Origin of the sequence: Nostoc sp. DedQUE04 (assembly GCF_034530995.1) — a bacterium.
Taxonomy (GTDB): domain Bacteria; phylum Cyanobacteriota; class Cyanobacteriia; order Cyanobacteriales; family Nostocaceae; genus Nostoc.
In genome coordinates this window covers 57672-173014 of record NZ_JAVRCA010000005.1, presented here as the reverse complement: position 1 = coordinate 173014, position 115343 = coordinate 57672, and the positions used below count along the sequence as shown (strand labels likewise).

At 41.2% G+C, this 115343-nt stretch carries 98 protein-coding genes and 1 pseudogene (1 of these 99 only partly in view); 48 read left to right on the top strand and 51 right to left on the bottom strand.

The features are described 5' to 3' along the window. From RM049_RS05385 to RM049_RS05375, 3 genes are all read left to right on the top strand, one after another. Positions 1–1528, top strand: partial view of an amino acid transporter gene (locus RM049_RS05385; RefSeq protein WP_322703436.1) — the 3' portion only. It extends 419 nt beyond the left edge of the window; the window shows 1528 of its 1947 coding nt (coding positions 420–1947); its start codon lies off the left edge, out of view; it ends in the stop codon at positions 1526–1528. 224 nt (positions 1529–1752) lie between these two features. Further along, a complete protein-coding gene (locus RM049_RS05380) occupies positions 1753–4995 on the top strand; it encodes a PAS domain-containing protein (RefSeq protein ID WP_322703435.1) in 3243 nt (1080 codons plus the stop codon). A gap of 98 nt (positions 4996–5093) precedes the next feature. Continuing rightward, positions 5094–5666 (top strand): 2OG-Fe(II) oxygenase, encoded by a 573-nt coding sequence (locus RM049_RS05375; RefSeq protein WP_322683431.1) that lies wholly within the window; start codon positions 5094–5096, stop codon positions 5664–5666. Between the two features lie 35 nt (positions 5667–5701). On the opposite strand, the gene recR is transcribed toward RM049_RS05375, so the two are convergent. Further along, positions 5702–6259, bottom strand: a complete 558-nt coding sequence (gene recR / locus RM049_RS05370; protein ID WP_322703434.1) for a recombination mediator RecR — start codon at positions 6257–6259, stop codon at positions 5702–5704. A 273-nt stretch (positions 6260–6532) separates the two neighbouring features. Beyond that, positions 6533–7570, bottom strand: coding sequence for an aldo/keto reductase (locus tag RM049_RS05365; RefSeq protein WP_322703433.1), 1038 nt, complete (start codon positions 7568–7570; stop codon positions 6533–6535). A 637-nt stretch (positions 7571–8207) separates the two neighbouring features. On the opposite strand from RM049_RS05365, the gene RM049_RS05360 reads away from it, so the two are divergent. From RM049_RS05360 to RM049_RS05350, 3 genes are all read left to right on the top strand, one after another. Further along, a complete protein-coding gene (locus tag RM049_RS05360) occupies positions 8208–10100 on the top strand; it encodes a lipoxygenase family protein (protein WP_322703432.1) in 1893 nt (630 codons plus the stop codon). 79 nt (positions 10101–10179) lie between these two features. Then, positions 10180–11529 carry a cytochrome P450 gene (locus RM049_RS05355; RefSeq protein ID WP_322703431.1) on the top strand — a complete coding sequence of 450 codons (1350 nt, stop codon included), beginning with the start codon at positions 10180–10182 and terminating at the stop codon, positions 11527–11529. Positions 11530–11932: 403 nt separating this feature from the next. Then, positions 11933–12493, top strand: a complete 561-nt coding sequence (locus RM049_RS05350; protein WP_322703430.1) for a hypothetical protein — start codon at positions 11933–11935, stop codon at positions 12491–12493. 251 nt (positions 12494–12744) lie between these two features. On the opposite strand, the gene RM049_RS05345 is transcribed toward RM049_RS05350, so the two are convergent. From RM049_RS05345 to RM049_RS05335, 3 genes are all read right to left on the bottom strand, one after another. Then, positions 12745–13242 (bottom strand): GNAT family N-acetyltransferase, encoded by a 498-nt coding sequence (locus tag RM049_RS05345; protein WP_322703429.1) that lies wholly within the window; start codon positions 13240–13242, stop codon positions 12745–12747. A 367-nt stretch (positions 13243–13609) separates the two neighbouring features. Further along, complete coding sequence (locus tag RM049_RS05340) at positions 13610–14149, bottom strand: transposase (RefSeq protein ID WP_322703428.1); 540 nt, start codon at positions 14147–14149, stop codon at positions 13610–13612. 71 nt (positions 14150–14220) lie between these two features. Then, the gene (locus RM049_RS05335; RefSeq protein WP_322703427.1) at positions 14221–14664 is read right to left on the bottom strand and encodes a helix-turn-helix domain-containing protein; all 444 of its coding nucleotides are present in this window, start codon (positions 14662–14664) and stop codon (positions 14221–14223) included. A gap of 56 nt (positions 14665–14720) precedes the next feature. Here RM049_RS05335 and RM049_RS05330 point away from each other — a divergent pair, with 56 nt between their 5' ends. Then, positions 14721–16073, top strand: a complete 1353-nt coding sequence (locus RM049_RS05330; RefSeq protein ID WP_322703426.1) for a serine/threonine-protein kinase — start codon at positions 14721–14723, stop codon at positions 16071–16073. 174 nt (positions 16074–16247) lie between these two features. Beyond that, entirely contained in the window at positions 16248–17267 is a 1020-nt protein-coding gene (locus RM049_RS05325) for a tRNA-dihydrouridine synthase family protein (RefSeq protein WP_322703425.1), read from the top strand. Between the two features lie 167 nt (positions 17268–17434). Here the strand turns inward: RM049_RS05325 and RM049_RS05320 are convergent, their stop codons facing one another. Together RM049_RS05320 and dpdE are read right to left on the bottom strand one after the other, a co-directional pair. Then, positions 17435–18238 (bottom strand): oxidoreductase, encoded by an 804-nt coding sequence (locus tag RM049_RS05320; RefSeq protein WP_322703424.1) that lies wholly within the window; start codon positions 18236–18238, stop codon positions 17435–17437. A 295-nt stretch (positions 18239–18533) separates the two neighbouring features. Further along, positions 18534–21842, bottom strand: coding sequence for a protein DpdE (dpdE, locus tag RM049_RS05315; RefSeq protein WP_322703423.1), 3309 nt, complete (start codon positions 21840–21842; stop codon positions 18534–18536). A gap of 664 nt (positions 21843–22506) precedes the next feature. On the opposite strand from dpdE, the gene RM049_RS05310 reads away from it, so the two are divergent. The 7 genes from RM049_RS05310 (at position 22507) to RM049_RS05280 (ending at position 28180) form a co-directional block, all read left to right on the top strand. Next, positions 22507–22761: an RNA-binding S4 domain-containing protein gene (locus tag RM049_RS05310; protein ID WP_322703422.1), complete on the top strand. Its 255-nt coding sequence runs from the start codon at positions 22507–22509 to the stop codon at positions 22759–22761. A 47-nt stretch (positions 22762–22808) separates the two neighbouring features. Then, on the top strand, positions 22809–23225 hold the full coding sequence (arfB, locus tag RM049_RS05305) for an alternative ribosome rescue aminoacyl-tRNA hydrolase ArfB (RefSeq protein ID WP_289797303.1): 417 nt from the start codon (positions 22809–22811) through the stop codon (positions 23223–23225). Between the two features lie 49 nt (positions 23226–23274). Beyond that, entirely contained in the window at positions 23275–23451 is a 177-nt protein-coding gene (locus RM049_RS05300) for a hypothetical protein (RefSeq protein WP_322703421.1), read from the top strand. A gap of 792 nt (positions 23452–24243) precedes the next feature. Continuing rightward, positions 24244–25128 carry a lipid kinase gene (locus RM049_RS05295; RefSeq protein WP_322683419.1) on the top strand — a complete coding sequence of 295 codons (885 nt, stop codon included), beginning with the start codon at positions 24244–24246 and terminating at the stop codon, positions 25126–25128. Between the two features lie 124 nt (positions 25129–25252). After that, positions 25253–25858: an exopolysaccharide biosynthesis protein gene (locus RM049_RS05290; protein WP_322670823.1), complete on the top strand. Its 606-nt coding sequence runs from the start codon at positions 25253–25255 to the stop codon at positions 25856–25858. A gap of 632 nt (positions 25859–26490) precedes the next feature. Then, positions 26491–27048 carry a hypothetical protein gene (locus RM049_RS05285; protein WP_322683418.1) on the top strand — a complete coding sequence of 186 codons (558 nt, stop codon included), beginning with the start codon at positions 26491–26493 and terminating at the stop codon, positions 27046–27048. Between the two features lie 355 nt (positions 27049–27403). Then, positions 27404–28180 carry an SDR family oxidoreductase gene (locus RM049_RS05280; protein ID WP_322687904.1) on the top strand — a complete coding sequence of 259 codons (777 nt, stop codon included), beginning with the start codon at positions 27404–27406 and terminating at the stop codon, positions 28178–28180. 165 nt (positions 28181–28345) lie between these two features. On the opposite strand, the gene RM049_RS05275 is transcribed toward RM049_RS05280, so the two are convergent. The 7 genes from RM049_RS05275 to RM049_RS05245 all read right to left on the bottom strand — a co-directional run bounded on the left by RM049_RS05275 (position 28346) and on the right by RM049_RS05245 (position 36010). Continuing rightward, positions 28346–29125 (bottom strand): photosystem II S4 domain protein, encoded by a 780-nt coding sequence (locus RM049_RS05275; protein WP_104909074.1) that lies wholly within the window; start codon positions 29123–29125, stop codon positions 28346–28348. Between the two features lie 206 nt (positions 29126–29331). After that, positions 29332–29841 (bottom strand): hypothetical protein, encoded by a 510-nt coding sequence (locus RM049_RS05270; protein ID WP_322663882.1) that lies wholly within the window; start codon positions 29839–29841, stop codon positions 29332–29334. A gap of 306 nt (positions 29842–30147) precedes the next feature. Next, positions 30148–30525: a hypothetical protein gene (locus tag RM049_RS05265; protein WP_322670819.1), complete on the bottom strand. Its 378-nt coding sequence runs from the start codon at positions 30523–30525 to the stop codon at positions 30148–30150. Between the two features lie 478 nt (positions 30526–31003). Beyond that, entirely contained in the window at positions 31004–33262 is a 2259-nt protein-coding gene (locus RM049_RS05260) for a TolC family protein (protein ID WP_322703420.1), read from the bottom strand. 103 nt (positions 33263–33365) lie between these two features. After that, a complete protein-coding gene (gene kaiC, locus RM049_RS05255) occupies positions 33366–34928 on the bottom strand; it encodes a circadian clock protein KaiC (RefSeq protein WP_322670817.1) in 1563 nt (520 codons plus the stop codon). Positions 34929–35004: 76 nt separating this feature from the next. Beyond that, the gene (gene kaiB / locus RM049_RS05250; protein ID WP_322670816.1) at positions 35005–35319 is read right to left on the bottom strand and encodes a circadian clock protein KaiB; all 315 of its coding nucleotides are present in this window, start codon (positions 35317–35319) and stop codon (positions 35005–35007) included. 109 nt (positions 35320–35428) lie between these two features. After that, entirely contained in the window at positions 35429–36010 is a 582-nt protein-coding gene (locus RM049_RS05245; RefSeq protein WP_322703419.1) for a KaiA family protein, read from the bottom strand. Between the two features lie 562 nt (positions 36011–36572). Between RM049_RS05245 and RM049_RS05240 the strand changes: the two genes are divergently transcribed. Then, the gene (locus tag RM049_RS05240; RefSeq protein WP_416212615.1) at positions 36573–39908 is read left to right on the top strand and encodes an ATP-binding protein; all 3336 of its coding nucleotides are present in this window, start codon (positions 36573–36575) and stop codon (positions 39906–39908) included. Between the two features lie 100 nt (positions 39909–40008). Here RM049_RS05240 and RM049_RS05235 read toward each other — a convergent pair whose 3' ends face one another. Both RM049_RS05235 and RM049_RS05230 read right to left on the bottom strand, forming a co-directional pair. Beyond that, positions 40009–41955, bottom strand: a complete 1947-nt coding sequence (locus tag RM049_RS05235) for a glycosyltransferase family 39 protein (RefSeq protein WP_322703418.1) — start codon at positions 41953–41955, stop codon at positions 40009–40011. 268 nt (positions 41956–42223) lie between these two features. Beyond that, complete coding sequence (locus RM049_RS05230) at positions 42224–42862, bottom strand: hypothetical protein (protein WP_322670813.1); 639 nt, start codon at positions 42860–42862, stop codon at positions 42224–42226. 726 nt (positions 42863–43588) lie between these two features. Here RM049_RS05230 and RM049_RS05225 point away from each other — a divergent pair. Next, the gene (locus RM049_RS05225) at positions 43589–43921 is read left to right on the top strand and encodes a DUF565 domain-containing protein (RefSeq protein ID WP_322670812.1); all 333 of its coding nucleotides are present in this window, start codon (positions 43589–43591) and stop codon (positions 43919–43921) included. Positions 43922–43936: 15 nt separating this feature from the next. Beyond that, complete coding sequence (locus tag RM049_RS05220; RefSeq protein WP_322703417.1) at positions 43937–44980, top strand: glycerate kinase; 1044 nt, start codon at positions 43937–43939, stop codon at positions 44978–44980. Positions 44981–45199: 219 nt separating this feature from the next. On the opposite strand, the pseudogene RM049_RS05215 reads toward RM049_RS05220, so the two are convergent. The 4 genes and pseudogenes from RM049_RS05215 to RM049_RS05200 form a co-directional block, all read right to left on the bottom strand. Then, positions 45200–45385: pseudogene (locus RM049_RS05215) on the bottom strand (Uma2 family endonuclease); the annotation flags it as partial. Between the two features lie 55 nt (positions 45386–45440). Beyond that, a complete protein-coding gene (locus RM049_RS05210; RefSeq protein ID WP_322703416.1) occupies positions 45441–46076 on the bottom strand; it encodes a restriction endonuclease subunit R in 636 nt (211 codons plus the stop codon). Positions 46077–46226: 150 nt separating this feature from the next. Continuing rightward, positions 46227–47750 carry a SulP family inorganic anion transporter gene (locus RM049_RS05205; RefSeq protein ID WP_322703415.1) on the bottom strand — a complete coding sequence of 508 codons (1524 nt, stop codon included), beginning with the start codon at positions 47748–47750 and terminating at the stop codon, positions 46227–46229. Between the two features lie 472 nt (positions 47751–48222). Then, positions 48223–49722: an ABC transporter permease subunit gene (locus RM049_RS05200; protein ID WP_322703414.1), complete on the bottom strand. Its 1500-nt coding sequence runs from the start codon at positions 49720–49722 to the stop codon at positions 48223–48225. Between the two features lie 76 nt (positions 49723–49798). Here RM049_RS05200 and RM049_RS05195 point away from each other — a divergent pair, with 76 nt between their 5' ends. Then, positions 49799–50554, top strand: a complete 756-nt coding sequence (locus RM049_RS05195) for an amino acid ABC transporter ATP-binding protein (RefSeq protein WP_322692691.1) — start codon at positions 49799–49801, stop codon at positions 50552–50554. A 57-nt stretch (positions 50555–50611) separates the two neighbouring features. Here RM049_RS05195 and RM049_RS05190 read toward each other — a convergent pair whose 3' ends face one another. Together RM049_RS05190 and lipB are read right to left on the bottom strand one after the other, a co-directional pair. Next, positions 50612–50812: a hypothetical protein gene (locus tag RM049_RS05190; protein WP_322670805.1), complete on the bottom strand. Its 201-nt coding sequence runs from the start codon at positions 50810–50812 to the stop codon at positions 50612–50614. A gap of 265 nt (positions 50813–51077) precedes the next feature. Continuing rightward, positions 51078–51770 (bottom strand): lipoyl(octanoyl) transferase LipB, encoded by a 693-nt coding sequence (gene lipB / locus RM049_RS05185; RefSeq protein WP_322703413.1) that lies wholly within the window; start codon positions 51768–51770, stop codon positions 51078–51080. A gap of 620 nt (positions 51771–52390) precedes the next feature. Between lipB and hpf the strand changes: the two genes are divergently transcribed. Both hpf and RM049_RS05175 read left to right on the top strand, forming a co-directional pair. Beyond that, on the top strand, positions 52391–53038 hold the full coding sequence (gene hpf, locus RM049_RS05180) for a ribosome hibernation-promoting factor, HPF/YfiA family (protein WP_322703412.1): 648 nt from the start codon (positions 52391–52393) through the stop codon (positions 53036–53038). Between the two features lie 645 nt (positions 53039–53683). Then, on the top strand, positions 53684–53875 hold the full coding sequence (locus RM049_RS05175; protein ID WP_292860261.1) for a hypothetical protein: 192 nt from the start codon (positions 53684–53686) through the stop codon (positions 53873–53875). 40 nt (positions 53876–53915) lie between these two features. On the opposite strand, the gene RM049_RS05170 is transcribed toward RM049_RS05175, so the two are convergent. From RM049_RS05170 to RM049_RS05160, 3 genes are all read right to left on the bottom strand, one after another. Further along, positions 53916–54773 (bottom strand): sulfurtransferase, encoded by an 858-nt coding sequence (locus RM049_RS05170; protein ID WP_322703411.1) that lies wholly within the window; start codon positions 54771–54773, stop codon positions 53916–53918. Between the two features lie 93 nt (positions 54774–54866). Further along, complete coding sequence (locus tag RM049_RS05165) at positions 54867–55010, bottom strand: hypothetical protein (RefSeq protein WP_322703410.1); 144 nt, start codon at positions 55008–55010, stop codon at positions 54867–54869. A 121-nt stretch (positions 55011–55131) separates the two neighbouring features. After that, positions 55132–56706, bottom strand: a complete 1575-nt coding sequence (locus tag RM049_RS05160) for an adenosine deaminase (protein WP_322703409.1) — start codon at positions 56704–56706, stop codon at positions 55132–55134. Positions 56707–57248: 542 nt separating this feature from the next. On the opposite strand from RM049_RS05160, the gene acs reads away from it, so the two are divergent. From acs to RM049_RS05145, 3 genes are all read left to right on the top strand, one after another. After that, complete coding sequence (acs, locus tag RM049_RS05155) at positions 57249–59222, top strand: acetate--CoA ligase (RefSeq protein ID WP_322703408.1); 1974 nt, start codon at positions 57249–57251, stop codon at positions 59220–59222. A gap of 129 nt (positions 59223–59351) precedes the next feature. Continuing rightward, complete coding sequence (locus RM049_RS05150) at positions 59352–60032, top strand: tetratricopeptide repeat protein (RefSeq protein ID WP_322670798.1); 681 nt, start codon at positions 59352–59354, stop codon at positions 60030–60032. A gap of 560 nt (positions 60033–60592) precedes the next feature. Continuing rightward, positions 60593–61351, top strand: a complete 759-nt coding sequence (locus RM049_RS05145; protein ID WP_322703407.1) for a Uma2 family endonuclease — start codon at positions 60593–60595, stop codon at positions 61349–61351. On the opposite strand, the gene RM049_RS05140 is transcribed toward RM049_RS05145, so the two are convergent. From RM049_RS05140 to RM049_RS05120, 5 genes are all read right to left on the bottom strand, one after another. Beyond that, positions 61348–61929 carry a Uma2 family endonuclease gene (locus RM049_RS05140; protein ID WP_322703406.1) on the bottom strand — a complete coding sequence of 194 codons (582 nt, stop codon included), beginning with the start codon at positions 61927–61929 and terminating at the stop codon, positions 61348–61350. The two genes, RM049_RS05145 and RM049_RS05140, sit on opposite strands and share 4 nt — an antisense overlap. A 50-nt stretch (positions 61930–61979) precedes the next feature. Then, positions 61980–63575 carry a DHA2 family efflux MFS transporter permease subunit gene (locus tag RM049_RS05135; RefSeq protein ID WP_322703405.1) on the bottom strand — a complete coding sequence of 532 codons (1596 nt, stop codon included), beginning with the start codon at positions 63573–63575 and terminating at the stop codon, positions 61980–61982. 170 nt (positions 63576–63745) lie between these two features. Then, entirely contained in the window at positions 63746–65005 is a 1260-nt protein-coding gene (locus RM049_RS05130; RefSeq protein WP_322703404.1) for an MFS transporter, read from the bottom strand. A gap of 270 nt (positions 65006–65275) precedes the next feature. Continuing rightward, positions 65276–66748 carry an HlyD family secretion protein gene (locus tag RM049_RS05125; RefSeq protein WP_322703403.1) on the bottom strand — a complete coding sequence of 491 codons (1473 nt, stop codon included), beginning with the start codon at positions 66746–66748 and terminating at the stop codon, positions 65276–65278. 161 nt (positions 66749–66909) lie between these two features. Further along, entirely contained in the window at positions 66910–67377 is a 468-nt protein-coding gene (locus tag RM049_RS05120; protein WP_322703402.1) for a MarR family transcriptional regulator, read from the bottom strand. A gap of 484 nt (positions 67378–67861) precedes the next feature. On the opposite strand from RM049_RS05120, the gene RM049_RS05115 reads away from it, so the two are divergent. Continuing rightward, the gene (locus RM049_RS05115) at positions 67862–69592 is read left to right on the top strand and encodes a hypothetical protein (protein ID WP_322703401.1); all 1731 of its coding nucleotides are present in this window, start codon (positions 67862–67864) and stop codon (positions 69590–69592) included. 10 nt (positions 69593–69602) lie between these two features. Here the strand turns inward: RM049_RS05115 and RM049_RS05110 are convergent, their stop codons facing one another. Then, positions 69603–71261, bottom strand: a complete 1659-nt coding sequence (locus tag RM049_RS05110) for a glycosyltransferase family 39 protein (RefSeq protein ID WP_322703400.1) — start codon at positions 71259–71261, stop codon at positions 69603–69605. Between the two features lie 128 nt (positions 71262–71389). Between RM049_RS05110 and RM049_RS05105 the strand changes: the two genes are divergently transcribed. Both RM049_RS05105 and RM049_RS05100 read left to right on the top strand, forming a co-directional pair. Continuing rightward, complete coding sequence (locus RM049_RS05105; RefSeq protein ID WP_322703399.1) at positions 71390–72034, top strand: class I SAM-dependent methyltransferase; 645 nt, start codon at positions 71390–71392, stop codon at positions 72032–72034. Between the two features lie 134 nt (positions 72035–72168). After that, positions 72169–72624, top strand: a complete 456-nt coding sequence (locus RM049_RS05100) for an EVE domain-containing protein (RefSeq protein WP_322703398.1) — start codon at positions 72169–72171, stop codon at positions 72622–72624. A gap of 302 nt (positions 72625–72926) precedes the next feature. Here the strand turns inward: RM049_RS05100 and RM049_RS05095 are convergent, their stop codons facing one another. The 3 genes from RM049_RS05095 to RM049_RS05085 all read right to left on the bottom strand — a co-directional run bounded on the left by RM049_RS05095 (position 72927) and on the right by RM049_RS05085 (position 76875). Continuing rightward, positions 72927–73751 (bottom strand): M90 family metallopeptidase, encoded by an 825-nt coding sequence (locus tag RM049_RS05095; RefSeq protein WP_322703397.1) that lies wholly within the window; start codon positions 73749–73751, stop codon positions 72927–72929. Between the two features lie 287 nt (positions 73752–74038). Then, entirely contained in the window at positions 74039–75961 is a 1923-nt protein-coding gene (locus RM049_RS05090; RefSeq protein WP_322703396.1) for a plasmid segregation protein ParM, read from the bottom strand. Between the two features lie 14 nt (positions 75962–75975). After that, the gene (locus RM049_RS05085; protein WP_322703395.1) at positions 75976–76875 is read right to left on the bottom strand and encodes a hypothetical protein; all 900 of its coding nucleotides are present in this window, start codon (positions 76873–76875) and stop codon (positions 75976–75978) included. Positions 76876–77028: 153 nt separating this feature from the next. Here RM049_RS05085 and RM049_RS05080 point away from each other — a divergent pair, with 153 nt between their 5' ends. The 8 genes from RM049_RS05080 to RM049_RS05045 all read left to right on the top strand — a co-directional run bounded on the left by RM049_RS05080 (position 77029) and on the right by RM049_RS05045 (position 86746). Next, on the top strand, positions 77029–77820 hold the full coding sequence (locus tag RM049_RS05080; RefSeq protein ID WP_322683386.1) for a hypothetical protein: 792 nt from the start codon (positions 77029–77031) through the stop codon (positions 77818–77820). A gap of 330 nt (positions 77821–78150) precedes the next feature. Next, the gene (locus RM049_RS05075; protein ID WP_322687877.1) at positions 78151–78927 is read left to right on the top strand and encodes a glycosyltransferase family A protein; all 777 of its coding nucleotides are present in this window, start codon (positions 78151–78153) and stop codon (positions 78925–78927) included. A gap of 531 nt (positions 78928–79458) precedes the next feature. Continuing rightward, a complete protein-coding gene (gene hpsL, locus RM049_RS05070) occupies positions 79459–81114 on the top strand; it encodes a hormogonium polysaccharide biosynthesis protein HpsL (protein ID WP_322670783.1) in 1656 nt (551 codons plus the stop codon). A 270-nt stretch (positions 81115–81384) separates the two neighbouring features. Next, positions 81385–82365: a hormogonium polysaccharide biosynthesis glycosyltransferase HpsN gene (gene hpsN, locus RM049_RS05065; protein ID WP_322703394.1), complete on the top strand. Its 981-nt coding sequence runs from the start codon at positions 81385–81387 to the stop codon at positions 82363–82365. A 59-nt stretch (positions 82366–82424) separates the two neighbouring features. After that, positions 82425–83663, top strand: coding sequence for a hormogonium polysaccharide biosynthesis glycosyltransferase HpsO (hpsO, locus tag RM049_RS05060; RefSeq protein ID WP_322703393.1), 1239 nt, complete (start codon positions 82425–82427; stop codon positions 83661–83663). Positions 83664–83698: 35 nt separating this feature from the next. Continuing rightward, positions 83699–84871: a hormogonium polysaccharide biosynthesis glycosyltransferase HpsP gene (hpsP, locus tag RM049_RS05055; RefSeq protein WP_322703473.1), complete on the top strand. Its 1173-nt coding sequence runs from the start codon at positions 83699–83701 to the stop codon at positions 84869–84871. 535 nt (positions 84872–85406) lie between these two features. Next, the gene (locus tag RM049_RS05050) at positions 85407–86045 is read left to right on the top strand and encodes a peroxiredoxin (protein ID WP_094348143.1); all 639 of its coding nucleotides are present in this window, start codon (positions 85407–85409) and stop codon (positions 86043–86045) included. Positions 86046–86161: 116 nt separating this feature from the next. Then, on the top strand, positions 86162–86746 hold the full coding sequence (locus RM049_RS05045; RefSeq protein WP_322687867.1) for a Uma2 family endonuclease: 585 nt from the start codon (positions 86162–86164) through the stop codon (positions 86744–86746). A gap of 29 nt (positions 86747–86775) precedes the next feature. Here RM049_RS05045 and RM049_RS05040 read toward each other — a convergent pair whose 3' ends face one another. Next, the gene (locus RM049_RS05040; protein ID WP_322703392.1) at positions 86776–87474 is read right to left on the bottom strand and encodes a DUF305 domain-containing protein; all 699 of its coding nucleotides are present in this window, start codon (positions 87472–87474) and stop codon (positions 86776–86778) included. 451 nt (positions 87475–87925) lie between these two features. Here RM049_RS05040 and RM049_RS05035 point away from each other — a divergent pair, with 451 nt between their 5' ends. From RM049_RS05035 to RM049_RS05015, 5 genes are all read left to right on the top strand, one after another. Beyond that, positions 87926–88615, top strand: a complete 690-nt coding sequence (locus tag RM049_RS05035) for a hypothetical protein (RefSeq protein ID WP_322683378.1) — start codon at positions 87926–87928, stop codon at positions 88613–88615. Positions 88616–88682: 67 nt separating this feature from the next. Continuing rightward, entirely contained in the window at positions 88683–89123 is a 441-nt protein-coding gene (locus RM049_RS05030; RefSeq protein WP_322703391.1) for a hypothetical protein, read from the top strand. Positions 89124–89791: 668 nt separating this feature from the next. Beyond that, positions 89792–90139 (top strand): hypothetical protein, encoded by a 348-nt coding sequence (locus tag RM049_RS05025; protein ID WP_322703390.1) that lies wholly within the window; start codon positions 89792–89794, stop codon positions 90137–90139. Positions 90140–90170: 31 nt separating this feature from the next. After that, a complete protein-coding gene (locus RM049_RS05020; protein ID WP_322703389.1) occupies positions 90171–92561 on the top strand; it encodes a hypothetical protein in 2391 nt (796 codons plus the stop codon). Continuing rightward, entirely contained in the window at positions 92558–93814 is a 1257-nt protein-coding gene (locus RM049_RS05015) for an EH signature domain-containing protein (protein ID WP_322703388.1), read from the top strand. Before RM049_RS05020 ends, RM049_RS05015 begins: the two co-directional genes overlap by 4 nt. A gap of 21 nt (positions 93815–93835) precedes the next feature. Here the strand turns inward: RM049_RS05015 and RM049_RS05010 are convergent, their stop codons facing one another. Further along, positions 93836–94189 (bottom strand): DUF5615 family PIN-like protein, encoded by a 354-nt coding sequence (locus RM049_RS05010; protein ID WP_322703387.1) that lies wholly within the window; start codon positions 94187–94189, stop codon positions 93836–93838. Next, on the bottom strand, positions 94186–94422 hold the full coding sequence (locus tag RM049_RS05005; protein ID WP_322703386.1) for a DUF433 domain-containing protein: 237 nt from the start codon (positions 94420–94422) through the stop codon (positions 94186–94188). Before RM049_RS05005 ends, RM049_RS05010 begins: the two co-directional genes overlap by 4 nt. An 18-nt stretch (positions 94423–94440) precedes the next feature. On the opposite strand from RM049_RS05005, the gene RM049_RS05000 reads away from it, so the two are divergent. Together RM049_RS05000 and RM049_RS04995 are read left to right on the top strand one after the other, a co-directional pair. After that, positions 94441–94605 carry a hypothetical protein gene (locus RM049_RS05000; protein ID WP_322703385.1) on the top strand — a complete coding sequence of 55 codons (165 nt, stop codon included), beginning with the start codon at positions 94441–94443 and terminating at the stop codon, positions 94603–94605. Positions 94606–94695: 90 nt separating this feature from the next. Continuing rightward, positions 94696–95418 (top strand): TerC family protein, encoded by a 723-nt coding sequence (locus RM049_RS04995; RefSeq protein WP_322670769.1) that lies wholly within the window; start codon positions 94696–94698, stop codon positions 95416–95418. Between the two features lie 137 nt (positions 95419–95555). Here RM049_RS04995 and ndk read toward each other — a convergent pair whose 3' ends face one another. Next, positions 95556–96005 (bottom strand): nucleoside-diphosphate kinase, encoded by a 450-nt coding sequence (gene ndk / locus RM049_RS04990; RefSeq protein ID WP_322670768.1) that lies wholly within the window; start codon positions 96003–96005, stop codon positions 95556–95558. A gap of 269 nt (positions 96006–96274) precedes the next feature. Here ndk and speA point away from each other — a divergent pair, with 269 nt between their 5' ends. After that, positions 96275–98296 carry a biosynthetic arginine decarboxylase gene (gene speA / locus RM049_RS04985; protein ID WP_322670767.1) on the top strand — a complete coding sequence of 674 codons (2022 nt, stop codon included), beginning with the start codon at positions 96275–96277 and terminating at the stop codon, positions 98294–98296. Between the two features lie 152 nt (positions 98297–98448). Here speA and RM049_RS04980 read toward each other — a convergent pair whose 3' ends face one another. The 4 genes from RM049_RS04980 to RM049_RS04965 all read right to left on the bottom strand — a co-directional run bounded on the left by RM049_RS04980 (position 98449) and on the right by RM049_RS04965 (position 102445). Next, positions 98449–99618, bottom strand: a complete 1170-nt coding sequence (locus RM049_RS04980) for an NDP-sugar synthase (RefSeq protein ID WP_322670766.1) — start codon at positions 99616–99618, stop codon at positions 98449–98451. 537 nt (positions 99619–100155) lie between these two features. Further along, on the bottom strand, positions 100156–100986 hold the full coding sequence (locus RM049_RS04975; RefSeq protein WP_322703384.1) for a ScpA family protein: 831 nt from the start codon (positions 100984–100986) through the stop codon (positions 100156–100158). Positions 100987–101069: 83 nt separating this feature from the next. Then, positions 101070–101225, bottom strand: coding sequence for a hypothetical protein (locus RM049_RS04970; protein WP_322703383.1), 156 nt, complete (start codon positions 101223–101225; stop codon positions 101070–101072). Positions 101226–101359: 134 nt separating this feature from the next. Then, a complete protein-coding gene (locus tag RM049_RS04965) occupies positions 101360–102445 on the bottom strand; it encodes an AI-2E family transporter (RefSeq protein WP_322683372.1) in 1086 nt (361 codons plus the stop codon). Between the two features lie 127 nt (positions 102446–102572). Here RM049_RS04965 and pdxH point away from each other — a divergent pair, with 127 nt between their 5' ends. After that, positions 102573–103217: a pyridoxamine 5'-phosphate oxidase gene (gene pdxH / locus RM049_RS04960; protein ID WP_322703382.1), complete on the top strand. Its 645-nt coding sequence runs from the start codon at positions 102573–102575 to the stop codon at positions 103215–103217. Between the two features lie 137 nt (positions 103218–103354). On the opposite strand, the gene RM049_RS04955 is transcribed toward pdxH, so the two are convergent. Then, a complete protein-coding gene (locus RM049_RS04955) occupies positions 103355–103972 on the bottom strand; it encodes an FMN-dependent NADH-azoreductase (RefSeq protein ID WP_322703381.1) in 618 nt (205 codons plus the stop codon). Positions 103973–104118: 146 nt separating this feature from the next. On the opposite strand from RM049_RS04955, the gene RM049_RS04950 reads away from it, so the two are divergent. Then, entirely contained in the window at positions 104119–104472 is a 354-nt protein-coding gene (locus RM049_RS04950) for a helix-turn-helix domain-containing protein (RefSeq protein WP_322699457.1), read from the top strand. Between the two features lie 75 nt (positions 104473–104547). Here RM049_RS04950 and pyrE read toward each other — a convergent pair whose 3' ends face one another. From pyrE to RM049_RS04935, 3 genes are all read right to left on the bottom strand, one after another. Further along, positions 104548–105081 carry an orotate phosphoribosyltransferase gene (pyrE, locus tag RM049_RS04945; RefSeq protein ID WP_322703380.1) on the bottom strand — a complete coding sequence of 178 codons (534 nt, stop codon included), beginning with the start codon at positions 105079–105081 and terminating at the stop codon, positions 104548–104550. An 82-nt stretch (positions 105082–105163) separates the two neighbouring features. Further along, positions 105164–106066 (bottom strand): DUF3153 domain-containing protein, encoded by a 903-nt coding sequence (locus RM049_RS04940; protein WP_322703379.1) that lies wholly within the window; start codon positions 106064–106066, stop codon positions 105164–105166. A 180-nt stretch (positions 106067–106246) separates the two neighbouring features. Further along, positions 106247–106789 (bottom strand): tetratricopeptide repeat protein, encoded by a 543-nt coding sequence (locus tag RM049_RS04935; protein ID WP_322703378.1) that lies wholly within the window; start codon positions 106787–106789, stop codon positions 106247–106249. 169 nt (positions 106790–106958) lie between these two features. On the opposite strand from RM049_RS04935, the gene RM049_RS04930 reads away from it, so the two are divergent. Then, on the top strand, positions 106959–107411 hold the full coding sequence (locus RM049_RS04930) for a hypothetical protein (RefSeq protein WP_322670757.1): 453 nt from the start codon (positions 106959–106961) through the stop codon (positions 107409–107411). Between the two features lie 71 nt (positions 107412–107482). Here the strand turns inward: RM049_RS04930 and argB are convergent, their stop codons facing one another. Then, the gene (gene argB / locus RM049_RS04925; RefSeq protein ID WP_322687856.1) at positions 107483–108379 is read right to left on the bottom strand and encodes an acetylglutamate kinase; all 897 of its coding nucleotides are present in this window, start codon (positions 108377–108379) and stop codon (positions 107483–107485) included. A gap of 201 nt (positions 108380–108580) precedes the next feature. On the opposite strand from argB, the gene RM049_RS04920 reads away from it, so the two are divergent. Then, positions 108581–109204 carry a Uma2 family endonuclease gene (locus RM049_RS04920; RefSeq protein ID WP_322703377.1) on the top strand — a complete coding sequence of 208 codons (624 nt, stop codon included), beginning with the start codon at positions 108581–108583 and terminating at the stop codon, positions 109202–109204. An 11-nt stretch (positions 109205–109215) separates the two neighbouring features. Here RM049_RS04920 and RM049_RS04915 read toward each other — a convergent pair whose 3' ends face one another. Continuing rightward, positions 109216–109761, bottom strand: a complete 546-nt coding sequence (locus RM049_RS04915) for a shikimate kinase (protein WP_322703472.1) — start codon at positions 109759–109761, stop codon at positions 109216–109218. Positions 109762–110558: 797 nt separating this feature from the next. Between RM049_RS04915 and RM049_RS04910 the strand changes: the two genes are divergently transcribed. Next, the gene (locus tag RM049_RS04910) at positions 110559–110753 is read left to right on the top strand and encodes a hypothetical protein (RefSeq protein ID WP_322670753.1); all 195 of its coding nucleotides are present in this window, start codon (positions 110559–110561) and stop codon (positions 110751–110753) included. A gap of 19 nt (positions 110754–110772) precedes the next feature. Here the strand turns inward: RM049_RS04910 and RM049_RS04905 are convergent, their stop codons facing one another. From RM049_RS04905 to RM049_RS04895, 3 genes are all read right to left on the bottom strand, one after another. Further along, on the bottom strand, positions 110773–111474 hold the full coding sequence (locus RM049_RS04905; RefSeq protein ID WP_322670752.1) for a LapA family protein: 702 nt from the start codon (positions 111472–111474) through the stop codon (positions 110773–110775). Positions 111475–111764: 290 nt separating this feature from the next. Then, positions 111765–112385: a flavin prenyltransferase UbiX gene (locus RM049_RS04900; protein ID WP_179065018.1), complete on the bottom strand. Its 621-nt coding sequence runs from the start codon at positions 112383–112385 to the stop codon at positions 111765–111767. Positions 112386–112402: 17 nt separating this feature from the next. After that, positions 112403–114757 (bottom strand): ribonuclease R family protein, encoded by a 2355-nt coding sequence (locus RM049_RS04895; RefSeq protein WP_322670750.1) that lies wholly within the window; start codon positions 114755–114757, stop codon positions 112403–112405. Positions 114758–115343 lie beyond the last annotated feature (586 nt).

The window sequence follows — 115343 nt, the reverse complement described above, 5'->3', positions numbered from 1 at the left end:
TGCTGATGCCACAGCCCATATCGTCGAAAATCCGCTGACACCACATTGGCTTCACAATCAGACGATCGCAGTTACCCTGATATTAGTTGCACTACTAGGTGCAGTCTTCTTGAAAGGTTTCCGAGAAGCCATTGGGATTGCAGTAGTTTTGGTGGGAGCTTATCTGCTGTTAAACTTGATTGTCGTTGGCGTCGGTGTGTATCAAATATTAAATCACACAGAAACGATCCCGAATTGGCAAACTGCACTTTTTGCACGCCATTCTAACCCTTTGATGCTAATCGGCATCTCTTTGATCATCTTCCCTAAACTCGCGCTGGGATTGTCAGGTTTTGAGACAGGTGTTACCGTTATGCCCCTGGTTAAAGGTAGCAGTAACAGCACTTCGCAGCATCCCAAAGGGCGGATTCGGAATACACGCAAGTTGCTCACCACTGCTGCTCTAATTATGAGCTTCTTTTTGCTTACCACCAGTTTTATAACCACTCTATTGATTCCACCCGCAGAATTTGCATCGGGGGGCAAAGCTAACGGACGGGCCCTTGCTTATTTGGCACATTTGTATTTGGGCAATGGCTTTGGCACAATTTACGATTTAAGTACTATTTCTATTTTGTGGTTTGCAGGTGCATCTGCAATGGCAGGGCTATTAAATATCGTGCCTCGCTACCTACCACGCTATGGTATGGCGCCCAATTGGGCACGAGTAACCCGACCTTTGGTGTTAGTCTACACAGCGATCGCTTTTGTTGTCACAATTATCTTTAAAGCAAGTGTAGAAGCCCAAGGTGGGGCTTATGCAACTGGTGTGCTGGTGTTGATCACCTCAGCCGCCTTTGCCGTCACCTTATCAGCCCACCGTCACCGACAGAAGCGGGCCAGACTCGTTTTTGGCATCATTACACTGTTATTTTTATATACCACTATTGTCAATATCATCGAAAGACCAGAAGGCATTAGGATTGCCGGATTCTTTATCGGTGCGATCATTTTTACCTCGCTGGTTTCTCGTGTTTGGCGTTCAACAGAACTACGAGCAGAGCGGATCGAAGTTGACGAACTTGCAGGTCAATTCCTTGCCCAAGAAAGCCAGGGAGTAATACGACTGATTGCAAATCGCTTGAATACAGGCGATGTCCTAGAGTATTTTATGAAAGAAAAAGAGGTACGCGAAGACAATCATATTCCACCCAACGATCCAATTCTGTTTCTAGAAATCCATGTATCCGATGCTTCGGAATTTGCGGATGTAATCGTAGTAAAAGGGGTGCAAGTTGGCGATTATCGCATCCTCCGGGCTGAAAGTGCAGCAGTACCGAATGCGATCGCAGCTTTACTACTTTACATTCGCGACCAAACAGGTAAGATTCCCCATGCTTACTTCGGCTGGGTTGAGGGAAATCCCATACAATACTTATTGCGTTTTATCTTGTTTGGCGAAGGTGACATTGCTGTAGTTACCCGTGAAGTACTGCGTCGGGCTGAAAAGAATCCCCAGATGCGACCTGGTATTCATGTTGGGGGTTGATTGAGGAGTGCTGAGTGCTGTTAGCGGAAAGCTAAGGTTTAGCCCGTGCTGAGTGCGATTATTACTTTTTTACTCAGTACTCGTTACTCAGCACTCCGCACTATTTCGGTGATAGAAGTAGCGATCGCAGCTTTTACCTCAAATTGGAAGAAATTGCCTTAAAATTTATGTAAATATGAGTCGCTCAATCTAAAATTAACTTTAAAATTATTTCACTTTTTAGAATGCCAGACGCGGAAAAGTTTTACAACCAGCTGGCTAATCACAAGCTGCTGCATCGGCAAGTTAGTAAAAAGGCAAAATCTTCGCTAGTAGCCAGTCAAGAAGAAGGAATGGTGCTTCACTTGCCTGATGGCACTATCCAGGCTTGCAATGCCGCTAGCGATCGCATTTTGGGACTGACCGCCCAGCAGCTTGTGGGGCAAAATTTGCTCGATCCCAAGTGGAAATTTATTCATGAAGATGGTTCTCCTTTACTCAGTGAAGCTCACCCTGCGAGGGTTACTCAAAATACAGGTAAACCTTGCTTAAATGTGGTGTGTGGCTTTTATAAGCCAAATGGTGAGCTAGTCTGGCTATTGTTTTCCTCGCAACCTCTGTTTAAAACTGAAGGAAGCAATCTGTATGCGATCGTGACAACTTTTTCGGATATTACGGAATCTAAGCACGCTCAATCAGAGGAAGACTGTAATTGCGAACAAGATACTCAACGATTTAATGCAGATGAATTTCAAATACTGTGGGATAGTCATCGTCTGTTTCAACAAATTGCTGGCACTCTTCCGGGGATAATCTACATTTATGACCTAATTGAGCAGCGAAATTCTTACGTTAATTACGAAATTGCTCAAGGTTGGGGCTATACACCAGCAGAAATCCAGGCGATGGGAAAGGAGTTATTTACTCAACTTCTACACCCTGAAGATTTGGCTCGACTCCCTAGCTATTTGGAACAATTTAACTCTGCTTATCAGGGTGAAGTCCTCAGCTTTGAATACCGAATTCGACACGCTAATGGAGAGTGGCGCTGGTTTTGTAGCTATGACACTGTGCACAGCAGAACTGCTGAGGGATTGCCGCAATATCTTTTGGGGATCGCTTTTGATATTACAGAGCGACGACACATAGAAATTTCTTTGCGGCAAAGTAATGAAAGGTTTGAGCTAGCAGCGGCGGCGGTTAATTGCCTAATCTATGACTGGGAGATTGGCAGAAATACTGTGGAAAGAACTCAGGGTCTAACCGAGGTTTTTGGCTACACCCAACAAGAAACAGAACCTACTTTTCAGTGGTGGCAAGAACGCATTCATCCCGATGACCAACAAAGAGTTAACGACCAATTCATGGCTAGTATGGCCAATGGAAACCGTTATCGGATTGAGTATCGCGTGCGTCACCAGGATGGCCGCTATTTGTGGGTGGTAGATCAGGGGTTTGCAGTCCGGGATGAAAATGCTCAGGTAGTTAGGGTAGTTGGTGCGAGTACTGATATTACCGAACAGCAAGCTGCTAATTGGGAACGTCAAAAAATTGAAACAAATCTGCGCGAGAGTGAAGAACGGATTCGGTTGGCCACTAATGCTGCTGAACTGGGTATGTGGTTTTGGAATATCACTACTAACGAGGTAATTTGGACAGAGAAATGTTATCAACTGTTTGGAGTGTCCCTAGAAGCCGAAATCAGCTTTGAGATTTTCCTCAACTGTGTATATCCAGAAGACCGCCAATGCATTCATGAAGCGATCGCCCGCTCTCTGGAGGAAAATGTTGAGTGTGATATTGAATACCGCACCCTTTGGCCTGATGGTAGTATTCATTGGATTGCTGCTAAAGGTCGCGTCTTTTATGATGCCGAGGGTAAGCCAGTACGAATGATGGGTACTACCCAGGATATTACCCAACGCAAACAGGTAGAAAATGATTTGCGCCAGCGCGAAACTCAATTAAGGCGGTTAGTTGATTCCAACATTATTGGCATTATGTTCGCCACTCCTGATTACATTACTGAGGCGAACGAGGCTTTTTTAGAAATGGTGGGTTATACGCGAGAGGAACTTTTAGCGGGTAAGATATACAGAAAACACATCACCCCACCTGAATATCACGATCTCGATCGGCAGGGGCTAGAACAACTTTTAACAGTTGGGATATGTACTCCTTTTGAAAAAGAATACATCCGCAAGGATGGTTCCCGCATTCCGATACTAATTGGTGGTGCCTTGGTGGAACGAGATCCCGTATCTTGGATCTGTTTTATTCTTGACTTAACCCCCAGGAAACAATTAGAAAAAGCACTTAGGCAACAAGCAGAGGAACTCAAACAGGCAAACCGGAATAAAGATGAGTTTCTCGCAATTCTTTCCCACGAATTGCGATCGCCCCTCAACCCGATTTTAGGGTGGTCATCGCTACTCAAAAGCCGCAAATTTGATGAAGTGACTACAAATCGTGCTTTAGAAACCATCGAAAGAAATGCTCAATTGCAGATTCAATTAATTGATGAGTTGCTCGATGTCTCCCGAATTATTCGCGGTAAGCTAAACCTGACTTTTGCCACTGTTAACTTAGTAGCTGTAATTGATGCTGCATTAGAAACAGTCCGGTTAATTGCCGAAACCAAATCTATCCAGATTAAAGTACAGGTTGACCCCAATGTTGGTAAAGTGTTAGGCGATTATAATCGCTTACAGCAAGTTGTCGGGAATTTACTCTCAAACGCAGTCAAGTTTACTCCCTCTCGTGGTTCAGTCGAAGTCAGCTTATCATTGAGTAATGAATTAACTTCTCCCTCAGCATTAATTCAAGTTAAAGATACAGGCCAAGGTATTTCCCCAGAGTTTCTACCCCAAGTATTTGAATATTTTCGTCAAGCTGATAGCAGCACAACCAGGACATTCGGCGGACTGGGACTGGGATTAGCAATAGTTCGTCACTTAGTAGAGTTGCATGGTGGTACTGTAAAAGCAGCCAGTCCAGGAATTGGACAGGGAGCAGTTTTTACTGTCAGACTGCCCGTGATGAAGGAAAGTGACGGTTCAGAGAAAGCAGGAGGAGCGGGGGAGAAATTTAACTCGTCAGTTCTGCGTGGACTACGGGTCTTAATTGTTGATGATGATCTTGACACACGGGAGTTTTTGCACTTCTTGCTACAACAGAATGGGGCGTTGATAACTGCCGTAGCATCGGTAAAAGAGGCGCTTAAAATTATAGCACAGGCTGTACCTAATTTATTAATCAGTGATTTAGGAATGCCAGAAATGGATGGCTACAGCTTGATTAAGATGCTTAGAGCCATGCCTAAAGAGGAGGGCGGGGAAATTCCGGCGATCGCTCTTACCGCCTATGCTAAAGAAAGCGATCGCGATCGAGTTTTAGCGGCTGGTTTTCAGAAACATATTGCCAAACCAGTAAAACCAACTGAATTACTCACCTCAATTGCAGATTTGCTAGGGCAAAATCATCGCTAAAACTCTATTTCTGTCCATTGGATTTTAGGCTCAACTGAACTGTATTGGGTTATAAATAATACACTATTCATCAAGCTTAAATCTCAATCGACTTAACCATGACCAAGAAAGATTTGCTTCGCAACCAAATTTTCACGCTGGAAAATATTCTTTCGCCAGCAGAATGCGCTGAATATATTACTTTAACAGAAAACATTGGCTATGTAGATGCTCCTATTACTACCCACCGAGGTTTTGAAATGCGTCCCGACATCCGCAATAATCAGCGCGTTATTTTGGATGACCAAGAGCGTGCTTTTGATTTATGGCAGCGTGTGTCAAATTATATCCCCAACACCATTGGTAGATGGCATCCAGTTGGGCTGAATGAGCGTTTTCGTTTCTATCGCTACGATCCAGGTCAGAGGTTTGCACCTCACCATGATGGTGCTTATCGACGAACTAATGGTGAGGAAAGTTTATTGACTTTCATGATTTATCTGAATGAAGGCTTTGAAGGCGGCGAAACCCGCTTTTATCTTCCTCAATATTACCAAGATTTATCTAATCTAGCTGTGCTTCCAGTAAGAGGTATGGCTTTGTGTTTTGTCCACGAACTAGTACATGAGGGCGCTACTATTATCCAGGGGCGAAAGTACGTCTTGCGATCGGATGTTATGTACAGTCAATAGTCGAGAAAGTGATTAACCAGCAAAATCAACAAAACTTAATCTAACTCCCGACGGCCTTCCAACGCCCTCGCCAAAGTAACTTCATCTGCGTACTCCAAATCGCCGCCTACAGGTAAACCAAAAGCAATCCGCGTCACTTTGGTAAATGGTTTTAATAGCTGACCGATATATAGGGTTGTTGTCTCCCCTTCTACACTGGGACTAATTGCCAGAATTACCTCTTGAGGTTTTTGCTGATTTACCCGGCGCTGCAAAGGTAGTATATTCAATTGATCTGGGCCAATTCCATCAATTGGCGAAATCACCCCGCCCAAAACGTGATACTTGCCTTTGTATTCGCGGGTTTTTTCTAATGCAATCACATCACGAGGATCTGCAACAACACAGATAGTGTTATTGTCACGGTTGGCATTGCGGCAAATTTCACAAACAGGTTCAGCAGATAAGTGAAAGCAAACAGAACACAAGCCTATTTGTTTTTTTGCCTCAACTAAAGCTTGTGCCAAAGCTTCGACTTCTGCTTCTGGTCGCTTCAAAATATGCAAAGCCAGTCGTTGGGCACTTTTGGGGCCAACTCCCGGTAGGCGTTGCAATTGTTCAATTAACCGTGCTAAAGGGCGTGCGTAAACCGTTGTCTTGTCTCCAGAATGTTTTCACTTTAACTATGATGACATTTTTTGGGTACTTCCATCAGGCGCAACACTTCTAACTCGCGATCGCTTAGTACAGCATTTCATTAATTTGTAGCAAATTAAATTTCGCAATACCTTACAATGCCAATGCATCCCCTTGCAATGTTAATGCGTGCCCCTGCAATGTTCCAAATTGCTTTCATCCTTAGTTTTCAAACACGCCCTAGCAAAAACTTATCCTAACCACTCAGGATTTTTGGCTGTACCATCAAATTGGTTAGTGGTTTTAAACAGTTCATACTGACCTTTGAGAGCAGCTTGGCGAGTCCGATTCAGTAAGGCTTTAACTTGTTCCTGGCTCATGGGTGTAAAAGTACGTACTGCCTCGAAAGCCTGGTTTAAGATAGGCATACTTTCAATGCCTGTAATCACCGTTGAAGTTGGCAGATTCATCGCGTAATGCAGACATTCGATAGGTTTGACCACATTGCTTTTGAGGATATTTTGGTCGCCCATTGATTTCATCCCCAGTACAGCAATTCCGTCTTCAACCAGTCTGGGTAAAACTTGCTTCTCAAAACTGCGGAAATGGGCATCCATAACATTTAACGGCATCTGCACTGCATCAAAACGGAAATTGTTTTGATTGGCAACTTCCAACATTCTCAGGTGTACTAAAGGGTCTTTGTGTCCAGTAAAGCCTATGTAGCGAATCTTGCCAGCTTTTTGTGCTTCCACAACTGCTTCCATCGCACCACCAGGGGCAAAAATCCGGTCTGGGTCTTCCATGCGAATAACTTCATGATGCTGCAACAAATCAATGTGGTCTGTTTGCAAACGTTTTAAAGATTCATCAATTTGTTTGGCAGCAGCCGCCTTTGTGCGACCGTCGATTTTAGTCATCAGAAAAGCTTTTTGACGATAACCATTTTGCAGAGCTTTACCCATGCGAATTTCGCTACCTCCATTATGGTAATCCCAGCAATTGTCCATAAAATTAATCCCGCGATCGAGAGCAGTACGGATCAGATTAATACCCTCTTGTTCATCTTTTGGTCTACCAATATGATGACCACCTAGACCAATTACAGATATTTGTTCTTTGGTGCGTCCTAGTGGCCTGTAGAGCATTTCCCCTTTTTTACTCTGGAGTGGGGTAGACTGATTTTGTGCTAAAACCTGTTTGGTTAAACCTTGTAAAGCAAATACCCCGGCTCCACCTAAACCAGAAGCAGAAACTACCTTCAATAAATTTCGTCTGCTAATATCCACAAATTTATCCTTTGACCGCAATATGAGAACTTTCTTTCATAGCTTTGCATGGAGCAAAATTCGTTGCTTCTAACTCTTGAAGGATAAAAGCAGTGAAGTAGAGATAGATTTTTGATAGAGGGAAGGTAATAGAAAAATATTTTATTGTTGTGTAAGTAGAGGAAGCATTGGAGACATCGGCAGCAGAGAAAAAATCTGATAGTTATATTCCCGCTCTCGTTTCAGTAGTTAAAATGTCAACTGCAACACAATACTTTAGTCCGAAAGTTTTCTTGGAGAATTGTTTTTAAATTTTGGCAAATATTATTTGTATTGCTAAATAGGGCTTGCAAGTTTTTTAAACACAAGACTTACGCAAAAATAGCCAAAAAGCTTAATTTATCGAACCACCAAAACGCCTTCGCGTTCGCTTTAGCATCTCTGAAAGAGAAGCGTCTCGTAGAGAAGAACGCCAATAGTTCGTAGAGTTTGCGTAAGTCCTAAAACATTTAGTGCGTGGTTCAAGAGTTGATAAAATCGAGAAAATTTATTTAGAAAAATTGTAATTTTAAAATTGATTGCGATAATACGTTTAGGTAAATCAAACCTGTTTATCTTAAACTATTAAAGTTCCCCGTACTAAACATGAGTAGAGTCAATGACTGCTTCATCACCAGAAAATTTAATCAGTTCATCAAGTACTCATACTTTAGATATAGCTAGACAAGAGTATCAATATAACTACATCCATATTCCATCAATTGCAATGCTAGATCGGCTTTCTATTGCCGAAGAGTTCACCACGAACTGGTATTTTTTATTAGCCCAGCAGTTACGAATTGTGTTTATTAATACCTTGATTGTCAACAGAGGCAATCAAGGTTCTAAATCGATTCGTGATGATGTCGAAAAGTTTATTTTAGAAGCCTTGCTCAAGGGAGCAATACCAGTAAAAATCAGTATTCTGGCAAGAATCTTGCAAATTATCCCTCAGTTTTTACTCAAAGGCATCTCTAAGGATGTTAGAGAACTCGACGATCTTTTTTATTCTATTTTGAAAGAAAACGGACTTGTGATCCTCAGAGATGCCCTAAATAGGATAATTAACCTTCTATACGAAGGACAGCCGACAGGACATGCAACCAGTCTCAAAGACTACGAAAATTTGTTTCAAGTGATTGGTGTGCCAGCGATCGCTAAAACTTACCAAGAAGATGAAGTATTTGCCTATATGCGAGTGGCTGGCTACAATCCCGTCACGATCGCGCGAGTAACTACTTTAGGCGATCGCTTCCCAGTCACAGACGAACATTACCAAGGCGTGATGGGAACTGACGATTCATTAGCAGCAGCAGGACTTGAAGGCAGGCTTTACTTAGCTGACTATAAAATTTTAGATGGTGCGGTCAACGGTACATTTCCACACGAGCAAAAATATCTCTATGCTCCCCTAGCACTGTTTGCCTTACCCAAAGGCTCAGACCCCACCCGTTTATTGCGTCCGATAGCCATCCAATGCGGTCAAACCCCAGGCCCAGATTATCCAATTGTTACCCCTAACTCCGGTAAATACGCTTGGCTTTTTGCCAAAACAATAGTCCAAATAGCAGATGCCAACTACCACGAAGCTGTTACTCATCTAGCAAGAACTCACTTGTTGATTGGTGCTTTTGCGATCGCCACTGCCAGACAACTGCCACTCACCCATCCCCTAAGAATTCTGCTACACCCGCATTTTGACAGTACTTTAGCAATTAACGATGCCGCTCAACGGATTCTCATAGCTCCAGGCGGTGGTGTCGATAGATTACTCTCATCATCAATCGATAACTCTCGCGTTTTAGCAGTGCTAGCCTTGCAAAGCTATGGTTTTAACAGCGCCATCTTACCTAAGCAATTTCAACAGCGTGGTGTAGACGATCCCAACCTCTTGCCTATTTATCCTTACCGAGATGATGCTCTACTAGTCTGGAATGCAATTCATCAATGGGTTTCAGACTACCTGAACCTTTACTACCCTACCGATGAAGACATTCAGAAAGATACAGCCTTGCAAGCGTGGGCAGCCGAAATCCCAGCTTACGATGGTGGTCGTATCCCCGATTTTGGCGAAGATGGAGGCATCAAAACGCTCAATTACCTGATTGATGCCACTACGCTGATTATTTTCACTGCCAGCGCCCAACACGCTGCGGTTAACTTTCCGCAAAAAGATTTTATGGGCTACGCCGCAGCCATACCATTGGCAGGTTATTTACCAGCCTCAACTCTCAAAAGAGAAGTTACTGAGCAAGACTACCTTAACTTGCTCCCCCCCTTAGATCAGGCGCAACGGCAATACAACCTACTCAGCTTATTGGGGTCTGTGTACTATAACAAGCTGGGCGATTATCAGCAAGGATACTTTACAGACCAAAAAGTAAAACCATTGCTACAAGCATTCCAGAGCAATCTTCAGCAGGTAGAAGACACCATCAAGCAACGTAATTTACACCGTCCACCCTATGAGTATCTACTTCCTTCTAAAATTCCTCAGAGCATCAATATCTGAATTAGGGACAAATGACCAATGACCAATGACCAATGACCAATGACAAATGACAAATGACAAATGACCCAAAATAAATACTATGACACTTAAAGATAAAGTCCTCAAAAATCACGATCGCCAGCTTTGGCTTGCACCTATACTAGCTAAAGTAGGTTACGATACTGCGATCGGTAAGTTTCTCCGCTTGATTTTTTATTACATGGATGCGTCAATCATGCTCAATGCATGGCGAGACTTTCTTTACATCCGTAAGGATAATATTGGAGACAAGTATTTTGCAGTCGATCAAGCAATTATGCATTCCTCTCACTCGCAGGTGAGAGAACTAATGCAAACCCAACCACAACTGCGAGGAAATGATTTAGGTATCATCAGAATATTAGCTCCAAGCTACTTGCTGGATAATCCTCTGAGCTTGGGAACAAACGGTAACGAACACACAGGACTACGTACTGTAATCTTACAAGCCTTACCGGAACCGTCAGGGCAGATAGACTTTTTAGGGAATCTAGTTGAGCAAAGGCTGTTAGAAGCTGCTAAACAAGGCAAATTACACATCGGCAATGATTTACCAAAAATCATGCTGTCGAGTTTGCACCAACTAGTTTTTCAGATATCTTTATCTGAGGAAGAAATCACAGCATCCGATAGTTATATTAAAGGTTTGGCTCTTGCATCCTTGCCTAATTTTATCAGCAAGTATCTGCTGGCAATATTAACAGCGCCAAAAATTCGGCATCGTCAATATTTAACTAAGCGATATAAACAATCATCTAAATGGGCATCTTACTTTGAAACAGGCGCTCAGTATAAATTGAACGAACACCAAATTGCTAATACCCTTTTCGATATGATTCATATCGCTGGTACTGCCGGCACAAGTGCGCTTTTAGGATCAGTTATTGGTGTTCTCTGCTTGAATAATACTCTCAGAAATGATGTAGTGTCAGAAGTGAATGCAGTCTGGAATGGCAAGAAAACTTTAGACTCAGACGCTCTAGAAAAGTCAACACTTCTCAATCAGGTGATTTTGGAAACGGCTCGTCTCTATCCACCTGTGCGATTTGTTAGCCAACTCACCACTGAAGCGGGTGAAATTGAGATTGGAAAACAAAAATGTCCATTCCAAAAAGGTACTCGCTTGCTTGGCTCTATTCTTACAGCTAATCGGGATGCCAATAGATACCAAAATCCAGATGATTTTGACCTAACACGGAATTTTTCAGATATCTTATCTTGGAATGGCGAAGAGCATGAACGAGCCTGTCCTGGTAAATCTTTATCAATTGGCTTTATCAAAATTTTCTGTTTACATCTGTTCCACAACTATCAATGGGACTCAATTACAGAAGTCAAATGGGATTTTGAAAAAGTGACTGCCGTTACTCCTAATAATTTAGTACTACAAGGTTTTGCTCAACGACTGTGAGTAAGGGATTTCCAGTAGGAACGCACAGATGTCATTAGTGTCAACTTAAGCTGAAACTCCTTTAAAACCTCGTTTCTAGCCAGAGGCTAGAAATGCACTTCAATTGCGACTCTGCCGCCAGCAAGGGAGGCGGAGCCTCTAGGACGGCATTCCCAGTCGGAGCAGGGGAACGAGACAATGAGACAATCTAGAAGCTTGTTCTAGGCTGGCTTTCACGTTAAGTTGACACCAATGCACATCTGTGAACCTCTACTTCTCATGCGGAATTATAATTTGGTAATTGTTCTGGTTTTTTGAGTTGATTTTACTCTTTTTCTAGCGCCAGATTACTCATCTTTTCTCTGACTCGGTTTGTTAAAAATTTAGGTATTCTTTTAGCCGAAAGGAAGTAATTACAAATTATATGGCTGAATTAATTGAAAAGAAGCAACTTAATAATATTGCAACCTGGATGATTCCAATTAGAGAAACAAACTTACCATCTGTCCTTAAAGGTGTGTTTTTTATGGATGGCAATCCACTGCCAGATACTTGCATTACTATGTACAATTTAGAATGGGATATACAGAATAGGACTTTGCTTTTACCGATCTTCGCTCCGTTACAATGGACTTTTCATGACTCGATTGCTGGCTGGATATTACTACGTTCAATTCAATGGTTTAGAATAAGTTACAAAATTCAGTTTGAAGATGAAACTTTGCAACAAGCTCAAGTCACACCTATTTTTCTAGGAATATCAGTTCCAAAATCAATTGTCAGTTTCACAATGTCCCAAGACAAAAATTCTCTCAATGGAGATATTTGGCACAGAAAGAATGTTTGGTTCGGCGGACTTTCTCGGGCTGGTGAGTATACTCTTCGTAGGGTTGTTGATAAAGATGGTTCTTATACTCCTGCTTTTAACAATATGCTTACCAGAGTCCAAAATGAATGTTTAGTAATTGAACGCCACTCAAATTGAGCCGAATCATGTTAGTCAGCTAAGGCTTAGAGCCTTGTCGCTCTCCCATCACTAACTTTTGTCACGTTCCAGATTAAGCAAGTAGTAAATAACTAAACGATCCAGATTAGCTACTCAATTTAATTTCAAAGAGAACCTATCAATTAGTTGTACCATTTTGAAAAATGATTGCGACACATGGATTCACACCAAGCCAGACGCACCAAGGCAATTCCCAATCCAAAATCTAAAATCCAAAATCTAAAATGGTATTAGCTATTATACGCGAATATCAAAAACTCAGTGCCTTCATAGATGAACTCTGCCATCTTGCACATACCCATCTTTTGATGTGCTTGAAGTGATGCTTTGTTGCTTGCCTTGATGAACAGTATTCCTTCCCGCTTTGGTAGCAAATCTTTCAACTTAGCAAACATTACCGCAGCAATACCTTGCCCACGCATCGTTTCATCAACACAAATAGGGCCATACAAGTAAGCATCTCTTGTACCAGGATAGGTTTGTAACATCACCTTTATAATTGGTAGATTAACAGTTGTCTTTGACCAACTGAGTAAGAATCCTACAACTTGACCATTTTTTCGGGCTACAACACTCGGCATTTGAGAGATAGTCATCATCACAGCCTCTGGCTCAAGATGACCTAACAACATACCACCATGTTCTGCATCATTGGCTTGGGCCAACTTGACGATTCCACTAACATCACTGGGGCTGGCACGGTCGATCGCTACATCATTGAGACACATACCTGGTTAATATAAATAGGAGAAAGACTTGGAGCAAAAGAATTTTCTTTTAGAAGAATAACAGAGAATAACGCTTTGGGGAACGCATTGCAGAGGCAACTAAACGTTAGGTGAAGTAGCTTTTGATACTTTTATTCGTTTGTAGCACTCTTGTATCTGACAAAAATTCAAAGAGTCAAAGTTGCACCAAAGTAGCGATCGCTTGCAACAGGCACTACACTGCTACTATGCTAAAACTTCTAAAGTGCGTAGGCGTAGCCCAACCTAAGCATCGCTGTTTTTTCTACTAGTAAAAGTGTTTTTCTAATGGGAATACTTTATATATAGTAATTCCAACAAATAGAACTCCTGTAGTAAGTAGGTCAACCTAATTAAACATAAAACGTTCAACTTGGTACTGACCTTGCACGGCTCTATTTTCTATACCCTCAATAATAGCGATCGCTAATTCATATTCATCCTCAAAAACTCGGCCGGCAAGCTCATCACGTTTGAGATGCAACCATTCGTCTTCAATGCGATTCATTTGTGGACTATAAGGAGGTAGAAAAAAAATGTACAATCGTTGCTGTTGCCAACGTTGATGCTGCTGGCGAGCCAAAAGACTTTTGTGAACAGAGGCATTATCGTGAATGATGACGGTAATTTGTCCAGTTTCCAATAAGCGGTGTGCAGCAATTTGAGCTTGCCAATCCATGAGTTGGACATAGGTTGGTGCTTTCAATGTTCCAAGCATCAAAGCGTAATTAAAACTAGATTTCGGCTCCCAAATACCGAAGATGTTGATCCGCCTACCGCGTCGTCTATTTTGTCGAATACGTTTTTGCTCTCCCCTACGCCCATAAGTGTAATCAGTGGGACTAGTGCAGTAACAACCAGATTCATCCAAGTACTTTAAACAAACCAATCCTAATTTTGCCCATAGCTTGAGTAATTCCCAATCTTGGCGTTTAGCTTTTAAATATCCTGCATTCAGATTTAAAGCCGGACAGTAGCGGATACGTTTCCAATACCACCCCTTTTTTTGAGTAGTCGCCTGATTTGTTCGGCTCCTAGTTCGATTTGTCGTTCCTCAAATAGCTTTTGACTTAGCTGCCGAGCACTGTAACGACGATTTTGTCCCAAGCATTCTTCTACTACTTGCCAATCTTCTTCTTGCCAAGTTCTCTTTTTTCCACGTCCTGGCGCTTCCCACAAACCTCCTAACCCTTGAAATTGCCAGCGTTTTATTGTCTGCCTGACCGTTTGTTGTGCCCAACCTAAATACTTTGCAATCTGAGGTACATTCCATCCGTGGGCATTGAGGCGCAAAGCGATCGCTCTTTGTTTGGTTCGATGTGGTACTTTATCTGCACAACTGAGTTCTTTTAGTGTCAGGTCTTCTTCAGTAGTTAGTATTATTCTTAACGCGCTAGGCATCATCTATCACTTAATTTCTGCACTCTATCTATCTTACGTTTTTTTTGGTTGACCTACTTATGAGCTACTGTACTAATATTGATTGCCTACGTCCACAAAATTCTGACAGTTCTTGTTTTTGCAATAGTTGTGGTCAGGAATTATTACTTAAACAGCGATATCGTCCACTCGCGGTTATTGGAAGCGGTGGCTTTGGGAGAACGTTTTTAGCTATTGATGAACATCTTCCAGATCGACCCAAATGTGCAATCAAACAACTATGTTTTCAAAAGGAAAATACTGAGATTTGGCATAAGGCAGTCAATTTATTTCATCAAGAAGCGCTTCGTCTCAATGAACTAGAACACTCTCAAATACCCAAATTATTAGCACACTTTGAACAAAATCAAAAGTTTTATATCGTTGAAGAATTAGTAGATGGACAAACACTCGCCCAGGAATTACAAAAACAGGGCGTTTTTCAAGAATCGCAAATTTGGGAGATATTAAAAAGTTTATTGCTCACATTGCAATTTATCCATTCCCGACAAGTAATTCACCGAGATATTAAACCGGAAAATATTATGCGCCGTTCGGGTCGAGGAGACCTGGTATTAATCGATTTTGGAGTTGCTAAATTCGCCAATAACATGAAGCAGCTTCGTACAGGCACGATAGTAGGTAGCCCAGAATATATCGCTCCCGAACAAATGCGAGGAAAGGCATTACCTGCCAGCGATCTTTACAGCTTGGGTGTAACGTGTATTTACTTACTTACCAATGTTTCTCCCTTTGATTTGTTCGATATTGCTAGCGATCGCTGGGTATGGCAAGAACATTTACCAGCATTCAATACTGTTAGCGTTTACCTCTGTGAAATCTTAGATAAACTTTTACAAAATGCCGTTTCGCAACGCTTCCAATCGGCAACAGAAGTTTTACAGATACTGGAGCAACAACCAAAGAAATTGCTAAATTTTTCTAATTATCGTACAGTAAATACTATTGATTGTACGCATTTGCGTGATTTATTAGCAAAGGGAAAATGGGAATCAGCAGATAAAGAAACTTGGGAACTAATATGTCAAGCGCTAGCAAAGCCTAAAGGTAGCTATATATTTAGTAGCGATCTTGAAAAACTTCCCTGTGAAGATTTGCAAACCATTGACCTTTTATGGGTGAATTATAGTCATAAACGCTTTGGTTTTAGCATACAGACACTTATTTACAAAAACGTCAATGGCGACTATGGAATTTTTTGCAATCAAGTTGGTTGGCATATATACAATTATAGTTCTGCCAATTCGGAATTCAATTTTAGTCTCAAAGCACCAATCGGTCATTTACCCTCACGTCTTTGGATTGGTGGTTCTCAACTGTGGCGCTACCCCAATGCTTTAACTGTAAAATTAGCAGCTTGTGGTATTAGTTAGTTTTGATAAAAAAATTGTTGAATAAGATTACTAATAAACTCCTAGTTTGTAGTGAGCGATTCATCGCTCAAAGCAACGATAATTAGGACTAAAGTCCTCTCTACAAACTTTAATTGATTTACGTCTAGCTATTTATAACTTAACAGTGAGCTTTGTCGATCGCTCTTCATCTTTATGCCCCAGGTATCGCTCCCTCAATCGTTCTATCCACACCTACCTCTCACCGCTCTTGCGCCCATGCAGGATGTGACAAACCTCTGGTTTATGAAGGTGATTGCTCACTATGGCAGTCCTGACTACTTTTTCACCGAATATTTCCGCGTCAATGATACTTCACGGCTCAATCGTGGCATTTTAGCAGCCATCACCGAAAACGACACAGGTCGTCCCGTTTTTGCGCAAATGATTGGCGAAAGCATTCCAGATTTAGTCAGAACAGCGAAGGAACTTTGCAACTATAATATCGCTGGAGTTGACTTGAACATGGGCTGTCCAGCACCTAGAATTTATCGCAAAAATGTTGGAGGTGGATTGCTGCTCTTACCGGAAAAAGTGGATCGGATTTTGGGAGAACTACGGCAAGCAGTTAGCGATCGCCCTTTGACTGTCAAGATGCGCGTAGGCTTTGAAAATACAGATAATTTTTACAAAATTCTAGATATAATCAATCGCCACAGCATTGATTTGCTCTCTTTACATGGTCGCACCGTCAAAGATATGTACCACGGGGCAGTGAAATATGATTTAATCGCTGAAGCAGTTAGACGAGTCGATTGTCCAGTGCTGGCTAATGGCAATATCAACTCAGCGACGACTGCTGTTGAAGTGCTTTCTCAAACGGGCGCGGCGGGTGTGATGGTGGGACGCTGGGCGATCGGGAATCCTTGGATTTTTAATCAAATTCGGCAAGCTTTGCGCTGCGAACCGATCGCGCCCGTTCCTTTGGCGGAGGTACGCAACTATATCGATCGTTTATGGCAAACCCCCACAGCAGCAAATATGCCAGAGCGATCGCGCGTCGGCTATCTGAAAATGTTCCTCAACTACATTGCTCTGAGTGTTGACACTGAAGGTCATTTTTTACGGTTGATGCGACATACTTCTACTGAGGCAGAACTGTTTAACTTGTGCGATCGCGTTCTCCTTACCGATCTGACAAAAACTTTAGCCTTAGCACCTTCTTTGAGCGTGTGATATCATGTCCGCTTGATTGCTTATTAAACCCGAAGAACCCCACCCCGCCAAAGCTGTGCTTTGTCTCCCCTCCCCGCAGGCGGGGAGGGGTTGGGGGTGGGGTTCTTTTATTATGGGTAATTTGGCGGACATGATATGATATCGGGCGTTGTCGATTTGGTTATGATTTATGGTAAATTCAACCGCTTGCGCGCACCAAATCGAAATAAGTTATCTGGCAATATTGCTTTTAAGCGAGGCAACCATTGTGCCTCATTGCCAACACGATAGCGTAATCGTGGCAACCGACTACGAGCAGCAAATAGAATCGTCTGTGCGACTTTTTCAGGATCGTCGCCTTGTGCAATTGCTTGACTAACAGTTGAGCGAATCACATCGCGTACATTGTCGTAATCAGCGTAATTCAATGTGGATGATAACATGGCGTGGTTGAAGTTGGTCTTAAAGTAACCAGGCTCAATTAAAGATATTTTAATATTGAAAGGGTCTAGTTCCACGCTCAATGCTTCACTATAACCTTCGAGTGCAAACTTACTTGCACTGTAAAAACCTTGGCCTGGTGCGCCAATCAATCCCGCCACTGAACTGATATTAATAATATGCCCACTACGCTGCTGTCTCATAACTGGCAAAACAGCATTGCTAACCCGGACAACACCCCAAAAGTTAGTTTCAAAAACCTCCTTGGCTTGTTCTAAAGAAGTTTCTTCAATCATGCTGGCATGAATTTGTCCAGCATTGTTAATCAGTAAATCAATGCGATTAGTCCGTGCAAGCAACTGTTTGATACATGATTGGACTGAAGACTCAGAGGTAACATCGAGTGTCAACATTTCCACATCTTGTACAGTTGGATGTTCCTTGCGACTAGTACCGAAGACCCAGTAACCTTCTTGAGCAAGCTTTTGAGCAGTTAATTGCCCAAATCCAGATGATGCTCCTGTTACTAGCACGACCTTTTTATCAGTCATCGGTTCTCCTTTTGCTTGTGAATTCTTTGATACTGCGATGGATTACACTCTGCTTAATAACAGCGATCGCGTTTTTTCTAAATCTTATTCGTTATTCGTTCATTATTCATTCTCAATAAAAACATAATTTTAGCAGTCCTATACTTTGTACCTCATCTACTTGAGAGCTGCTGTATATGTTTTTATAGCAATTTCATCAGTAACACCAGAACAAAAATATCCCCGACTTCTTTAAAAAGTCGGGGATATCAAGCTTTCAATTAGGATTACCAAAGCTATTTAATCACACACCATATCACTCAAATTGCACAAGCGATCGCCCCGATACCACAATAAAACCCACAGAATCAAGTCTCAGAAGCGGCTGGCGAATTCCCTCTAGAATGGCTGCATTTAAAGCAGTTTCTATCTTCAATTCTTCAGCTAATGCGTTATCCCAACTTTGCTGATTTAAACGTAGTCGCAATTGTTCTACTCTATTGGCTAATTTCTTTTCGGCGACTTTAGCACAACTTTGACATAAGTCAATAAAATCGGGACGATTGGCAAGTAATTCTGAAGAAGCGTTACGCACTTGATAGCAAAAATTTTGCCATTTACTAGGATCAACAAAATCGTCAATAATTCCTAAGCGCTCTTTTGCTAAGTTGTAATCTCGTCCTTGATTATTGTTTTTATCTTTATATGGACGTTGCAGAATACTTAAGAGTGCTTTATCTTCAACAACCCGGATTGGCTGCTTGCGACCATCAACATAGATAGTTTCTATAATTGGTGGAAATAGAGCATCAACGCGGCGCTGCAAGTTTTTGAATTGAGAATTATCTAGTTTGTTATCTAGTAAAACTTGTTTGGCAATTTTTAAATTTGCCTCGACTACATAATTGCATTGGAAACCGAACCACTCCTTCCCTTCTTTAGCGTCCCAAGATGCATCAGTGCGCCACAGAGCAAAGGCTTCACCTCGGTCATCCCAATTGATATAGTTTAAGAGTGCTTCGATAAATCCTTCGCCAACTCGAAAGAGTTTAACACCAGCATTCTGGTTTGCCACTCTGCGATTATAAGTACCAAATTGGTCTAGATAACTCTCAGCAAAACGGTCTTTTAACTCATTTATCGGCACTAATGTCCGCGTTGTTGGTTGATAACGTCGCATCTCTGATGAATCGGGGTTATTCAGTCCTCTAAATCCCAGCGCGTCGCAAATCCAGCCTTCAATTGCTCGTTTCATTTCTAGATGACGAGCATCGTAATTATCTAGCTCTTGAAAATACTCGGTAGCAATTTCATCGTTGGCATCAATTTCATCTAGAGCATTTTGTTCGCTAATTTTGGCGATTTCTGCTTCAATTTGCTCTTGAATTGGTGAAACCATCTCTAACAATCCAGCCGCACCTGATTTAAACAAAACTGTTTCTAATTCTGCAAGTTTCTCATCAACATAAAACTGGAGACTGGCAATTGATTGTTGGAAAATACCAAACCCATCTTTTAATACTTTATACCAAGCATTGTGAGGGCTATCTTCCAAATAGGGGCCAATCAAGGCACTAGATTGGATGCCAATTTTGCTGCCAATGCGGTCAAGTCTGCCAATTCTCTGCTCTAATTGATTAGGCGACCAAGGCAGGTCAAAATGAATTAACCAATCGGCAAATTGAAGGTTACGCCCTTCTTCTCCAGAGCGATCGCATACTAAAATAAAGCAGTTGGGGTTATTCTTGAACCGATTTAAGCCTTCCTCAACTTTGTCTGGTGATTCTCCAAATTGATGGCTGGCTATTGTCTCTGCACCAAAGGTATCAGATAAATACCGGACAATTTCGCCACAAGTTTGAGCAAAACTGGTAAATACAACAAATTTGGGCAGAATATCGCCAGTAATTGGTCTTTTAATTCTCTGCTGTATCCTGGTGATGAATTCCTTTTGATTCTTCCGAACGTTTGCGGGAATTTTGAAATATGTACCTAGCTGATTCAGCAGCACTGTTTTTAAATTTTCCGTCCGTTGTCCGTCCTCTTGAGGTTGACGAATAATTTTTAGTAAGGATTGGAGAATCTCTTCTTCCCCTGAGAATTTGGGGGTTGTAGTTAATAGGCGAACATCATCTTCTTTAAACTCCTGGATGAGTTTAGCATGAGGTTTCGCAGTTAAACGCGCCGTAATTACCTGCTCTAAAATGCCTAACCAAGTACCAGCAGCTAAGAATAACAGCAGAAAAACTCGCTGATATTGCTTTTCATCAGGAGCAACACTTTGCCATTGATTGAGCAGTTCGTGGATATCAAGCGATCGCTCGTCTAAATCATACTCTTCTTTGGGCGTAAAGTTGCGGTCAAATATCACATCTTCCACCGCAGCGCGACGGTTGCGAAGCATTCGCCGATGTAGTCGATAAATATCGCTAACGTGGACGCGAATCGCTTGAACGATTTGCTCTTGTTCAGGAGAATTTGCTGGTAAATTTTCCAAATCATCCGCCAGCTTCAGTAAATACTTATCCTCAGCCAAGAGTTTTCGTAGTTGCTGCAAGTTGCTTTTGAGAATCTCTGGTTCTGCACCTTCTTTAAAAGAAAGCAGAAGTTTACCAATTTGCTGACGGCTTTCAACTTTGGCGCGAAAACCTTCTAGATCGCCAATTTTATAGGTTGTCGGGTCGAGCAAGTGCAACATCGCCAGAAAATCCTGCTCGTGATTGAGAACCGGAGTGGCAGATAATAAAAGTAAGCGATCGCTTTTATGAGCAAGTTCTTTGCAAGTCTGAAAACGCTGGCGCACTGTTGCATCCTTAGAGGTTGCCATTGCTGCAATATGATGAGCTTCATCTAAAATTAAGCAGCCTATCTTCGCTTTCAGGTTGATTTTATGAATATCTTCAACCGCCAGCACCGCTACCCGTTTGCCAAAATGGGAGATGTAAAACTTGTTTTCTAACTCAAGCCGCCATTGTTTGAGCAAATATTGCGGAACTAATACCACCGCATTTTTTTTCGGTTCATCGAGAAGGAACTGACGCAGAATCGCACCCGCTTCGATGGTTTTTCCCAGTCCCACCTCATCTGCTAACAAGTAGCGTTGAATTGGGTCTTCCAGTACCCGCCGCACTACTTCAACTTGGTGAGGATAAAGATTAATATTTGCCGAAATCAGTCCCGTCATCCCGCGACTCACAGCGCGTTGCTGAATTAAGGATTTCACGAAAGCCAATCTTTTGTCGTGGAAATAGGGCGTTTCGTGACCCTTCATCGCCAGAGTTTGGATGGGGTCTGTATTTGGTAGATTACACCGAACGTAAATATCTTCAACAGATGCGATCGCAGTTTTCTTATCTGGTAAATCAATTTGATACATTTCTGTATCATCATCCCAGATAAAAACTCTGCCCACTATCCATTTATCCTGAGTTTGGGACTTAATATAGCATCGAGCCTGGGGTTCCAGCTTAACTTGAGAGAGCGAACTTAAAGGTAAAGTTTTTTGGAGACGTTGGCCTATAGAGCAGAAATACTCAACGTTTGCATTGGTATCAGATATTTCCGTAACTTTTCCGATACCCAAAGAGTTATTCTGGGACTGTACCAATAAACCAAGCTTAATCATAGATCCAGTCCCCTGAACACACTAAAAGAACCTTCCAGACTAGTTTTTAGCCCATATCTGGCAGTTTTGTCGATCAACATTATAGATAATAACTGGTATTACAGTTTTTGTTAGAGCGATATCTACGACGGGCTACTCGGCGTCGCTCCATCACAACCAATTAATAAAATTAGCAATTTTCAGGTAAATACACCACACAGTAGAGGTACAGCATTGTTGTGCTTCTACAACATATACAGTTCAATTAAATGAAAACTGCTGTAAATTCACATTTCTCAGCAAAGTTTTGCGTAAAAGCGAAACGTTATTAAATGCAGGCTAACGCAATGGCATTGTTTGCCGATGCAATCGCATTGCAGGGTATTGCCAAACTAAATTTGCTACGAATTAATCAAATACTGTACTTAGCTGATTATATGGTGTAACAGATTTACGCTTTGGCTTGAGAGGTTGTTTGAAAAGTGGTTGACTGTGCTTTTAATTGCGTTTTTACCCCCCTTAATCCCCCCTTATAAAAGGGGGAAACAAGAAAAATCCGGTTCTCTCCCCTTTACAAGGGGAGGGTTAGGGAGGGGTAAAAAAATATTTGATACATCAATCATGACTTTTCAAACATCCTCTGAGAAGACCACGATACAATTAAGATTGTGTACATTTATTTACTATGAAGAAAATTAGAGACAACACAATTAAGTTAAATCAATTTTTAAAGTTGATGGGTATAGTGCCAACTGGAGGGCAAGCCAAGCTGATGATTCAAGGTGGTGATGTCCAAGTAAACGGGATGCTGGAAACTCGACGAGGACGGCGACTAGTACCGGGCGATAAAGTGACAATCCAAGGACAGACTTTAGAAGTGAATTTGAACAACAATGAAGACCCAGATGTAATGATAGATTTAGCCGATCAAACCGAGTAAAAAAAGTTTATCCCAAAGTTACAAGTTTCTTTTTTGCCTTGTGAGTAATGCTGCAAATTTCCAATAATGTTATTATCCCACAGACTGAGATTGAAATTACTGCGATTCGCTCGCAAGGAGCAGGAGGTCAAAATGTAAATAAAGTTTCTACCGCAATCCACTTGCGCTTCGATATTGCGGCTTCATCATTACCAGATTATTATAAACAACAGCTTTTAAAGCTCAACGATCGCCGCATTAACCAAGAAGGAGTAGTTGTAATTAAAGCCCAGGAACATCGAAGCCAAGAGAACAATCGCGAGTCAGCCTTGAAACGACTTCAAGAACTCATTCAAAGCGCAGTTGTCGTAACAATCAAACGCAAACCCACTAAACCAACTCGCAGTTCTCAAAGAAAACGCCTTGACCACAAAAGTAAGCGCGCACAGATTAAATCTAACAGAAGACAGGTGACAGATTGTTAATTCATTGATTATTTGTAGAGAACACACATATTATTCAATATGAAAAAAGATGAATAAGACATTACTAAAGATTTTGATGTTTGCGCTTTTAATCTTGTTTAGCATCTCTCCCTTTGCGGCCCTTACAGGTTTAATGCTTGTAGTGTTAGTTGCGGCATTTTTCTTTTTACTAGGGGATGTGTTTCAAGCAATTATTGGTCGCAACACCGACCCGAAAAAGTCATAAAACCAAAATTCCAAATCAAGATAGGGATTTCTCGCCGTTAAGCAACCAACTAGCGCCGTATTGGATTCAACACAGAAGCGCTATAAACAGCGTTCGTCTCGTTCCCAGTCTCAGACTGGGAATGCTGTTCTAGAGGCTCCGCCTCCCGAACTCGCGGCAGCAGCCCAATTGAAGTGCATTTCCAGCCAAGAGGCTAGAAACAAGAGTTTGACAAAGCTTTTAGCTTAAGTTGACACCTATGAACATTGTTGTGCCCTTACAAATACAGAACTTACGCAACTGGCATATTATTTTCAGTTCGTAGTGTACCCCTCCTGGGAAGCAAGCTACGCGTAGCGTCTCACAGAGAAGACTTTAGTCCTCAAAATAAGGGCTAAAACCCTTACTACAAACTACAAATCCGATTTTTTTGTGACACTTGCGTAAGTCCTAAAATAATCTGTACCTCACAAAGTTGCAATCTGCTGTAAATGTATCTATTTTAATGAAAAATATCTCTTGCGTTTGGCATAATAATATTTGAACAACTCGCTATTTGATAAATAAAAACACCTAAAATTCATTTAACTGAGGAGTAATAATTATATTTGCTGAAGATAAACACACTGAGGTCTAGTAGAGCTAAACTAAAGAAAAAGAAAAATTAAAAATTAATAGTCACAATATAATAAATGTTATGAAAATGAATTTGTAATAACTTTCATCACAGCCTAAACACTTTTTTAAAGTCAACATCAAACAGAATACATACATGCGGATAATTGGACATATCAACAACAAAAGGTACTACCCATGAGTTCCCGCGCACTGCTGTTAGTAAATCGTCATGCTCGCCAAGGGCAAAAGGGTCTATCGGAAGCGATTCAAAGTCTGAAAACATTAGGCTTTGATTTAATTGAGGAGTCTACAGAAGATCCCAAACATCTTGCTGAAGTTATACTTCGCCATAAGGATCGAGTTGACTTGGTAATTATTGGCGGAGGAGATGGTACTCTAAATGCTGCCGTAGATGCTTTAATTGAGACTCAGTTACCTTTGGGAATCTTGCCTCTGGGAACTGCCAACGATCTAGCGAGAACTTTGGGAATCCCAAATACCCTCAACGAAGCTTGCAAAATTATTGGAGATGGACATTTACAGCGTATCGACTTGGGTTGTGTGAATGGCAAGCACTTTTTTAACGTTGCCAGTATGGGATTGAGTGTAAAAATTACCCAACGACTTACCAAAGAAGTTAAGCGCCGCTGGGGAGTATTTGCTTATGCTGCCACTGCATTGCAAGTGCTTTTGGAAGCCAGACCTTTTACAGCAGAAATTACAATCAACGGTGAATTGGTTCGCGTCAAAACAGTTCAAATTGCAGTCGGTAACGGCCGCTATTACGGTGGTGGTATGGCAGTGGCTGACGATGCCACAATAGACGATCAAAGGCTAGACCTTTATAGCTTGGAGATTGAACACTGGTGGCAGGTTATATTATTATTACCTGCAATGCGACGAGGGCGACATATACATTGGCAAAGTGTACGCTCCCATCAAGGTCAAGAAATAGAGATACATACTCGCAAACCTCGCCCTATCAATACAGATGGTGAAATTACTACCTACACACCTGCTCATTTTCGGGTTATACCTAAAGCTATAGCTGTTTTTGTACCCCCAGAAAGCAAGAGTTAGGAGTCATTCAATTTTAGATTTTAGATTTTCCTGAAATTCAAAATCTAAAATTGGCAAAGTTTAGAAGTTATTCTCTCTCATCTTCCTCTACTACAAAGAGGGAACTCGCATCAACTCACGCCAAATGCATCTGAGATTTTCTCAAGATATAAAATCCCTGTTGCAACGCCTAGCCGAACAACCGCTGACTCTAGGCGATATTCTGACAGAAACCTCAGAACGGGGCTTCAGTCTGGTAATTACATTATTAGTTTTGCCTTTTTTGCTTCCTATGCCACCGGGATTAACTGGCCCATTTGGTGGTGCTTGTTTACTATTGTCAGTGCAAATGGTTTTAGGAAGGCGATCGCCTTGGCTACCGAAAAGAATCGCTAACTACAAATTTCCTCGTTCCTTCGCCCAGTTACTTTTGCAAAATTTGGGACGGCTTACCAAAGTTTTCCAGAAAATCGCCCGTCCTCGATTAGCAAAAATAGCTCATAATCCTTTGGTTTGGCGAATTAATGGGTTTTGTATCTCTTTATTAACAGTATTACTAATATTACCAATTCCGTTTACAAATCCTATCCCGACTATCGGTATTTTACTTTTGACTGTTGCCACCATCGAATCTGACGGTTTATTAATTTGCATCAGCTACGGCATTACTGCCGTGATTACTTTGCTGTTTGGATTTATTGGTTATGCATTGTGGTTAGCTCCCAGTTTACTGCCATCGATATTAAAATAATAAAAACCTTCAACTAAAAGCTGAAGGCTGTAAATTCTTAGGGTGCATCTACTATTTATTAATCCGCTTTATTTATTGCCATATCCGGGAAAATTAGACTTTTAATAAAATTTATTTTTTTCGTGAAAAAAGTATGAACAATAAAAAAGCCTTCAGCTAAAAGCTGAGGGCTGTAAATTCTTAGGGTGCATCTACCATTTATTAATCCGCTTTATTTATTGCCATATCCGGGAAAATTAGACTTTTAAGCAAATTTATTTTATTTCCGAATAAAAAAGTATCAGCAATAAAAAAAAGCCCTCAACGAAAAGCTGAAGGCTGTAATTTAATTAAGGTGCATCTACTATTTATATATCCGCTTTAGTTATTGCTGCATCAGGAAGAATTGGAAAAAATGGATAGTTGTGGAATTGATTTCGTTAGCTAAAACGGTAGTACTGGACTCAATCAGGATTACCTACGGTATTTGACTAGGTAATCATTGACTAACTTCACATTAATTTTACAATTATTTCAATTTTCCTCTGAATATACAAAGTTTCTGTTAATATCTCTGATTCGATATCCGCAATAGTACGAATTTAGTTTATTAGTTGGGTATATGACTATGAAAGTTAGATACACCCAACTTGATGAAGCGATCGCAATTTCTATTAGCCCTTGCTAGTCTTAGTATTGTCGGGGGAAGCTTTTTTCTGAGAACAACTTTTAACAGTACTAGCGAGCCTAAAATTATAACTGATACATCACGCTACAAAGAAATTCGTAATCAACTATGGTCTGAAAATGACCAAATAAAACATTTTCCTAATGAGATTCCCCCTGATGCTAAAGACGTTCGCATCGCTTACTCTCCCAAAGTTTTGCAAGGAAGTAGTTTTTTTCAAATTAGGTTAAAAGAGCCACCAAAGAAGATAGAAAAATTACTTTCACAATATAGAAATAGTGCCAAGCATAAATATATAGGTGGTGACACAAACGACCACATAAACCAACCTAACGGTGTGCCGACAACTTTCTTCTATACTAGTGATTCTCCTACAGAATCTTTTCCAGCTACTTATGAAATATTGGTATTAAATACAGATGACAAAGGTAGACCTGGCTTTAAGTGGAATCATGGAGACAGCTACGGCGTTGCTATTAATAGTTCCACTTCAGAAATTATCTATTGGTCTGAAAAATGGTAATTGGCAATTCAAAATGAATTTGAATGGCTATTATAAAAATCATTATTTGTGACCGAATTAGACGAAGCCAATGGAAGCAGATATTTTCTAATCTTAAGCATTTGGACTCTAAATTTGTATTTAAGTGGTTGCGCCAGGACGCAGAATTATCAGAAAAAATCGACTCGTCTATTCAATATACAGATGAAGAAGATTTAAGAATCTCCTATATCGGTATATTTGGAGAATTAATATAGTTTCCAAAAGTCACTAAGTCTTGCTTTTACCCTTTTGGATATATCACTTTGGGTAGTTAAAACTTATAGTCAACATAGCTAAGATTTATAAGTGCTTAAAAATTATCTGAATATGTAGAATGTCAACTGCTTTAATTACTGGTGCTTCTAGTGGTATTGGTAAAGCCTTTGCTCAAGAACTAGCTGCACGCAAGACAAATCTTGTACTCGTTGCTCGTTCTGAAGAGAAACTAAACCAATTAGCTAAACAACTACAAGAACAATACAACATTCAAATAGATGTTATAGTAAAAGACCTCACAGAACCTAATGCAGCAGCTAGTGTATTTGATGCCACAAAATCAAAGGGATTAACCATTGACTTATTAATCAATAATGCTGGTTTTGGTTACTATGGCGATTTTGCTGAAGGAGATGGAGAAAAACAAGTCAAAATCGTACAATTGAACATTTTGGCATTGGTAGATTTAACCCACAAATTTTTACCATTGATGCGGCAACGTCGTTCTGGAAGTATTATTAACGTATCCTCGATTACCGCATTTCAACCAATACCATACCTTTCTGTTTATGCTGCTAGTAAAGCTTTTATTCTCAGCTTTAGTGAAGCATTATGGGCAGAAAATTATCAGTATGGTGTGCGTATTTTAGTCACTTGTCCAGGGCCAATAGAAACAAACTTTTTTGCAGAAGCTAATTTTCCTCCAGCGCTGGCAGGTAGTACAGATAAAGTTTATTCTTGCGAAAAAGTGGTTTGGGAATCTTTAGAGGCTTTAGAAAAAGGCTATCCAACTGTTATTAGCTCTGATAGTACTACTCAAATTAGAAGCAAATTATCTCGGCTTGTACCGCGCAAACTTCTACTGAATATGTTAGCGAAACGTTTTAAAGCCTAAGTATTAAGTATCTATTTAGGAATAGAGACATGATTCATCGCGTCTGTACAAGAGTTTGGAGTTAAGAGACGCGATGAATCGCGTCTGTACAAGAGTTTGGAATTTGAAGTTAAATAAACTGATGTATTTAAAACTACTCACTCCTAACTTTTCACTCCTCACTTATTACATATATCTTGTTAATTGAACTCGGTAACGCTCTTTTTTGGTAACGGCTATTTCTCCAACTTCTAAACGCCCTTTAGAGCGAATGGCGATTAAGTCGCCTGATTTGACTTGAGAACTAGCTTGAGTAACTTCCTTCCAATTGACGCGGACATCACCAGCATCGATGAAATCAACCATTTTGCTACGGGACATACCAAAACCAGCAGATGCGATCGCATCTAATCTTAAAGAAGCCTCCACAGTAGTTAATTCTTTTTTCTTGGGTTCCCGAACCTTTAATTCTGTTAGCTCAATCTGCTGAGTTTTCACAGGAACCGATCGCACCTGTTTCAGGCTCATGGACAAAAATTCCACCAACTCTGGTGCAACAATCGCCTGCGCCCCCCGTTCTCCTAAGACAATCACATCTCCCGTCTTTTCGCGAACAATTCCTGTCCCCAACATTGCGCCTAAAAAGTCGCGGTGAGAGGCGGTATCAAACAGGAAATTACCAGCAATTTCTACGGCTACAAGGCTGACTTGAGATTGATCTAAGGGAAGTTCCGAACGAGCGATCGCTATTCTTTGGCGTTCAGCTTGCGGATATCCACCCCACGCAACTAATTGCACTTCTGTTAATCGGTTAAACACTCGTTGAATTTCTGCCAATTCTGGCGGAGATAGAAAATCTGTCAAAACCACTTCCCAAGTTTTGATCGCTTGCTCTGCTTGATCGATTGCACGAGCTACACTATCTCGATTTTCAACACCTTTTAAAAGTTCTTCTCGTGGCAACATTCTTAAAAATTATCAGTTATTAATTGAGAATTAATTTGCTATAACTATCTTGATTCTAGCTTTAATTCCCATTTCTATAGTTCTTGTCCAGATTGGGTTAACCTTTCTACTTGAGATTTGTTGGCGATCGCAGCGGCTTAAGCCATCTCCCAAGAATAGGAAAGTAACTCAAGCCGCTGTGCCGCGATCTGTAAACTATGATTTATTCAATACACAGTATTTGTATCGGCATAACCTTGGATATTTTCTGGATCGAACTGACGTAATATTTTGGTTGCTTGGCGAGTCAGAGTTTCAGAACCTTGAACGGCGACTAAATATTTACCTGCATCTAAGCGGTTGCGATAAGGTAAAGCATCACCACCACCTACAAGTAAACCGACTCCGCCACCGACAAAGACACCACCCATTGCACCACTAGCAGCACCCAGCAGTCCGCCAACAATGTGATTGCCAACTTCACCCGCCCAAGCAAAAGTATCTAAACCAGTAATCAGGCTGAATGTAAAACCTGCAAAAAAGCCAAATGGTATCAGCCAGGTTGCCATCTGTTTTGCTTGCTTTTTAGCCTGTTCTTTGGGGTCAATTAAGCCAAACTCGTCAGCCGTTTTATACCCTCTTCCCAAAATAGTGCTGTTAATGCCTTCTTTTTCTAAAGCTAAGTAAGCAGCTTCGGCTTGAATGCGGTCTGGTAATACGGCAACAAGGTAATTCATTGATTTTACAATTTGTCTAAATTTGTTTAATAGAAGTTTTGCCTTAATTAACAGCGTATCAGTCCTGGTGGATTGAACCTCGCATGACTAGAAGTCATACACCTGAATTACTCCAAGACTTACATCAGAAGTTACGAGGCTCACATCTTGCACCAAAGCACTAAAAGGACTACACAAACGCAGTGAAAGTCTTCCCACAGGCTAGTCTGTCTGCACGGACTAGGGTCAGATTAAGAGCTTTGAAGCCCCTTTGCGTCTATGTTTGCGTAGCCGCGATTTTAATCTCACGATTAAAACGCGGGCCGATCATTTTAGCAAATCTAGTGGCTCACAAAAATTGTTTACGCCTTGCTTGAGGACATATAGCAAAACTGGCGTTGCCAAAATCTTAGGAAATGTTGGCGTTGTTTTTAGATGTTCCATCATCTTCACAAGAGAAGTATTAAGCAAATCTTCTCGATATTCTGGTTCGCAAACGACCACACGCCATTTTCTAGCCAAGGCATCTAACCACTCGGAATTTGCTCTTTCTGGTTGTTGTCCTGCTCGGATAGCTAGCGTCATCGCTGCATCTTCCAAATCTCCATCACAGTCTTCAATTAAATCCAGCGCTTCCATATCGCTAGGATCGTCTGCCAATTGAGAGCGAAACTGTGCAATTTCTTGAGATGTTACTTTAGTCATGAGTCTTTGACGAGGCAAGCGAGCGAACACTCAGTTATGTTAGTCCAAATTTGACTATAGCGCTTATCTGTTAAGTCCAATACATATGTCACAAAAACAACTCTCAATACTGCTCGGGTTTTGGATTTTTAACTCGGAATTGGATTTGGGGAAAAGGTTACTGGGTTTAGGTTAAAGGTTTTTTCTTTCCCCTTTTCCCCAAAACCCGACAAGTATTGAAACAACTCTTTCCCTTCAGATTTTGTTGGCGTAATTCTTTAGCGATCGCTAAAGAATTTCTCAAAAATTACAATTTACAATATTGCTTTTTGGACTAAAAAGCCTCATCTTTCCAGTTAATACACTGAATAAATGAGGCTTTTAGCTAGCTTTTTATCAAAAACGTTACTGGAATCTGCGATCCTCTGATAGAAGGTGCAAAGTGGATTACAAAACACAACAGCAATCAAAAATACTGATTCAGTTGAGTTTCAGCTAATTAGCGGAATGCTCTGAGGGTAACAGACCGTTGTAACTGAGCTAAAGCGCGGTTGTAATCCAAAATTGCTGTAACTCGATTACCTTCAGCTTGTGTGAGGTCGTTTTCAGAGTTAATCACATCAGTTTGAGTACCTACACCAGCTTGGAATCGCAAACGCGCTAAACGTAGAGCTTCCCTGGCTTGTTCTAAAGCGGTATTAGCGGTTTGAACATTCTCCAAACTAGATTGCTGGGTAGAATAAGCTTGTTCTACCTGAAACCGAATTTGGTTGCGCTGTTCAGCAAATTGAGTTTCTGCGATCGCAATATTAGCTCTCTGTTGAGATGCTCTTGCTCTTGCTGCTCCGCCATCAAACAAACTTAGGGTTGCCCTAACTCCGAATGAATAACCATCAGTAACGCTGACATTATCATTGAACTGATCGAGCAGGTCGTAGCTGGCGACCAAACTAACTTGGGGGCCCAGTTCTGCAAGAGCCTGTCTACGCTGTTGCTCACTAGTATTGCGTTGTGCCAAAAACTGTTGCAGTTCCGGACGATTTTGATAAGCCAACACAATACTTTGTTCTAGGGTTGGGTTCCAAAGACCAGCTAATTGTACAGGGTCAGCGGCACTGATATTTATTCCTTGCGGCAAACTTATCCGAGTTGCTAATTGACGACGGGAAATCAACTGCTGGGATCTAGCATTAGTTAAATTTTGTTGGGCATTTGCTAAATTCACCTGCGATCGCAACACATCAAACCGCGTACCAACCCCAGCTCGCTCTAAAGCTTCTGCATCACGCAAACTAGCTTCAGAGTTCACCACAGCCGACTGACTAATGCGTACTTGTTCATCCGCTTGTTGCAAATTGTAGTAGTCAGTAGCAACATTCAAACGGATTGTCTCAGACTGAGTTTCTACAGCAAGCTCATAGTAACGTACCTGTTCTTCAGCCGCTCTGATGCTAGCTTGCACTCTCCCAGAACTATAAAGGTTATATGAAAGTTGTGCTTGACCAGAAAAAGATGTACTGGGTCGATCTTGGTTAGCGGCAAACGGTCCGCTTAATTCGTTCTGAAGTTGACCGCTAGAAGATTGACCACGAGTCAGATCCGTGCTAAGTCCCAGAGTGGGCAATAAAGCAGCTTGTGCCTCGCGTAGAACCGCTCGATTGCGTTCTAGCTCCAATAAGGACACCTGTAGATCGCGATTGTTACGCCGTGCCAACTCCAGAGCCTGTGCCAAAGTAATCGGCTGATTTCCTTGAAGTTGCACCTCCTCCGGTTTGGTGGGAAATTGCAGGGGATTTGAGTTAGGAATCAGGTTCTCTGGAACTTGCACCGACCCTGACGGCACAGGAGTTACGGTTCCTGGCACAGTAGAAGGTTGCACCGACCCTGACGGCACAGGAGTTACGGTTCCTGGCACAGTAGAAGGTTGCACTGAACCTCCTGGTGCAGGAGTTACAGTTCCTGGCGCAGTGATTGGCGTCGAACCTCCTGGTGCAGGAGTTACAGTTCCTGGCACAGTGATTGGCGTCGAATCTGTCGGAATCGTGGTATTACTCTGAGCCAAGCGACCAATAGCATTTTGTTGTAAGCAGGTGCTTGAGGTTAGCAGCAAAGTCAAGGAGTCAGTTTTGCTTTTGCTCAACTCCTGTGGACACCTCTGCGCTGACAACAGTTTTGCTGCTCCTGCACCTGTCGCTGAAGTTTGTAAAAATGTTTGCAACTGAGTAACAGTATTTATCTTTTGAACCACTGGCTGCTGTGCAGAAGACAGGGACAAAATTTCTTTTTGGACAGATGGGGTTTTTGAAGTATAGTTGGGAACTAGTATCTTCTTTAATTTCTGCCCAGAAGCACTCGAATTACTCTGTTTTTGGTTCTTTTGAGCTTGGGAAGAATTAGAGGTAGGTGTCAAACTAAAAAATCTACCTTTATCTTTCTTAAGTAGTTGTTTTATTGGCACAACAGTATTTTCAGCCGTAAATACTGGAATACTGTTATTACTTAAAGGTTTCACACTAAGTTTAGTAAAACCCAAAGCAGGTACTAGGGTTGGAACACTAACATTTGCACTGTTAGGCAGTTGCCTATTTTTTATGGTATCCACAACCAAGCCTTGACCATAAGTAGAAGTCAAAACACTAGGAGAAGATGCCAGTTGTATCTTAGTTAGTTTCGCAGTACCAGCCCAAGCAGGCTGAGTTGTTAAAACTGCTGCCGTTACACCAGGTAAGAAGCTATAAAATAATTGCTGTCCTTTCACCGCATCCCTCACACGAAAATCAATCTAGCGGCAGAAAACCTTTCTTCACCACAGAATATAGCACGATACTAAACTTAGGAAAGAATATACTACGATACTAAATTTAGGGTTCGGAACTCTGTTTGTCTTCAAAACGTCTAACAATGCGAGAAAGTTCCGCCTTTTCATCGATATTAACGCGAGTAGGAGCACCGCTGATAATCCGTTCGTAGTTTCGGAAAGAATCTTTAATTTCGGGCCCATCAGCAGTAATATTATACTCACGAATGCCTTTATCATGCCAAGACCCGCGCATTTTGAATACGTTAATTGCCCGCGACATTTCTCCACGAATTTCTACGTACTGTAACATCAGAATTGTATCGGTAATCGTGGAAATGTGAGAGTCAGTGATCGAATGCGCTCCTAGAAATTGGTCGGTTGTGTTGGTAAAAAAACCAGTAATTTCTTCTTGTTTAGCATAACCTGTCACACCAATTACAAACTGCCGAAATGCATTATTCGTAACTCCTCTAGCTAGTGCTGATAAAGAATCAATGGCAATCCGAGCAGGTTTGAAAATAGCAATTTCTGATTTAATAATTTGTAAGTGGTCTTCTAAACCAGTTGATTCAGGATAGGTACAAATTATTTTGAGTAAACCTTGATCTTCTAATTCTTCAAAATCAATTCCCCAAGAGGAAGCATTACGAGATAGTTGGGCGCGTGACTCTTCATAAGCAAATAATATCGCCTGTTCTCCATTGAGACAGCCATCTTGAATAAATTTGCTTACTAACAGGGTTTTACCAGTACCTGTAGCTCCTGTCGCCAAAATAATTGAATCTTTAAAGAAACCCCCACCGCACATTTCATCTAAAGTTTTGACGCCAGAAGATACCCTGACATTAGAAGAACGTTGAGTCAAGCGCATTGCTCCGAGTGGGAAGATGTTAACTCCTTCATTAGTAATTGTGAAGGGATATTCGCCTTTCATGTGAGTTGTGCCGCGCAATTTGAGAATTTCAATTGTGCGGCGGCGGCGTTCTCCTTCTAAAGCGTTGCGAACAATTACTACATTATCGGAAACAAATTCTTCCACTCCAAAAGAGGCAACAGGCCCGTATTCTTCACTACGTTCAGTGGTAATTAGAGTGGTGACACTCAGTAGTTTGAGGCGTGCTACCAAACGAAAAATTTCGCGTCGCACTACTCCCATCGCTTCATACTGCTGAAATACTGCTGTTATTGAGTCGATTGAAACTCGTTTAGCTTTATATTTGCGGATGGCATATTGCAAGCGCTCAATGAGTGCAGAAAGGTCAAAATTTCCCACGATATCTTGACCTTCTGGATCGGGAGATGCATCAAGAATAAACAACTTGCCTTCTTCAATTAAGCGGGGCAAGTTCCAACCAAAAATATTAGCATTTTTAATAATATCACTCGGTGATTCCTCAAAGGTTACAAATACTCCTGCTTCATCAAAGTAGGTGATACCGTTATAGAGAAACTGAAGAGAGAATAAGGTTTTACCTGTGCCGGATGTACCACTAATCAAGGTAGTTCTACCAATTGGTAAACCACCATGACTAATATCGTCAAACCCTTCGATCATCGTCCGAATTTTTTCTACACCCCTAATTATCGGTGGTTGTTTTGGTTCTACTTGCTCTTTTTCACTCATTGCTCGATCACAAAAGGGGATTAAAACCTGTTTTTTTATTACTAAAATTTTGAATTAATTTTTTATGATGAAAAATTTACTCTTCAAAGTCTTCTTCACTCAGTTCTTCATAGAGCAAATCCAATCCAATCAACACTCTTTCTCTATCTGAAAGATCCCCAATAATTTTGCGAACGGGTGGAGGCAAAATTTTAGATAATGTTGGTGTGGCCAATATTTTATCTTCTTCCGCCAGTTGCGGGCTTTTCAGTACATCGATCACTTTTAAAGCATAAACCCCTTCAAACTCCTGTTCTAAAATCTCTTTAAGTGTTTTTAATGCCCGGACTGAATTAGGAGTATTACCTGCTACGTAAAGCTTGAGAACGTAGGTTTTTCTGGCTTTATTCATATACTTAATAACTAATCATTATCAGAGAAATACAATATTTTTCTATGCACCGTTACTCACAGTTGTAGCTTGTTCCCAGTTGAACACAGAGCAATAAATTTCATTTATTTTATCTAGAAATCGAACTCCTATAGACTTCGCACAGGTGAGCCAAGATATCTATTAACGTTAGGCGGTAATCAAGTAAAGTTTCATTGCTCCTACCTTCTAATTTTAGCTGGTTAGAAAATTCTTCAATTATCTCCATGTGAATTTCGATTATTTGGGGCACAGGAATATTAGCATAAAATATAGTATTGATAAATTTATCAATTTTATCTTTGAGGGTTTTGTCTGTAGTAAAATAATCTATAAGAATTAGGCTATAATCTATTTTAAGCTGTCTTAATAATCCTTCTCTTTCTGCCGGAGTCATCTCCTGAAAATACTGCTGGCTTTTTTGCATCTGACTGGCAAATACATAAACGTACTCAAGAGTGTATGCCTTACTTGGATTTAGTAGCAGCCAATTTGGTAAATAGTTGATTGTTTCAGAGCTTGTTACAGCAACAGGTAAGTAGCAAAATTGGGCAATAATTGCGTCTATCAATTGCCACAGCCACTTACTCAAACCTTTTTGGTTGGCTAAGTCAACTGGATTATTTAAGCATTTGTTAATATTAGATAGCAGAATCAAGATCGGTAATAACATCTATTCTTGAATATATCTCCTTGATCGCCCTGACCAAGAAACGCGGGCTGATAAGTTTGGCTAACGCTTGTAGGGGAATACTGCGTGTGCAGTAAAGTGCTGATTTAACCCCAAAATAACGCTCTAGGCGAGCAGATAGTGCTAGGCACTCAACATTCTAGTGGAGCAACTAACTGATAGAACTTAGTAGGTCTTTGATGATGAGGTATCCGTCGGCATTGCAAGACACAGTAATTAACTCATGATTTACATACTTATGTATATAAATAGATAGATTTTTTTATTTTGCTCCTTGATAAGATACTTAAACGAACTTAAAGGATTGTCGCATTCCAAATCATTATAATTCCTCAAGGTTCTAAAGCGAATCTTTGGGGCCATAATTGTCTTAGCCGTCGCTATCGATGAGGAGTTTAAATACCAGTAAGACACTGGGGAGGCTGGCTAGTTGCTAAAAATTAGAAACGTCGCCTCTTAGAAAAATGCACTCGTTTGCAATTCCCGTGTCCGTTAGGGGAAATCCCGTTGTTTTAATGGCGTTGAAATAACCAGAGTTGCTTATATGAGTCTTCTTAGAGGATATGACTTCAGGCGAAAAGACCATCAACTGGCAGATGGAAATGCCGGAGGGTTCCACAGGAAGAATGACCCCCAAATCCCTATGTTAATGCTAGATTACCCGCTTTATAACTTTCAGGCAACCGTACCTAGCTGCCCCCAAACAAGTTCTCTGGCAGTGGTGTTGGAGATTTTTGAGCAAGAGCAGTGCGATCGCTTGGTAGTAGTGAATCAACAGCAATGCCCCATCGGATTGCTGTATTCTGCCCGTTTAATCCCAAAATTATTAGCACAAAGTGACGATAAAAATCTAAATTTACACCAATCGCTCTCTACCTGGGGTCAAGGTCTAATTGAGCCAATACAGACAATATCAGCTTCGGAGCGTGTAGAGCGATTAAGCTTGCGCTGGTGCGATTCACAAGTCGAAAAAGCCCAAAACTTAGATTGGGCGCTGATTGACTCCGAGGGTCGATATTTGGGGCTGCTAGATAGTTCGCGCCTGTTGCGATCGCTAGCTCAGGAACGTATGGCTGGCTTACAAAAGTCTAGCGAACATCGCCATGAATATGATGGTCGGCCAAACGAACCCAAGTCATTAGGACATCAGCCATTAGTACACTTGCTAGAAAGACTGCCTTGGCCTTTGATGTTGCAAACCGGTACTGGCGAGGTGGTAGCGCGAAATCCCGCCTGGTGGCAGCAATTAGGAACCTTAAAAGATCCAGAAGGGGTTAGGCAACAGGTGGAGGCAATACTTGCCCCTAAACGCTCCGAAATAGCAGAATATGCCACCCAACCAGCAATCAAGGTTCATCCCAATGGTAGGGAGAATGAGCATACTGATGAAGAAGAACTGATTCAGCAAGAAGCATCAGGTGATGCTGCATACAGCCGATGCTATTTAGATAGTCAAGTGGGTACTTGTACCTGCGTTGTCGAAATGCAAAATGGTCAAGAGCGAATCTGGCAGTTTGCCAAAATTCCCTTAGATAATCCTGAATTTAAAGTGATGAGTGCTGAAAAGGAAATTGCACTCAGCACTGATTTGTGGTTGGTTTTAGCTACTGATGTCACTGAACAGCAGCAACTTTGTAAAGAACTAGCAGCGAAGAATGCCGATTTAATTCAACTAAATCGGTTAAAAGACGAGTTTTTAGCTTGTATTAGTCATGAACTCAAAACTCCCCTAACTGCCGTTTTGGGATTATCGCGCTTGCTAGTGGATCAGCAGTTAGGAGAACTTAACGAGCGTCAAGCCCGTTATGCCGGACTGATTCATCAAAGCGGACGCCACCTGATGAGTGTGGTGAATGACATTTTAGATTTGACCCGGATGGAGACGGGACAAATGGATTTGACGCTGACTCCGGTGAAAATTCAGGCTGTGTGCGATCGCGCCCTATCGGAAGCCAAAGCTATCCACACTCAAACCACCAAAGCGACATCTGCCCCGCCACCTGCAAATGCCCGTTCATCTGCTCCTCAATTCTGTCTTTCCATTGAACTAGGTTTAGATCAGATGGTGGCAGACGAATTGCGCTTACGCCAGATGCTAGTACACCTACTTTCCAACGCCTTTAAATTCACCGAAATATCTGGCGAAATTGGGCTGCGGGTAAGTCGTTGGGAAGGATGGATTGCCTTTACAGTTTGGGATACAGGAATTGGTATTCCCGAACACCAGCAACACTTAATCTTTCAAAAATTCCAACAATTAGAAAATCCCCTCACCCGACAATTTGAAGGCACTGGTTTGGGGCTAGTATTAACTCGCGCCTTGGCTCGCCTCCACGGAGGAGATGTCAGCTTCTTATCGCGTGAAGGTAAAGGTAGCCAGTTTACCCTACTTCTGCCACCCAGTCCCCCGAAAACAGGCTTTTCGGAACCAGATATGGGAATCAGAGAAGCCGAGGAGACACGATATCAACCGACACGGGAAAATCTCGCCGCCGCTCGTCAGCAAGTTAGTACGCCCATACAGCATCATCTTGCGAGTTCGCAACGATTGGTCTTGGTAGTCGAGGCAGTAGCTCGATATATTGAAGACTTGACCGAACAACTCAAAGGTTTAGGATATCGCGTAGTGATTGCGCGATCGGGGACAGAAGCAGTCGAAAAAGCGCGGCGCTTGCAACCAATAGCAATATTTTTGAATCCGTTGCTACCCCTGCTATCAGGCTGGGATGTACTGACTTTACTAAAATCTGACGCTGCAACCCGTCATATATCTGTAATTGTCACCGCGACGGCAGCCGAAAAAGAGCAAGCATTTGCTAACCGAGCCGATGGTTTCTTAAGTTTGCCAGTAGAGCATCAGGTCTTAGCACCGGTTCTCGAAAAATTATGTACTGCACAAGTAATGCCGCAGATAGGGTCAAATAATAGTGCAATTATCCCAACTAAAACCCCACTGCGAATTCTCAGGTTGGTGAATCCCCAGTTAGAATCGGTCAATCCCCACCCCTCACTTCGAGAACACCGAGTGATTGAAGTAGATGATCTAGATCAGGCAGAACTTTTGGCGCGGGTATGGCAGTTTGATGTGATTTTGCTAGATGTCGAAAGTACCACTGCGCAAATTTATTTGCAACAACTAATTGGACATCCACGTTTAGCAGCGATACCACTGGTTACTTGCGATGTCGCAACTACTTTAATCGCTTCTAAAATACCAGGGCTATCTGTATTTCCTTACTTAACACCATTTGCGAAAGACAACAGCAGTCGCACCGAGAAAACAGATGCTTTACTATCAGTACTAGAAATTGCTTCTGGTATTTGCTGCCCTCCCAACATCTTAGTAGTGGATTTAACAATGCTGCGGGATTTCCCCCAGATAAGACGTAAGCCAGCTAAGGGTTATCGGACAGAAAAAAATTGCTCAATTAGTAGTGAAACTGCTGAACGGGGATCTGAATGGTTCCAAGCTTTAATTCAATACCTGCAAACAGCAGGCTTCAAAGCCGCAATGAGTCCTTGTTGGGCAGAAGTATTGCAACAGATTCGCCACGAAAGCGTTGACTTATTGCTAATTTGTTTAGGAGAAACCTCTATCCACAAAGATGTGCTCAAAGCACTGAAAACATTAGGAGATTCGCCTTTAAAGTTGCCACCAATTTTGGTACTAAATCAGCGATTAAATCGCTCACAAACCAGTTTCCAGGATGGGGTAGCTTATAAGCAAATTGACAAGCAGAAGAAAAATAGTGTGGAATCGATAGAAACTGTTGTTGGTGCGATCGCTACCCAAATATTACCGCGATCGATATCAATGGAAGACCTATTAAGCCAAATCAATCAAGCTTTAGCTGTCAATGGTTACAATAGCAAATGTTAATGGGGTTATTGATCGTTGGTTTTTTGTCATTAGTCATTTGTCCTTCGTTTTTTGTGAATAACCAATAACTAAGGACTAATGACTAATGACTAATGACTAATTATGATATATCTATTTTTTGATTCTTCATTTTCTTAAAAGGAACTCGAACCAAGTTATAAGCACCCTTGGTTGATAAATTCTTGTAATCATCTGGCTGTAAGTCCATTTGTAAAAACTTTTTCTGTTCGGCTAACAGCAGCACTGAGGAAGGTTTTAGTCCTTTAGCAGCCTGGTTTTTAATATGCTCTACAGCCTCTTGGGGAAATTTTAAATAATTTACGTGGATGTGGCTGTAAAATACCACACTAGGCTTTTTGAAGCCAAGCATGATCAATTCTTCGTTTGGTTGTTTTGCTTCTAAAATTACCGCAGACAATTCCCTTAAGGGTAATTGACGTTCTCGATCGATAAAAAACGAAGCAGGCGTTAAGACAAAAATTACAAACGCCACAAACGCGATTAAATTAATACTGATAATGTAGTTCCAGCGGCGACTCAATAATAAACCCGCGACCAAAACAGCAGAAACTAGCCAAATTATACCCGCGATTACTGGTAAACCAGATTTTTGAATTAGTTCGTGGAAGTTACTAATAGCTGGATCGGTACCTAATATCTGGGTTATGTTGAGCAGTGCTGTTGCCAGAATTGATAAAAATACTACATTCACCCAACCACTGATTCGCAGCAAAGACGCGGAGATGGGCAAAGTGGGAGAGGGGGAAGGAATTGTTTGCCGTGTATTTGTATCTGAAAAAAGGTCGCTCCACAGCAGGACTACCAGGATTGCTGCTGCTGGCATTAAAGGTAATACGTAGCTAGGGAGTTTGGTAACAGCAATGCAAAAAAAGCTAAAGATGCTAGCAAACCAGAACCAGGCAAATAAACCAAATTGCTGAAAACGTTCAACAGATCGCCAATGCGATCGCTGCCAAAATTTTAGTCTGATTATAGAAGCTGGTAAATACACTGAGTATGGTGCAAAACCCAACAGCACAATTAAAAAGTAAAAATACCAAGGTGCTGAGTGACCATTAACTACTTCTGTAAAGCGTTCCAGGTTGTGATAACCAAAAAAGGAGTTAATGTAATTCCAGCCATTGCGCCAAATTACTAAAGCATACCAGGGCACTGACAAAGCGAGAATTATCAGTGTACCTACAAGAAGGTGCATTTCCCGCAACACCTCTCGCATTTTACCCACGTAAAGTAAAAAGGCGGCAACAATTAGCCCCGGCAAAACAATTCCCACTGGCCCTTTGGTCAAAATTGCACCAGCAATCAGCACATAAAAAGCTAAGTACCACTTATTAGGGAATAGGGATTGGGGATTAGGGATTGGGGATTGGGAAAATTTCTCTTCACTCCTCAGTCCACTGCCCTCTGTTCCCAGTTTCCTAGTCCCCAGTCCCCAGTCCCCAGTCCCTTCCTTCCCTGCATACCCTAGAAAGAAACATAACAAAGCCGATGCCATACATCCGGTGAGCAGCATATCAGAGACACCCGTTCTCGCCCAAATAATAGTTTCGGGATTGAGTGCCATCAACGCTGCTGCTATAAAAGATGTTAAGTAGCGACGAGTAGGACGTGAAACTTGCTCTAATTCGTCTTGTTTAACCAGATACCACTGGATGGTGTAAAAACCTAAACAAACTAAGCCGAATGCGGCGATCGCAGAAGGAAGGCGTACTGCCCATTCATTCACGCCAATCAGATGATATGCGATCGCCTGACACCAGTAAATTAAAGCAGGTTTATCGAAACGAGTGTCACCATTGAAAAATGGGGTAATCCAATCACCTGTAACGTACATCTGGCGAGAAGCTTCGGCAAAAAGCGGCTCTGTCTCATCAATTAAGCCAATGTTGCCCAAATTCCACCCAAAAGCCACCCAACCAACCACTATCAACCACAAAATCGACACAGTTAGACTCAAGGCTGGATTTTTTGCTATTTTGTTGAACCACCGATCAACAGTGTGCTTAACACTCAATTTCATTCTCATTTAGTCAATAGTCAACAATCACTAATCAATAGTCGTTGGTTATCTATCTTTTGTTCTTCGGAGTTTTTAATTCAACAATTTTCCTCTATCCATTACTTAACACTTTACCAACTGTAGGGTAAGGATGTAAAAATAAAGGTTTGAAGATATTTATTAGACTTCTTGGCATTGTGGGAAAAGGGTAAGGGGAAAAGCTTCTGTATTGTCCCCTTCCCCTTTAACCAAAACCTTTTCCTCCAAGAGGGCAAAAAGCACTTCTGCAATAAGTCTATTGACTCAGCACAAGTTGCCATTCTCTATTTTGGGAATTCCACTTAGGTAATTGAGTTTCGCCAATAATATAAGGGCCCCAGTAACGACGGGAACCATCTTGTGCAAAAGCAACTAAAACATCTCCCTTTTCGAGCTTTAAATTATTTTGAGGTAGGGATAGAACCAGTCCTTTCTCACTACCTTCTTCGGGAGCAAAATCCCAATGTGCCGGTACATCGTAGTGAGTTTGTTTTTTACTAGCTCCTTTTGCTACTGACTCTCGTGCCAGTAGAACCAGCCGCACAGGCTGATTAGTTTGATTGCTCATTCGCAAAGTACCTCGATCCTTGGCAATGCTTGTTGATTTATCACGCTTTGCCAAGACAGGGTAAGTATTCTCTTTATTGCTATGTTCTACTCGATTGGTTGGGGTAGGTACTGGAGTAGATAAGCTAGTGGAAAGACTTTTTTCAGGTACAACCGAAGTTGTATGCCACTCTTGAGTTTCTGTTGGCAGTTGTGAAGATGTATCTGGGTTTGTATCTGGGTTGGTGGACTCAAAGGATACGCTCAGTCCAAAGCATCCCACCAGAGCAACAAGCAGTCCCAAGCACAAAGCTGTAATACCGACGTTACGATACACTGAAGATTTCATATTGATAGTTATTTAGAAATAAATATTTTGTCTAGGCTTGACCAAATAGTAGCCTATTATCCCAAAAGGCAATCACACAAAATAGCCGAATATAGACTTTCCTCAAATTAGGAAGAGGAATGTATGATAAATATCATTTTGATTAGAAAATATTTGAAGGATATAATCTCTTTGATGTTTGAAAAACAAGAGATCCAGACATCCATTACTTTGGTTTTTGACCGTAAGTATGGATAAAAACAAGATAATTTTATACCTATTAAGCCAATTCATTTCTATAAAAAAAATAAAAGTTTCCTGAAACCGTTAGCAGCCTCAACAAGGCGTCCTTTGCTAAACGTCAGTGCTTAAAGATCCTCCTTTCTAAATCTACGCAAGTATATTCTCCTGTTGGGAGACCCTACGAGGAGCTTACTTCCATACATGAATACAAGTCAGCAAACGCGCTTAACGAACTAGCTTCCTTAAAAAAGGGGAATTTTGAATCATTTTCCCATTTTTTCAGGCTTGCTCGTGAGGAGCAAACTAAATATTTATTGTTTCCAAACATCCTCTAAGAAACTGTACTTCTGAAGAAGATGATAGAATAGTCAAATTTGAATAAACACTGCAATTCCAGTAGATATCTACAATAATAACAAACAAGCTGATGCTAAAACCAATATCCTTCTTACATTAATATAGATATATTTAAAGATATCTTGACTTTTCCCAAAAGTCCCTTTGATGCAAAACACTCGTCTCAATAACTTGTTCGATGGCATTGCTACACGTTTTGGGCAATGGTTTTTAAATCCTTGGCGACGACTATCGTTGCTGATAATTAGTTTTTTGTTCGGTTTTTTTCTGGGAAACGCAGTTTCCACTACAGCTGGACAACGGGCAGAGTTAGACATTGTAGCAGCTGGTTTTTTAGTACTGTTAACGGAAATTACCAGCAGAATATTTTATAGTCGCAGCTTTTTGGATCGGCGATCGCTCTTGATAGACTCACTAAATCTCCTCAAAGTTGGTTTCATCTACAGCCTGTTTCTCGAAGCTTTTAAGCTGGGATCGTAGTCAGATGGAGAATTTATGAATTTGTGGCTGAGTGTTTTGGCAACCAATGGGCTGGGGGAAACTTGGAAGCAGGAAGCAAGAGAAGCAGCACTGGCAGATCGGTTAAGGGCTAAAGCTTTTGGGATCGCGCCGGAAAATGTTGATGAAATGATCGAAAGGCGATCGCATTTACTAAAATCTGTCTTTCCAGCTTTTAGCGAATTCTGTCAAACGACTCTCCAAGTACAACCCCAGGAAATGTTACAGGTATTGTGGGACTTGTGGCTGCCTTTGGGGATCAAACTAGCATCGCAGCGCCAACAGTTGGGACGCCCCTTGATTCAAGGAATATTGGGAGGACAAGGCACTGGTAAAACCACAATGTCCAAAATTCTCATTTTGATTCTAGCTCATTTGGGATACAGGACTGTGAGTTTATCTTTGGATGACTTGTATAAAACTTACAGCGATCGCTTGGCTTTAACACAACAAGATCCCCGCTTCATTTGGCGCGGTCCACCGGGAACTCACGATATAGACTTAGGCTTAAATGTACTAGATCAAATCCGTGAGTTGCAAAGCCCGGTAATACTTCCCCGCTTTGATAAATCAGCTTATGGAGGTGCTGGCGATCGCACTAATCCAGAAATGGTGGCGGATGTAGATATTGTACTATTTGAGGGTTGGTTTGTGGGTGTGCGACCAATCAATCCTGATTTATTTGATACTGCACCGCCGCCAATTGTCACAGATGAAGATAGAGCATTTGCCCGTGAGATGAATCTTCGCCTCCACGATTATTTACCACTATGGGAGCGATTGGACAGTTTAATTGTGCTGTATCCCATCGATTATCGGTGTTCTTTGGAGTGGCGCAAACAGGCAGAACAACAGATGATTGCTGCGGGTAAATCGGGAATGAGCAATGCAGAGATAGAGCAATTTGTCAATTATTTTTGGCGATCGCTGCACCCGGAATTATTCATCACGCCGTTGTTAAGAGATGCGACAGTGGTTGATATGGTGATTGAGATTCATCCCGATCGTAGCTTTGGTCAAGTGTATTGCGATCGCACTTAGGGCGTTAGTTCTCAAGCAAATCAGCTAAAAACATATAATTTGCTTAAAGCGTGATTTATCCCTTGCTTGCCATTTATCCCAAGCTAGTCTCATACTAATTCGTAATTCGTAATTCGTAATTCGTAATTAGATAACTTATAAAAAGCTTTCTCGATAAATTTAACAACTTGGGATATCTCCAGCTTGAAAAATCTGTTCGGCGGTTAAATTCAATTCTGAGGGTAAATTTAATCGGTCAAATTCTACCGTTAGTTTTCTAGCGATAAAACCAACAATATCTTCATGTTCGCCAGTTGGTTGAGGCATTTCAACAATCGCACCATTATGTAATTCGTATCTCCCGCCTTCAGGTTGCCAAGCTGCAAAATCTTCAAAGCTTACTAGTTTAGGTATGGCTTGAGTCATAAATTTTACCTTAATTTTTACCTTGGCTTATATGTTGTTTTAATCATCAATGCTTTTAAAGTTGACAAATTGCTTTTAAAACTTGTAGCAACTGACTTGAACGTTCTCTTTCCATTAAATTTAATTCTGGGAACAGATAATAAATAGGGGGATTTCCTTGTTCGAGATAGACAAACTGATAACTTCTACCATTAGTCGTTAATCCCCAAACTGATTTTTGATTATCTAAATTTTTATAAGCATAAGTAAGTAGCTGAGACAAACCTGTTGATATATCAACTTGACAGTTTTTAGATTCAATCAACAGTACCCAAAAATATGTTTGAGGTTTTGTAGTTTTAGCTTTATTAACAGCTAAGATATCAAACCTTCCTTTAATTTTTATATCTTCATCTTCAACTTCAATATCAGCAATATTCTCTTCCAAAACAATCTCGATCGGATAGCGATAAAAACCAGCTAATCTTAGTAAAGGCGCAACTGCAAGAAACTTTACCTGACCCTCAGAAACTTTGCCTATTGTCAGGTATCTATCAAAGTCATGCTGAATTTGTTTTAGTTCCTGCTGTTCTGCTTCCGTGAGAGGTTCCAAAGATAAGTAGTGAGAAAATGAATCATTGTACTGTCTTTGAAAGCCAAACAGACGCTGAACTTCTTCTAAAGATAAATTACGAGCGTTGAGAATTGTCATATATTATTGGTTAATTCAGGTGCAACTCAATCTAAATTCCCTATATAAAACCTATTTTAACCCCTAGCTGATTACATAGAATACAAACAATTGGTAGGGTAGCACAGCTGTGATACCCTACCGTGAAGCAAATTCAATCTAGCTTGACTACTACAAAGTAAATGGTTTGCGATTACGATCTATCAGACGATCCCATTGCATAGTTAAAGTGCTTCCCATTTTTTCCTGTTGTTTTCCCCACACCGATAGTAAGTCTAGACAAGAGTGATCTATATAAGCCAAGTCTTGCATATAAACATGCAATTCACTTCCTGGAGGCACAAGTTCTAAAATGTTCGCCAATTTTGGTAGCCTCACAAATGTTGCCGCACCTTGTAAATAAATGTCTATTCGCTGATTATCTTCGTGTTTAATAACTTGGATATTCAGTACAGACATTTTGTGAATTAGTAAAACTCCTGTCAACAAAATACCAATTAAAACACCTGTGATTAGGTCAGTAACAACAATCCCGATTAAAGTGGCAGCAAATATTACCAGAGGAAAACGTCCATACTTTTTTAACTGGCGAATATGTTCTACTTCGATTAGTTTGTAACCAGTAACAACTAGAATTGCTGCCAGACTAGAAATGGGAATTATTTTGAGCAAGGTTGGGGCTGCAATTACTAAAATTAACAGCCATAAACCGTGAAGCATCGTCGATAATCTAGTTTTAGCACCAGCTTCTACGTTTACAGAACTGCGGGCTATCACTCCTGTCATCGGCAAAGCACCCAAGAACCCACATATAACGTTGCCAATTCCTTGGGCTGTTAATTCGCGATCGAAATCGGTTCTTGTCCCGGTATGCAATCGATCTACTGCTACGGCTGAAAGTAAACTTTCTGTACTAGCAATAAATGCGATCGCGATCGCATCTAGCAAAACTGGTGCCTGAATTAAGCGTGGTAAGCTAGCAAATGTTGGTAATTGAATTGCTTGTGCTAGATTTGCAGGTACATCAACATACTGAATCGGTAATCGATACACTGTAGCGATGACGGTAGCAATGACAACGCCGACAAGCGCGCCAGGTATCAACTTTAAACTATTGGGTTTAAATTTTTCCCACAGCAGAAGACTGATAATAGTTGTTACACCTATGAGTGCTGCAAGGTGATGAACGCTACCATCAATAGAAAAGAAAGCTTTGTAAATCGTGTTGGGAATCGAAATTAAATTCTCAATGCCGTGTATCCGCGGTTGGTCGTCTAGCATCACATGAAATTGGGAAGCGAAGATTAATATCCCAATACCTGCAAGCATTCCATAGATGACAGCCGGTGACATGGCGCGAAACAACTGACCAAGTTTAAATATACCTGCGAGTAATTGGATTAAACCCGCTAGCAGCAGAATTGGCCCAACCATTTCAATGCCATATTGTTGAACTACTTCTGCAACAACCACCGCCAGTCCAGCAGCCGGGCCACTAACTAGCAGTGGAGAACCGGAAACCGCACCAACAATAATTCCGCCTACTATTCCTGTAACTATGCCGCGAGATGGCGGAAGTCCCGAAGCGATCGCAATACCCATGCAAAGAGGAAGGGCGACAAGAAACACCACAAATGATGCCGGTACTTCACTAGTCAATGAGGATTTGTCTATGATTGCTTTCAAATTTCTCATTTGCTTCTCCTCTAATGAAAAGTTTTTAATTTTTGGCTGCCAAGGTGAACTGTTACAATGCAGCCGAAACTAGACTTGCATTGAATAGTTCAAACCTATTCACTGAGTTTTAATTGCAACAAAATTGTACTGGCATACTCAGCCCTGAAATAGCAAGCACAAAATCATTAAGTTAAATTGACTTACGGTTATAGTTACTATTTACATTTCTTAATGATTACAAGTCCATGATAACAATACTGTTATCTGATTGATGTTACATAACTTTTTTATTGGATTTGTAGCAAAGTATTAAGTTAAATTAAACAATGGATTAGAATTACCTGAAAAAAAGGTATATTAGAACACATTTTATTAAGTTTGATTTTCTCTTAAGGATTTTAACCCCAACTGCTACCTATCCCAAAAATCAGCTTTACAAGTATATTGATTATCATTCTCTGGATTTTGAGAAATTATTTTTGAAAGTCTCTTAGCGCTTGATGGGATTCATCCAAGCTTCTAATCGGCTAAATGCTTGGGAAGAAAGTAGCGTCAAACACAAATAAACCACTGCTACACCTGCGTAAATTTCAAAAGCGCGATAGTTATCAGCAACAATTAGCTGTCCTTTACGTAGTAATTCTTCAAACCCAATCACAGAAACTAAGCTAGTATCTTTCAATAAACTGATAAACTCATTGCCCAAAGGTGGAATCATCCGCCGGAAAGCTTGGGGAAAAATTACATAACTCATAGTTTGCACAGAACTCAAACCTAATGATTTTGCTGCTTCTGCTTGTCCTGGTTCAATTGATTGAATTCCAGCACGAACAACTTCGGCAATGTATGCAGCGCTATTCAAACTTAAGGCAATTACCCCAGCAGTTAGACGATCGAAAGAAAATGTCCAACCAAGTTCTTGTAAAATTGCTGGTAAACCAAAGTAAATCATAAAAATTTGCACCAGCAAAGGCGTTCCTCGAAAAAAATCTACATACGCCCTCGCCAACCAACGCACAGGTGCAATATGAGAAAGGCGAACAATACCAATTAAGCAACCGCCAATTAAACCAAATACTACCGAAAGTATTGTTAATTGCAACGTTACCAATGCACCCTGCAATAGACTTGGAAAAGCCTGCAATATCACCCTAATTGAAGTTAATATTTTAGATGCGCCAGCGTTAGTTTGATTCTCAAATGGTGATTTAGCTGGTAGTGATGGTGGTTCAACTTTAAACCATTTCTGGTAAATTTGAGAATAAGTGCCATTTTTCAGCACTCTATCCAAGCCATCATTTATCAATGTCAAATTTGGCGAGTTTTTAGCTGTAGCAATTCCATAAAACTCTTCCGTCAGCAATTTCTGTACTACTTTAATTCCCTGAAGATTGCCTGTATTAATTGCATATAAAGTCACAGGTGCATCATTAATTACCGCATCTACATTACTGTTAAGCAATTCTTGCAAAGCTAAGGGTGCAGAATCAAAACTGCGAATTTGTACCCCAGGAATACTTTTAGCCTTTGCAGCCCCGGTTGTGCCAATTTGTACTGCAATTTTTTTATTTTTGAGACTGTCAAAACCAGTAATATTTTGATTATCTGCGCGAATTGCGATCGCTAACCCAGCCTTAAAATAAGGACGGGAAAAAGAAACCGTTTTTGCCCTCTCCTCAGTGATCGTAATCGAACTAATAGCCGCATCTACCGTTTTAGCTTGTAAAGCGGGGATAATCCCATCAAAAGGCAGACTTTGAAAATTCACTTTCAAGTTAGCAGAAGAAGCGATTGCATTCATCAAATCAATGGAAAATCCCTGCAACTCGCCACCTTTTCCTTGAAACTCAAAAGGTGGAAACGCCGGTTCTGTAGCAACCCGCAAAGTTTTCCCCGCGTTAGAGTTCACAGCACAGCTAATCAGTAACAAACAACTAAAACCTACGAAGACACATAAATACAGCCAACGCATAAAACCAACTTTAGCCATATTATTTTCTCTCCTTCTGTGCCTTTGCGGTTTCTTAAAATATTACAATCAACTGTAGAGCAGCTTGACACAAGTAATGGATAATACCATCCCTGCGATTATTTTTGAGAATATCGAAAAAAACTTTGGTTCCCTAAAAGTCCTCAAAGGAATTACTGGCGAAATCAACCGAGGAGAAGTTGTTGCAGTTATTGGTTCCTCCGGCTGTGGTAAAAGTACCCTACTTCGTTGCTTCAACCGCCTAGAAACCATTGATAAAGGGCGTTTAATCATTAACGGAATTAACTTATCCCGGCCCACTGTCAACTATAGCCAACTGCGGCAACTACGAACACAAGTAGGCATGGTTTTTCAACAGTTCAACTTGTTTCCCCATCTCAGCGTCTTAGAAAATATGACACTCGCACCGCGTAAAGTCTTGGGTAAAACACCAAAAGAAAGTGCCCAACTAGCGAGATTATATTTAGAAAAAGTTGGTTTATCTGACAAAGCCTCTGCTTATCCCGAACAACTTTCTGGCGGAGAAAAGCAACGAGTAGCGATCGCTCGTAGTTTATGTATGAATCCCCAAATCATGCTATTTGACGAACCCACCAGCGCCCTAGATCCCGAACTCGTCGGTGAAGTTCTGCAAGTGATGCAACAATTAGCCACAGAAGGCATGACAATGGTGGTTGTCACCCATGAAATGCAATTTGCAAAAGAAGTAGCCCATCAAGTTATATTTTTAGACAAAGGTATTGTCACAGAACAAGGCCCAGCTTATGAAGTGCTGACCAATCCCCAAAGCGATCGCCTACGTATTTTCCTAAGTCGCCTCAACGTTAGATAGTTAGGAGTTAGGAGTTAGGAGTTATAAATTAAAGGCTTCTTTTGAACTCATCACTACTTAAAGGTACTCACGCAAAAAATCAAAGGGATCGTCTTCCCAACAAGGTTCAGGTATTAACCAAAATAAACTACCGCTAATGTCGGCTTCAATTTCATCACCGTCGTCTCTATCAAATAGTTCTATCAAAGCTGTCCAATCACGTTCTCTGAGAGATGTTATCGATGGGGCATATAGCTGGAGATTATTTGAGTAATTCACGCGCAAAGTTGTGCTTGAGTGCCGTAAAAAGTTAGTATAAAAATTTAGAAATAATCAGATTCTAGCTTTGAAAACCGCAGTTATACCAGTTCAAAATACAAAAAGTCTGATTTAATCTGGCTTTTTAGATTTGTATCGATCGCATTCATTTTTGAAATGACTATTAAATAGTTATTTTGATACTATTAAATATGGACTACTCTTATAAGTGTCTCACAATTTAAATAGGACTGCTATAGTATTTATTACATATTACAAGCGGAATTTACTCAGATAGGAAAAACCCTTGAGGCTGAGATTCTACTAATTCCACGCCAAAGACTTCTGCAAAAGATTGTGCTATGTAAAAACGCACCTCTTGGCAGGTGATACCTGGAATCCATTCGGCTAAACTGCCTACAGGTTTGTCAGAAATACCGCAGGGTACAATGCGCTCAAAGCCTGTCATGTCTGGACAAACATTTAACGCAAAGCCGTGCATAGTAATCCAACGGCTGACTTTAATACCAATAGCCGCGACTTTTCGCCCTTGCAACCAAACGCCAGTAAAAGCCGGAATTCTTTCTCCTTGCAATCCATAAATTGCCAATACGCGAATTATTACTTCTTCGAGTTGCCGTAAGTACCAATGGAGGTCTTTCCGATAACGTTGCAGATTTAAAATTGGATAGCCCACGAGTTGACCGGGACAATGGTAAGTAACCTCACCGCCTCGTTCAACTCGATGCACATCGTATTCACCTTTGTCAATATCAAATTTGAGAAAGTCTGAGTTGCTTCCTTGTCCCAGAGTGTAGACAGGTGGATGTTCTAGCAAAATTAACACGTCATCTAGACTTGGGTCATGAATGCGATCGCTTAGAAGCGATCGCTGCCATCCATGAGCTTCTAAGTAAGGCATTAATCCTTGATTATACAGCAAACAAATGTTTTTTTGCGATCTAATACTATGGATCATCCCAAAATTCAACCGTATAAAGAACTAAATATATTTCAAGTTACCTAATGAGAATCAAAAATTGTCAAGCTTTGCAAAGGATTTTAAAGGAAAGTCAAGGGAAGATGCATTAGAAAAAACAAAGTGCTAGCTTGAATATTAACCTCAATAGGTTTTAGGAGGAATTCTCTGCAATAAGCATTATGCCAAGACAATAAGGAAGAATGTACTGGCTGATGACTTTAATATCATTGTTTGCATTTCAAACAGAATCAAACTTCCACAGAACCTTGTACTCTTGAACAACAGCAAGCAAACCTCAATCCAACACAGAAGGAGCAAATATCAACAGTTCTGTAAGCATTCCTTTAAAGGAAAAGGTAGTCATAGGAGCTACAATTAGATTTTCTCAACTCTTGAGTGCTAATTGGATATACAATAAGACATCAGCGCAGAGATGAGGAGGTAAATCAAGGGTATACTTGACAATTCCTTAGATGCAGCAACCTGAGAGATAGCTTAACAGCAGTAGATACAATATAGTTCACAATTTGTTTTGGCGGGAGTAATAAACCTTACCGCAATTTCTTTTCATACAAAGCAAATTCACACATCTAAAATATTCAGCGGGAGAGTATTACATGAAGCTTGTCATCCACGGCAAAAATATTGAAATCACCGATGCGATTCGTGAGTATGTACATCAAAAAATTGAAAAAGCAGTTAGTCACTTTCAAAGCATTACAAATGAAGTAGATGTGCATCTTAGCGTCGCCCGGAATCCCCGAATTAATCCAAGACAAGCGGCTGAAGTAACTATTTATGCTAATGGTAGCGTTATTCGTGCCGAGGAAAGCAGCGAGAGCCTATATGCCAGCATTGACTTAGTTGCAGATAAAATTGCGCGTCAACTGCGGAAATATAAAGAACGGCGTCAAGACCACAAAACTCATGCTCAACCAACAGAAGTAATTATTCCAGAGTCGATAGTAACAGATTTAATTGGCGATCGCACCGCCGAATTGCCCAACGAAGTCGTCCGCACCAAATATTTTTCTATGCCGCCGATGACTGTTACAGAAGCTCTAGAACAACTGCAACTCGTGGGACACGACTTTTATATGTTCCATAATTCTGAAACTGGAGAGATTAATGTAATTTACGAACGTAACCACGGCGGTTATGGTGTCATCCATCCCCGCAATGGTAACGGGAATACTAATGGCAAAAATGGCAAGGCAAGCCATACTAATATAGTCATGCCGGAAAAGTCGCATTCTAGTAAATAGGCACTAGGAAATAGTGGAGATGAGGTGAGCAGGGGAGAAATTGCAGTAGGTCTTTCCCCTCTCTACCTCTGCCTTTTCCAATGTCCATTTCATCATTTCGCAAAGTTTTGCCAAGTTTTCAGATATTTAGAAAAGATTTTCACTTTAAAATAGCAAACTTATCCATAACTTTCTAGATGATGTCTGCACAAGCTAGATAGTAAAGATTGACAGTTTCTCTAGTTTGGAAGTAGACATCAGACTTTTGTGTTGTACTGCGCAAAACATAGCCACATCTGCTTCACTTTGCATCCATAGTACCGAAGGAATTTTTTATCGAACATAATTCAGGAGTCAGGAGCAAAGCCAAAGAAGCTCCGCCTCCGGTAGAATATAGCCCATCATATGACAACTCATACTTTTTATTTATCCAACCCTATTTTTAAGTTAGATACAAAATTTGAGGAAGTTGTGAGCAAATATTTCAATTAAACAGTTTTTTCATCTATTAAAAATAAATTTTCCAAATTGAGTATTCAGAATAGGTTAAACTGCATATATAAGCTGACAGAATATTACTAGCTTTTGCAACAAATCTTAATGAAAAGGTTAAGAGCAAGTGGGTTTTGTTGGCATATATTGAATGACATTAAGGAGGTAAATATCATGCAAAAAGAATATATGGAGATTTTAGAATCATTAATTAATCAACTGACATTATCCGCAATATTAGAAATGTTAGAACGAATATGTCACAAAAAAGCGGAAAATCTGAGAACTCATTGGCAAGATGAGACTTCAGCAAAGCTTTGGGATAAAGCCGCGAGACAAATAGAACAGATAAATGTTGATGTCTGATTGAAGAATAATTCAAAATTCAGAAGTCAAGTTTATACCCTTATTGTATGACTCTGCTATCAATTGGGAGCGAAAAATCACGAGACCATTCATTCCAAGAGCCAAAATAATTTCTAGCAGAAATTCCTGCCTCTTCAAGGGCTATTAATGTATTCGCAGCCCTTGAACCCTTAAAGCAGTAAATGTACACAATTGACTTTGAAGTAATACCTACTGACTGACAAATTTCTCGGATTTCATCTGGCGATCGGAACGTAGGGATTTCTGATTCAGAATTCATCAGATGATGCCATTCTAACCATACAGAGTTAGGGATTCTACCTTTGCGGGGACAAAAATCAGGATGGTAAGGAGAAGAACTCAACCCAAGCCATTCATTGCGATCGCGCACATCTAATTTAATAATTGCTGGATTCTCAATTGCTTGCAACATCTCTGTGGTAGTCACCATGATGTCAGCATTGGGATGCAATCTAAATATGCTGCTTTCACGCTTCGGTACTTCATCGGTAGTAGGTAATCCTGCCTTGAGCCATGCTTTATATCCTCCATGTAAAATAGATACCTGAGCGCAACCCAAATATTTCAGTAAGAAAGCTGCTCGACAAGATTGACCATAACCTTTATTTAAAGCATCTTCATACACAATTAAATGTTCTGTACCAGATATTCCTACCTTGCTCATGATTTCTGCAAAATACTCTTGCAATTCCTTCAATCCTGCTGGGGAGGAATTCTCTAAAAGATAGGTGAAAAAATCTCTAATATTTATGGCTTGATAAATATGAGAAATATCATAATCTTCTTGACTTCGCGTATCGATAATCACAGTCTGTGATGATTTTTCTGCTAACAGTGACGTGACTTCTTGAGGAGAAATGAGGAGTTTTTTATTCACGCTTTCATGCTTCTGTTATGTACCATTAGGCATTATCGCCCTTGGTAGATTTGCATTTTGGAGTGCAAATTACAGAAGAATAAATGTTGAATGTTACAAGAGAACTTGCATTGCAGAATTTTCAGTCAGAATGTCGGCACTAATTAGCGTTAAATGTTCATCACGCCCTACTTGCAGCAACCTTCTAAGTACTTCAGTTTTTAAACCTTGACATTGGTAGCGATCGCTAACTAACATTGCAAACTCAGCTTCATTTGTACCAAGAAAAATTTTGGCAAAGGTATTGTTTCCAGTAAAGCTTGCAGGTATGAAAAACTTGACTTCTAATTTGTCGCTTTACATTTTTCGTGAAAATCACTCAAAGCCAGTTCTGCAATGGCTCAAACCGAGCAAATTCCGACTCTAGCTGCCATTGAATCCGCGCGCGATCGTTCTTCTGCAAAAAAGCACTGCACCCTTGAGAAACAGAGGTTTCACCAGGGGTATCGCTTGCACAAGCTGGAACCATTGCCTTAAACTCAGGCGACTTCCAGAGACTATTTCCCGGAGCGAAACTATATTCTAAGCTATTGCGAGCCAGTCGCTTGAGGTCTTTATATCCCAGTCCATATCTCGTTGCCGCTAACAGATATTCATGACTCAAATCAATCCGGGAAATGCCTTCATCATCTGAAGCAAGGGTCATTGGTACTCCAGCCTTCCAATACTCCCTAAAAGGATGTTCATCTCCCTGGACATTCAAAATGACTTCATTACTGGTCAGGCAGATTTCGACCAATACGCCGAGTCGCCGCATTTGCTCCATCAACTCGAAGGGACGCTCCTCAAAAAGAATATCCACGCCATGTCCGATGCGAGATGCCTGTGCCACTTCTACAGCTTGCCGAATATGAAAACGTAAATCCTCTGTCGGAACCAAACCGAAAGTTAACTCTCCTGCATGGAGCGCGACCTTAACATCGGGATATTGACGTTTGAAAAATTGCAGCATTTGCATTTGCAGGGTATAGTCGCGCAGTGCAATCGGGTTGTCTTCTGGGGCGACAAGATTGATGCCAACTACCCGCGAATCTGATGAAGCTAGTGCAAAGGCATAAGCTAACTGAGCAAACACTTCAACAGGCGACTTTGTTCTTGTCGTTTGCTGCAAATAGCGCACCGTCACTGCACATCCAGGCTGTGCTGATGGAGTGCCGCAACCGAGTGTTTTCGAGACTTCGCCCTCCAACTGTGCAAATTCCTGGCTACCCAGTGTCACTAGCTTGGTTAATCCTCGTTTGAGCAATTGACGGTGCATCTCTTGCAAATCTTTATTCCAACCAACTTCACGCCCTAGCTGTCGAACCTCACTGCCCTGAAAAGTAAGCATTAACTCTAGATAATTAATATGCTGCGAAGCTGCTCGATTTGCTACTGACGCGACCATATCATCCCGACGGCTCATAGAGTCTGATATTGTCCCAAAACCACTAAAAGCTTCAAAAAATTGGTCGTGTCCTGATTTACCAGCAAATTGGAGGTTGCGAGTAGACCAACGATTTATTAGGGAATCATAAATAGATGTTCGGTTTAACAATTCTGAAGCTGGAAAATAGCTACTGTCCTGACCGCAAGCTTTAGGCTCAACTAAAGTTCCTATCTTTGAATTCACACAATACCCATCGGTAGCAGCCCACTCCAGATAGTGTTCTGCGTACACAGCCCCGCTGAGATGACTGTGGATATCTCCTCCCTTCGGCATTCGCTGTACAAATGCTCGTAAAGCGCCTGACTGTGCGCGATGGGCTTCAAACCAACTAGCAGCTTGAGCTTCACTCCGAGTCGAGGATTGCTGCGAATTAGATGGGACTTGGGCTGCTACACTGAAGATAAAACAGCTAGAACTTGTTAATACTCCTAAAAACAAATAATATAAGGGCGCTCGTCTATGCATATAGATTTGTTTTTTTGTAAAACATGGCCAGTATGAGTGTAGTTATCATGCTGTTTAAAACCATCAACTATCAATCTTTATAAGCCAAATAAACTATAACCTAAGATAGATACGTATTAATTAATTTTATTTAGTTCAATCTGAACTTATCATTTTTTAACATTAGTATTGCCAGCACAATCCGCCGCAAAATCTCCAACTAAGAACTAGTCCATGCGATTGCTTGTCTGCGACACGCACTTACGTTCGTAGTTCCTACTCTCTACAAGAGGCTGCGCGTAGCTTGCTTCTCTGTAGGAGTACGCAATGATAGTTATTCTCTCAGTGCTAAATAAAAACTGGGATGCATTCTTTAATAACTCTATTGCATCTGGAGATTCATTCAGACTTAATAATGGTATTAACTGATAAGTTCTAGATGAAAATGAATGTAAACTAAATAACTCAGCAATTTTTATCTAGCTTAACGAAAATCTAAACAGCGTCTAGCACAACTAAGCTAAAAATAGTTTTCAGTAACAATACCGCTCGTAAATGTAATCATGTCTCAACCAACTATAGAATCAATCCTACAAGAAAACCGCCTTTTTCATCCTAGTTCAGAATTCTCGCATAACGCCCATATCAAAAGTCTGGATGACTATCAGCGTTTCTACGACCAAGCCAAAGCCGATCCGCAGCAATTTTGGGCAGATTTGGCTGGAAAAGAATTAGAATGGTTCCAAAAATGGGACACAGTATTAGATTGGCAACCACCTTTTGCTAAGTGGTTCGTTGGCGGTAAGATGAATATTTCTTACAACTGCCTTGACAGACATCTCACTACCTGGCGCAAAAATAAAGCCGCATTGATTTGGGAAGGAGAACCAGGTGATTCCCGTACCCTTACCTACGCCCAACTGCACCGAGAAGTTTGCCAGTTTGCCAATGTGTTGAAGCAACTGGGCGTACAAAAAGGCGATCGCGTTGGTATTTATATGCCAATGATTCCCGAAGCTGCGATCGCCATGTTAGCTTGTGCCAGAATCGGCGCACCCCACAGCGTAGTATTTGGTGGTTTTAGTGCCGAAGCTTTGCGCGATCGCTTAATTGATGCTCAAGCTAAACTGGTAATTACGGCTGATGGTGGTTGGCGCAAAGATGCGATCGTTCCTCTCAAGGCACAGGTAGATAAAGCCTTGGCTGATGGTGCTGTTCCCAGTGTAGAAAATGTCCTCGTTGTCAAGCGCACCGGACAAGAAACTTATATGCAGTTGGGTGGACGCGACCATTGGTGGCATGATTTGCAAAAAGGTGTATCAGCAGATTGTCCCGCCGAACCGATGGACAGTGAAGATATGCTGTTTGTCCTCTACACTTCTGGCAGCACCGGCAAACCGAAGGGTGTAGTGCATACAACTGCTGGTTATAATCTGTATACCCATATCACCACCAAGTGGATCTTTGACCTGCAAGACACAGATGTATACTGGTGTACCGCAGATGTCGGTTGGATTACGGGACATAGCTACATTGTTTACGGCCCGCTTTCCAACGGTGCAACCACGATAATGTATGAAGGTGCGCCCCGGACTTCTAATCCTGGCTGTTTCTGGGATGTAATTGAAAAATACGGCGTGAATATTTTTTATACAGCACCTACAGCAATTCGGGCATTTATTAAGATGGGCGAACAACATCCGAATGCGCGAAACTTGTCTTCGTTGCGTTTGCTGGGAACCGTCGGCGAACCGATTAACCCCGAAGCTTGGATGTGGTATCACAAAGTTATTGGTGGAGAACGTTGTCCAATAGTTGATACTTGGTGGCAAACGGAAACCGGCGGTATCATGATTACACCGCTACCAGGAGCAATTCCCACTAAACCCGGTTCAGCAACCCTCCCCTTCCCTGGAATTATTGCAGATATCGTGGATTTAGAAGGAAACACCGTACCCAATAAGGAAGGTGGTTATTTGGCGGTGCGACATCCCTGGCCAGGAATGATGCGGACAGTTTACGGCGATCCAGAACGCTTCCGCCGCACCTATTGGGAACACATTCCACCCAAAGATGGGAACTATACTTACTTTGCTGGTGATGGCGCAAGACTTGATGAAGACGGCTACTTCTGGGTAATGGGTCGTGTGGATGATGTACTGAATGTCTCAGGGCATCGACTCGGTACAATGGAAGTAGAATCAGCTTTAGTTTCGCATCCAGCGGTTGCAGAAGCGGCGGTAGTAGGTAAACCCGATGAACTTAAGGGTGAAGAAGTAGTGGCTTTTGTGACTTTAGAAGGCACTTATCAGGGAAGTGAAGAACTGAGTAAAGAACTCAAGCAGCACGTTGTCAAAGAAATCGGTGCGATCGCACGTCCCGGAGAAATTCGCTTTACAGACGCTTTGCCCAAAACGCGATCGGGTAAAATTATGCGGCGCTTGCTGCGGAATCTAGCCGCCGGACAAGAGGTATCTGGAGATACTTCGACATTGGAAGATCGGGGTGTGTTGGATAAGTTACGAGAAGGTGTGTAAATAATTCCAAATTAGCTTAATAAGGGCGCATATATATATGCGCCCTTATCGTCTCTCTTGTGATGCATTACGCGCTAACGCAGGCCAATTTATCATAAAGATTAGAACATTATTGAGGCATTCAGGGCGATGAAGGTGAAGTGCAAATCCAAATCAGCATTTGTTCAACCTGTTGGCTGCATGATGCTGAGTATTATCAGTGTAATGGGGATATCACCATTAGTGTTAGCGGTTCCTGGACAAGTTTCTTTGCATTCGCCAGAACAGTTTGCACAGAGACAACCACAAAAAATCGCCCAATCTTCAGGTACAGATACACCAGAGCGATCGCAACTCCTGCAACAAGCCAATGGTTTATTTAGTCAGGGAGACTTAACAGGTGCAGAGGAAAATTTACGCAAATTAATTAAAAAATTCCCAGAAGATGCTTTCGGACACTTTCAACTGGGAAATGTACTTTTTCGGCAAAAGAAACCAGAAGATGCAATTAGTTCTTATCGAGAAGCCATTCGCCTTAAGCCAAAATACGCTCTAGCTTACAATGCGATCGGTGTTGTTTACGCAAGCCAAGGTCGCTGGCAAGAAGCCATTACTGAATATAAAAAAGCTCTGGAAATTAATCCTAATTATGGCGAAGGGCTGACTAATTTTGCAATAGCATTGTGGCAAACAAATAAAAAAGACGAGGCGCTATCTTCTTTAGAAAAAGCTTTAAATATTTTCAAAGAACAGAATAGAGGTGAAAAAGTTAACCAAGTAGAACGAATTTTAAAAGAGATCAAAACTGCTGATGAGCCTAGTGTTTCCTGAGAACCATATTATTCAGTGGATAAAAGTTAAGAAGAGTTGCTGCGATCGGCTTTAAAGATGCTTTGCTAGAAATGCGATCGGGTATTATGCATCTATTACTGCGGAATTTTGCATTTGGTTTGTAATGATTGTGGGGTGGGCTAGCCCGCCCTCTCAAAAGCATCAAAACAGAATAATTGTATTGTAATGAATGAAATATTTCTGTTAGCCAGAGAAACTGTAAGAGTGATTTTTCACATGGATGGGAGATACACAAGGGTAATCTGGGAACGTTCGGAAAATACTGCATGGGCAGGCATAGGATGGATTTTTGATATACCAACTGATGTAATACCATACGATTTACGAGCAATAGGTTCTCATTTTCTATTGTCTATAGTTAAGCCGAATGCGAATGATTGTGAGGATATAGAGAATATCCGCAGTAATCGAGATAGATTTTTCCATATAGAAAGATTGACTTTTGTTATATAAATGGCATCTAACTTAGTCGCACATCTATTCAAAAATAGCAAAATAGCAATCTACAATAAAAATCAGACAAACCTTCGTTAAAGCCTATGACTTCCTTATCGGCATTAACTTTACCTGACCATACTCAGTTACCAGACTCAGACGGTACATTTGTGAAAAATCTTCAGGAGCATCCGCAAAGCATTTTAATTACAGATTCAATTAAACCTGTTTTAGAGAAACTTCATCCCGACAGTCAATATTGTATTGGACAAGATTCTGGTATCTACTGGCGATTAACAGATCCTCCTGAGAAAGGGGCTGAAGCACCAGACTGGTTTTATGTACCCAACGTACCACCGACACTTAACGGTAAAATGCGCCGTTCTTATGTGTTGTGGAAGGAGTATGTTGCGCCCTTGATTGTGATTGAATTTGTCTCTGGAGATGGTTCAGAAGAACGAGATAACACACCGCCATCTCAAGGTGAAGGTGGAAATGTTGGTAAGTTTTGGGTTTATGAGCAGGCAATTCGAGTGCCTTATTATGGAATTTATGAAGTAGCAAAAGCTCAAGTAGAAGTTTACCACCTACTCGATAATACTTATCAACTGATGCAACCCAATGAACGAGGACATTACCCAATTGCTCCTATGGGTGTAGAGTTAGGAATCTGGCAAGGATTTTATCAAAATGCAGATTTACCTTGGTTGCGGTGGTGGGATATACAAGGAAATTTACTGCTAACAGGTGAGGAACGTGCTGTGAATGAGCGGCAAAAGCGGGAGAGAATTGTAGAGAAATTGCGATCGCTATCTGCTGAACAACTCAATGCTTTAGGAATTGATCCAGAAATGTTAGATTAGGAAATATTCTCATCTACTAATATTACATCTTCATATATTTCTGCGATCGCACAACGAAAATCAACGCTAGCTAAATGCACTTCTCCCTCTTGTTCATAAGGGTAAAGTACCCACTGTCCTTGTTCGTTGCGGCGGAAGCATTCTACACTCATTCTATCTGGTGAAATTAGCACATATTCTTGCAGTGATTCTAAGTGTCGGTAGCTGGCAAATTTCTTCCCTCTGTCATAGCCTTCGGTTGATTCAGAAAGCACTTCGATAATTAAGGAAGGATAGCACTTAAAATATTCAAATTCTTTATCTCGTGGATCGCAAGTAACCATTACATCGGGATAAAAATAGCGATTTATAGCCTCGATTTGTGCTTTCATATCTAACATATAGACACGGCAAGCACTACCCCGGAGATGGTTTCGCAGCAGTACAAACAAGTTTCCTACTACAGTTACATGAGCATCACTTGCCCCTGCCATTGCGTAGACTTGCCCATCAATATACTCGTGTTTGATTTCACTTACTTTCTCGCCTTCTAAATATTCTTCTGGGGAGATATAGTACTCACTTTGGCTAATGACCATTTTAGTACCTTAGTAGTTTTATCAAACATTTTAACCCATAGGACACAAATCTAATGAGCAACAGCGCCGCCACTTGGCTTCACCTTTTTGAGGAATAAAATGGCAATCCCACTGAGTAATAATGCTATACCGATAAAGTAGAAACAATCATTAAAAGCCATTACAAATGCTTCCCGGCGGACGATGTTGGATATAGATGCGATCGCCTGATTTTGTGCTGTACTTAAATCTGCCCCTTTACTGACAAAATACTGCGTCATTTGGTCAATTCGTTGTTGAATTTCTGGGTTATATAAAGATACTCCATCACCTAATCTATTCGAGTGAAATTGCTCTCTATTTGCTAATAAAGTCGCTAAAGAAGCAATTCCAATAGAACCGCCTAGATTCCGCATCATATTAAATAAACCACTTGCCGAACCTGCTTCTTTCGGACTCAAACCAGCAGTAGCAATAGAACTAAGCGGCACCATAATTAGGGGTTGTCCCATTGCACGCACAAATTGCGACCAGCGTAATTGATCTAACCCTGTTTCATTAGTCATTCCAGAGTTCATAAATGCACTGATGGAAAACAAAGTCACACCAAAAGCTACCATGAAACGCACGTCAAGGCGTTGCATCAATTTTGGTATGAAGGGAATAATAAACAGTTGAGGAATACCGGCCCAAATTAATACTTCACCAATTTGCAGAGCATTGTATTGTTGAATTTGAGCGAGATACAACGGTAAAATATAAATTGAACCATACAATCCTACTCCCAACGACACATTAACAATACTGGCTAAACCAAAGTTCCGCCTAAGTACAAGCCGTAAATCAATAAATGGTTGTTTACGAGTTAATTCTATAAAGAAAAATATCGCCAAAAAAATTACTGCAATTACACTTAAGCGCACAATCAACGCTGAACCAAACCAATCTTTACGGCTACCTTCTTCTAAAACAACTTGCAGGGAACCTAAGCCAATAGCCATTGCAATAATTCCCCACCAGTCACCTTGTTTCAGTAAATTAATTTGGGGTTTTTCTTGCTTAATTCCGTACCAAACACCAGCCAGCATTAATGCTCCTGGAATTACATTGATATAAAAGTTGTATTCCCAACCAAAATTTTCGGTTAACCAACCTCCTAATGTCGGGCCAATTGAGGGTGCAAAAACTGCACTAAACCCAAATGCAGCCAGTCCGACTGATTGTTTTGATTGGGGTAAAGTTGTTAAGACAACTGTCATAGCAGTGGGAATTAAAACTCCTCCGCTAAAACCTTGCAAGGCGCGAAAGAAAATCATGGAATTAAGATCCCACGACCAAGCACAGCATATAGAAAAGAAGATAAAGAGTGCAGTATTGACTAATAAATAACGTTGCAGAGAAAATACTCGTGATAACCATCCTGTTAGAGGGATTACCACAATTTCTGCGACGAGATAGGCGGTAGAAATCCAAGAACCTTCTTCGAGAGTTGCTCCTAAACTTGCTTGAATATCTTGCAGTGAAGCATTAGTTATTTGAATATCCAATACCGCCATAAATGCACCAAGCATACTGGCTAATACACCAATCCAGATTCTTAACGGTACACGCTCTGGTGGTAAAGCAGGATTTTGCCCTTGTTGACGAATTACACCTGTATTAGCCATAAGTTTGTTCCAGTTTCAAGGTTAAGTAGCAAAAAACTTTATTATTGAATCTTATAGCAATATGTTCTTTGCCTCTGCGCGAGCTGGAATCAGCAACGCTAAAAATTAAAAAAGAATTGCTATAGAAAGTCTTGTTAACATAAATCTAAATTTAACTGAGGTTATTTATCTTAAACTTCTTGAGTCGTAATAATCCCCTTTTGCTCATAAATTGGACGCATTATTTTTCTTAAAGCAGGTAACTGTCTGCTAAAAATAATTGACCCTAAAATACAAGCTATCCCATCAATCATTAAAGTGTTAGGAGCGCCAATACGACTTGCTAGGAAACCTCCTAATAAATTACCTACGGGAATCATTCCCAAAAATGACATTGTGTATAAGCTCATCAATCGCCCACGTTTGTCGTCTTCGACAATGGTTTGTAAAAATGTGTTGCTAGCAGCAATTTGGAGAATTGTTCCTAAGCCAACAAATAACATTGTAAATAAAGAGAGTGGTAAAAATCTAGATAAAGAAAAGGCAATTAGACCAGTTCCTAAAATTGCTGGAGCTAGAGCAATCAATTTCCCAATTCCTAAGATTGTTTGGCGCGTAGCTAGATAAATACCACCGGTTAAAGCTCCAACTCCAGATGCAGCCATCAAAAAACCCAAACTTTCTGCACCACCTTTGAGAACTTCTTCAGCAATAATTGGGACGAGAATAGTGTTTTGCAGTCCCATCAGGCTGACTAAAGCTGATAGCAATAAGATGGAGCGAATGGGTGAGAAGCTAAAGGCATATACAAATCCCTCTTTGACTTTTTGTAAGGGATTACCATCAGTTACCGAATTTTTCCAAGGTTTAACTTTCATCGCCAATAAACCGGCGATTACAGCAACGTAGCTCAAACCATCAATCAAAAAACAATAGCCAGTTCCAACGCCAGCAATTAATAAACCCCCGATCGCAGGGCCAATTAATCTAGCTCCGTTGAACATCGTGGAATTAATCGCGATCGCATTGGCTAAATCTTCTCTGCGTTCAACCAATTCTGGCACAAAAGCTTGACGGGCTGGCGCATCTAAGGCGTTAATAAATCCTTGGAACAAGCTCAAGGCGATGATGTGCCATACCTCAATCACTCCAGTTAGCGCCAGCACTGCTAATGTTAACGATTGAATCATCGCCAAGACTTGCGTACCAATTAAGGTACGATACCGAGAAAAGCGATCTACAAATACTCCGCCAAAGGGAGCTAAAAAAAAGTTAGGAATTTGACTAGAAAATCCTACAACTCCCAGCATAAATGGGGATTTTGTCAAGTCATAAACTAGCCAAATTGTGGCAAGTTGCGTCATCCACGTCCCAATTAGGGAAATACCTTGCCCAGCAAAAAACAGTTGGTAGTTTCTTGACCTTAATGCAGGTAGTAGCGGTTTTTTCATCTCAGGCTTGTTTTATACCAATCTGCTTTCATAGATATCATTTCACCCGATCTCTATACGCCTCTCTTTAGATGTAGGAGAATGTCATAGGCAGAAAGAGGTTTTTCATTTTGTTTACAGGTAATTTCGTATTTAATGATGTCTGGTTGATTACTTACTAAACCCCAAGAACCCCACCCCGCCAAAGCTACACTTTGTCTCCCCTCCCCGCAAGCGGGGAGGGGCTGGGGGTGGGGTTCTTTTATTATGGGTAATTTGGGAAACATGATATTACTTGACTTCCACCGCAACTTCCGCAGACATCCCAGGAGTAATCCGCGATTCGTATCCTTGAATGCTCTTTTGGTCGAAAACTACTTTTACTGGAATGCGTTGGACAACTTTAGTAAAGTTACCTGTAGCATTATCCGGTGGCAATAAAGCAAACTGAGCGCCGGAAGCTGGCGAAATACTGTCAACACGACCAATAAAGGTGTGATGAGGGAAACTATCTAACTTGATCTCTACTGGCTCTCCTGGGCGCATCTTTTCTAATTGAGTTTCTTTGAAGTTCGCAACTACCCAATAGCTGTTATCCACGATCGCCATTAATGGTGTTCCTGCTGCAACGCGGTTGCCAACTTCCACGTTTTTTCTACCTACCCGTCCAGCACTGGGGGCGGTAACATTTACATAGGATAGTTGCAATTGTGCATCTTTGAGCGATGCTTCTGATTGGGCGATCGCTGCTTTTGCCGCTTCGTATTGACTACGCTTAACTGTGGTATCTTGTCCGCCTGCGGTAGCTTGTTGCAATCCTCCCTTAGATGCTGCCAATTTAGCTTGGGCGTTGGTGACATTTTCTTGCGCTTGTGCTAATTGAGACTGGGCTTTGGCAACACCAACTCTCGCAGAGGCTAACCTGGCTTGAGCTTGTTGTACTCCCTGAAGAGCAGCGTTTTTTTGTGCTGTAGCCACGTTAAAAGCGGCCTTGGATGCGTCTAGCTGCTGGCGAGCGATCGCACCTGATTGATACAACTGGTTGTAACGATTGTAATCTGCTTGGGCATTTTCCAAATTCGCGTTTGTTTGCGCTACCTGCGCTTGGGCGGCAGGAATCCCTGCTTCGGCTAGTCTGACTTCAGCTTGCGCTGCTGGTATCCCAGCTTGGGCTTCCTGGACTGCTGCTTGGGCTGTAGAAATTGCTGCTACTGCACTACTGACATCTCCTTGTGCTTGAGTTGTCTTACCAGTGGTGGTTTGTGAACTCAAAGCAATATTTGCTTGAGCAGCTTGCGCTTGACCACCAGCATTTTCGAGGGCGGCTTGTGCTTGTTGCACCTTGCTTTCATAGTCCCGTGGATCTAACTTCACTAACAATTGTCCTGGTTGTACCAGTTGGTTGTCATTCACCAGCACTTCACTTATAGTTCCAGGAATGCGGCTACTAACTTGGTGAATGTTTCCCGCAACGGTGGCGTTGTCTGTTTCCTGGTGGGTGGAGGCGTATTGCCAGTAGTGAAAACCAAAAGCGCCTGCGGCGATCGCACCTACGCCTAATCCTGCCAAAATTAAACCAGTCGGTCTTTTCCGCTTCGGTTTTGCTGGAACTTCTTTCTCGATCTCAGGAGTTACAACAGGTGCTTCTGCTGTTGCGGATGTCTCTGTAGTAACAGTTTCTAAAGTCTCTAAATCGGGAATCACTTCTTTTTCTAAAACTGGGGTTTTGTGTCCGTTGCGTCCGTTTAAAGTATTAGCACCCATGATTCTTACCTCGTTTGCCCGTTCAATAACTTGATTAATAGTCGTTTATTTAGAATGCGTAGTTTTCCCGGAAAAAAATCCTTATTCCTTAGTATGCGTAATATTATCTCAAAACATATCTTTACACTGCCTCCCCCGGTCGGGTGATTATAAAATCATCTTTAAGACAGGTTAGCGATCGCTCGATTCAAGATTTGGGAAAACAGTTCGCGATCGGCAAAGGAAATACCATCCATTGCTTCATCACGCACGGTTGCGGCGATTGGCGGTAAAACAGCTTCTAGTTCCTTTCCTGCATCCGTGAGCCAGATTCGCCAGATGCGCCGGTCTTGAGTGTCGCGTTCGCGACGCACCAAACCGCGTTCTTCCATCCGATCTAGTACGCCTGTTAAAGTGCCTCCCACTTGTTTGAGTTTGTCTCCAATACTAGAAGTAGGTAAACCATCTTCTTGCCAAAGACAGCATAACACCAACCAGTGAAATGGCGTCAGTCCAAAGGGTTCTAGCCTCTCAGTAAACTTGCGACTCAGCAATTGTGAGACTAATTTGATTCTGTAGCCCAAATTGTATGGTGCCAGATTTTGCTGCCACGACTCTAAGGTTGGGGAGTGATTAGATGTAGAAACCATTTAGCAAAATACTTAGTGTACGTAGTATTATCATAACTAAATTAATCTCTTTTAGCAATAGTTACTTTACATCTATCTTAGGGAAGAACTTGAATCAACTGGTACTCTTTTACTGTATCAAGAATGCAGTAAGACCGAGGTAGTTTAGGGGACTGGTCAGCATAGATCCAAGCATAGCTTAAAACTGGTATTTGCGAAATAGAGGCTACTTGTTAGATATGAATGGGAAGATATAGGACTCATATTTGATTGCGTGAAAAAAACTCAGTACACCTTTATTCCTTCTTCCCAGTCCCCAGTCCCTGACTTAATCCAGACAGTTCGGCTTTCATGACCTTTCGTTCTGGGTAAAAAACAGAGTGTTACTAGAATTATTGGCTTTATAAATGACCGCTCAGTACTTGAAGATTGTACAATCATAAAAATTGAAAAAAGCTTTTGATTTTCTTAATTTACATAATTTATTCAGACATAGACGCGTACAATGCTGATTTCACTATTACAAAAATTTTTAACAGCACCTATTACTCAAAACAGCAAACAAAATCAATCTAGATTGACTGTTATTTTTTGGTACAGTCTCAGTCTAACTTTTGCTGTTGGTTATATTTTTATGGGGCTGCGACAAGCTTTCACCAGCAAATATATAGTGAGCGACGATGCACGGGAATATATTTCTTGGATCTATCGTTACTTTAACCCAGATTTATTTCCTGGGGATTTAATTGCTGATTATTTTCAGTCAGTGACACCAATTGGGTATAGTATTGTTTATAAAATAATTGCAGCTTTAAATATAGATCCAATTTTATTTGGCAAAATTTTTCCATTAGTACTGGGACTAATTACAACTAGCTATTGCTTTGTAGTTGCTATGGAGATATTACCAGTACCAATGGTGGGGTTTCTCGCCTCTTTACTTTTAAATCAAAGCCTTTGCCTTCATGATGATCTATTTTCTGCTACACCTAGAGATTTTATTTATCCCTTGGTTTTAGCTTTTATATATTATTTAATACGCTCTTCAGTATTTGGTATATTAATTGTATTTGCGCTTCAATGTTTAATATACCCTATCATAGGTTTTATCAATTTATTAATTTTACTTTTGAGACTATTTCGCTGGCAGAATGGGCAGATAACTATTTCTCATAACCGAAAAGATTTTATTTTATTTGTAGCAGCCACTATAACTGCTGGCATCCTAATTTTACCTTATACTATTCAATCATCACAATTTGGCCCGACAATTACTGCTGCTGTTGCGAGAACTATGCCAGAGTACTGGGATGGAGGAAGATTCAGGTATTTTACTCATAATATTATTAGTTATTGGTTTGATGGTAGAGATAGCGGTTTTTTTGCTTTAATTGCACCTCCTCAACTATTATTTGGTTTATTATTACCAATTATCCTGAAATTCCAGTCTCACTTTCTCCTAACCAAACAAGTAAAGGATGAAGTCAAACTATTACTACAGGTAGTAATAGCTAGTTTAATCATGTTTTTTACTGCCCATGCCTTAGCTTTTAAACTGCACTGGCCTAGCCGCTACACCCATCATACTTTTAAAATAGTACTTGCTCTTGCAGCAGCAATCTCTATTACCTTAATTTTAGATGCTGCATTGCGATGGTCGAGACAAAATGGCAGACAAATTTTAATCTTGGGGACTATTACGATCCTTGGTGCAGGACTCATTTTGTACCCTAGTAGCTTAAAAGTTTTTCCCAAAACCCCTTATTTAGCAGGTCAAGCCACAACATTATATATTTTTTTGCAAAAGCAACCGCAAAATATTGTCATAGCCTCTACTTCCCAAGAAGCAGATAACATACCCATCTTTGCTCAAAGAAAAATTTTGGTGGGTAAAGAATATGCATTACCGATCCATACAAAATATTATGCTCAATTTCGCCAGCGGATGATTGACCTGATTAATGCCCAATATACTGATGATATTAATCAGATTAAAGACTTTATTCAAAAATATCACGTAACTTTTTGGTTATTAGAACGTTCTGCATTCCTTCCAGAATATATAACTAAAAACACTTGGCTACAACAATATCAGCCAGCCGCACAACAAGCGAACGCAAATTTACAGAAGACTTTACCTGTTTTAGCAACATTAATTAACTCTTGTGCAGTTCTTGAGACTGATAATTTAGTTCTTCTGAAAACAGAATGTATCAAAGCAGTAGCGAAGACTTGAATATAATGTCTTAGGGAAGAACTTGAATTAACTGGTACTGATTGACTGTACCGATAATACGGTAAGACCTCGATAATTTAGAGGGCTGGTTAGCATAGATCCAAGCATAGCTCAAAACTGGTACTTGGGAAATAGAGATTACTGGTTGAGGGCGAGTAGGAAGATAGAAATTAAGCAATACTTTTGTTTTAGCGTCCATCTCCACATAGTACGTAGGATGAGATTGGAGAATTGAAGCGATCGCACTTTGTTGTAAAAAAGTTTTTAAACCAGAGTTATAATCACTTAACAGACCGATGCTACCTATCGCCGCCAAAGCCAGCCAACAGGGAATTAACCAACCTGCAATCCAATAACGCGCTGTAAGAAACTTTTTGTCAAAGTGGTAACGAGCAATCCACACCACAGGTAAAATTAACCAACCCAAGCCCATAGCCAAGCCAATACTTGCATACTTGCGGATATCAGAACTACCCCAGCTAAAAATGCCAATACTCGCTATAACCAGTAAAACACCTAATCCACCCAAGCTATAACTGAGGTTTCGGGGAAGATGATTTCTGGCAAAAAGGTTCAATATCTTTTTTTTACTTTTTTGAAGAGGTGATTGTGGGGGAATTCCTGTCTGGTAAATATTGCCTAGCCAGTTTAAACCTACAGATGCAAACAAAGCGATGAACGGATAAAGGCAAAGACTATAGTGAGATAAACGAGTGCTAAAAATACTAATTTCTATAAATAAAACAAGTGGAAAGCCAACCAATATTAACTGGTAACGAGGAATGGGATGACGGAGAGTTAAAAACAAACCTACAAGTCCGAACAAAGCCCAAGGAAATGCTTTTACAGGAATATTCCAGAAATAGAATAGTAGCCCATTAGAGTCCCGCTCTTCAGAACTTAGTTGTACAACAAACTTGAGTAATTCCTCAAAACTATTATTTCCGTAGTGCAGCCAGCTTAACCACAGCCAAACACAGGTAGGTATTAAACCTACGAAAAAACCTAAATATAAACTTGGGTTAGTAAGATGACGATGACGGCGATGTTCCCAAATTAAATAAGGTAATAAAGCTATAATTGGCAAAAAAATCATAAAGCTTCTAACTAAGAAGCCTAAACCTAAACTTAAACCAGTTATAAAACTCCACCAGTAGCGATATTTGGGATATAATTCCGTTTTGATTAAAGACAAAATAGCTAAAAGCACCAAGAGAACCATCGGTACATCAGGTGTACTTAAGCGAGAGTATTGTAGCCAGAGAAATTCCACACTTAAAATTGCAGCAGCCAGCCAACCTAATTTTTTGCCTAGCATAATTTTGCCAATTTCATACACCAGCCACAAGCTAAAAATGCCAGCAATCATACTAGGAAGACGCGCACTAGTATCACTGATACCAAACAACTTGTAGAAACTGGCAATTAACCAATAAGGCCCAGGAGTTTTATGATGTGCTGTTTCCCAAGGAGCTATCCAATTACCAGAATCAAACATCAGACGGGCACGTGATGCGTAAAGTGCTTCATCATGTGCCATCAGGCTATTATGTCCAGAAGTAAATAGTAATAAGGGCAGTATCCAAACTAACAAACTAAAATAGGGTAATGATGCGATTAGGCGGATTTGTCGCCAAATATGCTGTAAGAAGTGTAGTTTATATAACATTAAATTGATAAAAATTGAATGCTGCTATTTAGGTATCCTGCTGTTATTAAAATATGTTACATAGTGTTTGTGAAAAAGTATCTGAAATTGCCGCAAATTTCGGAAACAGTACTCCAAAACAGAGATTTATGCAGTTAAGACCGAATCAGCGCCTGAAATTAGATGACACAGACGATAAACTGTTCTACACCTATCCTCGCTTCGTCACCCATGTCGATGAAGGATTTATTCAACAGCTAACGGATTTATACCGCGATCGCCTCAAACCCAACACCCGCATTTTTGATATGATGAGCAGTTGGGTGTCTCATCTACCAGAAGAGATGCACTTTGACCATGTGGAGGGACATGGACTCAACGCTGAGGAATTAGCACGAAATCCCCGCTTAAATCATTACTTTGTGCAAAATCTTAACGAAAATCCCCAGCTACCTTTACCAGATGAAGATTTTGATGCTGTTCTCAATTGCGTATCTGTGCAATATGTGCAATATCCAGAAGCAGTATTTTCCGAGATTTACCGTATCCTAAAACCCGGTGGTGTTGCAATTATCAGCTTTTCTAACCGGATGTTTTTTGAAAAGGCGATTCAAGCTTGGCGGGAGGCTTCAGAGGCGCAGCGAGTAGAATTAGTTAAAGCTTATTTTGCCTCAGTTCCAGGATTTACAACCGCAGAAGTTATAGTTCATAAATCAACATTACCGAATATCTTACAGTGGTTGGGTGCAGCTGGAGGAGATCCGTTTTATGCCGTTATAGCTTACCGAAGTTAAGTTAAATATTCACTAGTATAAGAGGGTTTGTAGTAAGCACTTTGGTGCTTAGAAAATAAGGACTAAAGCCCTTACTACGAACTTATTTACCTGCTCAAAATTAAAATAGTTTTATATATAGATAATTTGTGTAGATGAATTATTGGTTAATGAAATCAGAACCAGAAGCCTATAGCATTGCTGACCTTCAACAGCAGAAAGAGACTATCTGGGACGGCGTTCGCAATTATCAAGCTCGCAACTTCTTGCGCCTTATGGATGAAGGAGACTTAGCTTTTTTCTATCACTCCGGCACTAATCCTCCCGGTATTGCTGGGTTAATGCGTGTAGTGAAAAAAGATATTGCTGACCCGACCCAGTTTGAGCCAGAAAGTAAATACTACGATCCTAAATCAAGTTCCGAATCGCCTCGGTGGCAAACAGTTGTAGTGGAATTTGTTGAGGCTTTTTCTAACCCCATCTTGCTATCAATACTCAAAGAGAAGTTTAGCGCCGAAGAGTTAATGTTGGTGAGACAAGGAAATCGGTTATCAGTGATACCTGTCCCTGAAGCAGTCGCTTTGAAGATTCTGGCGATGAAAAACTCCTAGTTAAAATAATTCGTAATGCGTAATGACGCTCCTGCGTCGCTAAGAGGATGTTTGAAAAGTCGTAAAGTATACACTAGAAACCCCTCTCCAAACCTCTCCCCGAAGCGGAGAGAGGCTTTGAAACCCCCATTCCTTCGTAGGGAAGGGGGGCTAGGGGGGTTAGGTTTCCGAGGCTTTGATGTGACGAAAAATACTTTTCAAACATCCTCTAACGCTGCGCAAAGGTAATTCATAATTCGTAAAATATTTTGAAGGAAGGTTGATTAACTGAACATAATGTAATTTATTCTTGCCGACTTCCTTCACACCCATTGCACAGGATCTAATTGATAGTAACGTTGTAGTTGCTCATAAAGTGCCGGATATTCTGATAACAATTGGTGCGGTTTTTCAAAGAATGTCTCAGTCGCTACGGCAAAAAATTCTGCGGGATTTGTTGCGCCATAGCTATCCATTACCGTCTTTGCACCTTGTAGAACATCATTGCAAAGTTGCTGATATGCTTCTGTCATCACCTTCGCCCAAATAGCATAGTCTGAGTTGTTTTGCAGTATCGGAACTCCTTCAGCTTTACCATCTTCTTGATCTAATTGATGGGCGAATTCATGAAGCACAACATTACGTCCATCTCTCCAGTTATTAATGTCTTGTTTCACCTGTTCCCAAGACACTACTACTTGGTCATTTGTCCACGATTCACCCAGTCTTGCCACACGCCTTTCCTCAACAACATATTTTCCGACGGAATTCGTTTCCTGAACAAAATAAGCGTTGGGATACACCAAAATTGAACGAAGTCTGGGGAAGTACTGCCCCCGTTCATTTAATAGAAGTAAACAAGCAACAGCAGCAAGAGTCAATTTCATTTCCTCTGTCACCTGTAATCCTCTACAGCCGATAAATTGCTTTTCTGCTAAGAATACTTGAATATGTCCCTGAAGTCGTCTGAGTTCATCGGGAGAAAGACACAGATAAATGGGAAGATTATTCTCAATAATGGCATTCCACAGTGGAGGAAAAGGACGATGTTTGAGACGGTTTCTTCGTCTTTTGACTAAAATCGGATTGACTAAAATCCCAGTAATAATTAGTCCAATGATGAGAAAGACAACTATTGTTTGAATCATTGACTTTTGAACAGGTTACATATTGAAATCACCGTTAAGTAGAAAAATTAGATAAAATATAGCGTTATCTGCTTTTGTGAGGTATGAGAACCCCACCCCCAACCCCCTCCCCGCAAGCAAGGAGGGGGCTATGATGTACATCGATTAGGAAATGCTATAGTTGTTCCTGTTGTGTTCCTATTTATTTGCCGTTGCCAGTACTCTAACTATCTCTTGCCACTTTTTTAAAATACATAGGCGATGTCATAATAATTTTAAAAAGCTATATTTCCTGCCATTCATCACCACTATTGAATCAGAATTATGCAAGATTGAACCTTAGTGGAAAGGCTTGTTTGAAGTCCTTGCTCAACTTTGACAATCAGTTTGTCAAAAGCCTCTTGATTTGCTGTCAGTTGTTCTTGAAGAACTTTTTCTAACTCCGGCTTTATTTGATCGCATATATCCTCAATTTTTTTGTCGCTCAAAAAATTAGAACGAATCCAACTAGGTACATCTACATTTGTCTTAATTACTTCTTGAACACCCTTACGATTTAGCTCCATTCCTGCTGCCATCAACGAAGCCCCATATACTAGTGCAATCGGCCAGGTTAAATGCCCAGTTAGGATGAGAGTGATGATGCTTGCCACAGCGCCTCCACCAATTACTATATTGACGATAAATGCTACTGTCTCAGCCAGAATAGCATCTCCAATTTGTAATTCTGGATTAACAAAAGTTGGGTCAATACTATCCTGGAACCTTAAGCTGCTTCTAGGTATCTGAAACTTTCGACAGATTGGATCGGTTTGTGCGGCTAAATCGGGTTGGATTTTATTGCTAAACCAAGAAGCGCATTGATGATTAATTATCTGCACGGCGCGATCGCTTTTGAGCCACTGTTCTGCCCTACCGATCAAAGCTGTTTCCAAATCGGCTAAAGTCCGTATTTTGTTTTTTTGCCAATCTTTTAAACTTGGTTTAACTGCGTTGACAATCAAGCCATCTGCCAAAGGCTTAGTTAGTGATTCGATTAACTCTGGAATATGCCTTTCAATCAAACCTTTAAGCTGGTTCGAGGTAAATAGTTTGTTCACTTCTTCTTTAAAAGCAGCAGCACGCAGATCCCATCTTCCTACTCTTGCTAAACCCATTGCAATGCAACGTTCCGGTTCTGGATCGGGGCGAAGCAGGGTTTCTGGTTCGGGAAACATTTCTTGACAAAAAACGTGCGTGAACTTCATGCGAGATGCACCGCCAGTCATCAGCACAAGTTTCGGCACGATTCCAAGTTTTTCTAGCTTTTCTTTCGCCTCGGTTAAAGAGTTGCGAAATGATTTAATCCAACTATCATCCTCCAGTTCCGGTAAGGGTTGGTTTAAAATTTCCTCCATCATCAATTTATTCACTTGGGGAATAAAATAAATCTGTTCGTTAATCGACTCGAACCCACGCGCAAAGGATGCAGGATCGCTGTATAACTGTTCATTAGAAAAGTAATCTTCTTTAGCTTTGCGGCAAGCAAGTTCACAACGAGCTTGATGATGGGGATATTCCTGAAATACTTTTTCGAGTAATGCTTTTTGTTCGTGGTTGGCGAGAGTCCGGGCAAAAATAGCTTTGTCAATTAGGGATGCACCTAAAGTATTACTCCCGAAATCTATCGGGATTTCTTCTAAGCTTTTAACCAGAGTAAAATCTGTGGTTGAAGAACCAATATCGACAATTAGCACCGATGCCAGAAGTTTGTCATACTCCAACTTACCGGCTTCCTTGGCTTGCATGAAAGCAGCCCGCGATTCGGGTACAACATTTAGTTGGGGAATGCCAGCTTCTTGAAGCAGCTTTTGGTATTCGGTGCGATCGCTAATTGTCCATCCTGAAGGACAACCAATGTAAAAATAGCTACTTTCCCCACCTGCAAGTTGTTTGCTTTCTTTCAAAAGGCGGTAGTAGGTTGCTACAAAAGTGCTGATTGTTTCCCGATATTTGAGATCGTTGTTAGGTTTTTGCTTGAAAGAGATTGTCAGTTGAGTAACGCCAGCTTGAATTAATGCTTGTTCGCCGACAAGATAACCGAGTTTGGGATGCCAACCAAGGGCTGTAATTTGGTTCTTCTTGTTATTTATCTCCAGCATTTGGGGAGGTTCGATGCTTTCCACGATCGCTTTCGCTACAGCCGTTTCACCGTGTCCCAAATCAAAACCGATTGTTTCTAAAATTTCCATACCCTTATTGTCTATTATTCTCTAGCAGAGGAATATGCTGGTTCAATTACCCTACCGCGTCTAATCAAGCGATCGCCTTTTAACAAAGCCGGCGTTAGAGTCACGTGTTCTTTGGTATCGGGGTCAATACTTGGCTCAAAGTCAAAATATTCGCGATCGCTATTCGATCGGTAAATTTGAGCGTTAATTCCCTGAGACATTAAAATCTGTGGCAGAAGTTTCGCCAGTTCATAAGCCATTTGAGGTTTATCAAGTTTGGATGCGCCCATTAGTCTTTGGAGAAAATTCAATAACTCTGGCAGTTCTTCTATTGCTAAGTCGCCTTCATGTTTATTTGATTCTCCTACTCTAGCTACTGCTAGGTCGATAGTGTTGAGAGCATCGCCAAGGTGATCTAGAAATACTTTGCTATCAACCCGGAGAATCGGTTGAGGTAATTCCAATAGTCCTTCGGATATAGAATCATTTTGCTGGTTGTTTAATTCGAGTTGAAGTACAATTTCTAGTCCGATAAGTAGAGAGGTTAATAAGATAGCCATCCAAGCACCTGGGGTAGTTTTGGTTAAAGAAAACAACGAACCTAAGATGCCTATATAAATTAGTCCCTTTAGCAGTTTCAGGATGAATCTGCTGCTAAACAACTTTGTCCCTGTATTAGTAATTTGCCTTTGTTCTGTTGGAGCAACTTGAAGATAGTTAGCTGCTGCCAGAGTGGCGATAGACTGCCGTAGCGTATCCAAGAAAAAGGAAGCCAGACGAACTTGAGCCAAATTAAGCTTTTCAATGTAAATTCTTTCGAGATTATCGAGTCGGTTTTGAACCAGTTTAACTATTTGCTCAATGCCGATTGTGTTATCAATATCTATCTGGAGTTGGTTGCGTTCTTCGCTAAAAAGTGAAGTAATTGTTTTCATTGCGTTGACTAAGACTTTAACGTTATTAATTAGGAGTGAAATGAACACTCGTTTTTTCATTTCACCTTGTAATCAGATAATGACGAAATAATTCATAATTACTAATTATGAATTAGGTTGATTGCAAATTACCCCATCAAAAGGAGGAGCAGAATGTTTATCTGCGTCATTGCAGACTACGGTACAGGAGATCCGGCATTTACAGAAGTCACACAACGTCTGCTGATGGCTTTTCCCGATGCCCAAATTCATTTGCTTTCGGTTCCAGCATTCAGTACCTTGGCAACGGGATTCTGGATTGCCCAACTAGGACTTAACCCTGGGCCTAGCGATCGCCTAATTTATCACAACTGTGCGCCTCGTCAGGACGATCCTGAAGCTCGTCGAGATAATGAAGGTGAAGGTCTAACTTATGCCCTTCTATCCAATGGTGTAAAAGTAGTGGGTGTGAATGCAGGCTACACCCTCTCCTTTATCAAAAACCATACAAAGGAGTTGCGAGTGGTCAACGTTTCCCGTGGTGGTTCGCAGTTTCGCTCACGAGATGTATTTCCTCCGGCTGCGGCTGCGATTATGAATGAAGATTTTAGCATTCTGGGAGATAGCCTCAAGAGTGAGCAAATTCCAGATGTTCCATCAGATCGCATTGCCTGGATTGATGGCTACGGCAACATTAAAACAACTATTGGGGCGCATACGCTTAACTTGGAGCCTCAAAGCAAGATCGTCATCCGAATTGGAGATGTGGTTAGTGATGCGGTGTATTCTGATGGCAGTTTCAAGGTATCTGAAGGAACTTTAGCCTTTGCTCCTGGTAGTTCCGGTTGGTCAAGAGGCGATTCAGGGGAACCATTGCGCTTTTTAGAGCTATTTTTGCGAGGAGGGAGTGCTTGGGAACGCTTTGGCCGTCCTCGTGTGAATCAGCAAGTAACTCGAATTGCTTGAAATCGGGTAATTGGCCTCTGTTACTGTCAGTAGACCGAAAAGTTTTCCAGAACCCTTACCAGGCGTTAATTAGAGTTTAGGAACACAATTTGCCTAAAGTCTGCTTTTCAATAAACGAGCGTTGTTGGTGGTTTAAGGGTGCAGTACAAGCATCGGCGTAGCTCGTCGTAGACATCGCTCGCGATCGTCAACAGCAAAACCTCGTCTGAAACCCTGATTATTTCGTCAACTTACAAAACTTTTCGATCTACTGACATTTAGTTTTAGCGTCAGTCTTAGCGTGTTATTATTTGCTTCGAGATTCCTAGCTGTTTGTTCTGATAAAATATAGTGCTTGTTTTTGTTATCCCACTCAAAAGTGCACAAGTTTCCAATTCCTGGGAGCGTGTTACACAATTATTTGAAAGATGTATTAAATCAGTTTGCAATCAAACCTCACCTAACTTTCACGTTATTGTTGTTTGTAACGAAAAGCCCAAAATAGAATTTACTCATCCTCATATAACATACATTACAGTTGATTTTTCACTTCCAAACGAGCCTAGCCCTGTAGCCAAAGGAGACACAGACAAAGGGCGTAAAATCTTAAAAGGATTAATGTATGCTCGTCAATTTTCTCCCACTCACACTATGACAGTTGATGCTGACGATTGTGTTAGTGGAAATTTAGCCAAATTTGTTCAACAACACCCTGATTCTAATGGATGGTTTATAAATAAAGGTTATAAATATCAAGAAGGCAGTGATTACATATATATCAAGAGAAGCAATTTTTATAAAATGTGTGGAACTTGTAATATTATTCGATATGATTTGAATGATTTGCCAGAAACCGCAGAATATAATCGTGGCTACGGATACTATAAATATTATATAGATCACGCTAAAGTCAGAGATATTTTAAAGAGCAAAGCAAAAGCTATTAAATCATTACCATTTCCAGGTGCAGTTTATATTTTGGAAACAGGAGAAAATCTTTTTAACAATTCAACAAGATTAAGATTTAGCATTTTTAATCGGAAATTGTTAAATCAATCATTAAAAGATGAATTTGGATTATACAAATTACAGCAATCCAGAGAGATTTTTCAACTATCGGAATTTTAAATTGTTTTTGGAAAAATCTCATCTCATAAATAGTCTTATATGGTGTGTTAGCAAAGTGTAACGCACCAAAAGCTTGAAATTGTGCCGTAGTGGCATGGCAAGGCTAAAATGTTGCAAAAAATTGTAGGTTGGGTAGAGGCTTTGCCAAAGCCAACATCCTGATATATGTTGGGTTGCGCTCCGCTCCACCCAACCTACGTCTAATGCATTATTTTAACGTGAGTTCGATGAACCTCTTCCTCCCACGGGGAAAGGGAGGAGCAACGAGAAATTAAGGTTTTGGCTCCCCTCTCCGACACGGAGAGGGCTTGTCGAACTCACATTATTTTAAGCTTGCCACGTCAGTAGCTTGCTTCCCTGTAAGGGTACGCCAAGGCATGACTTCTCTACCAGAGGCTGCGCCAACGCTTAGAGCAAGTACTCAAGCATCGGGAACCTCCGCAACGCACTGGCCCCTACGTGTATTTTAAAATCAAATATTAGTCCTATATAATGGAGTCTTTTGCGAGGCTGATAGGCTACAGTGCCACTATGCCAAAATTTAAATCAAAATCTCAGCAATCTAAAAAATCAAAAAAGCAGGCTAAAAAGGAAACTTCTACCCTTAGTCTCAAAGAACAGTTAGCCCAGAAGCGCAAATCTGCCCAAGTACGTAAAGAACTCACTAGCTTACTCACCACCGCCATTTTTGGCGGTGTCTTCGTTGGCATTCTACTTTTTTTCGTAGCTGGAATTAAAGCAGCAGTCCCTGGCGTGTTAGGGATAATAGTCATGTCCCTTTCCTACAAATATCCACGCCAAGCCCTATATGCCTTCATCATTTACATACCTGTGGGAGGTACTGTCACCTACTACTTGGGCAATAGTCCCATACTCCAATTAGCTAAAGATGCCTTTTACGTTCCAGCGCTAATTGGACTTTGGCAGACTTGTCGTAGACAGGGGCTACCGATAATTATTCCCAAAGGCATTAAAATCCCACTTTATATTGTTTTGGCTTGCAGTCTGCTAACACTGTTGTTTGTTAATGGTGGACAGCAATTTAACCCGCCTAGTGCAGGACTATTAGAAAAAGCACCCCCAGAAATACCATTAGGTATGGGAATTCTGGGACTAAAAGTATTTTTAGGCTATGTCCCTCTGATTGGTTGTGCCTACTATCTAATTCGCGATAAGCGGGATTTTCTATTTTTATTGCGCCTCCAAATTGTCCTTACACTGATTTGCTGCGCGCTGGGATTTATTCAATATTTTTTACTACTAACTGGTGTATGTCAGGGTACTAGAGGTCTTGAAGGAGATGCCTTATTTAGAGCAACACTCGAAGCCCGATGTTATTTTGGTGGAGCGCTAGTATATAGTCCCGAAGAAGGGGTTATTCGCCTACCAGGGACATTTGTAGCTCCTTGGCAGTGGGCATGGTTTTTAATTTCTAGCACCTTTTTTACCTTTGCCACCGGCTTCACCGATCCCTCGCCAATATGGCGGATCATCGGTTTAGCTTCTATAGTGGGAGTCTTTATCGATGCTGTAATCTCTGGGCAGAGAATCGCCTTAGCTTTAGTACCAATCTGTTTCGGGATTTTGCTATTGCTTACCGGACAACTTGGCAACCTGAAACGATTTATCCCCATAGGCGTGGGACTTGCCTTCATTCTGGGAATTGCGATGGTGAGTAACCCTGCTGTCGTACAAGAGAGAACCGAGAGTTTTATCAGTCGTTGGAACGCTTCACCACCTCAAGATTTTATCATCCAGCAATTTGAAGAAAATTGGAAAAACGTAGACGGGCCATTGGGAAGCGGCTTAGGACGAGCAACAAACTCTGCCCGTGTGATGGGCCAAACTAAGCTTGTGGAAACTTACTACCCCAAAGTACTTTATGAAGTAGGAATTTTTGGATTACTATCGTTTCTGGGTTTGGTAACAAGTTTAACAATTTTGGGCTTTAAAACCTATCGCTCCATAAAGAACCGTAATTTCCGTAGTTCCGGAGCAGCTTTGTGGGTGTTTATATTGTTTATTAGCACCAACACTTACTACTATCCTCTGGATGTCGATCCTGTTGCGGCCTATTATTGGTTTTTTGCGGGAGTTCTTTTTAAGTTACCAGAACTGGAGAAACAAGATAAGGAAGAAGCCAACCCCGATCAAAAAAAGAAGAAAAAACGTCTAAAAACAATTTAAATGAAATAAAAATGGCCAAAGATATGATTGGAGGTCAAAAATACCTCAGTATTTCAAACCTACCTCGAAATTCTCGCCATACACTTATTTTTCGATGATACTTATTGATGGGTAAGCAATTTCGTAGTCAGAGAGAGGAATGAAAGTGAGGTTTTCCAAAATCCGTGAAAATACAGTATGTAAATTAAAGCAATAGCCACTTACTGAATTTCATGAAAATTAATTTCTACAAGGCTATTATATAGGTAGTAAAATTACTTAATAAAATTTATGAATAATTGGCCATTAGTTACTGTAGTTATTGCAACCTACGGACGAGAAGAAGCACTACGCGATAGCATTGTGGATATCTTAAAACAGGATTATCCAAATTTTGAAGTTTTAATTGTAGACCAAACTCCAAAACACCAACCAGAAATTCAAGCCTACCTAGAAGAGATGGCAAAGGCAGGTAAAATTAAATGGTTGCGCTTAGATTGGGCAAGTTTGCCAGGGGCGCGGAATTATGCTGTCCGGCGGGCATCTGGTGAAATAATATTGTTTATTGATGATGATGTTCAGTTAACCCCTGGATTGTTAGCAGCCCATGCGAAAAATTATGTGCAAAATCCAGAGGTGGGGGCTGTAGCAGGTCGGGTTTTTGACAGAATGAAATTAGGTGATTCTAGAGGAGATTTAGAGATTGAATATTTGCCTCCCGAAGCTATGGACCCAGGAATTGCTTGGTATCATATTGATTTAGTACATACCATCAAACCCCAACAAGTGCTGACAGCGAGGGGCTGTAATATGTCATTTCGCCGCGAAATCTTTACCAAGTATGGATTGAGGTTTGATGAAAGGTTTCGCGGTAGTGCAGTGCGCGAAGAGTCAGATTTTTGTTTGCGGGTAAGACAGACGGGGTATAAGATTTGGTACGACCCAGAAGCCCATTTGGTGCATTTAGGCGAAGAAACAGGTGGTTGTCACGATATTAGTATGCGATCGCTAAAATATCAACTCACCTTTTACCACAATCATTTTTTACTGGGGCTGAAAAACCTGACTGCGACTCAAGCTTTGCGTTTATATGGTCGTTTATTTGACTGTCACGTTCTCGGACGCCCACCTTGCCACAAAAGCGGTTCCCCCATCAAAATTGCCACTCGCGGTATTTTCTACATTTTGGGTTTTTTCAAAGCCTTGGGTACTGTCATCCAATCATTATGGAACGATGGTCAAATTTACAGTCGATTGGATAAACAAGTTTAGTTATTAGTCATTTGTCATTTGTCATTGGTCATTAGTGAATAACAAAGAATAAATGAAAAATGAGAATTTTAGTTGCTAGTCATACTTATATCGTAGACCTCAACTGTGAAAAATTACGCGCTTTATCTCAACTAGAATCTGACATTGAAGTGACAGTTGTAGTCCCAAAACGCTGGAAACCAGGCGGTGTACAAAACAGAATTATTGAAACTGAATACCGTGATGAAGGCAGATTTAAAATAGTTCCAGTTTCTAATTTTAGTCAAAATCATCAGGGACTTCTTACCTTTGGCGCTGATTTGATATCTTTATTAAAACAATTCCGCCCGCAAATCATCCAAGTTGAACAAGGTTCTAGAGCCTTGGCTTATACTCAAATGATTGCCTTAAATCAGCTATTAGGACTCAAGTCTAAAAATATATTTTTTACTTGGTGGAATCTTCCTTATGAACTGAAACTACCAATTTCTCTATTAGAAAAATATAACCTTAACCACAGCCACGGGATTATTTCTGGCAATCAGGATGGAGCAGAAATTTTGCGGCAACGGGGATATACAGGTGCAATTAAAGTCATGCCACAACTGGGTGTAGATGAAAGTTTATTTACTCCCAAAGTTCAACCAGATTTAGCAGCTAAGTTGGGCATTGAAAAAGAAGATTTTATAGTAGGTTTTGTAGGTCGCTTTGTGCAAGAAAAGGGTTTATTAACGCTTTTACAAGCCTTAGCCACTTTGAAGAATAAACCTTGGAAATTACTATTATTGGGACGAGGAGAGTTGCAAAGTGAATTAATGAAAATTGCGGCAGAAAACAATATTAAAGATAGATTAATTTTGATAGAAAGTGTTCCTCATAATGAGGTTGCAAGTTATATCAATTTAATGAGTACTTTAGTATTACCTTCAGAAACAACTTACAAGTTTAAAACCTTAACTTCTGCTGGCTGGAAAGAGCAATTTGGTCATGTGCTAATTGAAGCAATGGCTTGCCAAGTTCCTGTAATTGGTTCTGATTCTGGGGAAATTCCCTATGTAATTGGCGATGCTGGCTTAGTATTTCCTGAAGGTGATGTTCAAGCTCTTGCTAATTGCTTAGTTCAATTAATGGATAAACCAGATTTTGCTCATACTCTCGGTGAAATGGGTTATCAAAAAGCAATGATTCAATATACAAACAAAGCTTTGGCTAAACAGCAATTAGAGTTTTATCAAGAGTTAGTCATTAGTCATTGGTCATTAGTGAATAATAAAGGGCAAAAGTCAAATGACAAATCACAAAGGACAAATGACAAATGACAAATGACCAAGGACAAATGACAAATTACAAAAAAATGAAAGTGTTACAAATTGTTCCCTCAATTTCTCTAATTTACGGTGGCCCTAGTCAAATGGTACTAGGATTAGCTCCGGCGTTAGTAAAAGAGGGAGTAGAAGTTACAATTCTCACAACTGATAGTAATGGCGATAATGGTCAAACACCTCTGGATGTTCCTTTAAATCGCTCAATTAAACAAGATGGCTATGAAATAATTTACTTTCGTTGTGCGCCGTTTCGTCGCTACAAATTTTCCTTCGATTTATTAAACTGGCTAAAACGTCACGCTCACGAGTTTGACATAGCACATATTCACGCTCTATTCTCGCCAATAATTAGTGCTGCTGCTCTTGTGTGTCGTCAGCAAAAGCTACCTTATATTTTCCGTCCTTTGGGTACTCTCGATCCGGCTGATTTACAGAAGAAAAAGCAATTAAAACAGCTTTATGTCGCAATTATAGAACGTCAAAATTTAGCTAGTGCGGCTGCAATTCATTTTACCAGCGACCAAGAAGCTAAAATATCAGAACGATTTGGAGTATCTACGCCAGATTTGGTGATTCCCTTGGGTGTGATTCCTCGTCAATCTTCTATTAAAAATGTATATAGTCAGTTAGAAATACCAAAGGATGTACCATTGGTGCTGTTTATGTCACGAATTGACCCGAAAAAAGGGTTAAATTTGTTGATTCCGGCGCTAGAAAAGCTGTTAGCAGTTGGTTATAAGTTTCATTTTGTTTTAGCTGGAACTAATCCTCAAGAACCAGATTACGAACAAAAGATAATATCCCAAATTCAAAATTCACCATTGCGATCGCACACTACAATTACAGGCTTTGTCTCTGGTGAACTCAAAGTTAGTTTACTACAAGCTGCTGATTTATTTGTCTTACCTTCCTACTACGAAAATTTTGGGATTGCTGTAGCTGAAGCGATGGTTGCAGGTGTACCCGTAGTCATTTCTGACCAAGTGCATATTTGTCAACAGATACGTGATAGCGAGTCGGGTTGGGTAAGCGCAACAGATGTGCAAGCACTGGTAGAGTTACTGCAAGAAGCTTTGGAAAATCCCCAAGAACGCCAGCGACGAGGATTAAACGCCCAAAAGTATGCCTTGGAAAATTTTAGCTGGGATGCGATCGCCAAGCAAACAATCCAAGCCTACCAAAAAATTCTTACAAACAAATGAATTTAACCCAACTCGGCATCAACCAGGGAACTCTAAAAATAAAACTCGCAGTTGTGCTGAGAATAACACCAATCACTAAAGATATTACTATCATCATAAGTAATTCATAATTCAAAAATAATAAATATATTTGTAGTTTTTTTTCGCAATACTTGCGTTATAAAAATTAAAATTTTAGCAGGTTGGAAACTCATCAAAATATTGTATCTATGCCAATAAAGTTTCCCTTAATTCTGCAATAATGTGGAAATGTTGTCATCTCAATAAACCTAGACTTGCAATAGATTGTAGTCAGCTATTACCCTGATACTTGCAATTCTTTATATAAAGAAAAACCTGTAAGGAAAACATATTAATTAAGAGCATATATGTGTACTTTAGTCAATAGTTTTTATCTCTCTCTTGTCCCTTATCTGAGAGCGCTGACAACCTAAAATTTTGTTTCAAACTGCTAAAGTCCGATTGGGAAATAGGGGTTTTATGTCATGATGGCATACTAGAATATATATGCTTTTCTAACTACAGGGAATCTCTCATGGCTCTCCGTCTAGGTGATACAGTACCCAACTTTACGCAAGCTTCAACACACGGCGACATCGATTTTTACCAATGGGCAGGTGACAGCTGGGTTGTGCTGTTCTCTCACCCTGCTGATTTTACACCTGTTTGTACAACAGAACTTGGCACAGTTGCCAAGCTCAAACCAGAATTTGACAAGCGCAATGTCAAAGCGATCGCACTCAGCGTTGATGACGTAGAATCCCATAAAGGCTGGGTGGGAGACATTGAAGAAACTCAAAGCACCACTCTTAACTACCCGATTTTGGCAGATGCAGATCGCAAGGTTGCCGATCTGTACGACATGATCCACCCCAATGCTAATGCGGCTGTGACAGTGCGATCGGTTTTCGTGATTGACCCCAATAAGAAACTCCGCCTGAGTTTCACCTATCCTCCCAGCACAGGACGCAATTTTGATGAACTTTTGCGGGTAATTGATTCTCTGCAATTGACTGATAATTACAGCGTGGCAACACCAGCTGACTGGAAAGATGGAGAGGATGTTGTAATTGTCCCTTCACTGAAAGATCCAGAAGTACTCAAACAGAAATTCCCCAAAGGTTATGAAGAAATCAAACCCTATCTGCGGATGACTCCTCAGCCTAACAAGTAAATCTGAAAATGATTTCTGATAAAAAGCAAGGGCGCAAAGATATAATTTTGCGCCTTTGTTTTTTTGCGTGAGAATATAGTCATTGGGCTAGGTATCTGAAGCTGGAGGAAATCCTTATGTTCTCATCTCCTTTGGTTTTGCAAATTCCGTCATCAATGCAAATGACAGACGAACAATTTTTTGAATTCTGTCAGGTGAATCGTGACTTACGCATTGAGCGCAATAAATTTGGAGAATTGGTAATTATGCCTCCTACTGGTTCAGAGACAGGAAATCGAGAAGGTAACATATTTGGGCAATTGTGGGTTTGGTCAGAACAAGATGGTACAGGTATAACTTTTAGCTCTAGTACTGGGTTTAAGCTATCAACAGGTGCAGAACGCTCTCCAGATGCTTCCTGGATTAAACTAGAACGCTGGAATGCTCTGTCTCCAGAACAGCAGCGAAAGTTTGCTCCCATTTGTCCAGATTTTGTAGTCGAACTCAAATCTCCTAGCGACAACCTCCAGACTTTAAAGGAAAAAATGGAGGAATATATGAATGAGCCAGGAATACAGTTAGGCTGGTTAATTGACCGTAAGCAGCGTAAAGTTTATATTTATCGTCCTGGATTGCCAGAAGAATGTTTAGATAATCCTGCTAGTGTAAGCGGCGAGTTGGTATTGCCTGGGTTTATTTTGAATATGAGTAAAATTTGGTGAGAAAATTTTATCGAACAGAATACATAATATTACTTGTTGTACCAAGCTTTTCGCCACTGTTGCATTTGTTTAATTTCTATATCTTGGGCTTTAACAATTTCTTGGGCTAATTTCTTGATTTCAGGTCGCTTAGACTTACTTAAGGCATCTTGCGCCATTGTTACAGCCCCTTCATGGTGAGGAATCATCGCATTGATAAAGCGCAGATCGAATTCCGCATCAGCTGCACCTAAATCTTGACTCATCATCATAGTTTTCATTTGGTCAGATGACATTTCCATCATGTGGCCCATTTGACTGTTGTAAGCCATTGGTTTATCTCCCGCTTTGGGATACCAAGTTTGTCGCCACTGCTTCATCTGAGTGATTTCTTGGTTTTGCGATTTGATGATATTGTCTGCTAGCTTTTTGATTTCAGGACGTTTTGATTTCTGTTGCGCAACATTCGCCATTTCCACAGCCCCTTGATGGTGCGGTATCATAGCGTCGATAAATCGTAAATCAAAATTAGCATCGCCTGGGCCTAAATCCATTCCCATACTGTGATTCATCATGCCACCACCGTGATTCATCATCTGCTTGTCATTAGCATTGCTGGTGGTTTCCTTTGGCGCTTGGCTTTGGTTCTGGGAAGCAGTATTGTTACAGCCTGTAATTAACCCACCAGTTGAAGCGATCGCAGCAAAAGTTAACGCTAAAAAGCCATTCCTTAAAAATAGCAGTTGCATAAATCTTACTTAACATATTTCTAATTTTAACGATCTAATAATCCAATGAAATTAAGATAAAATCTAAAGATTCCCGACAACTTATTTTTATAAAACCAGGGATTTTGTTTCTCATTGCACTGGTTGCTCATGCCTATACTCGGTACATAGGAGATTTATCGGGTTTACGAGCGATCGCTAATGTCTGAACCTGCTACTGTAAAATCGATTACTGACGGTATTTCAGAAAACTAAGTTATTTTGAACAAGAACGTTTACGTGCCGAAGAGGCAGAAGAACGCGCTAAACAAGCAGAGCAAGAAATTGCTCGACTACGGGAGGCTTTACGTATACAGGGCATCGACCTAGAGAATATTATGATGACACGAGGAAATTAATTAAATACATTTTCAAGTTAAAATCTAGTTATCAATGTGTAAAAAAGTGTAATCTTCTGAAAGTAGGGCATCGTTTGCAAGCAACAGAAATTAAGGATCGGTTAAAGTCCCTTATCGAGCAAGCCTCCTCGATAGATCATAATCTAGCGAGAAGATTAGAAGAAATCAATCGTTGGGTAAAAGACATCAAGCCAGGTTCTCTAACTGCAAAACCCTTTGTAATTGCCTTTCTGCTAGAGGTGATTACAGATTCCACGATTTGGCTGATGATTAAATCCTTACCTTCAGAAGAGGAACAAAAAGCAAAGTTCGAGCTGATGACGCCGATTGAGAGATATTGGTATGGTTATTTATTTCCCAGATGGTTCAATGCAAGTGACTCCAAGTTTTATATTTGGAAACAAAAATTAATGGCAGGCGAGTTTAATCAGGTTGATGATGATATCATTAGATCGATAGCCCAAGATATTGTTCAGCGAGAAGGTAGTTTTTGGCAGCGTTATATAGCCGACCTTTCAATGGCAACAGATTTAATTGTTAGTCGTAACAATCAACCACTGTGCATTCAAGTTACCAGTGTTAGTGAAGAACTTAATCACCAAAAGTATGAAGCTTGGCAAAATACACTGCGATCGTGGGAAATCGAGAGGGGGCTGTTCTTAAGTTACAATCCCAAAGATGCTAATTTTGTCAACCAGTTAGTCAACGTGGCCCTGTATAACAGTGATTACCTTTCTGGTGGCAAATATTTAAAATTTTCGTGATTTTTCAGGAATTTCATATTTCAGATTTGTGTCTAGCCTATATACTTACGTGCTAATTACAGCTTTTATGCCTAATAAAAGAGAAACTCACTGCAACAATCAAGTAGATACATTTGCTGAGGCTTTAGCGACGGCGCGACAAATGCAGCAAAACTGGCTAACTTATGGGGTTGATTTTGTGAATATTTACGTTGAAGATGTGGAGGGAGACTGGCTAGAAACGTGGGGACATGATGAAATATTAGGTAATTTTCAATTAGATACTATTAAAGAATTTCTGGTAAGTAACGATAGTGTAGCTGTGAAAGTAAGAGAGCATTTAGGAGAGCGATCGCTGTTTGATTTTGCCGTAAACTTAGATGAATCTTGGAGAAATTCCCAAACCAATGACAGGCAATCTGCTGTAATACACTTGTTAGCTGGTGAAGGAAATAGTGTTGATACAAATGACATCAGGTTATTGGATTTAGCAAATACTCTTGTGGGAAAGTTAACAGAGATTTTGTGAAATTTAGAATTAAATTGTAGTAAATTGCTTCCAGACGTTATTTACATTTGTCATATTTAGTCCGTCAACGTAAATTTTGGATAAAAATCTTGTACAGAGGCGAGGTAGGATGAGCGAAGGCTGGGGACGCTTATAATTATAAACTTAGATGTTTTTTATGGATGTTGAAGCAATTGTTACTCGCGTTCCAGCCTGTATAAGAAAGATTTAAGCATTTATTACAAATGTTGAAGCAATTGTTACTCGCATTTCAGTATGTATAAGAAAGGTTTAAGCATTTATTACAAAGATTAAATATTGTCTTATGAATGTGAAAGCAATTGATTACTCAGGTTAAAACTTTGGTTAATAACGTTGAAAGCCTTGCCACGCCAGTAGGTTGGGTGGAGCGGAGCGCAACCCAACATATATCAGGATGTTGAGTTACGCAAAGCCTCCAACGCCACTTGCTACAACGCGGGAAACCGCAAGGGCGCAGTGGCTCTCCAACCTACAATTTTTTTGCAACATATTTAGCCTTGACACGCCACTACACTTTTTCAACGTCTAAAGAGTGGTTTGGCATCAAAAACTACTTTTATAAATATAGCTTTACCAACAAAAGTTAAATAAGTTTCCCTTTTGGGAATTATAGACCTACTGAAGCTCAGGCAAGTAGGTCAAAAGCATTGATTAGTGAAACTGCAAAACTATTGTATCCCTCAGTCGAAAAATTGGTTAACGAAATTGTGGCGGTTAACCACGCTTGGAAAGTGGCTCGTAAATTATTTGGACAAGATTCACCGCTATCTATTTCTTCGCGGGATTTAAAAACCTGTTTGCAGGTGCGTCTATTGCGAAGCTATGCACCAGAACAGGTTTATTTAATTGAGGACAAAAAGTCTGAGGGTGAGCCACTTTACAGCTTACGTCTCCGAAAACCTATAGGAAACCGCTTCGATGCAGAACATCTCCCAATGCGGGTAGCTCAAGAAGTTCTTGCGGATAAAGAATTAGAGCAATTTAAAAAGATATAACCAAAATAAACAAGAGGGGTGCAGCGTCAAAATGGCAAAAGTTTGGGGCATTATTTGGCATAACGAACCTTTTCATTGGGCAATTGCTTTTGTATTATTAGTCACAATTCTTGTCGAGTTTTACACATTAGGGCAGTATTGGCATTCAGAATGTGGCACAACTAGAGCCTCTATTAAATTTTTGAGTAATTTGAAAAAGGGTAAAAAGGTAAAGCTTTCAAACGGAGTTAGCAAATGGTTAAAAGACCATATAGGAACCGATGACTCTAGTAGGTTTAGACAGCAAGATGGTAATTACATACTGATAAAGTATCCATCTGTCTTAGCCCGTCCAATACCTCGAAGTTCCCTGCGTTTTGTGACAACCTTGTGTACTGCCATTGGGCTTTTAGGAACCTTTTATGGTATACAACAAGGACTCCAAGGAATCAATTTATCTACAAAAGATACCAACGAACTGATGACTGCCAGTAAAGAGCTACTGGTAGGAATGAAAACAGCTTTTTCCACTTCCCTGATAGGACTTGGTTCTGGTAGTGTATTCACTTTAGTTTTGTTTATATGTGATTCGGCACGGCAGATAGGGCGTGATAGTTTGCGTCAGAAATTAAAGGCGATCGCAACTTTGAAAACAACAGATAATAGCAATAGCGATCTAGTTGAAGCATTTATCCGTGTAGGAAATAAGTTGTCAGGGTTAAACCAACCCAGTGCTGAAGCCATCGGTCAAGCCGTAGGTAAGAGTATTGCAGAACAAAATGCCAACCGCGAAGTAGCTGAAGCACTTAGTCTTGTAGCAAAAAACTTAACCGGACTAAAGCAGCTAAATGCAGAAGCCATTGGACAAGCTGTAGGTAGGAGTATTACAGAACAATTTGCAGGTTTAAATCAGTTGTCAGCCCAAGCTATTGGCCTAGCCGTGCGCCAGCAGATATTTCCAGCTTTAGAAGCAATTTTCAAAGAGCAGAAACAACTCCGAGAACTCCAAGAAAATCAAGGACAGAGAGTTTTAGAAGAACTCATCAAGGATATGCGAGTTCAGGTACTCGAACCGATTGCAGATCGACTAGATAAAAGTGCAAAGTTAACTGAGCAAGCTTCCACAGCAGTGCTGATACTGCATAAAGAACTTGGTGGTATCTCTGAAAGTTTGGCAAGTTCCATTTTAACAATTCAGAACTTTCAACAAGAAACTTTGGCAGAACTCCAGAAATTTGCTAACAATTTGGGAGACACTCTAAATCACTTCAAAACAGATACAAGAGGTGTTTTACAACAAACAGCCGATGAAATTAATCGAGCTGTAAATCTGAGTATTCAGGGAATGACAGCCCAGCGAAGTGCTTTTGAAACAAGTGCAGTGCAAGCTGCTGCTACTTTCCGAGGAATTCGAGAAGAACTGCAAATAGCGCTACAAGAACGCGCAGTAATAGAACAGAATATGCTTCAAGGATTTGCTAATAATATGGGGCAAACTTTGAGTCAATTCCAAACTGAGACTACAGGAGTTATACAACAAATATCTCACGAAATTAATCGAGCTGTAGTTCACAGTATCGAGGGAATGACAGCCCAGCGAAGTGCTTTTGAAACAAGTGCAGTACAAGCTGCTGCTACCTTCCGGGGAATTCGAGAAGAACTACAAACAGCACTGCAAGAACGCGCAGCAGTAGAAAAACAGATGCTTCAAGCTACTCAGACTGGAATTATCCAAATTCTCACCCAAGCAAATAGAGCCTTTCACGAACAAACTAATACTCTAAAAATAGTGGGTAATCAAGCTTCTGGATTGATGAATGATGCGAAAGATAATCTTTTGGCTACTTTAGGAAATATCGACGCAAAACTTACAGCAACTCGTCAAACAGTAGAAGATGATCTAACCAGATTCAGGCAAGAATATCAAGCGAATTTACAAATGTTCTTTGAAGAACAAAACAGCTTACTTGAGGGGACGCTAGGTAACCAACGAAATGGATTATCTGAGGTTGTGAACAATCTCGATCGAGTCTTCAGAGAGGAATTTGAAAGACGTAGTGAATTGACTCAAGAAGTAGACAAAAGTATGGCTACAATTCAGGAGTCTGTCGAACAAATTAACAAATTAGTTGTTGCGGCTGGATTACACGACACACAACGACTAATGCAACTAGAAAAGCTTGCTAGCGGTATTGGGCAGCAAGTGCAAAAAGTAGACAATTCATACATAAATTTGAATCAAAAATTTGACCTTAGCCTTCAGTCTTGGCAGAGTCATCTTGAAGTTTCTATGCAAAGGAGTGTTGATTCACAGTTAAGCTTTTTCCAAGAAGCAGATACTTCTATGTCTAGGGTTTGCGGACGTTTACTACAGACAGCAGAAGTGCTGCGTGCTGCACTCGATAACCACCAATTTATTAATGGTAGAAGCAATCATGGATGATTTTATCAGAGGTGAAATATCGAGTAAGTAAGTTGGACTGGATTTATTGCATCCATGCTAAAACACAGTGGGATCAGCAAAATATTGACCGATCCGGGAAAACATCAGCAGCCATTTGGAACGTAGCAATTTCTAATTTATGGTTGCAGCATCAGCTATTGTGGCGTTTAGCTCTTTATTATGGCGATCGCCAAGAACAGGTGTTAGCACAGTCTATAGCTGAATCTTTTGGTGTTTTTGCTAATTCTGGCTTAGTTAGTCACCTGCTACCAGTTCAAATTATTCGGGTGCTTCGCAGTACACAAGCAGGTCGAGAATTGGCGAAAATTGCTTGCGAAAAGCGTGTTAATCGAACTGGATTGCTAAATAACATCCAAAACATTTTACCTGCTTATATTCCATTATTTAGCCAATTCATAGAAGATATAACTCCGTATTTTACTACAATTACTTCCCCCAATCATCAGCAGGTACAATGGCTGTTACTATGTTTGGATGAAATGTCAGATAGTCAGCAAATAAAAGCTGTTAATCATTTACTTACTAATGTTTCCAATAATATAGCCAATAATCATTCATTACTGGTTGATTGGTTGCGAAAAAACTATAGAAATGGTGAAAATTGGTATAAACTTTCAGAGCCGGCAAGGCAAAGACTTCGAGAGTGGATTGGAGGTATTAATTATGGTGATTTCCAAAAGTTAGTAAATCTAATATTGAACAAGCTCAATTTAGAAGACTACGAGTCAAAGAGGCTATGTAGTCGGAGAAACTTTTGGGCTAATTACAGTAACCGCTTTGAACGGCTTCGCATTTTGTTACCAAAGACATCACAAATTGCCATAGGGTATCAAATCCAAGGTGATATTGATCTATTAGAGGATGATGGTAGCGACCCAACAGAGGTCTGTATATTTGATTTTGGTGAGTGGTTTGTAGTCGAATTTTTTCGTGGAAGAGGTAGTGAGACGCGTCTGTTTCCGAAAAATTCCAGAAATGAGCAAATCCTTTTTGGCGAATCCACACTTTCAGTCAAGCGGATTCGTTGTCTGGGTAGCGATAAGCACGATCATGAATTTCTTTGGCAATTCTTTTGCCGCCAATGGCTTGCAAATAAGGGAATTAACCCAAATCCATGTACTGAACCTTACAGAAACCCGACAGCAGATCAATTACAACAGCGAGAAAACAGGCTTGGGCGGTGGAAAAGAGAAATTGAATATTTGGAACGGCAACATCGAGTCTATGTGTGATGTTAGAAATTTTTATAGAGACTATTGATGCACAATAATGGTGTCTCGACTTATTTCAATATAGGAATGCTGCTTAAACAATTCAACTACAGATTGGAAGTTCGCTATAAATAGGGATTCCAATTCTGAGTTATTGATATTCCCTGTTGTGATTAAAAGTAGTTTATAAGGTTGCTGAACTGTTAAAAAAGAGTTGACAAAATCCACATCTTTGGTGATTAAAATTCGATTTTGTTGAATTGATACGGCATTAATCTCATTATCTGGCGTTGCATTTTCTCCAGGTAAGTCTCTGGTGTGGATCGTGTCATAACCTGAAGTTTTGAGAAAACGGGCAAGACGAACTGGTAACTGAGCATCGACAATAAATTTCATGAGGCGATTCGATGAATGCTTTTGACTTGGCTGAGTCGAGCGGCAAATAACAAGACAGCTAAAATATCTTTAGATTCTAAATCTTCATAATCTGCCAAGATTTCCTCAGTAGTCATGCCAGAACTGAGCAGTTCCAAAATAAACTCAACTGGATAACGAAGTCCTCGAATGCAGGGTTTACCGTGGCAGATATTTGGATTATGAGTGATGCGTTCTAGAAGTGTGTTATCCATAAACTCTTACCATATTTTATGTTCTCATCTTCTAATTCTAGATGCGAACAGACAGTAGCCCATTGCGATCGCACTAAACTAGATGTTAAAACTTTGGGTGTATTGACTTATACGCAAATTACCCCACTCATAGGGCGATCGCACACATTCAACCCTCTTCAAAATGCACCCCAACCACGTTAAGCTGAATTAGAGTGGCAATTTATTGCGCTTTTAATATGCAAATCTCTGTTCTTGTCAAATTTTAATTTTTTTCTGCTTGAGAAACCCGGAATGCTAGACCGAATTTTTGATTACCTCGACTTTCATTTCACCATTGAAGCCCCTATAGTTCTGCTGATCCTGGTGCTTTTAGAGGCGCTGTTATCTGCCGACAATGCCATCGCTCTGGCTGCGATCGCTAGGGGGCTGGAAGACGAAGAACTTGAGCGTAAAGGACTCAACTTTGGTTTAGTCGTTGCTTATGTGCTGCGAATCACCCTGATTCTCACTGCTACTTGGGTACAACAATTCTGGCAATTTGAATTATTGGGCGCTGCTTATCTGCTGTGGTTAGTATTCCAACACTTTACCTCACAAGAAGCCAACGACGACCGCCATCACGGGCCGCGTTTTAATTCATTGTTGCAAGCCATACCCGTGATTGCATTTACAGATTTAGCATTTTCTTTGGATAGCGTGACCACTGCGATCGCAGTTTCTCAAGAAAAATGGCTAGTGCTAACGGGTGCAACAATTGGTATTATTACGCTGCGATTCATGGCGGGATTGTTTATCCGTTGGCTAGACGAATATGAAAACCTAGAAGACGCAGGCTATGTAACTGTCGCCTTGGTAGGCTTGCGCCTGTTGTTGAAAGTGGTGAACGATAGTTTAGTTCCACCAGAATGGATCATGATTGCTGCTATCTTCCTAATTTTAGGCTGGGGATTTTCCAAGCGTGTTGACACTGAACTGCCCCAAGTAGAACCGGAAAAGAGCGAAGTCTCTAAGTAAAAAGAGGGGACAAGGGGACAAGGGGACAAGGGGAGCAGGGGAGCAGAGGAGAAGTTACAGTAAGTTTTTCCCCTCTGCCCCCCATCGCCTCTGCCTGTTTTCAATGCCCCATGCCCCATGCCCCAGTCCCTAATGTCTTACTCGTGCAACCAAGGCGTTAAGTGTGGTTGCCAGCTGACTAATTCTTCATCCTTAAACCATAGGGCTATTTCCCGTTGCGCGGTTTCTTGAGCATCAGAACCGTGGATTAAGTTGCGACCAATATTCAGACCAAAATCGCCCCGAATCGTTCCCGGCTCTGCTGTTAAAGGGTTTGTCGCACCAATAATCTTTCTAGCAGATGCAACGACACCATCACCTTCCCATACCATTGCTACCACTGGGCTAGAAGTGATAAATTCGACTAGACCAGCAAAAAAGGGACGTTCCCGGTGAACATCATAGTGTTGTTCAGCCAATTCCCGACTGACTTTTAGTAACTTTAAACCAACTAGGGTAAAACCTTTAGTTTCAAAGCGACGGATAATTTCCCCCACTAGTCCCCGCTGGACGCCATCAGGCTTAATTGCTAAAAATGTGCGCTCCATTACTATCTCCCAAAGCTTAATAAAGTTTTTATCTAGTCAATTGTCCTTTGTCCTTCGTCCTTTGTCCTTCGTCCTTTGTCGTCCTCTGTCTTGAGTACAAGGGTTTTGCACTAATGACCAATGACCAATGACTAATGACTAATGACTAATGACATACGACTCTTGACCAATCAGAGTTTATCTCAGAAATTATCCTTGGGTGCATATACGTTCCTAAATGAATGCGCTAAATTGTTAACTCATGGGTGAAAAACAGAGGTTAGGAAGAAATGGGTGTTGAGTCAACTGCTACATCTGACGAGGTGGTACAAGTACCGTCCAATGGACAAAAATCTGAAGTGAAAAATCATAAACAAAAAAAACTGTTACCACCGAGTCCTACTACCACAGGAGATTTACCTCGCTCCTGGAAAATTGAGGATAGCGAAGCTTTGTACCGCATTGAAGGATGGGGACAACCTTATTTTTCCATTAGCGCTGCTGGTCACGTTACCGTGTCACCCAAGGGCGATCGCGGGGGATCTCTTGACTTGTTTGAATTGGTCAACTCCATGAAACAGCGCAACTTGGGACTTCCCATGTTGATTCGCTTTTCCGATATTTTGGAAGACCGGATTGAGCGGTTGAATGCTTGTTTTGCCAAAGCGATCGCTCGTTACAATTACCCTGGTGTCTATCGTGGTGTGTTTCCTGTCAAATGCAATCAAGAACGGCATTTGATTGAGGATTTAGTGAAATTTGGCAAGCCCCATCAATTTGGTTTAGAAGCAGGTTCCAAGCCAGAATTAATGATTGCTCTAGCTGTGTTGGATACACCAGGAGCATTGTTAGTTTGCAACGGCTACAAAGACCGAGAATACATCGAAACGGCAATGTTAGCCCAAAGACTAGGGCAAACACCAATCATCGTCTTAGAACAGATTGAAGAAGTTGATTTGGTAATTGATGCCAATCGCCAGTTAGGTATTAAGCCGATATTAGGTGTTCGTGCTAAACTCAGTACCCAAGGTATGGGACGTTGGGGAACCTCTAGTGGCGATCGCGCTAAATTTGGTTTGACAATGCCTGAAGTCATCGAGGCTGTTGACAAGTTACGCGAAGCTAACCTGCTCGATTCTTTGCAGTTGATGCACTTCCATATCGGCTCACAAATCTCTGCCATTAATGTAATTAAAGATGCTATCCAAGAAGCCAGCCGCATTTATGTGGAATTGGCAATGCTGGGGGCGGATATGAAATACCTTGATGTTGGTGGCGGCTTGGGCGTAGATTATGATGGCTCTCAAACCAACTTCTATGCATCGAAAAATTACAACATGCAGAACTATGCCAATGACATCGTGGCAGAGTTAAAAGATACCTGTGCAGAGCGGCAGATTCCCGTACCAACACTGATTAGTGAAAGTGGACGAGCGATCGCTTCCCATCAGTCGGTGCTGATTTTTGATGTTCTTAGTACTAGTGATGTCCCTCTCGACAACCCAGAACCTCCACAAGAGGGAGAATCCCCGATTATTAATTATCTTTGGGAAACTTACCAATCCATTAACAAAGAGAATTATCAGGAGTTCTACCACGACGCTACACAATTCAAAGAAGAAGCCATCAGCCGCTTCAACTTAGGAATTTTACGCCTCAGAGAACGAGCTAAAGCCGAACGTCTCTACTGGGCTTGTTGTCAAAAAATTCTTACCATCACTAGACAGGAAGAATACGTACCCGATGAACTAGAAGACCTAGAGAAAATCATGGCTTCCATCTACTACGTGAATATGTCAGTGTTCCAATCGGCACCAGATTGCTGGGCGATCGACCAACTATTCCCGATCATGCCAATCCACCGCTTAGATGAAGAACCAACACGGCGGGGAATTTTAGCAGACCTCACCTGCGACAGTGATGGTAAAATCGACCGCTTTATTGACCTGCGCGATGTCAAGTCGGTTTTAGAATTGCACACCTACAAGCCCGGAGAACCCTATTATTTGGGAATGTTCTTGAATGGAGCTTACCAGGAAATCATGGGGAATTTGCACAACTTGTTTGGCGATACCAACGCCGTTCACATCCAATTAACGCCCAAAGGCTACCAAATTGAACACGTTGTCAAAGGTGACACGATGAGCGAAGTAGTAAGCTACGTCCAGTATGACTCCGAAGATATGGTAGAAAACATTCGCCAGCGTTGCGAGAAAGCATTAGAAGAAAAGCGCATCACCCTAGCGGAATCTCAGCGACTACTGCAAACCTACGAGCAGAGTCTTAGAAGATATACGTACTTAAATAGTTAGGAGTTAGGAGTGAAGAGTTAGGAATAAAGTTAAAAGTTAGAAGTGAAGAGTTAGGAATAAAGTTAAAAGTTAGAAGTGAAGAGGGAAATATGAAATAATAACTCCAAACTCCAAACTCCAAACTCCTAACTCCTAACTCCTAACTCCTAACTTTAATTTGTATTTGTCCCCAACAATTCCTCTATCGCTTGTCGCTCAACAGGGGTATGTGATGGCGGTGTCTGACGGGCATCGGTAATCAGCCAGTCTAAAGCAGCAGCTTGAACATCGATCGCAGCGCCAGTTTTATCTACGCAATAACGTCCAAATACTAGCTTATCGACTAACCGGACTCCAGGGCCCAAGCGCGACCATTCAAAAATGACGCTGTTTTCCACTGTTGCGCCACTACATATCCAACAATTGGGGCCAATCATGGCTGGGCCGACAATTTTAGCTCCGTCTTCAATTCTTGTCATCCCACCAATGTAAACTGGGCCTGTGATATCCACTTTGTCCCAATTTACGGCGACATTTAAGCCAGTGTAAATACCAGGGGCGACTTCATGACCAGGAATTTGTACATTTTTGATTTCACCCAGCAGCACACCACGAATCGCCCGCCAATAGTCTGGAACTTTACCAATATCTACCCATTCAAAGTCCATAGGAATGGCGTAAAAGGGGGCTTTGATTTCTACCAATTTGGGAAACAATTGGCTACCAATGTCATATTCAACATCAGAGGGAATATAGTTAAAAACCTCTGGCTCAAAAATGTAAATACCTGTGTTGATGTTGGTGCTGAGGGCTTCTTCAGTTGAAGGTTTTTCTTGGAAAGCTTTGACACGACCTTCTTCGTCAGTCACAACCACACCATAGCTAGAAACTTCTTCTTTGGGGACAGATTTAGTGATAATGGTAGCGATCGACCCTTTAGCTCTATGCCATTTAACCGCCGCAGTTAAATCCAAGTCAATTAAAGCATCACCACATAAAACTACAAAGGTATCATCAAAAAAGGGTGAGAAATCTTGGATGCGTCGCATCCCTCCAGCTGAACCTATCGCTTCGCCCACCAATTTACCGTCGTCATCAATTTTCCCTTCAAAGGAATAGGCAATTTGCACTCCAAACCGCTGACCATCACGGAAATAGTTTTCTATTTCCTCAGCCAAATGACTAACATTAACTAGAATCTGGTCAAATCCATGATGGCGTAACAGTTCTAGTAAAAACTCCATCACTGGCTTTTGCAGGATGGGCATCATCGGCTTGGGCATAGTGTACGTAATAGGACGCACGCGAGTACCCTTGCCAGCCGCGAGAATCATCGCTTTCATAAAAATTTATTCCTCAACCACAAGCCAGTTTACTTTCATCGAGTGATACTTTATCATCAGTTTTTATTTCTGCTCTAAGTCATCCCCCAGAATAGGGATAACAGGAATTTAGTGGTTATTACAACCATTGATATACTTAGATGACAAGCGATCGCTTATCTTTTCAATTTACTCGGATTTTGCGGCTGAATCAAAAATCTATGACAAAGGAAGCAGCTATGCTGGAGGCAGGAGGAAAACCCATAAATAAATTCCTATTTTTCTAACCAGGAAGTCTTAAATCTTGATGCCCGCACTTTTGATTTAAATTGTTTTGTCTCTTCATGCATAAATATAGGGCGCTGTTATCCGTGACAAAGCGAAAAGTCCGATCGTCGGTTCCGGCGCTCTGTTAGCAACACAAGAGCGTCACTTTTCACCAAAGAGCAACAATACAGCAGTTTACAAGTAGATGAGGTACAAAATGCAGGACTTACGCATCACATATAAACAGTTTCTATCTCTGCCTCCTGCCTCCTGCCTCCACTTTTGACTTTCTTAGTTCATCGGGTTCTCAAAAGGTTTGCCGATATTAGCTGAATCTCTAATTAAGCGAATTTTAATTTCATGATAAAAATCCTCTTGAAATAGCTCTACCTTCGATTGAGCCGAGAGTAATAGTAGTGCCCAGAAAACGCTAACTAGGTTACTGTGTTTAGACTCATGTCCAGACCCATTTTGGTTAAGAAGCTTTGTCTTAGTCCACAATTCTACAAGTTGTTCTAAATTCAACCAATTTTGTTCTAAACTTAGCTCTCTTGTCGACAATTTCAACACCTGCTCCAGTTCTCTGGCGACTTCTGTCAGATTTTCTTGGTGAGCTAACTCCAGCGCCTCTCGCATACTTTGAACGCTAGGTTGACGCCTGGGACGGATAGGTTTACTGACTTTCTCTACCAGTTTTAGTTGGTTAGCCATAATCTGCAATTGCTCGATTAACTCTTGCAGAGTTACCCGACGCTTTGGTGGTGGCATTGCCGCTGGACGACGACGCAATTGCCGTTCTAAGGGTAGACGATGACCCTGATGTAATACACCGTCCTCACCTTCCAGTAAGGCATCATCTTCTACACCATCTTGTGCATCTCCTACTGTTGACAATTGCATCAAGGTATTTGCCTTGAATAATACCAGCATTGATGCTGATAAAAATGCCTGTCCAGATTGAGACAAGTCCGCTTCATAGCCTCTTGTTATTGCCCCCGGTGCCATCAGTTCTAAATAGCGGTCAATCACCTCGATCACTTGGACATCCCAAGGATCAATTTCCCCCTGCTCGGCTTGGTAAATCAAAAATGTGATTGTTTCTAACAGCTCGGAAGCTTCCATCAACAGGTTCTAAGTTAATTAATGAGAATCAAAAGAATGTAAATTCAAGACTAAATTAATTGACTATTGGCAAAGCGTATACTCTATACATTCGCTTGCGCTTCTTTTTTCAGAAATTGCCTGCTGGCAATATCCTCTAAAATTTGTAATCGATCACCATTGTGAATTGTGAGATTAGATTGTGCAACTTTTGACCTTGGGCATTCGGCATTGGGCATGGGGCATTGGGCATGGGGCATTGGGCATGGGGCATTGAGAAGAGACAAGGTAGACAAGGAAGAGGGGGGAGATAAGAAAAAGACTTGTTCAATAATTCCCCCTTGTCCCTTTGTCCCCCCTGCCCCCTGCCCCCTGCCCCCTGCCCCCTGCCCCCTTAATCAGGAGGCGAATCATGGGCAATAGTGACAGTTGAGACAAAATCACTCGGCTTGCCGCTCTTAATAGCATCGAAAGTGCCCTTAATAGTACCAGCAATTGGAACAGCAACAATTGTCCCTAACAAGCCAGCAATCTCAAATCCCATCAAAATAGCTACAAAAATCCAAATGGGATTGAGTCCGATAAAATTACCGAGTATCCTGGGAGCTAACAAGTTATCTTTAAGCTGCTGCATGAGAATTGCCGCGATCGCAACTTGAACTGCTAACCACCAATTTTGCAGTAGTACTAAAATTGTCACCAGACCAATACCGAGAGACGCCCCAATAAAGGGAATGAGTTCTGAAATACCGATTAAAATGGCAAACAACAGGGCAAAAGGCACCTTTATGACTAAGAAAATTGGTGTCAAGGTTAGCACCATGAACAATCCTAGTAACAGCTGGCCGAGGAAGAAGTTCTGAAAGTTTAAGCGCAAGGATGTGGTGAGGGGATCTCCAATGTTAGAGGGTAAAAGATTGATCAGACCATACCAGACGCGATCGCCATATAAAAGCATATAAAATGCAAGCACAATGACTAACACTAAGTCAACTAATCCAGAAAGTAGTGTTCCAGCAAATCCTACTGCACCAGAAGCTAGCTGTTGCACTACATTTTGAATGTTGGCATTGATTTGACTACTCACAACCCTCAGATCGATTGGCAAACGTCGTTGCTTTGCCAACATCTCAAACTGCTCTAGGTTTGCTTGACTGGCGGTTAACCAATCAGGGATCTTATTTAACAGTTGGATTGTTTGATCGACGATCAACGGTACTAGGGTAACGCCCAAAATCCCAAGCAGGGTTAATGTTGCCAGTAAAACTACGATCACCGCCTGAGTGCGGGTGATCTGAGCACGTTCAAAGAACTTAACCGGGTAATTGAGCAGAAAAGCCAGAATCGCCGCAATGCTCAAGACAGTAATGGGATGCTGGAAATAGCGAAAAAGCACAGACAGCAACCAGATATTAAGAGCGATAATCGGACCGCTCAGACCATAAATTAACAAGCGTTGAAGGGAGGCTGAACGGCGCATCTGACGCAACCTATTTTAAATATTCCTTGAGATAATTTGTAAAATTCTTGATGGCACTGATTATCATCATAGATATTTTTAACAAAGATATATATAAGCGTATCTGATAGCAAGGAAACAAATCACAATGGACAAAATTGTAGCTGGTCTTCGCAAAGACTACACCTTGGAAGGCTTGAGCGAACTCGAAGTAGAACTCAATCCTTTTATCCAATTTAAAAAATGGTTCGATCAGGCTCTAGCAGCACAACTCCCTGAACCTAATGCCATGACCATTGCCACAGCCACACCAGACGGTAAGCCTTCAGCCAGAATGGTGCTGCTTAAGGATTTTGATGAACGGGGCTTTACCTTCTTTACTAACTACAACAGTCACAAAGGACAAGAATTAGCAGAAAACCCCCAAGCGGCTTTAGTCTTTTGGTGGGCAGAACTGGAACGTCAAGTCCGAATTTCGGGGTATGTGGAGAAAGTTTCCGAAACTGAGTCTGACCAATATTTTCACAGTCGCCCAGCTAACAGTCGCCTGGGTGCATGGGTATCTAATCAAAGCGAGGTCATAGAAAGTCGAGAAGTCTTAGAGCGACGCTTGCAGGAATTCCAAAGCAAATATGAAAATCAAGAGATTTTTCGACCGTCTCATTGGGGAGGCTTACGAGTTATCCCTACAGAAATTGAGTTTTGGCAAGGACGCCCTAGCCGTCTGCACGATCGCTTGCTCTATAGCCGTTTAGATAATGGCACTTGGAAGATTGAGCGATTGTCACCGTGAAGGGGAGGCAGGGGACAGGGGGAGAAATCAATTCAAAATTCAAAATTCAAAATTCAAAATTAAAGAACTTCTGCCTCCTGCCTTCTGCCTTCTGCCTCCTCCTTCCCAATGGCCAATGCCCAATGACCCGTATCACATTACCACTGAGGAATCAAATCTTTAATTGCTGCTCGTGCTTCTGATAGAGATTGGGTACGAGCATCACCTTCATTCAAGCTATTAGCGTTAATAAATTGAATGTCTGTAAGCCCAATAAAGCCGAAAATCGTCCGCAGGTAGGGTTCTTGGAAGTCGTAGGCAACGGCTGGGGAGGTGGCGCTAAAGTCACCGCCACGAGCTGTAATGATAACTGCCTTTTTACCTTCGACTAACCCTCTAAAACCTTGAGCATCTAAGGCAACAGTCCGGTTAATGCGAACGATTTGGTCGATGTAAGCCTTAAAGGTGGAAGGTATATTGAAGTTATACATTGGCACTCCAAAGACGTAGCGATCGGCTGCCAAAAACTCATCAACCAGTTCGTCAGAAATCCTAATTGCCTCAGTTAATTCTGGAGTATGGGTTTCTGGTGGTGAAAATGCCGCCGCAATCCAAGCTTCATCAACGTGAGGAACTGGGTGATGCCCTAAATCTCGATAGGCGATCGCATCTTCAGGATGTGCTGCCTTCCAAGCACTGACGAATTCCTTAGATAATTCTCTGGAGTGCGATCGTTCACCACGGGGGCTGGAATCAATATGTAGAATGTTTACCACAAATATCTCCTGATTAACTAGGATTTCTGCTTTTACTTTTTTAAATCTTTATTTCAAAGCATTACATCAGATACTAAAAGTAACTAGTTACTAAAGTAAAGTAGTTACTTTATAGTAACTATTGGATAATTTTGGCTAACTTATCGATGTCTGCTTCTACAAATCCTGATGCTTGCCCAATCAGTATTTTGATGTCCTTATTATCGGGCCCCTGGACAATGTACATACTATGGGTGTTGTGTAATCGCGGGCCTACTCGTTTTGGTGCATTGAAGCGCCAAGTAGAAGGCATATCAACCAAAATGCTGACAGAAAGACTGAGGATGCTTGAGGCAGCAGAAATTATTTATCGCCAGTATGAACCAACTATCCCACCTCAAGTCACTTACGGTCTTACAGAACGCGGACAGGAACTCATTGAAATCCTTCATCAACTCAATAGGCTTGCTGAACGTTGGTATGGCAGCGAACAACGAGAACATAGCAATAGTAATGTTTAAGCTGAAATTACACAAGTTTTATCTCAAACCTAAGTATTTTTAGGGCTATTGTCTAAGATATTTTAATTGTGGGCTTCAAGACAGTTCCATCCATACTGAAAGCTCTTCCATATCAAATAGAGGAAGTTTTTGAATACCAGCTTTTTCGAGGCTGTTGTCTTCCGTTCTTCCGCGCCAGATTACGCAGAGTACAAAGTCCACGATCGCTCCCTCATGACGCAGCGCTTCGGTACTTTTTACAACTTGACCACCTGTTGTAATCACGTCTTCAATGATACACAATTTTTTTCCTTGGATATCAATTCCTTCTGCTAGCTTCTCAGTACCATATTCTTTTTTTGTCTTCCGAACAAAGACAACTGGTAATTCAACTTCTAATGAAATTGCTGTTGCTAAAGGAACTCCCCCTAATTCTAGTCCTGCTAGAATTTCTGTTCCTGGTGGAATCTTTTTTACCATTTCTTTAGCTAACTGCTTCAGTAACAAAGGATTAGATTCAAACTGATATTTATCAAAGTAATGGTCAGATATCTGACCAGAACGTAACCGAAACTCGCCTTTCAAATAGGAAACACGAACAATTTCTTTGGCTAATTCGCTATGACTCATTTTTACAAAAAGCTGGGGAAAAGGTAAAAAAGCCGATGGAAAATGCATCGGCTTCGCTAACAATATTTAACAGATAAATAGTCTACTGTTCCTGGATTGCTGCTACTTTGGGAGGAAACTGAATTCTCGGATCTGGCATGAAATTATATCTCAAGTACAATCCTCCTGAGACAAACAGAATAATTAACAACCCACCAATACCAAGGGGGCTAGGAAGCCAGAAAACAGCTTCTATGTGGTTTAGCTCACCAGGCTGGAGTTTCCACACTAATTGATTGCCATTTTTTTCTGGCTCAATTGCAGTTTCAGTTAGTTGAATATTTTTGGCTCCCCAAGGAGTCTTCAAGCTAAATTCCAAATCGAGAATTGAACCAGCATTAGCTAGGACGTTACCTTTGCTAGCGATTAGAGAGAGCGATCGCAAATCCAAATCATAAATCAACCGATTTCGAACTAAAAGTAAAAAATTATTCTCCTCCAAGAGGACGTTTGATTCAATTTTCGGCAGTTCTGAGTCAGATTCGCTCTGTACAGACTCAGAGGGTTGATTCGCATGGGAGTTAAAGAATTCGTTGAACTTCTCTTGCAATTCCCTACCACTGCTAAAAGGAATTGTGACGATGATTTCTTCTGGGGAAACTCGCTGTGCTTTACCCTCAAGTTGACGGGCGCGGCGTTCTATGCTCTTTAACCACTCATACACCGAATCGCCGCTAAAACTGGTTAGCCGTTCTCCCAACTTAATATGCTGTACTAGTTCGCCACTATTTGAGTTGTCAAAGTTAAGCCCCACATCGTACTTTACACAGCCAGTCAGTAGGAGAGATGTTAACAGCACTAGCCAAAGAATAGGATTTCGGATGGGAAAGACGCGGTTTATTCGATTTCGGCCATTCACTCGTGAGGGCAATTTCATATTTGCCAACACAAAATTAAACGATCTGACTAACCACAAGAAAATCTTTCCGAAAATTGAAGAATTCATAACTATAAATCTCCCCCAAAGTCAACAGATTTTGGATTTTAAATTTTGGATTTTGGATTGACCCCACCGATAAGCGGATAAAGCTCAAAAATTTTAAATTTTGGATTTTGCTTCATGCCTCAACCCTTCTGGGTGAAGCATAAACCACAAGAATCTAAAATCCAAAATCCAAAATTATTATCAGCCAGGAGTTCCGGAAAAATTCAACCAAACCAAGTACGAGATGGTTAAACCAATGGCAATTAGCGCCACCCAGATAAAGCGATTATCTCTGGTATTGACCTGACTGAGGTCAACGAATTCTGGCTCAGCAGGTTTTGGCTTTTGCTCCCCAGAAGATTTTGGAGACTTAGCAGGTACAGAAATTTTGAGTTCATTATCCGCTAGTGTGCCCAAATCGGGGATTTCGGTCATCCATTCGCTGGGTCTTTTCAGCTTTGGTGCTTTTAAGATATAAAGCATCCGCCGCGCTTGTTTGGCAATTTCAAAATGAGCATGGCGTTTGAGTCTTTCGCAAAGAGCGATCGCATCATCCGTGCGTCCAGCCGCTTCATAAGCTGTCACTAGATGAATTTCTACTTCGCCCCCAAGACGAGAATTACGAGCTAATAAAGCGCTGGCCTTTTCTAAATTTTCTACGGCTTCACGGTATTGCCCATTCTCAAAGGCAACTTTCCCAGCCTGGTAGCGGGTTTTAGCAATTTCTAGACTTTCTGTACTCACGTCTTATACAAAAATTAGCACTATTTTCATTTTGCCAATGCCAGCAATCTTTTTGGAATCTTTTCAAAAGCTGGCAATCTGAAGCAGATAAACTTCTAAAATTTTAAGTAAGTAGCTGCAACTATTTTCTGATTAAAAATTCTGGTATCAAATGCAGGTGAGCAAAATTATGTTGAAAATCAAGCATTCGCAACTGAATTGGCTCTTAGCAGGTATGACTTTAGCAGTGATGGGTGTAAGCATTGCTCCAGCATCCGCCCAGCGCGCGTTCGGGATTGATGGTGGTTATGGAGTCAGGCGATCGCATTCTACCCAGCGCGTGTTCGTAAATGATGGTGGTTATGGAGTCAGGCAATCGTCGCCTTCTGTGGGTTCCTTTATTTATGGTAGTCCGATTCCCATGCCTATGCCTGTAGACCCAACAACAGGACTAATGCCACAACGTAATCATTACCGCGATTATTCCTATCCCCAGTTCAGGCAAAATATTAGAAATTTCACGCCGATCAATCCAACAATTCGAGACTCAACTCTAGTTAATCCAGTAATTATCAATAATTCATGGCCTCGTACACCATTTAGCGGTGGGCGATCGCGGGTTATTATTACCTATCCCCGGTAGAGTAGGGAGATGAGGGGATAATAAGAACTTTTTACTCCTCACTCCTCACTTCTCACTCAGCACTCGGCACTCTAATAGGTAAACTGCGAACCGAGAATCATCGTCCCAATCCCAACATCAGTAAAGATTTCCAGTAACAGCGCGTGGGGAATGCGACCATCGATGATGTGTGCGGCACGGACTCCTTGAGCAAGCGATCGCACACAACAATTCACTTTGGGAATCATCCCACCGCTAACTATACCATCAGCAATCAACTCGCGGGCTTCGCGGATATCTACTTTCGGAATCAAAGTAGATTGGTCTTTGTAATCTTTTAAAATTCCACTGGTGTCGGTCAGTAAAATTAACTTTTCTGCACCTAATGCAGCAGCGATTTCCCCGGCTACGGTATCGGCGTTAATGTTATAAGCTTGCCCCGTCTCGTCTGCGGCGACACTAGACACTACCGGAATATAGCCATTGCTAGCGAGGGTTTCCAAAATCTTGATATTTACATTGCTGACTTCTCCCACAAAACCAATGCCTTCTTGACCTTGGGAACGGGCAGTAAATAGATTACCGTCTTTACCACAAAGTCCGACAGCCAAACCACCAGCTTGGTTAATTAAGGAGACAATTTCTTTATTAACTCGACCAACTAAAACCATTTCCACCACATCCATTGTGGCGGCATCAGTGACTCGCAGACCATTCTTAAATTGTGGTTCGATGCCCAGCTTATCTAACCAACTGTTAATTTCTGGGCCACCACCGTGGACTACAATCGGACGCAAGCCCACGCAGGATAAGAATACAATATCGCGGATAACTTTGTCTTTAAGTGTGCTATCTTTCATTGCCGCGCCACCATATTTGACAACAACAGTGCGACCGGCGAATTGTTGAATATAAGGTAGTGCTTCGCTGAGTACACGTACACGAGTGGCTTCAGCTTGCCTGATGTATTCAGAATCGTTGACCGTCATGAGGAGCCTAACAGAGAGAGTTAAAACCTATTTCAGTCAGTGTAGAAGACTTTGTAACTCCTCACAATCTCTGCTGCCCAATTTAAGTAAGTATGTTAGTACTATAATGACTCTAGCAATCTGGCTGGATTTGTAAAAATAAGCGATCGCTTCTTCAAACCTCTAGAATTGAAATCATTCGGCTGAAGCTAGGGAATGAAAATGACCACGCTGCTAATTCAAACTGAAAGCACACCCCTAACGGTAAATTTTCCTTCGCTTGTGCAAATGACAAATGAGCAATTCTACGAATTCTGCCAAGCCAATGGAGATTTGCGAATTGAGCGTACTGCCAATGGGGAAGTCATCATCATGCCCCCAGCTTTTTCAGATACGGGCAACCGTAACTTTAACATTGCTGCACAGCTTGGGAATTGGACTGAACAAGATGGCACTGGCATAGGCTTTGACTCTAGTACAGGTTTTACGCTACCTAATGGAGCGATGCGTTCCCCTGATGCTTCTTGGATTGAACTGGAGCACTGGAACGCCTTAACAGATGCACAAAAAGCTTCATTTGCACCAATTTGCCCCAGTTTTGTGATTGAGTTACGCTCATCTAGCGTAGGCGTAGCCCGTCGTAGACATCGCCCGATCAAATTACAAGAGAAAATGCAGGAGTACATCGATAACGGTGCATCACTAGGCTGGTTAATCGATCGGCAAAATCGAAAAGTCTACATTTATCGTCCGAATCGAGAAGTTGAAATTTTGGATAATCCCGAAGCAGTTAATGGTAATCCAGAATTACCAGGATTTATCCTACGGATGGGCAAAATTTGGTAATTTGAGTCTTCTTAATGAGAAACTTGTGTTTTGAGAACGCTAGGAATTGCCTCAAGTATTCGCTTGGCAACGTCTTCAGGTGTATCTCCCTCTCGCTCGGTGATGTGCAAATCAGCTTGAGAATAAAGTGGTGTTCGTTGTTCGAGGAGCGATCGCAACTTAGCTTTAGGATCGGCATCTTGCAGCAGTGGTCTTGTGGTATCCTCAGCTAAACGGCTGTAAATTATCTCCACTGGCGTATCTAGCCACACTATCAAACCGTGGTGCAAGTAACCCCAATTTTCTCGCCGCAATACAATGCCCCCACCGGTTGCGATAGTCAACTTTGTAAAAGCACAAATTTGTGAAAGTACGTCACTTTCTAACTGGCGAAACCTGGCTTCACCAACTTCTGCAAATAATTGATTGATAGATTTACCTGTTGCTTGGACAATGACACCATCGGTATCTACAAACCCATAACCCAGTTCTTTTGCTAGTAAGCGCCCTACTGTCGTCTTACCAACGCCCATAATACCAATTAAGTACAGGTTGACTCCTTGTAATAAGCTGCTCACCAGTTGCTTCGCTCCAATTATAAGTTTTGAGTGCTGAGTCACAGCTTTAAATTATAAACTCAACGATTCAATCTAGGACTTAAAAATACGGAGTTTGATACATAATCGCGCAAACTCTAATAGTTTACTACTACAACTTGATGCCGATATTAGTAATTTCCGCAGGCATACAAAAACAAAATAAACCTCAATAAATTTATTTTCAACAGATATCAAAGTTTTTCACTTTGTTTCTCTCAAATTTACTTATAACTTTTCTAACTTCCAATTATTTTTAAAATCTGCAAATTCATCTTCTATTTTAAGAGGAACGAAATGACATAATTACCGTTATTAATGTATTTAAAGTAACTTAGGCAAGAAATTAACGATTCTTCTCTGAAATTATCATCAGTTATTACTGATGAATTTCTTATGAATGTAGTAATTTTTCGGAAGTAACTAGGTAATTGCTGTATAGTAATGCCTATGCTTAACCAAAAAATTAACCTAGCTTGTTTGAAACTTTATTTAAACAATATCTGTCTATCTGAATAATCAGGGTTTTTACTCTGATGTTTAATTTTAAGTATACATAATACTGTGTTTCTAACAGTACAGGGTCGTTATTCTAAAAGTTCAGTTATAACAAGACCCGCTCAATTAAATGTTTCTAATAAAGGTGTAAATAATGACTGATTTACCGCGATCGCCCAAAAAAAACTTGCAAAAAAATTGAAATTTCGACACAAAGACTACTGCATATTCCACCCCAATAAGCCTGAATGAATAAATATTGTATGAATGAGGTGTCAACCATGACTCGAATTCGTGACGTTGTAGAAAGAGCTTTAGCAACTGGTTATTTGACAGTTGAAGCTGAAGATCAACTACGACAACTGTTGACTACCCGATATGACTTGGAAGATTTTAATGCTTTCATGATTTTGCAAGAAGCTGCCATGACTGGTAGGGTCAAGCAGGAATCTAGAGAACGGTGTGGCATTAAATAGAGATGTAGCCTGCTACATCTCACCGACGGGGGCGTTTACCATCATCTTCAAAATCATCATCATCCTCAAAAAATTCCCAATCATCATCATCGGCTTGATTGGTAGTTGGCGGCTGGTAAGGGGGGATAATTACTCGGTAATCAGCATCGTAAATTGATTCAGTTTTTCCCGCAGCCGTATTTTTTGGCTCGCGGTAGCTGTAGGAGTAAACTGAACCAGACCGAGAAGTGCTTTTGGCTTCTGATTGACGTTCGTAAGTTGTTGAGTCTTTAGGTTGTTGAGCTTGAGAATTAGGAATAGGCACTTCTTCTGACTTTTCATCAAAGTTCCAATCATCATCTCTACTGCTATTTGTCTCCCAATCATCAAATCCCTCACTGCTAGACTCTTCTCTTTTACTAGCTGGTGGTGGAGGACTGGCAGGGCGAGATGTCGGTTCTTCTCTTTGGGTTGCCTTCGCACGACTTGAAGGGGTGGTTCTTCTGTTAGGAGTTTGGCGTTGTCCTGCTACAAAATAATTGGATAAATTAAATAAGGTAGCAATCAATATCGATGTGAAAGCACCAGTGGCAGTACTGAACAAAATCCATATCGCTAGTGGTAATGGTTGAGTTCGCACGCCCAAAAATACTAGCGATAGGGCAGGTGAGAAATTTTGGACTAATAACAGCGTTAGTCCTCCCAGTACTGCCACCAATAGAATTAAGCGAATTACAGCCATAGCAATTTTGTCAGTTGTCAATTATCAGCAGTCAATTATCAATGTCAGCGATCGGTCTAGTTATTCTTCACTAATTACTGTTCGCTGACTACTGACACTATCAGCTATCTCTATCATTACCTTTTTAAGACTATTGTGAAATTTACAATAGACTTCTTGGCATTTGTCGGGGTAAAGGTGAAGGGGAAAAGGGTAAAGAAACTCAAAACCCTTCTCCTTTAACCTTTACCCTTTTCCCTGTCTTGGAAAAATATATTTTTGCAAGAGGTCTAATAAATCTACTCAGGGTATTAGCGACGACCTTGCCACCGCTGAATTGGAATACAGTCAATATCTAGTTGATCTAAAGCACGGGCAACTACAAAATCAACTAAATCCTCGATGGTTTGGGGATTGTGATACCAGGCGGGAATAGCGGGGACAACTCTAACTCCAACTTCTGCTAAAGAAGTTAAGTTACGCAGGTGGATGAGGCTAAAAGGCGTTTCACGCGGGACAATAACCAGCTTTCGCCCTTCTTTGAGTTGGACATCCGCTGCCCGTTCTAGTAAATCGGAACTCAAGCCAACTGCTAGCTTTGCTACTGTACTCATGCTGCATGGAATAATCATCATCCCCAGAGTGGCAAAGGAACCGCTGGCAATTCCGGCTCCGACATCGCTCCAAGGATGACACCGGAGTTTACCGGCAAGTGCAACACCAGCTTGCTCTCGCCAGAATTGTTCTTGCCCGGTTGGTTCTGGTGGCATCCGAATTTCCTGTTCTGACTGCCAAACCATGTAAGTTGATTTAGAGGCAACTAATTCAATGCTATACTCCGCTTCTAGCAAAAATTTGATCGCGCGAACAGCGTAAATCAGACCAGATGCGCCCGATACGCCTAAAATTAAAGGTTTGGTGTTATTTGACACGTAAGTTGTAGTGGATTTTACTCGTCCTCAGAGTAAGGATCTAGGTCATCAGGCTCCATATCATTTGGTAAGTAGAGGTCTGAAAGGTCATCACGAGAATCATTGCCAGTTAAACCTTTGGCGACACCATCGCTGCCTACTGTCACTAAATCAATTTGCTGACGGTAGTAATCGACACTCTTAACTTGCACGGCGACGCGATCGCCTAGTCGATAAGAAGCGCGATTTTTGCGCCCAAACAGTGCCTGTTGTCTGGCGCGATATTCATACCAATCATCTTTGAGAGAACTGACGTGTACCAATCCCTCTACCCGCAAAGGCACACCATGATTAGTGCTGGACTCCACCTCAGCCGCAGGCACTTCAATTTCCACAAAGAAACCGTAGGATTGAACTCCGGTAATCACGCCTTGAAATACCTGACCGATGCGTTGCTTCATCAGTTGGGCTTTTTGCAGTCCGGCTAAATCGGCTTCGGCTTCTTGGACTTCTTTTTCTCGGTCGTTGATTTGAACAATTACCCTGGTCAAATCGCTTTGCAGTTCTTGTTGCAATTCTGGGGGTAAAACGTTCCAGTTAATTTCCTCGTGGCTAGAAGAGTGGCGGAGATTAACGCGCTCTCTGACACGGGTATTGCGGCGATCGCGTCCGTTTTCCAGTAACGTGTAATACACTCTCTGCATGAGCAAATCTGGGAACCGCCGCAAGGGAGCGCTAAAGTGGACATATTGCGGTAATGCCAGACCAAAGTGAGATCCTTTAGTGGTACTGTATGCAGACGGCTTCAGTGTATCTTGTAACAAGTAAGTAAGAACTTGCTCGGAGGGAGATTCAGCAAAAGCTGTGGTCAAATGTTGGTAATCTAAGGGTTGGATATCAACTTCTGGATCTAATGTGAGGTCAACGCCTAAATTGACTGCCAATTTCAACATTTCCTGGACATCTTCAACATCAGGAGTACCTTGGACTCGCCAGATAGCCGGAACACCAAGGGCATTTAAGTGAGTTGCAAACAGTTGATTAACTAACAGTACCAACTCCGTGAGTAGCGATCGCACTGGTAAATCATTCACCACCACAGCGCCGAGAATCCCTTCATCATAATAGGCGTTTTGGCTAGGCGGCAGATTCAACTGGAGGCTACCACGAGTCAAGCGTACCTGTTTCACGGCAGTTTGCAAGGCTTGGAGGTCTTGCAGGATTTGGAAAACCTGTGATGATTTATCTTCAACTTCACCTGTGAGAATTGCTTGAGCTTGTTCTGTAGTCAGTGCAGTCTCGACGTTAATTACACTGGGTTGAATTTCCCATTCCAGCACTTCTCCCGATTGGGGATCGATGGTAATTAAAAAAGAGATGGTTAAGCGATCGCTCCCAGGTACTAAAGAACAGCGTTCTGCTACTGCTGGGGGCAAGATTGGTAACACCAATTCTCCTAGATATACTGATTTGCCCCGTTTGAGTGCTTCTCTATCTAAGGCTTCATCAGGTTGGACATAGTGAGAAACATCGGTGATATGAACGCCCAAAAGCCAATTTCCAGCTAAGTTTTTTTCTAAACTAAAAGCGTTTTCTATAACTTTGGTATCGCTATTTACTCCTTCAATCGTGAGAGTAAACAAATTACGTAAATCTAGCCGATTTTTCAGGTCTGCTTTCAGGAGCTTTTTGGGCAACCTCGCAGCTGCTTCTAGAACATTATCTGGAAAAGTCCGGGAAAGGTCGTGTTTGCACGTAACTAAATCTATATCAGCAGCGGCTTCGGCATCGCTACCGAGGATTTGCACCACTCGACCAAGGGGAGGATATTGTGCCAACGGGTAACGCAAAACTTCCACATGAACCAGATGATCGATCGCTTCTTCTAACTTCGCCCCGTTAGGTTGAATCTTGAGTTCAAACAGTAAGCGATCGTCTAAAGGCACAGCCCGAAAACCAGTTTCTACCTGCTTGATTCGTGCCAGTAAAGTGTGGTTAGAGCGTTCGAGAATCAGCTTCACCTCACCTTCGGGAGAGCGTCGGCGACTGCCTTCTTTGAGAACTCTTACCAAAACGCGATCGCCATTCCAAGCATTACTCAGATGACTTTCGCGGATGTAAATATCCTCGGCTCCTTCCACATCTTGAATAGCAAAGCAAAAGCCTTTACTAGAACAACGGAGTTTTGCCTCGATTATTCCCTCTTCTGAGACACGGCGGTACTTGCCCCGTTCCTTCACTAAAATACCGATTTTTTCCAGAACATCTAAGGCAATGTGAAGTTTTTGTAAACTTTTTTCATCTTCACAGCCAAGTTTCTTTTCTAAAACCTTCCGAGCTACCAATTTATCATCGGTGAAATTGGCAAGGAGTGTAGCGATTGAAAATTCCATGCAGTGAACCGACCTTTGGTCAAAACATCATTTGTTGTTTAATCTGGTTCATTTCTGTATACCCTCACGGCTTACAGAAACAAGCTGGAAACTAATTGCTCTGAAGCAAGCTTCCTAAGTTCTAAGGAAAGGAAGCCCGACCCAGTAAGAGGGGGAAACTACTCCCGCAGTTCCTTTGCAAAGAAGCCGACCCACGGACAACTCTGGGCGTTTACAAACTTCTCACTGCACGATGCTCTCAGAATTCGCCTGCGTTCAAGTCCCTTCACCTAACCAAACTTAAGATTGCACACCTGATTAAAATTTAGCCCCGCTAGTTAATTACGCGACGGGTTTTTAAGAAGCTGGGTTTAGAGAATCCATACTGCCCAAAAGCGCTATGCAAGGGAGCCACTGCGGTCTTTTCCAAGGGGAGACGCTAAAAGCCTTAGCGAGTCTGCGAGCGTCTGGGGTCTCCCCAAGACCGCACTGCCGTCAAGTGGCGTGGAAACTACAGGTGTTTGATTGTCTAGAGAGAAGGTAATTTTACGCCATTAAACTCTGATTTTTAACTAGGAGGAACTGCTGGTGAACCCAATTTTCCCAC

Coding starts and splice junctions, on each gene's coding strand:
- RM049_RS05380 (WP_322703435.1), top strand. CDS start 1,753: ATGCCAGACGCGGAAAAGTTTTACAACCAGCTGGCTAATCACAAGCTG.
- RM049_RS05375 (WP_322683431.1), top strand. CDS start 5,094: ATGACCAAGAAAGATTTGCTTCGCAACCAAATTTTCACGCTGGAAAAT.
- RM049_RS05360 (WP_322703432.1), top strand. CDS start 8,208: ATGACTGCTTCATCACCAGAAAATTTAATCAGTTCATCAAGTACTCAT.
- RM049_RS05355 (WP_322703431.1), top strand. CDS start 10,180: ATGACACTTAAAGATAAAGTCCTCAAAAATCACGATCGCCAGCTTTGG.
- RM049_RS05350 (WP_322703430.1), top strand. CDS start 11,933: ATGGCTGAATTAATTGAAAAGAAGCAACTTAATAATATTGCAACCTGG.
- RM049_RS05345 (WP_322703429.1), bottom strand. CDS start 13,242: ATGTGTCTCAATGATGTAGCGATCGACCGTGCCAGCCCCAGTGATGTT.
- RM049_RS05335 (WP_322703427.1), bottom strand. CDS start 14,664: ATGATGCCTAGCGCGTTAAGAATAATACTAACTACTGAAGAAGACCTG.
- RM049_RS05330 (WP_322703426.1), top strand. CDS start 14,721: ATGAGCTACTGTACTAATATTGATTGCCTACGTCCACAAAATTCTGAC.
- RM049_RS05325 (WP_322703425.1), top strand. CDS start 16,248: ATGCCCCAGGTATCGCTCCCTCAATCGTTCTATCCACACCTACCTCTC.
- RM049_RS05320 (WP_322703424.1), bottom strand. CDS start 18,238: ATGACTGATAAAAAGGTCGTGCTAGTAACAGGAGCATCATCTGGATTT.
- dpdE (WP_322703423.1), bottom strand. CDS start 21,842: ATGATTAAGCTTGGTTTATTGGTACAGTCCCAGAATAACTCTTTGGGT.
- RM049_RS05310 (WP_322703422.1), top strand. CDS start 22,507: ATGAAGAAAATTAGAGACAACACAATTAAGTTAAATCAATTTTTAAAG.
- arfB (WP_289797303.1), top strand. CDS start 22,809: ATGCTGCAAATTTCCAATAATGTTATTATCCCACAGACTGAGATTGAA.
- RM049_RS05300 (WP_322703421.1), top strand. CDS start 23,275: ATGAATAAGACATTACTAAAGATTTTGATGTTTGCGCTTTTAATCTTG.
- RM049_RS05295 (WP_322683419.1), top strand. CDS start 24,244: ATGAGTTCCCGCGCACTGCTGTTAGTAAATCGTCATGCTCGCCAAGGG.
- RM049_RS05290 (WP_322670823.1), top strand. CDS start 25,253: ATGCATCTGAGATTTTCTCAAGATATAAAATCCCTGTTGCAACGCCTA.
- RM049_RS05285 (WP_322683418.1), top strand. CDS start 26,491: ATGAAGCGATCGCAATTTCTATTAGCCCTTGCTAGTCTTAGTATTGTC.
- RM049_RS05280 (WP_322687904.1), top strand. CDS start 27,404: ATGTCAACTGCTTTAATTACTGGTGCTTCTAGTGGTATTGGTAAAGCC.
- RM049_RS05275 (WP_104909074.1), bottom strand. CDS start 29,125: ATGTTGCCACGAGAAGAACTTTTAAAAGGTGTTGAAAATCGAGATAGT.
- RM049_RS05270 (WP_322663882.1), bottom strand. CDS start 29,841: ATGAATTACCTTGTTGCCGTATTACCAGACCGCATTCAAGCCGAAGCT.
- RM049_RS05265 (WP_322670819.1), bottom strand. CDS start 30,525: ATGACTAAAGTAACATCTCAAGAAATTGCACAGTTTCGCTCTCAATTG.
- kaiC (WP_322670817.1), bottom strand. CDS start 34,928: ATGAGTGAAAAAGAGCAAGTAGAACCAAAACAACCACCGATAATTAGG.
- kaiB (WP_322670816.1), bottom strand. CDS start 35,319: ATGAATAAAGCCAGAAAAACCTACGTTCTCAAGCTTTACGTAGCAGGT.
- RM049_RS05245 (WP_322703419.1), bottom strand. CDS start 36,010: ATGTTATTACCGATCTTGATTCTGCTATCTAATATTAACAAATGCTTA.
- RM049_RS05240 (WP_416212615.1), top strand. CDS start 36,573: ATGAGTCTTCTTAGAGGATATGACTTCAGGCGAAAAGACCATCAACTG.
- RM049_RS05235 (WP_322703418.1), bottom strand. CDS start 41,955: ATGAGAATGAAATTGAGTGTTAAGCACACTGTTGATCGGTGGTTCAAC.
- RM049_RS05230 (WP_322670813.1), bottom strand. CDS start 42,862: ATGAAATCTTCAGTGTATCGTAACGTCGGTATTACAGCTTTGTGCTTG.
- RM049_RS05225 (WP_322670812.1), top strand. CDS start 43,589: ATGCAAAACACTCGTCTCAATAACTTGTTCGATGGCATTGCTACACGT.
- RM049_RS05220 (WP_322703417.1), top strand. CDS start 43,937: ATGAATTTGTGGCTGAGTGTTTTGGCAACCAATGGGCTGGGGGAAACT.
- RM049_RS05210 (WP_322703416.1), bottom strand. CDS start 46,076: ATGACAATTCTCAACGCTCGTAATTTATCTTTAGAAGAAGTTCAGCGT.
- RM049_RS05205 (WP_322703415.1), bottom strand. CDS start 47,750: ATGAGAAATTTGAAAGCAATCATAGACAAATCCTCATTGACTAGTGAA.
- RM049_RS05200 (WP_322703414.1), bottom strand. CDS start 49,722: ATGGCTAAAGTTGGTTTTATGCGTTGGCTGTATTTATGTGTCTTCGTA.
- RM049_RS05195 (WP_322692691.1), top strand. CDS start 49,799: ATGGATAATACCATCCCTGCGATTATTTTTGAGAATATCGAAAAAAAC.
- lipB (WP_322703413.1), bottom strand. CDS start 51,770: ATGATCCATAGTATTAGATCGCAAAAAAACATTTGTTTGCTGTATAAT.
- hpf (WP_322703412.1), top strand. CDS start 52,391: ATGAAGCTTGTCATCCACGGCAAAAATATTGAAATCACCGATGCGATT.
- RM049_RS05175 (WP_292860261.1), top strand. CDS start 53,684: ATGCAAAAAGAATATATGGAGATTTTAGAATCATTAATTAATCAACTG.
- RM049_RS05165 (WP_322703410.1), bottom strand. CDS start 55,010: ATGTTAGTTAGCGATCGCTACCAATGTCAAGGTTTAAAAACTGAAGTA.
- RM049_RS05160 (WP_322703409.1), bottom strand. CDS start 56,706: ATGCATAGACGAGCGCCCTTATATTATTTGTTTTTAGGAGTATTAACA.
- acs (WP_322703408.1), top strand. CDS start 57,249: ATGTCTCAACCAACTATAGAATCAATCCTACAAGAAAACCGCCTTTTT.
- RM049_RS05150 (WP_322670798.1), top strand. CDS start 59,352: ATGAAGGTGAAGTGCAAATCCAAATCAGCATTTGTTCAACCTGTTGGC.
- RM049_RS05145 (WP_322703407.1), top strand. CDS start 60,593: ATGACTTCCTTATCGGCATTAACTTTACCTGACCATACTCAGTTACCA.
- RM049_RS05140 (WP_322703406.1), bottom strand. CDS start 61,929: ATGGTCATTAGCCAAAGTGAGTACTATATCTCCCCAGAAGAATATTTA.
- RM049_RS05135 (WP_322703405.1), bottom strand. CDS start 63,575: ATGGCTAATACAGGTGTAATTCGTCAACAAGGGCAAAATCCTGCTTTA.
- RM049_RS05130 (WP_322703404.1), bottom strand. CDS start 65,005: ATGAAAAAACCGCTACTACCTGCATTAAGGTCAAGAAACTACCAACTG.
- RM049_RS05125 (WP_322703403.1), bottom strand. CDS start 66,748: ATGGGTGCTAATACTTTAAACGGACGCAACGGACACAAAACCCCAGTT.
- RM049_RS05120 (WP_322703402.1), bottom strand. CDS start 67,377: ATGGTTTCTACATCTAATCACTCCCCAACCTTAGAGTCGTGGCAGCAA.
- RM049_RS05115 (WP_322703401.1), top strand. CDS start 67,862: ATGCTGATTTCACTATTACAAAAATTTTTAACAGCACCTATTACTCAA.
- RM049_RS05110 (WP_322703400.1), bottom strand. CDS start 71,261: ATGTTATATAAACTACACTTCTTACAGCATATTTGGCGACAAATCCGC.
- RM049_RS05105 (WP_322703399.1), top strand. CDS start 71,390: ATGCAGTTAAGACCGAATCAGCGCCTGAAATTAGATGACACAGACGAT.
- RM049_RS05100 (WP_322703398.1), top strand. CDS start 72,169: ATGAATTATTGGTTAATGAAATCAGAACCAGAAGCCTATAGCATTGCT.
- RM049_RS05095 (WP_322703397.1), bottom strand. CDS start 73,751: ATGATTCAAACAATAGTTGTCTTTCTCATCATTGGACTAATTATTACT.
- RM049_RS05090 (WP_322703396.1), bottom strand. CDS start 75,961: ATGGAAATTTTAGAAACAATCGGTTTTGATTTGGGACACGGTGAAACG.
- RM049_RS05085 (WP_322703395.1), bottom strand. CDS start 76,875: ATGAAAACAATTACTTCACTTTTTAGCGAAGAACGCAACCAACTCCAG.
- RM049_RS05080 (WP_322683386.1), top strand. CDS start 77,029: ATGTTTATCTGCGTCATTGCAGACTACGGTACAGGAGATCCGGCATTT.
- hpsL (WP_322670783.1), top strand. CDS start 79,459: ATGCCAAAATTTAAATCAAAATCTCAGCAATCTAAAAAATCAAAAAAG.
- hpsN (WP_322703394.1), top strand. CDS start 81,385: ATGAATAATTGGCCATTAGTTACTGTAGTTATTGCAACCTACGGACGA.
- hpsO (WP_322703393.1), top strand. CDS start 82,425: ATGAGAATTTTAGTTGCTAGTCATACTTATATCGTAGACCTCAACTGT.
- hpsP (WP_322703473.1), top strand. CDS start 83,699: ATGAAAGTGTTACAAATTGTTCCCTCAATTTCTCTAATTTACGGTGGC.
- RM049_RS05050 (WP_094348143.1), top strand. CDS start 85,407: ATGGCTCTCCGTCTAGGTGATACAGTACCCAACTTTACGCAAGCTTCA.
- RM049_RS05045 (WP_322687867.1), top strand. CDS start 86,162: ATGTTCTCATCTCCTTTGGTTTTGCAAATTCCGTCATCAATGCAAATG.
- RM049_RS05040 (WP_322703392.1), bottom strand. CDS start 87,474: ATGCAACTGCTATTTTTAAGGAATGGCTTTTTAGCGTTAACTTTTGCT.
- RM049_RS05030 (WP_322703391.1), top strand. CDS start 88,683: ATGCCTAATAAAAGAGAAACTCACTGCAACAATCAAGTAGATACATTT.
- RM049_RS05020 (WP_322703389.1), top strand. CDS start 90,171: ATGGCAAAAGTTTGGGGCATTATTTGGCATAACGAACCTTTTCATTGG.
- RM049_RS05015 (WP_322703388.1), top strand. CDS start 92,558: ATGATTTTATCAGAGGTGAAATATCGAGTAAGTAAGTTGGACTGGATT.
- RM049_RS05010 (WP_322703387.1), bottom strand. CDS start 94,189: ATGAAATTTATTGTCGATGCTCAGTTACCAGTTCGTCTTGCCCGTTTT.
- RM049_RS05005 (WP_322703386.1), bottom strand. CDS start 94,422: ATGGATAACACACTTCTAGAACGCATCACTCATAATCCAAATATCTGC.
- RM049_RS05000 (WP_322703385.1), top strand. CDS start 94,441: ATGTTCTCATCTTCTAATTCTAGATGCGAACAGACAGTAGCCCATTGC.
- RM049_RS04995 (WP_322670769.1), top strand. CDS start 94,696: ATGCTAGACCGAATTTTTGATTACCTCGACTTTCATTTCACCATTGAA.
- ndk (WP_322670768.1), bottom strand. CDS start 96,005: ATGGAGCGCACATTTTTAGCAATTAAGCCTGATGGCGTCCAGCGGGGA.
- speA (WP_322670767.1), top strand. CDS start 96,275: ATGGGTGTTGAGTCAACTGCTACATCTGACGAGGTGGTACAAGTACCG.
- RM049_RS04980 (WP_322670766.1), bottom strand. CDS start 99,618: ATGAAAGCGATGATTCTCGCGGCTGGCAAGGGTACTCGCGTGCGTCCT.
- RM049_RS04975 (WP_322703384.1), bottom strand. CDS start 100,986: ATGGAAGCTTCCGAGCTGTTAGAAACAATCACATTTTTGATTTACCAA.
- RM049_RS04970 (WP_322703383.1), bottom strand. CDS start 101,225: ATGCCCCATGCCCAATGCCCCATGCCCAATGCCGAATGCCCAAGGTCA.
- RM049_RS04965 (WP_322683372.1), bottom strand. CDS start 102,445: ATGCGCCGTTCAGCCTCCCTTCAACGCTTGTTAATTTATGGTCTGAGC.
- pdxH (WP_322703382.1), top strand. CDS start 102,573: ATGGACAAAATTGTAGCTGGTCTTCGCAAAGACTACACCTTGGAAGGC.
- RM049_RS04950 (WP_322699457.1), top strand. CDS start 104,119: ATGTCTGCTTCTACAAATCCTGATGCTTGCCCAATCAGTATTTTGATG.
- pyrE (WP_322703380.1), bottom strand. CDS start 105,081: ATGAGTCATAGCGAATTAGCCAAAGAAATTGTTCGTGTTTCCTATTTG.
- RM049_RS04940 (WP_322703379.1), bottom strand. CDS start 106,066: ATGAATTCTTCAATTTTCGGAAAGATTTTCTTGTGGTTAGTCAGATCG.
- RM049_RS04930 (WP_322670757.1), top strand. CDS start 106,959: ATGTTGAAAATCAAGCATTCGCAACTGAATTGGCTCTTAGCAGGTATG.
- argB (WP_322687856.1), bottom strand. CDS start 108,379: ATGACGGTCAACGATTCTGAATACATCAGGCAAGCTGAAGCCACTCGT.
- RM049_RS04920 (WP_322703377.1), top strand. CDS start 108,581: ATGACCACGCTGCTAATTCAAACTGAAAGCACACCCCTAACGGTAAAT.
- RM049_RS04910 (WP_322670753.1), top strand. CDS start 110,559: ATGACTCGAATTCGTGACGTTGTAGAAAGAGCTTTAGCAACTGGTTAT.
- RM049_RS04905 (WP_322670752.1), bottom strand. CDS start 111,474: ATGGCTGTAATTCGCTTAATTCTATTGGTGGCAGTACTGGGAGGACTA.
- RM049_RS04895 (WP_322670750.1), bottom strand. CDS start 114,757: ATGGAATTTTCAATCGCTACACTCCTTGCCAATTTCACCGATGATAAA.